102 protein-coding genes, 1 tRNA gene and 8 pseudogenes (1 of these 111 running past the window's edge) are annotated in these 115,343 nt (G+C 58.6%); 56 read left to right on the top strand and 55 right to left on the bottom strand.

Annotated elements, in window-relative coordinates; translation table 11 throughout:
- From DP106_RS00550 to DP106_RS00540, 3 genes are all read left to right on the top strand, one after another.
- Window positions 1–1,131: the 3' portion of a thioredoxin domain-containing protein gene (locus tag DP106_RS00550; protein WP_120082571.1), read on the top strand. The gene continues 981 nt to the left of window position 1, outside the view; the window shows 1,131 of its 2,112 coding nt (coding positions 982–2,112); its start codon lies off the left edge, out of view; the stop codon is at window positions 1,129–1,131.
- Window positions 1,132–1,325: 194 nt separating this feature from the next.
- Window positions 1,326–3,212 carry a cation:proton antiporter domain-containing protein gene (locus DP106_RS00545; protein WP_120082792.1) on the top strand — a complete coding sequence of 629 codons (1,887 nt, stop codon included), beginning with the start codon at window positions 1,326–1,328 and terminating at the stop codon, window positions 3,210–3,212.
- Between the two features lie 159 nt (window positions 3,213–3,371).
- Window positions 3,372–4,598, top strand: coding sequence for an ABC transporter substrate-binding protein (locus DP106_RS00540; RefSeq protein WP_120082570.1), 1,227 nt, complete (start codon window positions 3,372–3,374; stop codon window positions 4,596–4,598).
- 9 nt (window positions 4,599–4,607) lie between these two features.
- Here the strand turns inward: DP106_RS00540 and DP106_RS00535 are convergent, their stop codons facing one another.
- From DP106_RS00535 to DP106_RS00520, 4 genes are read right to left on the bottom strand one after another with little or no spacing between them, the layout of a single operon-like run.
- Window positions 4,608–5,354 carry an ABC transporter ATP-binding protein gene (locus DP106_RS00535; RefSeq protein ID WP_120082568.1) on the bottom strand — a complete coding sequence of 249 codons (747 nt, stop codon included), beginning with the start codon at window positions 5,352–5,354 and terminating at the stop codon, window positions 4,608–4,610.
- Complete coding sequence (locus tag DP106_RS00530; RefSeq protein WP_120082567.1) at window positions 5,351–6,196, bottom strand: ABC transporter ATP-binding protein; 846 nt, start codon at window positions 6,194–6,196, stop codon at window positions 5,351–5,353. Before DP106_RS00530 ends, DP106_RS00535 begins: the two co-directional genes overlap by 4 nt.
- Window positions 6,189–7,559: a branched-chain amino acid ABC transporter permease gene (locus DP106_RS00525; protein WP_120082566.1), complete on the bottom strand. Its 1,371-nt coding sequence runs from the start codon at window positions 7,557–7,559 to the stop codon at window positions 6,189–6,191. Before DP106_RS00525 ends, DP106_RS00530 begins: the two co-directional genes overlap by 8 nt.
- Window positions 7,556–8,656 (bottom strand): branched-chain amino acid ABC transporter permease, encoded by a 1,101-nt coding sequence (locus tag DP106_RS00520; protein WP_120082565.1) that lies wholly within the window; start codon window positions 8,654–8,656, stop codon window positions 7,556–7,558. Before DP106_RS00520 ends, DP106_RS00525 begins: the two co-directional genes overlap by 4 nt.
- A 141-nt stretch (window positions 8,657–8,797) precedes the next feature.
- Between DP106_RS00520 and DP106_RS00515 the strand changes: the two genes are divergently transcribed.
- The 3 genes from DP106_RS00515 (at window position 8,798) to idsA3 (ending at window position 11,456) form a co-directional block, all read left to right on the top strand.
- Window positions 8,798–9,877, top strand: coding sequence for a phytoene/squalene synthase family protein (locus DP106_RS00515; protein ID WP_120082563.1), 1,080 nt, complete (start codon window positions 8,798–8,800; stop codon window positions 9,875–9,877).
- Between the two features lie 43 nt (window positions 9,878–9,920).
- Entirely contained in the window at window positions 9,921–10,118 is a 198-nt protein-coding gene (locus tag DP106_RS00510; protein ID WP_120082562.1) for a DUF1918 domain-containing protein, read from the top strand.
- A 291-nt stretch (window positions 10,119–10,409) separates the two neighbouring features.
- On the top strand, window positions 10,410–11,456 hold the full coding sequence (gene idsA3, locus DP106_RS00505; protein WP_120082560.1) for a geranylfarnesyl diphosphate synthase: 1,047 nt from the start codon (window positions 10,410–10,412) through the stop codon (window positions 11,454–11,456).
- Window positions 11,457–11,549: 93 nt separating this feature from the next.
- Here the strand turns inward: idsA3 and DP106_RS00500 are convergent, their stop codons facing one another.
- From DP106_RS00500 to priS, 3 genes are all read right to left on the bottom strand, one after another.
- Complete coding sequence (locus DP106_RS00500; protein WP_120082559.1) at window positions 11,550–12,896, bottom strand: RNA-guided endonuclease InsQ/TnpB family protein; 1,347 nt, start codon at window positions 12,894–12,896, stop codon at window positions 11,550–11,552.
- Between the two features lie 371 nt (window positions 12,897–13,267).
- Window positions 13,268–14,482 carry a DNA replication complex subunit Gins51 gene (locus tag DP106_RS00495; protein WP_120082558.1) on the bottom strand — a complete coding sequence of 405 codons (1,215 nt, stop codon included), beginning with the start codon at window positions 14,480–14,482 and terminating at the stop codon, window positions 13,268–13,270.
- Window positions 14,479–15,639 carry a DNA primase small subunit PriS gene (gene priS, locus DP106_RS00490; protein WP_120082557.1) on the bottom strand — a complete coding sequence of 387 codons (1,161 nt, stop codon included), beginning with the start codon at window positions 15,637–15,639 and terminating at the stop codon, window positions 14,479–14,481. The genes DP106_RS00495 and priS overlap by 4 nt, the downstream gene beginning before the upstream one ends.
- A gap of 163 nt (window positions 15,640–15,802) precedes the next feature.
- On the opposite strand from priS, the gene DP106_RS00485 reads away from it, so the two are divergent.
- The 4 genes from DP106_RS00485 to DP106_RS00470 all read left to right on the top strand — a co-directional run bounded on the left by DP106_RS00485 (window position 15,803) and on the right by DP106_RS00470 (window position 19,329).
- Entirely contained in the window at window positions 15,803–18,292 is a 2,490-nt protein-coding gene (locus DP106_RS00485) for an efflux RND transporter permease subunit (protein WP_120082555.1), read from the top strand.
- A gap of 55 nt (window positions 18,293–18,347) precedes the next feature.
- Window positions 18,348–18,662, top strand: a complete 315-nt coding sequence (locus DP106_RS00480; RefSeq protein WP_120082554.1) for a DUF5785 family protein — start codon at window positions 18,348–18,350, stop codon at window positions 18,660–18,662.
- 84 nt (window positions 18,663–18,746) lie between these two features.
- On the top strand, window positions 18,747–19,244 hold the full coding sequence (locus DP106_RS00475; RefSeq protein ID WP_321167541.1) for a GNAT family N-acetyltransferase: 498 nt from the start codon (window positions 18,747–18,749) through the stop codon (window positions 19,242–19,244).
- 11 nt (window positions 19,245–19,255) lie between these two features.
- A tRNA-Thr gene (locus DP106_RS00470) sits at window positions 19,256–19,329 on the top strand.
- On the opposite strand, the gene DP106_RS00465 is transcribed toward DP106_RS00470, so the two are convergent.
- The 4 genes from DP106_RS00465 to DP106_RS00450 form a co-directional block, all read right to left on the bottom strand.
- On the bottom strand, window positions 19,324–20,229 hold the full coding sequence (locus DP106_RS00465; protein WP_165857782.1) for a DUF4392 domain-containing protein: 906 nt from the start codon (window positions 20,227–20,229) through the stop codon (window positions 19,324–19,326). The two genes, DP106_RS00470 and DP106_RS00465, sit on opposite strands and share 6 nt — an antisense overlap.
- A 45-nt stretch (window positions 20,230–20,274) precedes the next feature.
- A complete protein-coding gene (locus tag DP106_RS00460) occupies window positions 20,275–22,992 on the bottom strand; it encodes a TRAP transporter permease (protein WP_120082551.1) in 2,718 nt (905 codons plus the stop codon).
- Entirely contained in the window at window positions 22,989–23,483 is a 495-nt protein-coding gene (locus DP106_RS00455) for a DUF1850 domain-containing protein (RefSeq protein WP_120082790.1), read from the bottom strand. Before DP106_RS00455 ends, DP106_RS00460 begins: the two co-directional genes overlap by 4 nt.
- Window positions 23,484–23,648: 165 nt before the next feature.
- Window positions 23,649–24,653 carry a TAXI family TRAP transporter solute-binding subunit gene (locus DP106_RS00450; RefSeq protein ID WP_120082549.1) on the bottom strand — a complete coding sequence of 335 codons (1,005 nt, stop codon included), beginning with the start codon at window positions 24,651–24,653 and terminating at the stop codon, window positions 23,649–23,651.
- Between the two features lie 201 nt (window positions 24,654–24,854).
- Here DP106_RS00450 and DP106_RS00445 point away from each other — a divergent pair, with 201 nt between their 5' ends.
- Together DP106_RS00445 and DP106_RS00440 are read left to right on the top strand one after the other, a co-directional pair.
- Window positions 24,855–25,274, top strand: a complete 420-nt coding sequence (locus DP106_RS00445) for a hypothetical protein (RefSeq protein ID WP_120082547.1) — start codon at window positions 24,855–24,857, stop codon at window positions 25,272–25,274.
- Window positions 25,275–25,340: 66 nt separating this feature from the next.
- A complete protein-coding gene (locus tag DP106_RS00440; RefSeq protein ID WP_120082546.1) occupies window positions 25,341–26,312 on the top strand; it encodes a hypothetical protein in 972 nt (323 codons plus the stop codon).
- A 44-nt stretch (window positions 26,313–26,356) separates the two neighbouring features.
- Here DP106_RS00440 and DP106_RS00435 read toward each other — a convergent pair whose 3' ends face one another.
- From DP106_RS00435 to DP106_RS15670, 6 genes are all read right to left on the bottom strand, one after another.
- Window positions 26,357–27,469 (bottom strand): DUF7544 domain-containing protein, encoded by a 1,113-nt coding sequence (locus DP106_RS00435; protein WP_120082545.1) that lies wholly within the window; start codon window positions 27,467–27,469, stop codon window positions 26,357–26,359.
- Window positions 27,456–27,611, bottom strand: coding sequence for a hypothetical protein (locus DP106_RS15675; RefSeq protein ID WP_165857781.1), 156 nt, complete (start codon window positions 27,609–27,611; stop codon window positions 27,456–27,458). The genes DP106_RS00435 and DP106_RS15675 overlap by 14 nt, the downstream gene beginning before the upstream one ends.
- Before the next feature lie 111 nt (window positions 27,612–27,722).
- A complete protein-coding gene (locus DP106_RS00430; protein WP_120082543.1) occupies window positions 27,723–28,355 on the bottom strand; it encodes an ArsR/SmtB family transcription factor in 633 nt (210 codons plus the stop codon).
- 74 nt (window positions 28,356–28,429) lie between these two features.
- A complete protein-coding gene (locus tag DP106_RS00425) occupies window positions 28,430–28,717 on the bottom strand; it encodes an amphi-Trp domain-containing protein (protein ID WP_120082542.1) in 288 nt (95 codons plus the stop codon).
- A gap of 87 nt (window positions 28,718–28,804) precedes the next feature.
- Window positions 28,805–29,668, bottom strand: a complete 864-nt coding sequence (locus tag DP106_RS00420; protein WP_120082541.1) for a CheF family chemotaxis protein — start codon at window positions 29,666–29,668, stop codon at window positions 28,805–28,807.
- A gap of 106 nt (window positions 29,669–29,774) precedes the next feature.
- Window positions 29,775–29,939, bottom strand: a complete 165-nt coding sequence (locus tag DP106_RS15670) for a DUF7838 family putative zinc beta-ribbon protein (protein ID WP_165857780.1) — start codon at window positions 29,937–29,939, stop codon at window positions 29,775–29,777.
- A gap of 129 nt (window positions 29,940–30,068) precedes the next feature.
- Here DP106_RS15670 and DP106_RS00415 point away from each other — a divergent pair, with 129 nt between their 5' ends.
- Window positions 30,069–31,115: a glycosyltransferase family 4 protein gene (locus tag DP106_RS00415; protein ID WP_120082540.1), complete on the top strand. Its 1,047-nt coding sequence runs from the start codon at window positions 30,069–30,071 to the stop codon at window positions 31,113–31,115.
- A gap of 71 nt (window positions 31,116–31,186) precedes the next feature.
- On the opposite strand, the gene DP106_RS00410 is transcribed toward DP106_RS00415, so the two are convergent.
- Window positions 31,187–31,564, bottom strand: coding sequence for a DUF7510 family protein (locus tag DP106_RS00410; protein WP_120082538.1), 378 nt, complete (start codon window positions 31,562–31,564; stop codon window positions 31,187–31,189).
- Between the two features lie 94 nt (window positions 31,565–31,658).
- On the opposite strand from DP106_RS00410, the gene DP106_RS00405 reads away from it, so the two are divergent.
- From DP106_RS00405 to DP106_RS00390, 4 genes are all read left to right on the top strand, one after another.
- Window positions 31,659–32,933, top strand: a complete 1,275-nt coding sequence (locus DP106_RS00405) for a Single-stranded DNA binding protein (protein WP_120082537.1) — start codon at window positions 31,659–31,661, stop codon at window positions 32,931–32,933.
- The gene (locus DP106_RS00400; protein WP_120082536.1) at window positions 32,930–34,783 is read left to right on the top strand and encodes a hypothetical protein; all 1,854 of its coding nucleotides are present in this window, start codon (window positions 32,930–32,932) and stop codon (window positions 34,781–34,783) included. Before DP106_RS00405 ends, DP106_RS00400 begins: the two co-directional genes overlap by 4 nt.
- Complete coding sequence (locus DP106_RS00395) at window positions 34,783–35,586, top strand: metallophosphoesterase (protein ID WP_120082535.1); 804 nt, start codon at window positions 34,783–34,785, stop codon at window positions 35,584–35,586. Before DP106_RS00400 ends, DP106_RS00395 begins: the two co-directional genes overlap by 1 nt.
- Window positions 35,587–35,648: 62 nt before the next feature.
- Window positions 35,649–38,567 (top strand): DEAD/DEAH box helicase, encoded by a 2,919-nt coding sequence (locus DP106_RS00390; protein WP_120082533.1) that lies wholly within the window; start codon window positions 35,649–35,651, stop codon window positions 38,565–38,567.
- 41 nt (window positions 38,568–38,608) lie between these two features.
- On the opposite strand, the gene DP106_RS00385 is transcribed toward DP106_RS00390, so the two are convergent.
- Window positions 38,609–39,808 carry a glycosyltransferase family 2 protein gene (locus DP106_RS00385; protein ID WP_165857779.1) on the bottom strand — a complete coding sequence of 400 codons (1,200 nt, stop codon included), beginning with the start codon at window positions 39,806–39,808 and terminating at the stop codon, window positions 38,609–38,611.
- A 202-nt stretch (window positions 39,809–40,010) separates the two neighbouring features.
- Between DP106_RS00385 and DP106_RS00380 the strand changes: the two genes are divergently transcribed.
- Window positions 40,011–41,582 (top strand): TrkH family potassium uptake protein, encoded by a 1,572-nt coding sequence (locus DP106_RS00380; RefSeq protein WP_120082530.1) that lies wholly within the window; start codon window positions 40,011–40,013, stop codon window positions 41,580–41,582.
- Window positions 41,583–41,653: 71 nt separating this feature from the next.
- Here the strand turns inward: DP106_RS00380 and DP106_RS00375 are convergent, their stop codons facing one another.
- A complete protein-coding gene (locus tag DP106_RS00375; protein WP_120082789.1) occupies window positions 41,654–43,885 on the bottom strand; it encodes an amino acid permease in 2,232 nt (743 codons plus the stop codon).
- 195 nt (window positions 43,886–44,080) lie between these two features.
- Between DP106_RS00375 and DP106_RS00370 the strand changes: the two genes are divergently transcribed.
- Complete coding sequence (locus DP106_RS00370; protein WP_120082529.1) at window positions 44,081–44,518, top strand: universal stress protein; 438 nt, start codon at window positions 44,081–44,083, stop codon at window positions 44,516–44,518.
- A 7-nt stretch (window positions 44,519–44,525) separates the two neighbouring features.
- Here the strand turns inward: DP106_RS00370 and DP106_RS00365 are convergent, their stop codons facing one another.
- Complete coding sequence (locus DP106_RS00365) at window positions 44,526–46,418, bottom strand: formate/nitrite transporter family protein (RefSeq protein WP_120082527.1); 1,893 nt, start codon at window positions 46,416–46,418, stop codon at window positions 44,526–44,528.
- 55 nt (window positions 46,419–46,473) lie between these two features.
- Window positions 46,474–47,121 (bottom strand): deoxyribose-phosphate aldolase, encoded by a 648-nt coding sequence (gene deoC, locus DP106_RS00360; RefSeq protein ID WP_120082525.1) that lies wholly within the window; start codon window positions 47,119–47,121, stop codon window positions 46,474–46,476.
- 101 nt (window positions 47,122–47,222) lie between these two features.
- On the opposite strand from deoC, the gene DP106_RS00355 reads away from it, so the two are divergent.
- From DP106_RS00355 to DP106_RS00335, 5 genes and pseudogenes are all read left to right on the top strand, one after another.
- Window positions 47,223–48,041, top strand: a complete 819-nt coding sequence (locus tag DP106_RS00355) for a DUF63 family protein (RefSeq protein ID WP_120082524.1) — start codon at window positions 47,223–47,225, stop codon at window positions 48,039–48,041.
- A gap of 188 nt (window positions 48,042–48,229) precedes the next feature.
- Complete coding sequence (locus DP106_RS00350) at window positions 48,230–49,000, top strand: sugar phosphate isomerase/epimerase family protein (protein WP_120082522.1); 771 nt, start codon at window positions 48,230–48,232, stop codon at window positions 48,998–49,000.
- Window positions 49,001–49,063: 63 nt separating this feature from the next.
- Window positions 49,064–49,492 carry a hypothetical protein gene (locus tag DP106_RS00345; RefSeq protein ID WP_120082521.1) on the top strand — a complete coding sequence of 143 codons (429 nt, stop codon included), beginning with the start codon at window positions 49,064–49,066 and terminating at the stop codon, window positions 49,490–49,492.
- Window positions 49,493–49,670: 178 nt separating this feature from the next.
- Window positions 49,671–50,126: a TIGR00725 family protein gene (locus DP106_RS00340; protein WP_120082520.1), complete on the top strand. Its 456-nt coding sequence runs from the start codon at window positions 49,671–49,673 to the stop codon at window positions 50,124–50,126.
- A 25-nt stretch (window positions 50,127–50,151) separates the two neighbouring features.
- A pseudogene (locus DP106_RS00335) lies at window positions 50,152–50,572 on the top strand (zinc ribbon domain-containing protein); the annotation flags it as partial.
- A 129-nt stretch (window positions 50,573–50,701) separates the two neighbouring features.
- Here DP106_RS00335 and DP106_RS00330 read toward each other — a convergent pair.
- Complete coding sequence (locus tag DP106_RS00330) at window positions 50,702–51,265, bottom strand: winged helix-turn-helix domain-containing protein (protein ID WP_120082519.1); 564 nt, start codon at window positions 51,263–51,265, stop codon at window positions 50,702–50,704.
- Between the two features lie 581 nt (window positions 51,266–51,846).
- A complete protein-coding gene (locus tag DP106_RS00325) occupies window positions 51,847–53,337 on the bottom strand; it encodes a lipopolysaccharide biosynthesis protein (protein ID WP_120082518.1) in 1,491 nt (496 codons plus the stop codon).
- A gap of 223 nt (window positions 53,338–53,560) precedes the next feature.
- On the opposite strand from DP106_RS00325, the gene DP106_RS00320 reads away from it, so the two are divergent.
- Entirely contained in the window at window positions 53,561–54,913 is a 1,353-nt protein-coding gene (locus DP106_RS00320; RefSeq protein WP_120082517.1) for an NtaA/DmoA family FMN-dependent monooxygenase, read from the top strand.
- Window positions 54,914–55,149: 236 nt separating this feature from the next.
- Here the strand turns inward: DP106_RS00320 and DP106_RS00315 are convergent, their stop codons facing one another.
- The 11 genes and pseudogenes from DP106_RS00315 to DP106_RS00270 form a co-directional block, all read right to left on the bottom strand.
- Entirely contained in the window at window positions 55,150–55,719 is a 570-nt protein-coding gene (locus DP106_RS00315; protein ID WP_120082515.1) for a hypothetical protein, read from the bottom strand.
- Window positions 55,716–56,486, bottom strand: coding sequence for an ABC transporter ATP-binding protein (locus DP106_RS00310; RefSeq protein ID WP_120082514.1), 771 nt, complete (start codon window positions 56,484–56,486; stop codon window positions 55,716–55,718). Before DP106_RS00310 ends, DP106_RS00315 begins: the two co-directional genes overlap by 4 nt.
- Window positions 56,483–57,424, bottom strand: coding sequence for an ABC transporter permease subunit (locus DP106_RS00305; protein ID WP_240625291.1), 942 nt, complete (start codon window positions 57,422–57,424; stop codon window positions 56,483–56,485). The genes DP106_RS00310 and DP106_RS00305 overlap by 4 nt, the downstream gene beginning before the upstream one ends.
- 753 nt (window positions 57,425–58,177) lie before the next feature.
- Entirely contained in the window at window positions 58,178–59,494 is a 1,317-nt protein-coding gene (locus DP106_RS00300) for an RNA-guided endonuclease InsQ/TnpB family protein (protein WP_120082513.1), read from the bottom strand.
- Window positions 59,491–59,880 (bottom strand): IS200/IS605 family transposase, encoded by a 390-nt coding sequence (gene tnpA / locus DP106_RS00295; protein ID WP_120082512.1) that lies wholly within the window; start codon window positions 59,878–59,880, stop codon window positions 59,491–59,493. Before tnpA ends, DP106_RS00300 begins: the two co-directional genes overlap by 4 nt.
- 157 nt (window positions 59,881–60,037) lie before the next feature.
- Window positions 60,038–61,222, bottom strand: a pseudogene (locus DP106_RS00290) (restriction endonuclease).
- An 88-nt stretch (window positions 61,223–61,310) separates the two neighbouring features.
- Complete coding sequence (locus DP106_RS00285) at window positions 61,311–61,916, bottom strand: class I SAM-dependent methyltransferase (protein WP_120082511.1); 606 nt, start codon at window positions 61,914–61,916, stop codon at window positions 61,311–61,313.
- A gap of 70 nt (window positions 61,917–61,986) precedes the next feature.
- Window positions 61,987–62,232 (bottom strand): DUF7861 family protein, encoded by a 246-nt coding sequence (locus DP106_RS00280; protein WP_120082509.1) that lies wholly within the window; start codon window positions 62,230–62,232, stop codon window positions 61,987–61,989.
- A 178-nt stretch (window positions 62,233–62,410) separates the two neighbouring features.
- Window positions 62,411–62,711: pseudogene (locus DP106_RS16185) on the bottom strand (IS6 family transposase); the annotation flags it as partial.
- Between the two features lie 202 nt (window positions 62,712–62,913).
- Window positions 62,914–63,678 carry an SDR family NAD(P)-dependent oxidoreductase gene (locus tag DP106_RS00275; protein ID WP_120082508.1) on the bottom strand — a complete coding sequence of 255 codons (765 nt, stop codon included), beginning with the start codon at window positions 63,676–63,678 and terminating at the stop codon, window positions 62,914–62,916.
- Between the two features lie 181 nt (window positions 63,679–63,859).
- Entirely contained in the window at window positions 63,860–64,966 is a 1,107-nt protein-coding gene (locus tag DP106_RS00270) for an oxidoreductase (RefSeq protein ID WP_120082507.1), read from the bottom strand.
- A gap of 475 nt (window positions 64,967–65,441) precedes the next feature.
- Between DP106_RS00270 and DP106_RS00265 the strand changes: the two genes are divergently transcribed.
- Both DP106_RS00265 and DP106_RS00260 read left to right on the top strand, forming a co-directional pair.
- Window positions 65,442–65,876 carry a hypothetical protein gene (locus DP106_RS00265; RefSeq protein WP_165857778.1) on the top strand — a complete coding sequence of 145 codons (435 nt, stop codon included), beginning with the start codon at window positions 65,442–65,444 and terminating at the stop codon, window positions 65,874–65,876.
- A 1-nt stretch (window position 65,877) separates the two neighbouring features.
- A complete protein-coding gene (locus DP106_RS00260; protein ID WP_120082504.1) occupies window positions 65,878–66,078 on the top strand; it encodes a helix-turn-helix transcriptional regulator in 201 nt (66 codons plus the stop codon).
- A 108-nt stretch (window positions 66,079–66,186) separates the two neighbouring features.
- On the opposite strand, the gene DP106_RS00255 is transcribed toward DP106_RS00260, so the two are convergent.
- The gene (locus tag DP106_RS00255; RefSeq protein WP_120082503.1) at window positions 66,187–67,239 is read right to left on the bottom strand and encodes a sensor histidine kinase; all 1,053 of its coding nucleotides are present in this window, start codon (window positions 67,237–67,239) and stop codon (window positions 66,187–66,189) included.
- Window positions 67,240–67,680: a response regulator gene (locus DP106_RS00250; RefSeq protein WP_120082502.1), complete on the bottom strand. Its 441-nt coding sequence runs from the start codon at window positions 67,678–67,680 to the stop codon at window positions 67,240–67,242.
- 206 nt (window positions 67,681–67,886) lie between these two features.
- On the opposite strand from DP106_RS00250, the gene DP106_RS00245 reads away from it, so the two are divergent.
- Both DP106_RS00245 and DP106_RS00240 read left to right on the top strand, forming a co-directional pair.
- Window positions 67,887–70,130 (top strand): PAS domain S-box protein, encoded by a 2,244-nt coding sequence (locus DP106_RS00245; protein ID WP_165857777.1) that lies wholly within the window; start codon window positions 67,887–67,889, stop codon window positions 70,128–70,130.
- Window positions 70,131–70,200: 70 nt separating this feature from the next.
- Window positions 70,201–70,713, top strand: a complete 513-nt coding sequence (locus DP106_RS00240) for a hypothetical protein (protein ID WP_120082500.1) — start codon at window positions 70,201–70,203, stop codon at window positions 70,711–70,713.
- Window positions 70,714–70,719: 6 nt separating this feature from the next.
- Here the strand turns inward: DP106_RS00240 and DP106_RS00235 are convergent, their stop codons facing one another.
- Together DP106_RS00235 and DP106_RS00230 are read right to left on the bottom strand one after the other, a co-directional pair.
- Window positions 70,720–71,670: a D-2-hydroxyacid dehydrogenase gene (locus tag DP106_RS00235; RefSeq protein ID WP_120082498.1), complete on the bottom strand. Its 951-nt coding sequence runs from the start codon at window positions 71,668–71,670 to the stop codon at window positions 70,720–70,722.
- Window positions 71,671–72,345: 675 nt separating this feature from the next.
- Window positions 72,346–72,885, bottom strand: a complete 540-nt coding sequence (locus tag DP106_RS00230; RefSeq protein ID WP_120082497.1) for a PAS domain-containing protein — start codon at window positions 72,883–72,885, stop codon at window positions 72,346–72,348.
- Window positions 72,886–73,601: 716 nt separating this feature from the next.
- On the opposite strand from DP106_RS00230, the gene DP106_RS00225 reads away from it, so the two are divergent.
- The 5 genes and pseudogenes from DP106_RS00225 (at window position 73,602) to DP106_RS00205 (ending at window position 77,506) form a co-directional block, all read left to right on the top strand.
- On the top strand, window positions 73,602–73,841 hold the full coding sequence (locus DP106_RS00225; RefSeq protein WP_120082786.1) for a hypothetical protein: 240 nt from the start codon (window positions 73,602–73,604) through the stop codon (window positions 73,839–73,841).
- 139 nt (window positions 73,842–73,980) lie between these two features.
- Window positions 73,981–74,265 (top strand): annotated as a pseudogene (locus tag DP106_RS16180) (hypothetical protein); the annotation flags it as partial.
- A pseudogene (locus DP106_RS00220) lies at window positions 74,228–75,358 on the top strand (ISH6 family transposase); the annotation flags it as partial. The pseudogenes DP106_RS16180 and DP106_RS00220, both read left to right, overlap by 38 nt.
- A 641-nt stretch (window positions 75,359–75,999) precedes the next feature.
- Complete coding sequence (locus DP106_RS00210) at window positions 76,000–77,133, top strand: hypothetical protein (protein WP_120082496.1); 1,134 nt, start codon at window positions 76,000–76,002, stop codon at window positions 77,131–77,133.
- Between the two features lie 49 nt (window positions 77,134–77,182).
- Complete coding sequence (locus DP106_RS00205; protein ID WP_120082495.1) at window positions 77,183–77,506, top strand: hypothetical protein; 324 nt, start codon at window positions 77,183–77,185, stop codon at window positions 77,504–77,506.
- A gap of 50 nt (window positions 77,507–77,556) precedes the next feature.
- Here the strand turns inward: DP106_RS00205 and DP106_RS00200 are convergent, their stop codons facing one another.
- A complete protein-coding gene (locus DP106_RS00200) occupies window positions 77,557–77,862 on the bottom strand; it encodes a hypothetical protein (RefSeq protein WP_240625290.1) in 306 nt (101 codons plus the stop codon).
- Between the two features lie 135 nt (window positions 77,863–77,997).
- Window positions 77,998–78,900, bottom strand: coding sequence for an MBL fold metallo-hydrolase (locus DP106_RS00195; protein ID WP_120082492.1), 903 nt, complete (start codon window positions 78,898–78,900; stop codon window positions 77,998–78,000).
- A gap of 139 nt (window positions 78,901–79,039) precedes the next feature.
- Between DP106_RS00195 and DP106_RS00190 the strand changes: the two genes are divergently transcribed.
- From DP106_RS00190 to DP106_RS00145, 10 genes are all read left to right on the top strand, one after another.
- Window positions 79,040–79,432: a DUF5790 family protein gene (locus tag DP106_RS00190; protein WP_120082491.1), complete on the top strand. Its 393-nt coding sequence runs from the start codon at window positions 79,040–79,042 to the stop codon at window positions 79,430–79,432.
- Between the two features lie 381 nt (window positions 79,433–79,813).
- Entirely contained in the window at window positions 79,814–81,244 is a 1,431-nt protein-coding gene (locus DP106_RS00185) for a DUF6498-containing protein (RefSeq protein WP_133305070.1), read from the top strand.
- A 382-nt stretch (window positions 81,245–81,626) separates the two neighbouring features.
- Window positions 81,627–82,091, top strand: coding sequence for a 6-pyruvoyl trahydropterin synthase family protein (locus tag DP106_RS00180; RefSeq protein ID WP_120082488.1), 465 nt, complete (start codon window positions 81,627–81,629; stop codon window positions 82,089–82,091).
- Between the two features lie 2 nt (window positions 82,092–82,093).
- Complete coding sequence (locus DP106_RS00175; RefSeq protein ID WP_120082487.1) at window positions 82,094–82,861, top strand: 7-carboxy-7-deazaguanine synthase QueE; 768 nt, start codon at window positions 82,094–82,096, stop codon at window positions 82,859–82,861.
- Window positions 82,862–82,973: 112 nt separating this feature from the next.
- Window positions 82,974–83,663: a 7-cyano-7-deazaguanine synthase QueC gene (gene queC, locus DP106_RS00170; RefSeq protein WP_120082486.1), complete on the top strand. Its 690-nt coding sequence runs from the start codon at window positions 82,974–82,976 to the stop codon at window positions 83,661–83,663.
- Window positions 83,664–83,902: 239 nt separating this feature from the next.
- Entirely contained in the window at window positions 83,903–85,141 is a 1,239-nt protein-coding gene (xseA, locus tag DP106_RS00165; RefSeq protein WP_120082484.1) for an exodeoxyribonuclease VII large subunit, read from the top strand.
- Window positions 85,138–85,317, top strand: a complete 180-nt coding sequence (gene xseB / locus DP106_RS00160; protein ID WP_120082483.1) for an exodeoxyribonuclease VII small subunit — start codon at window positions 85,138–85,140, stop codon at window positions 85,315–85,317. The genes xseA and xseB overlap by 4 nt, the downstream gene beginning before the upstream one ends.
- Before the next feature lie 144 nt (window positions 85,318–85,461).
- Window positions 85,462–85,815: a hypothetical protein gene (locus DP106_RS00155; RefSeq protein ID WP_120082482.1), complete on the top strand. Its 354-nt coding sequence runs from the start codon at window positions 85,462–85,464 to the stop codon at window positions 85,813–85,815.
- A 636-nt stretch (window positions 85,816–86,451) separates the two neighbouring features.
- Window positions 86,452–88,065: a ribonuclease H-like domain-containing protein gene (locus DP106_RS00150; RefSeq protein WP_120082480.1), complete on the top strand. Its 1,614-nt coding sequence runs from the start codon at window positions 86,452–86,454 to the stop codon at window positions 88,063–88,065.
- 27 nt (window positions 88,066–88,092) lie between these two features.
- A complete protein-coding gene (locus DP106_RS00145) occupies window positions 88,093–90,588 on the top strand; it encodes a DEAD/DEAH box helicase (RefSeq protein ID WP_120082785.1) in 2,496 nt (831 codons plus the stop codon).
- Between the two features lie 999 nt (window positions 90,589–91,587).
- Here the strand turns inward: DP106_RS00145 and DP106_RS00135 are convergent.
- Entirely contained in the window at window positions 91,588–92,106 is a 519-nt protein-coding gene (locus tag DP106_RS00135; RefSeq protein ID WP_120082477.1) for a DUF7342 family protein, read from the bottom strand.
- Window positions 92,107–92,297: 191 nt separating this feature from the next.
- A complete protein-coding gene (locus DP106_RS00130; RefSeq protein WP_120082476.1) occupies window positions 92,298–92,627 on the bottom strand; it encodes a hypothetical protein in 330 nt (109 codons plus the stop codon).
- Here DP106_RS00130 and DP106_RS16490 point away from each other — a divergent pair.
- Window positions 92,592–92,906 (top strand): hypothetical protein, encoded by a 315-nt coding sequence (locus tag DP106_RS16490; RefSeq protein ID WP_342764413.1) that lies wholly within the window; start codon window positions 92,592–92,594, stop codon window positions 92,904–92,906. The two genes, DP106_RS00130 and DP106_RS16490, sit on opposite strands and share 36 nt — an antisense overlap.
- A gap of 2 nt (window positions 92,907–92,908) precedes the next feature.
- On the opposite strand, the gene DP106_RS00120 is transcribed toward DP106_RS16490, so the two are convergent.
- Window positions 92,909–94,894 carry a cryptochrome/deoxyribodipyrimidine photo-lyase family protein gene (locus tag DP106_RS00120; protein WP_120082475.1) on the bottom strand — a complete coding sequence of 662 codons (1,986 nt, stop codon included), beginning with the start codon at window positions 94,892–94,894 and terminating at the stop codon, window positions 92,909–92,911.
- 120 nt (window positions 94,895–95,014) lie between these two features.
- Entirely contained in the window at window positions 95,015–96,730 is a 1,716-nt protein-coding gene (locus DP106_RS00115; RefSeq protein WP_240625289.1) for an NAD+ synthase, read from the bottom strand.
- Window positions 96,731–96,949: 219 nt separating this feature from the next.
- On the opposite strand from DP106_RS00115, the gene DP106_RS00110 reads away from it, so the two are divergent.
- The 7 genes from DP106_RS00110 to DP106_RS00075 all read left to right on the top strand — a co-directional run bounded on the left by DP106_RS00110 (window position 96,950) and on the right by DP106_RS00075 (window position 103,705).
- Complete coding sequence (locus DP106_RS00110) at window positions 96,950–97,180, top strand: hypothetical protein (RefSeq protein ID WP_133305069.1); 231 nt, start codon at window positions 96,950–96,952, stop codon at window positions 97,178–97,180.
- Window positions 97,181–97,301: 121 nt separating this feature from the next.
- Complete coding sequence (locus DP106_RS15455) at window positions 97,302–97,592, top strand: hypothetical protein (protein WP_133305068.1); 291 nt, start codon at window positions 97,302–97,304, stop codon at window positions 97,590–97,592.
- A 369-nt stretch (window positions 97,593–97,961) separates the two neighbouring features.
- The gene (locus tag DP106_RS00100; RefSeq protein WP_120082471.1) at window positions 97,962–98,921 is read left to right on the top strand and encodes an oxidoreductase; all 960 of its coding nucleotides are present in this window, start codon (window positions 97,962–97,964) and stop codon (window positions 98,919–98,921) included.
- A gap of 143 nt (window positions 98,922–99,064) precedes the next feature.
- Window positions 99,065–99,994, top strand: a complete 930-nt coding sequence (locus DP106_RS00095) for an ABC transporter substrate-binding protein (RefSeq protein WP_120082470.1) — start codon at window positions 99,065–99,067, stop codon at window positions 99,992–99,994.
- A gap of 440 nt (window positions 99,995–100,434) precedes the next feature.
- The gene (locus tag DP106_RS00085) at window positions 100,435–100,800 is read left to right on the top strand and encodes a hypothetical protein (RefSeq protein WP_120082468.1); all 366 of its coding nucleotides are present in this window, start codon (window positions 100,435–100,437) and stop codon (window positions 100,798–100,800) included.
- Between the two features lie 567 nt (window positions 100,801–101,367).
- Complete coding sequence (locus tag DP106_RS00080) at window positions 101,368–103,050, top strand: FAD-dependent oxidoreductase (protein ID WP_165857776.1); 1,683 nt, start codon at window positions 101,368–101,370, stop codon at window positions 103,048–103,050.
- Window positions 103,051–103,129: 79 nt separating this feature from the next.
- A complete protein-coding gene (locus DP106_RS00075) occupies window positions 103,130–103,705 on the top strand; it encodes a DUF1684 domain-containing protein (protein WP_120082465.1) in 576 nt (191 codons plus the stop codon).
- A gap of 12 nt (window positions 103,706–103,717) precedes the next feature.
- Here the strand turns inward: DP106_RS00075 and DP106_RS00070 are convergent, their stop codons facing one another.
- The gene (locus DP106_RS00070; protein WP_240625287.1) at window positions 103,718–103,894 is read right to left on the bottom strand and encodes a hypothetical protein; all 177 of its coding nucleotides are present in this window, start codon (window positions 103,892–103,894) and stop codon (window positions 103,718–103,720) included.
- A 33-nt stretch (window positions 103,895–103,927) separates the two neighbouring features.
- On the opposite strand from DP106_RS00070, the pseudogene DP106_RS00065 reads away from it, so the two are divergent.
- A pseudogene (locus DP106_RS00065) lies at window positions 103,928–104,137 on the top strand (ATP-binding protein); the annotation flags it as partial.
- A gap of 27 nt (window positions 104,138–104,164) precedes the next feature.
- On the opposite strand, the gene DP106_RS00060 reads toward DP106_RS00065, so the two are convergent.
- The gene (locus DP106_RS00060) at window positions 104,165–105,076 is read right to left on the bottom strand and encodes an NAD(P)/FAD-dependent oxidoreductase (RefSeq protein WP_120082464.1); all 912 of its coding nucleotides are present in this window, start codon (window positions 105,074–105,076) and stop codon (window positions 104,165–104,167) included.
- A gap of 199 nt (window positions 105,077–105,275) precedes the next feature.
- Here DP106_RS00060 and trxA point away from each other — a divergent pair, with 199 nt between their 5' ends.
- Window positions 105,276–105,710 carry a thioredoxin gene (gene trxA / locus DP106_RS00055; RefSeq protein WP_120082463.1) on the top strand — a complete coding sequence of 145 codons (435 nt, stop codon included), beginning with the start codon at window positions 105,276–105,278 and terminating at the stop codon, window positions 105,708–105,710.
- A 3-nt stretch (window positions 105,711–105,713) separates the two neighbouring features.
- Here the strand turns inward: trxA and DP106_RS00050 are convergent, their stop codons facing one another.
- The 3 genes and pseudogenes from DP106_RS00050 to DP106_RS16450 form a co-directional block, all read right to left on the bottom strand.
- Window positions 105,714–106,424: a type 1 glutamine amidotransferase gene (locus tag DP106_RS00050; protein WP_120082462.1), complete on the bottom strand. Its 711-nt coding sequence runs from the start codon at window positions 106,422–106,424 to the stop codon at window positions 105,714–105,716.
- 78 nt (window positions 106,425–106,502) lie between these two features.
- Window positions 106,503–106,907, bottom strand: a complete 405-nt coding sequence (locus DP106_RS00045) for a helix-turn-helix domain-containing protein (RefSeq protein WP_120082461.1) — start codon at window positions 106,905–106,907, stop codon at window positions 106,503–106,505.
- A gap of 222 nt (window positions 106,908–107,129) precedes the next feature.
- Window positions 107,130–107,667 (bottom strand): annotated as a pseudogene (locus DP106_RS16450) (TSUP family transporter); the annotation flags it as partial.
- Window positions 107,668–107,994: 327 nt separating this feature from the next.
- Here DP106_RS16450 and DP106_RS00035 point away from each other — a divergent pair.
- Window positions 107,995–109,017, top strand: a complete 1,023-nt coding sequence (locus DP106_RS00035) for a YeiH family protein (protein WP_120082459.1) — start codon at window positions 107,995–107,997, stop codon at window positions 109,015–109,017.
- A 331-nt stretch (window positions 109,018–109,348) separates the two neighbouring features.
- On the opposite strand, the gene DP106_RS00025 is transcribed toward DP106_RS00035, so the two are convergent.
- Both DP106_RS00025 and DP106_RS15665 read right to left on the bottom strand, forming a co-directional pair.
- A complete protein-coding gene (locus DP106_RS00025; protein WP_205738854.1) occupies window positions 109,349–110,458 on the bottom strand; it encodes a nitric oxide synthase oxygenase in 1,110 nt (369 codons plus the stop codon).
- A 185-nt stretch (window positions 110,459–110,643) separates the two neighbouring features.
- A pseudogene (locus DP106_RS15665) lies at window positions 110,644–110,780 on the bottom strand (helix-turn-helix transcriptional regulator); the annotation flags it as partial.
- Between the two features lie 182 nt (window positions 110,781–110,962).
- On the opposite strand from DP106_RS15665, the gene DP106_RS00020 reads away from it, so the two are divergent.
- Window positions 110,963–112,705, top strand: coding sequence for a globin-coupled sensor protein (locus tag DP106_RS00020; RefSeq protein WP_120082456.1), 1,743 nt, complete (start codon window positions 110,963–110,965; stop codon window positions 112,703–112,705).
- 45 nt (window positions 112,706–112,750) lie between these two features.
- Here the strand turns inward: DP106_RS00020 and DP106_RS00015 are convergent, their stop codons facing one another.
- The 3 genes from DP106_RS00015 to DP106_RS00005 form a co-directional block, all read right to left on the bottom strand.
- Window positions 112,751–113,806, bottom strand: coding sequence for an ABC transporter ATP-binding protein (locus DP106_RS00015; RefSeq protein ID WP_120082451.1), 1,056 nt, complete (start codon window positions 113,804–113,806; stop codon window positions 112,751–112,753).
- A complete protein-coding gene (locus tag DP106_RS00010) occupies window positions 113,803–114,618 on the bottom strand; it encodes an ABC transporter permease (RefSeq protein WP_120082450.1) in 816 nt (271 codons plus the stop codon). The genes DP106_RS00015 and DP106_RS00010 overlap by 4 nt, the downstream gene beginning before the upstream one ends.
- Window positions 114,619–115,343 (bottom strand): substrate-binding domain-containing protein (locus tag DP106_RS00005; RefSeq protein WP_165857774.1); only part of this gene is annotated, 725 nt, incomplete at its 5' end.

Here is a 115,343-nt window from a genome sequence, read left to right as displayed (position 1 = left end):
GATGCCCGAAGCGGCGACGAGGAGGGATCGTTCTACGTCTGGACGCCTGCGGATGTTCATGCCCACCTCGATGACCCGGCGGCGACGCTGTTCTGTGAGCGCTACGGTGTGACCGACGGTGGCAACTTCGAGCGCGGGACGACCGTGTTGAACGTCTCAACGACGATCGACACACTCGCCGACGACCACGACCTTACGACTGATGTGGTTACCACCAAGCTATCCAACGCCTGCGACACACTGTTTGCGGCTCGCGAGGAACGAACCCGACCGCCACGCGACGAGAAGATCTTGGCCGGCTGGAACGGGATGATGATCTCGGCGTATGCGGACGCCGCACGCATTCTTGACGCCGATTATGCCGGGCCGGCCCGTGACGCACTGGACTTTGTCACCGACCACCTCCTCGACAACGAGACAGGCCGGCTCCAACGGCGGTTCATCGACGGCGATGTTGCCGGCGAGGGGTATCTGGAGGATTATGCCTTCCTTGCCCGCGGCGCGTTCGACCTGTATCAGGCGACCGGTGACCTCCAGCCCCTCAGTGTCGCGCTTAATCTCGCCGAGACGATCGTCTCAGCGTTCTGGGACGCGGAGACAAAAACGATCTATTTCACCCCCGATGACGGCGAAGAGTTGGTGACACGCCCACAGGAACTCACCGATAGCTCGACACCATCGAGTCTCGGCGCGACCGTTGATCTGCTCTGTGAGCTTGATGGCTTCGTTGCCGACGCCGACTACCGAGAGATCGCTGGTGAGGTGTTGGCGACCCACAGTAACCGCATCACCGGGAATCCGCTCCAACACGTCTCGCTGACGCTGGCGGCTGATCGCTACACCAATGGCGGTGCGGAACTCACCGTTGCGGCCGACGATCTCCCGACCGACTGGCGTGAGACGTTGGCCGACCGCTACCTGCCGGGTGTCACACTAGCCCACCGCCCCCCGACAGAATCAGAACTCCAAGCGTGGCTTGACGAACTCGGGCTGGAGGCCGCGCCGCCGGTTTGGGCCGACCGGGAAGCTATCGACGGCGAGCCAACAGTCTACGCCTGTGAGTCGTTTACCTGTTCGCCGCCGCAGACGGCGTTGGAACCCGCGCTGGAATGGCTTGAAACGAACCGGTAGCTGTGGAGGACGTAGCGGTCGTGGCTAACGCCACCGGAACCGTCGTTACGCAGCATACGACCGACTCCCAGCCGCTGGGCGTCGATACCGTGAGCCACTGACGGCGCGCAACAAAGCTACTTATGTACGTTGATGAGGGTAAGGTAACTGTTGATGGCCACCACTCGCTGGGTTCAGCACGCCGGGGGAACCCGATGATTCCGCTTGTCGGTGAGGGTGGTACAAACATGCTGTTGATCGTCGCGGTTATCCTCGGCTTAGGCGTCACATCACAGGTGCTCGCAGACCGATTTCGTGTCCCTAGTGTTCTCTTTTTGATTCTGTCCGGCGTTGCCGTCGGCCCAAAAGGGCTCTCGATTGTCACGCAGGATGTCTTCGGTGGGGCTCTCACAACGATCGTTGGGCTGAGCGTGGCAATCATCGTGTTTGAGGGCTCGTTTCATCTTAAGATCGAGAAACTGCGTGAATCACCCTCCGCAGCACTCCGGCTGATCACAGTTGGGGCCGCGCTCTCCTTTATCGGCACAACGCTTGCTATCCGGTTCTTTCTCAACACTACCTGGGGGATCGCGGCACTCATCGGGGCCTTACTTATTGCCACTGGGCCAACAGTTATTACACCAATTCTCGCGGTCGTCCCGGTGCGTGATCGCGTTGCTGCCGCCCTTGAAACCGAAGGCATTGTCAACGACGTGACAGCGGCAATCCTTGCGGTTGTAATCTTCAAACTCCTCGCAGCACAGGGGGCAACACCGCTGGCGTATCTGACTGATTTTATCGAGCGATTGAGCGTCGGTGTCTTCATCGGGCTCGTTATCTCGGCGATCTTGTGGTTTCTCCTCACCCGTGTGCGGACGCCAACGGGCTGGACGCCACAGAACGCCCGGTTGCTGACGCTTGTTGGCGCGATTGTGGCCTACAGTGCCGCGGATACGATCGTGACCGAATCCGGGGTTGCGGCGGTGGCAACCGCTGGGATCGTCCTCGGAAACGTTGGCCTGCCGTATGAGGCCGAGATCGAGGAGTTCAAGGGCGATATCACGATCATCGTCCTCTCGTTTGTCTTTATCGCCCTTGCCGCGTTGATCGAGTTTGAGACCCTGCTGGATCTTGGGCTCGCTGGACTGGCTGTTGTCGCGGTGGTCGCCCTCGTTTTGCGACCGCTGTTAGTGTTTCTGTCAACGACCGGCGATCGGTTCACCCGCGGTGAAAAACTGTTTATGAGCTTTGTTGGCCCGCGTGGGATTATCCCCGCCAGCGTCGCCACGCTGTTTGCGATCCAACTCGGAACGCCGGCGGCCCCCTCGAACCCGGAGGGCGCGAGTATTCTTGCAGGCACGGTCTTTCTGGTGATCCTGCTTACAGTTGTCTTTGAGGGCGGGTTTGCACGACAGCTTGCGGAATGGTTCAACGTGATTCCAATGCGTGTACTCATCATCGGCGGCGGACGTGTCGGTACAGAACTGGCTGAACGACTCGAAGAACGCGGCGAGAATGTCGTGATCATCGAGGAGCGAAAGTCGGCGGCCGAGGCCCTTCGTAATAAGGGGCTCAGTGTACGGGAGGGTGACGGCACAAACGTTGAACTGCTGCGAAAAGCCGGGGGTGAGCAGTCGAAAACGATCGTCGCGGCCACCGGCGACGACGATACCAACCTGCTTGTGGCACAGCTTGCGGAATCGACGTTTGACACCGAGACGGTCATCACCCGCGTCAACGAGCCGGACAACGTCGATGCCTTCGAGGAGCTTGGTGTCAAGACCATCTCGTCGTCGGCCTCGACAGCGTGGGGGATCGACAACCTCATCGAGCGGCCGGCGATGTCGCGGTGGATGACGGAACTTGGTCGCAGCGGCGACGTCCAGGAGGTTGAGGTGACCGACGAATCGCTGGCCAGCAAAACGATCAGCGATGTCAACGAGACGCTCCCCGAAGGCTGTATCGTCGCACTCGTTAGCCGCGACGAGGAAAACACCGTGCCGGAAGCCAGCCTCAACTTGGAGTACGGCGATCACCTGACGATTCTCGGTCGGACGGAGTCGGTACATGAGGCGATCGACCAGTTGCATCCACACGACTGACACCACCCCCAACCCGAGACAGCCATGCTGGTGTTGCCTCGTTACTGACGCCTCACCGCGCTGTGTTTGCATTTTCACCGACGGGATCCCGACTGTGTCGGCTCGTTTCGCGACTACCCCTGGGATTTAATACGAGCTGTCAGGTACGTGTGGGTAAATATGTCACACAACATACGAAGACGGGATGTCCTGAAAGCATTGGGTGCAAGCGGAACGGTCGCGCTGGCTGGCTGTGCCGGCAACGGCGGCGGCGATGGCGGCGGTCGAACGCTCAGCCAAGGTGTGTTGATGCCGCTTTCCGGTGGGCTCGGCAATCTCGGCCAGCCGATCCGTGACGGCGCGACGCTCCCGTTCACGCTGCTTGAGGGGAACACCGAGTTCACCATCGACAGCCAGGTCGAAGATACACAGACCGATCCCAACGCCGGCCAGACGGCCGCAAGCGCGCTCGTCGACGCTGGCTACCCGGCTGTCACCGGTGCGGCTGGTTCCGAAGTTACGATTCAGGTCGCAGAGAACGTGTTTATTCCGAATAGTGTCGTCGGCTGCTCGCCAGCCTCAACGTCGCCAGCGATTACTGACCTCGACGACAACAACCTTATTTGGCGAACCCCGCCGACCGACGCCTTGCAGGGCGAGGTGCTGGCACAGGTCGCCAGCGAGAACATCGGCGCGTCGACGGCGGCGACGCTGTATGTCAACAACTCCTACGGACAGCTTCTCTCCGAGAGCTTCGCCTCGGCGTACGGCGGAACCGTGCAGAACCAGGTTTCGTTCCCAAAAGGTGCGAGTTCCTACAGCTCGCAACTGAGTCAAGCCCTCAGCGACGATCCGGGTGTCGTCATCGTTATTGGTTACCCAGAAAGCGGCGTCCAGTTGTTCCGCGATTTCTACTCGGAGTACGCCGGCGAGACCCCGTTCCTCGTCACCGATGGCCTTCGAGACTCGGCCCTGCCGAGCGATGTCGGCAACGCGATGTCGAACGTGCAGGGCACCGCACCGCTTGCGGCCGGCCCCGGCAATGAGTTCTTTACCACCGAATATCAGGACGCCTACGATTCAGAACCCGGCGTCTTCACCTCACAGGCCTTTGACGCAACGGCCGTCTGCCTGCTTGCCAATGCCGCCGCCGGCGAAAACAGCGGCCCGGCAATCGCCGAGCAGATGCAGGCCGTCGCCAATCCTGGCGGCGAGGAAGTGACACCATCAACGCTGGCTGACGGGCTAGCGATGGCTGCTGAGGGTACCGAGATTCAGTACAAGGGTGCCTCCAGTGCGGTTGACTTCGACGACAACGGCGACCTCAAGGCCGCAACCTACGAACTGTTCGGCTTCCAGGAGGGCGGTGGGGTCGAGACCATCGAGGAAATCGCGTTCTCCGCGTAAGCCCGCGTCTTAGCCGCCGAGGAACTGCTTTCTGACCGCCGGATCGTTCAACAACGCGTCGCCGTCCTCCTCGTAGCGATTTTTCCCTTGGACGAGGACGTAGCTGCGGTCACAGCGTTTGAGTGCCTCCTTTGCGTTCTGTTCGACCATGAGGATCGCCGTCCCATCGTCGTTGATGCGGTCGATCCGGTCGAACATGTCGTCGACGAGGTCGGGCGCGAGGCCGGCACTCGGCTCATCGAGCAACAGCAGGTCAGGATCGAGCATCAACGCCCGCCCCATCGCCAGCATCTGCTGTTGGCCACCCGACATCGTGCCCGCCTTCTGGCCCTGTCGCTCTTCTAAGATGGGGAACCGGTCGTAGACGGCCTGCATGGCGTCGTCGGGTACGCTATCGAGTACATACGCGCCCATTTCGAGGTTTTCTGTGACCGACAGCGACGGGAAGACGTTGTCCGACTGCGGCACGTAGCCAATTCCGTGGTGGATGATCTCTTCGGGGCGGAGCCCGTGGATCGGTTCATCGTTGAACTCGATTTGACCGCCCATGTATGTCGTCAGCCCGAAGACCGATTTCATCGTCGTCGATTTGCCCGCGCCGTTTGGCCCGACGATCGTGACGTACTCGCCGTCGGCGACATCGAGGTCAACGGTTTCGAGGATTTGGAGGTCGCCGTAGCCGGCGTCTAGCGACCGAACACACAGCAGGCTGTCGTCGTAGGTCGCCACCTCGGTGGTTGCGGTCGTCTCACTCATCGTTGCTCACCAAAGTAGGCATCGACAACGCGCTCATTGTTCCGGATTTCCCCGGGACGACCCTCGGCCAAGACGTGGCCCTGATGCATCACAATAACGGGATCACAGTGCTCCATGATGATGTCCATGTCGTGTTCGACCAACAGAAAGGTCAGCCCCTCCTCGGCTCGCAGTTGGTTGATGCGGTCGAGCAGCTTCGCCTCTAGGGTCGGATTGACGCCGGCAAACGGCTCGTCCAACAGCAGCATGTCCGGGTCGGTCATCAGCGCGCGAGCCAACTCCAGCAGCTTTCGTTGGCCGCCGGAGAGATTGCCGGCCTGCTCCTCGGCGAGGTGGTCGATCTCGAAGAACTCAAGGGATTCCCACACCGCCTCGCGCAGCTCGGTTTCCTCCTCGATCACACCATCTCTGAACGGCGGGAGTACCGACCGGTAGAGGGCCTCGCCCTGCTGTCGCTGTGGGGCGAGCATCAGGTTTTCGAGGACGGTCATCTCGGCCAACTCGCGGGCGATCTGGAAGGTTCGCACGAGCCCGCGGTTGACGATAGCGTTCGGCGCACGGCCGGCGATATCCGACCCGTTGAAGTAGACCGCGCCGCCGGTCGGCTCCTGAACCCCGGTAATGCAGTTGAACGTCGTCGATTTCCCCGCGCCGTTCGGCCCGATCAACCCGGTCAGGGATCCATCGGCAACTTCGAACGACGCCCCATCGACGGCGGTGATGCCGCCGAACTCTTTACGCAGGTTTTCGACGCGGAGCGGTGGTTCTTCACCGCTGTCTCCGGCGGCGTTGATGGCGGCGGAATCTTCACCGACACCATCGACGGCTGACTCGCTACTCATCGTCGACACCTCCCTCGGGGGCAGTTAGATCCGACCCGGTTTGTTCTGCTGCTGTGTGGCCCTCACTAAGATTGACCGCCGCAGCCGTCTCGGTGCGGTGGCCGAGCAACCCCTCGGGGCGATTTTGCATCAGATAGACCAACAACACACCGACGAAGACAAACCGGAGCGCGGGGAGCCGTTGGTTCAGGATGTAGCCCAATAGGGGGGCGATCTCGCCGGCTGCGATCGGGCCGACCGCGGCGATGAAGTTGTTGGGGTCGGCCTGGATCGAAAACGTCTGTTCGATGATGTTTGGGAGATACTGCGGCAACAGGAAAAGCAGGTTGGCGAAGACTGCCCCACCGAGGACGCTGCCGGTGTTCGAGCCAGCCCCGCCGATGATGACCGCAATGAAGATGTAGAAGGTGAGCTCGGGGCGGAACGCCTGCGGGTAGACCGCGCCGGTGCCAAACCCTTGCCAGAGCACGCCGGCCAGCCCCATCAGCGCGCAGCCGAGCATGAACGTCTTGATTTTGAAGCGGTTGGTGTCCTTGCCGAGTGATTTGGCGACGACCTCGTCTTCCCGGATCGCCTTGAGCACGCGACCGAACGGCGAGTTGCCGACGCGAGCCAACAGCGTGTAGACGAGGAACACAACGACTGCAAGCACCAGCCCGTAGGTGAGGTCGACGATGACGGCACTCCGCACGACGCCGAATACAGCCTCAAAGAAACCAAAGATAGCGGCCCCGATCGGCGTTGTTCCTGACGCCGCACTACTCGGATCGACGTAGTAGATCGCCTGAACGGGGTTGCTCGGGACGGTACCGATGCCGCTGGCCCCGCCGGTGCCGAGAGCAATACCGCCGGGCAGCGTGAACGTGCTAAACGCCGGGGAGTTGTAGGTCAACCGGATGATCTCAGAAATGGCGACCGTGACAATGGCGAGGTAGTCGGCGCGCAGCCGGAGGGCCGGCAACGCGGTCACGAGCCCAACAAGTGCGGCCGCGAGCATGCCGCCGACGATCCCGACCGCGACCGGGAGACCGAGGCCGGGCGGCGAGCCTGTCGGCGGCGCGGTCAACATCGCCATCGTATAGACGCCGACGGCCATGAAGCCAGCAATCCCGATATTGAACAGTCCGGCGTACCCCCAATGGAGATTTAACGCGAGAACGATCAGCGCGTAGACCGCGGTGAAAAAGGTAACCTGGCCGAGAATCGAGATGAGGCCCGCGACATCGTAGTTGAGAATCGCGCCGATCCCCAGAAAGAGCAGGTAGAACGCGGCCATCGCTGTGAGAACGAGTGCGGCATCGGAGCGTTCGAGCAGCTCGCGGAACTGCGTGAGCCGACCGGTCTGGAACTGATCGCTGCTCATGCGGTACTCACCCCGCCGAAGATACCCTCTGGACGGAACAACAGCACAAAGATCATCAGCCCGAAGGCGACGGGCTCGGCAAAACTGGAGAGATCGCCGGTCAGCCAGATCAGCGACAGCCGACTCGCCAACCCGATGACGAGACCACCGACGATCGCGCCGTACACTGAGCCGATCCCGCCCATGATGACGGCAGCGAAAATCAACAGTAGCAGCAACCAGCCGAGATCATAAGCGATGGTGCCCTGTGTAAGGACGACGAGGTAGCCGGCCGCGCCGGCCAGCCCACCGCCGAGAATCCACGTTGTTCGGATCACGCCCTCGACCGGAATTCCGGTCACCTGTGCGAGATCGCGGTTGTCGGCCATCGCCCGCATCGCCTTGCCGAGCTTGCTTCGCTGTAAGAGGAGATGGACGCCGACCATCAACACGAGAGCGATGACGACGATTGTGAGCTCGTGGGCGTTGATGACGACGCCGCCGATGTCGTAGGACGGAACCCGACTAATGTCGGTGACGCCCTGTCGACCACTATAAAAGAAAAAGACGATTAGATACCGGAGTGCGAAGGCGACCCCGATACTTGCGATAAGCAGTGTGATCCCGTCAGCATCACGGATCGGCCGGTAGACTGCCCGATCGATCAGCAGCGAGATGCCGACCGTGAAGCCGACGGCGACGACGAGCCCGGCGACGATGCTGAGAGGGGTGTTTGTGATACTGACGCCGACATCGCCGGGGGCAGGGCCGTCACCAGCCCCGATGAGCAACAAGCCACCGGCGGCATACCGATCAATGCCAGCCAAGAGATAGGCAACGGCCCACCCTGAGAATGCACCCCACGAGATGTAATCGCCGTGAGCGAAGTTCGCAAATCCAAGGATGCTGTAGGTCAATGAGAGGCCGATCCCAGCCAGCCCGATGAGTAGCCCGATCACCAGCCCGTCCCAGACAAACCCGCCGAACCGCGCGGCAGTGAGGCCGTCGCCGAGCAGCTTTCCGAGGAGGTCACCGACCAACAGCAGAGTGGCGACCGCGACGACCACAAGCCCGGGTTGGTCGCGTAGTAGGTGTCGACCGCGTGCGTATAGCTCCATTCGTTCGCCCGGAGAACAGCAGTGGTGATAAAAGAATCTTCCCACGGTTTGTGTGGTGATCGCCGGCTTGCTACGGTGGTGCGATGGCCGGTCGACCCCAAGAGACTTTTTATGCCCCGCACCCTACGGATTGATACTTGAATGACGGATCACGAATCCCGTCCTCCCGGCGCCGATCCCGAAGCCGACCTCGCGTGGTGCCACGAAGCGGTGCAAGGGGTTTCCCGCACGTTCGCGCTGACGATCGACGCGTTGGACGAACCCATGTCGACACACATCTGTCTGGGGTATCTTCTCTGTCGTGTCGCTGACACGATTGAGGACGCAAACCACATCCCACCTGCCACACAGGCCGACCTCCTCCATACGTACGATGCGGCGATCGACCCTGAGGTCGACACCGATATCGATGCGTTTCGCTCGGCCGTCGACGAGTGGCTACCCCCCCGCGAAGAGCAGTCGGATGACTGGATTGTCGTCGACGAAGCCCCCCGTATCGCTGCCGCCTTTGGGGAACGGCCAGATGATGTGCAAGCAGCGATTATTCCACCGGTGCGCGAACTGGTCGACGGGATGGCGATGTTCGTCGAGCGACACGCCGATGCTGGCGGGCTCCGGATCGACGACGGCGAGGAGCTTGAAGAGTACTGCTACTATGCCGCCGGCACCGTTGGAACGCTCATCACGAACCTGTTGACCCGCGGCGAGATCGCCGCCGACCGCCGCCAACAGCTGTATGACACAGCTGTCGATTTCGGCCTGCTGCTACAGTTGGTCAACATCTCAAAGGATGTCTACGACGATTACACCGAGGAGAACAACGTCTACCTGCCGGCTGAATGGCTCGCCGAGGAAGGTGTTGATCAGGAGTCTGTCGTCGATCCTGACAACCGAGAGGGTGCGGCGACCGTCGTCAGCCGCACGGTCAGCCACGCCCGGTCGTTCCTTGATGATGCCGAACGCTATCTGCAGGCGATGCCGCTGCGACACGGCAACACCATGGCGGCGTGGGGGGTGCCGTTCCTGCTTGCGGTTGGGACGCTTCGTGAGCTCCGAAGCCGCCCGGAAGATGCCCTTACTGACCGGGGTGTGAAGATCTCCAGACAGGAGGTCGGCGCGGTGATGACCGCGATGCACGGCGAGGGTGGCGACTCCTTGCCTGAGCTTCGCGAACTGATCGCCGCCCAGCCGTACCATACCGCGGTCTCGAACGCCGACTAGCCCAAATCCACGCGCTTTTGTTGGTGCTCCCGGAAGGTCAGGTATGAGCTTTGAGAAAGACGATACCGTGGTGCTGGACGACAAACACAGCGACTATGACGGCGAAACGGGCACGATCACGCAGGTCGTCGAGAACATGTTTGGCGATGCAACCTACATGATCAGCTTTGCGGACGGCCAAGAAACAGGTGTTCCCGAGGATGATCTGGCGGCCGCCGACGCCGCGGCTGACGACGCCTAAAGCCACGGAGTTTTTACTACCACACGCACAACGGATCGGTACCACCGAACCGGCAACACTGGCTCGGTCGTCCGGCGACACGACGGCTGCGGTGACACGCTACTCCGGCCGTCGTGTCAGCCGCTGTGGTATGACCTATGGATAATCAACTCCCACCGATTGGCGGGCACGAGACGATCACGCAAGCGGTACCATCCGTCTGTGCAGCGCCCGTTGGCCGGTGGAGGTGTTCCGGACGCGGCCGAGTGCGCCACCGCAGTGCCATTTGGAACGACTCTAACTGGTGACCTAATGACCTCAAACACGACCGAATCACGGGTATTGGCGGCGATCGATGAGCGGCGCAGCCGCATCAACGAGGCCATCGACGAGGAACTGCCGCTGCAAACGCCGGAACGCCTGTATGAGGCCTCCCGATACCTGCTGAAAGCCGGCGGGAAGCGACTTCGGCCAACGGTCACGCTGCTGGCCGGTGAAGCGCTTGCCGATGTCGAGCCAGCCACCCGGGACTACCGGGCATTTCCGACCCTGTCCGGTGCTGAGATCGATCTGATGCGGGCGGCGGTGTCACTGGAGGTTATCCAATCGTTCACGCTGATCCACGATGATATCATGGATGACGACGACCTCCGACGGGGCGTGCCCGCGGTGCACAATGAGTACGACACCTCGACGGCGATTCTTGCCGGCGACACGCTGTACTCCTCAGCGTTCGAGATCATGGCCGACACCGGCGGCCAGCCGGCCAACGCGCTGGCAGCGATGCGACTGCTCTCCTCGACCTGTACGAAGATCTGTGAGGGCCAAGCCCTCGATATCGCCTTCGAAACCCGAAGCGACCTGCTGCCGGCGGAGTATCTGGAGATGGTCGAACACAAGACTGCTGTCCTCTACGGGGCTTCCGCAGCCGTTCCAGCCGAGCTACTGGGTGCCGACGATGAGGTGGTTGAAGCGATGTACCAGTACGGCATCGAGTCCGGACAGGCTTTCCAGATCCAAGACGATGTGTTGGATCTCACCGTCCCAAGCGAGACACTTGGCAAACAACGCGGCTCGGATCTCGTCGAGGACAAGGAGACGCTGGTCACGCTGCATGCCCGCCAGCACGGTGTCGATGTCGACAATCTGCTTGAAACCGACAGCGTCGAAGCGGTCACCGAAGCCGAGATCGACGACGCCGTCGCCGAGCTGGAGGCCGCTGGCAGCATCGACCACGCCCGCGAGACCGCAGCTGAACTCACCGAACGCAGCAAGCGTCGGCTCTCGGTGCTTCCTGACAACGATGCCCGCGGACTGCTGGAGGATGTCGCCGATTACCTGATCGACCGCGGCTACTGAACGGCTGTTTTTGCTGGACACGAGGTGTTTCGACCACGGTCGATGACATCCTCCACGCCGTGAACGGCGCGGTTTCCCCCGTGGGAGTCTCGGCTAGGCCGATTCCCCGGCGGCAAGATTCCCGTCGCTGGTGACAGTACTCTGGTCTGTGCGCTGTTGTTTGGGACGATGAGAGTGTGATGTCTCCAGCCACTCATGGCTGTCCCACTCCAACCGCACGGGCCGTGCCATCGGCCTGACTGCCTGTTCTGTCTGCCGCGCTAAGAACGTCTCACTAGCGGTGAGATCGGCGTGTCCTTCAAACCCACACTGGCACATTAACAAGTCCTCACGCCGGTGTGTTCGATTTGTTGACCCACACCGCGGACACTCTTGACTCGTCCACGCTTCTGATCGGACTTCAACAGCGATCCCGTATTCTTCGGCGGTCGTAGCCAGCCGCCCGGTGAACTGCTTGAACGCCCAGAAATTGTGCGTCTTGGCGTTTGTCTCGACCGACCAGTGCGTGTCAAGTACGTCGGTCAGACCGCCGATATACACCGTGTCAACGCCCTCATCGTATAACCGTTCGGTCAAGTCACGACACAGTGCGGCTTGGGCATGATCGCGGCGGCGAGTACGTTGGTGATACAACTGCCGGATACGCTGGCTGGTGTACCGGCCTTCTTTGAGTTTGGACTGCAAGCGGGCGATCTCTCGCGTCGTGTCACGGAAGCGGTCGAACAGCTCACGGCCTTCATACAGATATTGCTCACCGGTCGTTGTAGTGCAAGCAACGAGGTTGTTCGCGCCAATATCCAGAGCGGCCGATTCCTCGGCCAGTGGAGTTGCCTGTGTATCGTCAGAAACAGTCACAGGCTGCGAAGCTCTGAACACCTCATCTGTCTCGTCGTACCACAACTCAAGGCGGCTTTGCTCGTCATACTCAGGCCAGTTAGGGTCGCCAACGATTTCGAGTCGGAAGCGGCCTTTCGGGCTGCTGTGTTTGTCTCGCAGTTCCTCGCCAACGACAAACTCAAGCCGGGATCGGTCGCCCCACTCAACAGTGTAAGCGTCCTTGCGGATTACTCCCTTGAGAACACGCCCGTCGTCCTCGTTGCCACGGAATCCCGGCGGTTCCGGGTGTTCGGTGACTTGCTGGTTGTCAGGATCGTGGAACTGCTCTTTGAGTCGGAAGAATGACCGCCATGCCTCACTGTTTTTTGCAATCACTTGCTGGGCGGTTGAGGCACCGAGGACGCCTTTGTACTGGCCTTCGAGCTGGCCGGTATCGGCGTCCCATACGTCTTCGCCCTCGAAGCCGTCTTCGTCGTTATATCGTATCAACCGCTGGTAGTTGATCTCGTTCCAGAGCGCGGCCGAAGCGTCCAACACTTGCCGTAGCACTTGCTCATCGTCGCCGGTGAGCGGGCGCACGGCGAAAGTGTTGGTGCGCTTCACGACAACAGATTATTATACTTTTAGTCTTAAAGTCTTTTCGTATGCGACCAAACATCGATATATCACACACGCTCGGTGGTCGAGTCAAAGACTATGCAGAAGCGAACGATCTAGACCTCTCAGAAGCCTACACAGCGGTTCTAAAAGCAGGGTTAGAATCATTGGAGACTCAGGAGTAGCAGCGGTGCGGTGGATGGTTCAGTGGAGCGCACGCGATTCACGCCCGCCCTGTTCGGCGTTCGGTTCCGATAGAGGATCGGAACACTCCCGCCTCACGGTAAGGGCGGGACTCTCTCGTTGTATTAGGTAGTCCGTCGTCGACAATAGTGGTGTTTCTATGTTAGCTGAGACCGGCGGTGGGCAACCGGGTCTCACTCCAGTTTTGTCGCGGCGTCCTGTTGGAGCAGCACCTCAGCGTTAGTGGTGGGCAGCGTCACGACATCCTCCGCTTGCAGCGTGTATTCGCGCTCGTCGACCCCGAATATCGTCCCGATATCGTCGGTGATCCGCACCACTGTCCGCGGTGTTGGATCGGCAGCCGCGGCGACCGATTCGGCCGTTGCGTCGGCTTCTTCCTGCGTTGATTGCTGGGCCACCGAGCCGTCTGCCGTTGACTCAGCGGCCGCCTCTGGCTGTGTCATCGCGGCTGTGGCTGTTGTTCCGGCTGCGGACGATTCAGTCGGCGGCGAGTCAGTCGACGATGATTCGGTCGTTGTTGGCTCGGGCTGTGGTGCTGGCGAGGGCGATCCATCCGATTCAGGGGTTGCTGGCGACGCTGGCTGTGTTGTCGGTGGGTCGCTGGGCTGTTCGGACGGCACCGTGCTCCCGCCATCAGGCGTCGGGACGCCGTCGTCGCCGGTGGTGTCGGCCGGCGTCGTGTCGGCGATGGCGGCATCGCTGTCACCAGCGTACGCGGGGTCGCTGGGCGGCTCCGCGGCCGGTGATCGATTCTCCGTACTCGATTTGGAGTCGGTCGCCCCGCCCATCGCACCGGCTAAGACATCGTCGGCCTCAGTATCGGTTTCCGGTGGCGTCGGTTGCGATCCCGCATCGTGGGCGTTTGCGCCGCCGATTGTAGTCGGGTCGTCATCGGCTGTCGCCGGTGAGTTTGCCGGTGACTCAGCTGCTGGTGTCGATTCGGTCGGTGTGGATACCGGCGAGTCGGCGGTGTCGGTCGGTGGCGATATGTCAGCGTCTGTTTCGCCGGCCAGCACATCGAGGACGGACATCTTGTTCCGTTTGATCCGCGCGACGAGGTCGTCGAACAGCTCCTGTTCTTCGGTTGTCATCCCCTCCTCGCTGGCGGACATATCCGCGGCCGCAAACGAGGCGAGTTTGACGACCTTGCCGACGCGTCGCTCATAAAGGGCCTCAGCAACCTCTTCGGCGGTATCAAGCTTATCGGAGCACTGCCGTACCTCGTCATCGCTGAATGGGTTGTCGACCTGCTCGGCCCGGCGGTCGCGCTCGGCGCGCAGATCCTGAATGTAGGCCGCGACATCCTGATAAAACGAGTCCCGCAGCTGCTGGAGGCTGTCTTTCCGCCGTTCTTTGGACTGTACGGAGCGGAGTTCGTCAAGATTCATGCTGGGGCTTTGGCTGCGTCGCCGCGCGTCATCAGAAAGACGGCGACTGATTCCGGTACTGAATGCACACCGGGGTTCAACTTAATCGTGTCGCCACCGAGAGCCACTGCTTGGCTTGTCTCGACCTCGATTGAAACCTCTTGGGTGGTGAATCGCTCGGGTACCGCATCGACCAACGGCTTGAAGCTGTCGAGGTTCTTGCGGTCGATCGGTGTGACGACCAGCCCGCTCCCGCCGTGCAGCGACCCTGGCAATCGGATCAGGCGGTGGGTATCGGTCGTCACCGGTTCGTCGATCGGCGCGGCATGGTTGTCGACGACGCGGTCGGCCAAGGCGTCAGCCAACAGCCGAATCCCCGGCCCGCCGGCCTCCATGTTGCCCTGTTCGATCGCCTGTGGATTGGTCTTCAACGCCCCGAGAACGGTCTCCGCTCGTCCCTCGCCGATCCCGTCGAAGCTGGTGAGCCGATCGAGTGCGTCGGTCTCTGGGCAGTCTCGGAGCGCCGCTGTCAGCGACCGCAGTTCGTCGTGGACACGCCGCCCCCACCCACCCTCAGTGCGGAGCAGTCGCTGTGTCGCGCCACCCGCCGAGGCGGTGCGGATGAGCCCATCGGTGTCAAGACCGCGCCCGCGAACGTAGTCGACAATCTCCCCGCGAGCGTCGCTGTCCAGCGATTGAACTGAGTCGGTACGGGCGTGGACGTGATAGCCGCGGCCGCCCGAGAAGACGATTCGAAGGTCGGTAAAGCCAAAGTCGGCTTCAAGAAAGGAGAGCAGCCGCCGAAGGGCGTCCTTACACGCCGCCAGCATCTCCTTGTAGCTCGTTTCAGCCGGGTCGACGCCGGGGAGGTGATCGGCGTCAAGATCGAAGATGAGATCCGCGCCGCGCCACCCCTTTGCGCCCATTGTGCTCGCTCCCGGGTCGTCGTAACGGGCCGCCGAGAAGTAGACATGTCGTGGTGCGGTACGGGTCAGAAACCCGCCGATGTCACCGAGATCTAACTGCGACTGGTGGCGCACCATCGTCGTCCCCGACCCCGGCGTCCACGGGATATGCCCCCACTCGCGTTCGTTGGCCGCCGGCGGCAGCGGTAGCTCCGCTGCCCGGTAGTAGTCGGCAAACCGGCCGCGGAGATACTCCCGTGTGCGTTCGTCCATGCTGGTCAGCCGTTATCGGGGCCACCGCATATGCGTTGTCGTTTCCGGGCTGGCTTCACCGAGTGAAACACGGCCGCGGTGTTATCGATCGGTTGTCGCCAGTGACCCTGCGAGAAGACATGCTTATCCGGTCGCCGCCGGAATACATAGTACCCAGCACTAGATGGAATACCAGTGGCTGATCGATCGGGTTGATTCAGTTATCGTCAACCGATCAAAAACGGTCGTTCTCGGCTTTCTGTTGGTGACCGTTCTGTTTCTTGGCGGGCTTGGCTCGATTACGACCGAAAGCGGCCAAGAGCAGTTCATCGAGGATCTGCCCTCCTTTCAGGCGGTTGAAGACATCAACGAGGATTTCAGCGCGACATTTACCGAGGTGACGACGAGTACGACACTCGTCCAGGCGTCGGAGAATGTGCTCTCGAAAGCCGCGTTGACCGATATGCTGAAAACCCGACAGCGCATCGTCAACACGAACTCGTTGCGCGTTGATGAGGTGTCGACGCCGGCGATCACCGTCGCTGAGACGCTTGCTCCATCGGCGACGACGCCTGACGCGCAGCTGCGGGCGGTCGAACGCGCGACACCAACACAGATCGATGCGGCCGTCCGGGAGGCTGCTGTCGATGACGACGGCTTCACATCCAGTTTGAGCGATGATTTCAACCGCGAGTCGGCGTCGGCAACATCGAGTCGCGGCAGCGTCAGTCACCTCGCTGGCCCCGGTGAGGGTTCCGGCGGCGGCCCCGGTGGCGGCTCGGAGTATCCGCCGAACAAGGTTGATCGGATCAAAAGCGTCGTTACCGACGACGCCTCAAATATCTGGGTACAGGGGACACCGCCGAGCACCACGGGCACGACAACGAGTGTTGTATTGCCGGCTGCACTGCTGTTGATTATCCTGTTTCTGGCGGTCGCCTACCGTGATCCGGTCGATATCGCCATCGGGCTGTTGGCGATCGTGATGACGCTGTTGTGGACGTTCGGGTTTATTGGCTACGCCGGCATCCCGTTTGCCGTCCTGTTGATCGCGGTGCCGCCGATCCTCATCGCGATCGGGATCGATTTCGGGATTCACTCGATCAACCGCTACCGCGAGGAGCGGGTGACCGGATTAGGGATCTCCGAGTCGATGCTGCGAACGACCGATCAGATGTCGGTCGCCTTTGCCATCGTCGTCGGCACCTCCGCGATCGGCTTTCTTGCAAACGTCGTCAGCGCGTTTCCGCCGACACAGGATTTCGGGATCGTCGCTGCCGTTGGGATCGTCTTCACGTTCCTGATCTTTGGTGTCTTTGTCCCGGCGCTGAAGGTGACCGTCGACCGCGCCCGCCAGCGGTATCCGATCCCGACGTTTGCTACGACGCCACTGGGCTCCGAGCGGTCGCTGCTTGGTCAACTGCTGTCTGTCGGCGTCACCGTCTCGAAGCGCGGCCCGCTGGTCTTTCTGGTGTTGATCGTGGTTGCGACCGCTGCCGGTGGCGTTTACGCGACCGGCGTTGAGACGGGCTTTAGTTCGGAGGACTTCCAGCCCGCAGAGGAAACCCCGGCGTACCTCCAGTATCTGCCCGAACCGATCCGGCCGCCGGCAACATTCGAGTACGTCCGCATCAACAACTACCTTGATCGGAACTACCAACAGGACAGTCAGGTGCTGATGTATGTCGAGGGCTCGATGACGCGTGATTCCGCGCTTGAACAGATCTATCGTGCCAGTCAGTCGCCACCGGAGACGTTTCGAACCGAGGGCCGGCAGGCTGACACACAAAGCATTATCTCTGTTATCGAGGATCGCGCCGAGCGTGATCCGGAGTTTCGCGCCCTCGTTGATCGCAATGACCGCAACAACAACGGTATTCCTGACAGCAATCTCCCACGGATCTACGACGCGCTCTCGTCGGAGGACGGCGATCTCAGCACCTTCCTTGGCGAGGATCGCCGGAGCGCGCAGGTGATCTACACCGTTGACGGCGAGGCCAAAGATGACGTGGTCACCGCCGACGCCTACGCTGTCGCCGATCGGTTCCGGGCGACTGTACAGCCCACTGGCAGCGTCGTCATCTTCGATGAGGCGCTCTCGCTGGTGCTTGAGTCGGTGATCCAGAGCCTTATTCTCACGCTGGCCGGTGCGTCGGGCTTTCTCGTGGTTGCCTACTGGGTGATCGAGGGACGGCCGTCGCTGGGGGTGGTGAATGTCGTGCCGATCTTCGTCACCGTTGTCGCGCTTGTGGCTTCGATGCGCGCGGTTGGGCTGGCGTTTAACGCGATCAACGGAACGATCCTGGCGATCGCCGTCGGGATCGGCATTGATTACGCGGTGCACGTCGTCCACCGGTTTGCCGATGAGTATCACGACCGAGCACTGTATCCCGCTCTCCAGCGGACGGTTGTCGGCACTGGCGGCGCGCTCACCGGGAGTATGCTCACCACCGTCTTTGGGATCGGTGTGTTGGTGCTCGCGCTCAACCCTGCCCTCGGCGCGTTCGGCATCCTGATATCGCTGAGCGTGCTGTATGCGTTCCTGTCGTCGATTCTCGTGTTGCCGTCGACGATCGTTGTCTGGGCCCGGCTCACCGAACCTGAGGGGGTTCAGCTCCCGATAATCGAGGCGATCAGCGGCAGCGACACCGCCGAGTCGACGACGGCTGACTGACCGCCGTGGCCGACCGGAGCGTAAGACTAACTTCCCCTGCTTGCTATCTCACGACATGGACTGGCCACACGATCCCGACGGCGAGCAGGGTAGCGAGGGCCGCCGCGTCTACGGCCACGCCGTGATCGCCAAGAAGGTCGACGAGGAGGACGATTTCCCACTCGATGTCGATGCATTCGTCGCTGAGTACGGCGACGATCCGATCCGGATCGACCACGAGACTGTCGTGCCGCTGCGGGACATCTTTGAGCACATCGAGGCAGCGGAATTTGATGACATTATGACCATGCACAAGAAGGTCGGCACCGCGATGCGAGAGAACGATCTCTGGTTTTACGAAGGTGCCGATCAGTTCGCCCGCACGCGGTGAACGACCGCGCTGTGCTCGGCTATCTGGCACACGACAGCCAACACGCTTGCCCGCACTCTGTGTCTCAGCCCATGGAGGTGTCCTGTGAGTACTGACAACGCGATGCCTGTTGAACCCGCCACTGTTGCTGATATCGATGCGATCGCTGACTGCTGGGTCGCGTTGGCGGCCGATCAACAACAGCATGGCTCACGACTGCAGGCCGAGCCAAACCGAACATCGGCGACCGAGACAATCGCCCGCCATGTCGTCACCGATGGTGTCTATGTCGCCCGTGAGGACGGCATCTGTGGGTTTGTCATGTTCCATGTCGATGCCGGCACATACAGCCAGACCGAGCCGACCGGGACGATCACGACACTCTACGTTCGGCCGCCCGCCCGAAACAAGGGGCTCGGAACCCGACTGTTGGCGGCCGCCGAGCAGGCGTTGGCCGACCGTGGCGCGGCGACAGTCTCGATTGAGGCGTTGACCGCAAACGAGGCCGCCAGAGAATTTTATGATCGTCGTGGCTACGATCCCCATCGGATCGAGCTGCGAAAACGGATCGAAAACGATACACACTCAAAGGATGACCCGTAACTACCGACTGCGCTAGGAGAGCATGGGCGGTTCATGCACTCGACTTGTAATCGAGACTTCCGGGGTTCAAATCCCTGTCCTAGCTTTCCGTTTCTGTCCGTTCGTGGCCTAAGAGTTCCCTAAACAGCCCAACAACGTATTCGTGCATTGCCGTCGATAGACCGTCAACCCATGGTTCTGCGACGCCCGTACGGCCATCAACGCAGCCGGCGGCACAGCAGGCTGCCAGTAGTTCCCGTTCGGTCGATGGGTGGTGCAGCCGCGCTTGGCCGATCAGGTGTTCGAGCGCGGCAACGATCCCATACGCCCCCCAGTTTGAGACGCCAGCGACGACAAGGTGATCGACGGCGGTGGTGGCGGCAATCTGTTCGCCGTGCTTGATTTCGGCTTCGACGACCGACCGAATACCACCCATCCCGATCTCATTGCCGCCGTCGCCGACCGCGATCGTTGGGATCTCACGGTCACATGCCAGCGCAAACAGTGGATCCATCGGCGCGACGTGGGCTGTGATGTCGGTGCCCGTCATGCTTCGATATGTGTGGTCGGCCGTCCTCCCCGGTCGTTCGATAGCGATGACGGCCCCCGGCTCGTAGCGATCAAGGAGTGCTTCGCTGGTCGCTGTCGTCGTTACGTCCGGTGACACCGACTCGAACGGCAGGGTAGCAAGCTCACACACCTCAGCAGCCGCGTCGATCGGTGCCTCTACCCGTGGCTCGGCGACGATCACCAGCTTGGCACCGAGTTCCTGGAGCGCGCGCGCCAGCACAACCGTCCCTGGCGGGCCATCAGTTTCCGGCTGCCAATCCGGTGGAATCGGAAACCCCGTTGTCAACAACACAGCGTCACCGTCAGTTGCCACCTCCCGGAGCGTTTGTGCGGCGGCTTCGACCGGCGGTGTGTTGGGGTTCGCGGCAGCGTGTAACGCTCCGACGCCCCGCTCGCCGGGGTCAAACCGAAGGAAGTCATCAAGTGCCGCAAACATAGTCGTCATCGGGGCTACAGCGTGCTAAACGTAGCGGCAGCGGTGTCAGTTCGACGCGCTGGCGGCAGCGAGGGTTTCATCGCTGTCCGGCTCGCCATCACGTTTCTGTCGGTTTCGCACCACGAGGACGGCGAAGAGCCCAAAGCCGACCGCCCGGAGTGTCAGATCCAACAGCAACGCGTTCACCGAGACGCTTACCCCAACCAGTCCCACCAGGTCGAAAACGCTCTCTGAGATAAGCCGTGGAGCCATCAGCAGCAGCGAACTGAGCGCGAAGCCAGCCCGACCGGCCGCATCAACGCGGGTGTAGAGCGTCCCGATCACGGTTGCTCCGAGGGCGATCACCCCAAGGAAGACGCCGATTACGGGTACCAGAATCTCCGGCACCGAATAAGATAGTTCGGCCAGGTCGTTAAGCCCGACAACGCGGTACTGATCGCGGATCGGCAACTCGGCGGCGTTGGCCTTCTTTCGCAGCAGGACGACCCCCGGGGCGAGCACGAACGCGAAGGGGACAACCGCCTTGTTTAACGACAGCGAGAACGCCTTGACGCCGGTCTCGAAGGGATCGGATTTGGCAACGCCGCTGGCCGCGTAGGCTGCCACCGCCACCGGCGGCGTGATGTCGGCGATCACGCCAAAGTAGAGGATGAAGAGATGCGCCGCCAACAGCGGAATCCCGAACTCGACGAGCGGACTTGCCAACATCGAGATGAGGATGATGTAGGTCACCGTTGTCGGCATCCCCATCCCGAGGATGATGCTGGCGATGGCGGTCACCAACAGCATGACCACGATCGAGCCGCCCGACAGCGCGAGCAGCAGCGAGGTGAGGTTTGGGCCGAGCCCGGAGACGCTGATGACACCGGGAATGATACCGGCGGCGGCGACGGCGATGACGACCGGTACCGCGGTGCGGGCTCCCTCGTCCATTGATTTGACGACGAACGCGCCGAGGCGAGCCGGCTGGGTGTCAAGATCACGCCCGGTCTTCTCCGATAGCATTGTTGTCGTTTCGGTGACCTTTGGATTGAGGTCGAGTAGCGAGGCATCGAGATCCGGCTTCGAGAGCAGCGTCACCGCCCCCGCGATCATCATATACCAGCCGAGCCGGGAGCCGACAATTCCTGCGGCCTCACCGAGCGGAAGGCCCGCGGTGGTTCCTCCGAGCAGTCCGGTAACCGGCACGCCGGCAAGTGTGAAGCTCGCCAACTCGGCGGTGACGACGGCGACGAGGACGCCAAGCAGCCGTCCACGTGTGTCCTTGCTGTACGCTGAGATAACCGCGATCAACGCGACGAGAGCGACCAAGGTGAACCACGCCGACCGAGAAACTGACAGCCGCTCGATGATGAGGTAGTACAGCAGCAGCCCGATCGGCACGAGGTAAAACCACCCGCGTTTGAGGTGTTCGCCCATCGATACGGTCTCCTCTTCGAGCCCGCCGATACCTTCCTGAACGGCCTTGAGATGCACCATCACCCACACGCCGAAAAAGAAGACGACCGCGGGGATCGTCGCCAGAATAATGATATCCGCAAACGGCGTCGCGGTGTACTGTACCATCAGAAACGCGGCCGCGCCCATTACCGGCGGGAGGATCTGCCCCCCCGAGGACGCTGAGGCCTCAACAGCCCCGGAGAACTCCGGGGAGTAGCCTGATCGCTTCATCAGTGGGATGGTGAACGCACCGGTCGTCACGGTGTTGGCGATCGACGACCCCGAGATCGTCCCCATGAAGCCACTGGCCAGAATACTCGCCTTCGCCGGGCCGCCTTTGCGTTGGCCGGTCGCAGCGTAAGCAAGATCAATGAACCACTGACCAGCACCGCTCATTTCGAGAAAGGAGCCAAAGAGAATGAAGATGTAGATGAAGCTCACCGAGACGGTCACCGGGATGCCGAAGACGCCGTTTTCAGTGTTATACCACAGATTTTGGATGATATCCGGCCACGTTAGCTCCGGGATCGCCAGCAGGCCGAGGAACGGCGTGTTACCGCTGATGAGGAACCCCCACCGCGCGTAGACGATGAAACCTGCCACGATCAACATGAGCGGCAGCCCAAGTGTCCGCCGGGTCGCCTCCAAGACGAGCAGGATACCCATCACCCCGAGAGCCATCGCATAGGAGTATTCGCTGACAAAGGGGACGCTGCCGAGGATCGGATCAAGGAACGTGTAGATCGCCGTCACCGGTCGGCCGGAGTCGATCCCGAAGACCCGCATATTCTGGATCTCGGCAAACTCCGTCAGGAAATAAAACGCCGACAACACCGCCCCGAGGATGCAGGCGATATCGAAGGCGGTGACCCGCTCCATCTCGGGGTCGACGAAGGCCCACCGGAAGCCACGCCGCAAGGCGGCTGCCGCCCGTGTGAGTGGATGGTGTTCGCCGACAGCGTCAGACAGCGCGGGGACGATCCGGCCGAGGTTGCGGGCGACGATCCCATCGCCCGTACTCGCCGGGAACAGCAGGAAGGTGATCGCCAACGCGAAGACGACGTGAACCGCATTGGCCTGAAGCAACTGCAGGGAAATCTCCCAGTCAGCAATCAGCGGCAGCGGAACCGTGAACGTGAAGCTCTTGGCCGCCAGAAACAGCTGGAAGACCGAAAACACGATACCGATGGCCGCGACGGCGACCGCGGCGATCCCTTGTAACGATCGCCGGCGTTCAATCTCGTCGATTAGCTCGTCGGCTTCCGCATGGGACAGCTCTGGATCCGATTCGTCGCCGTCGTCGGCGGGTGTGGATGTGCTCATATGATGCGGTTGATGCGGGATCGGCGTTCGATGTGGATGGACACGTCACGGGCGTTAGTGCGGGCAACGAGGTCATGTCGTGACCCATCAACAATTAATGTGTGGTCGGCGATCCGGCCGGGAGAGACCGAAAGCTCTGTCAGTTCGGCAATCGGCTCCTCAGGGTCGTACACGAATGTGCCGTTGACCGTTGTCACGTTGACACGGGCAGGCAGTCCCCAGCCGTAGGATTCAAACTCCATACGCGTATTGATTAATGTCTCACCGTCAACACGGTAGCCGTCGTAGACTCTGGTCTTCTCGACGCTGTGGGTATACTCCAGCGCCACAGTGCTTCCGTTTGTAACCGGCGCAGCGAGATACGTCTTGCCGGTTTCGATATCTTCGACCACCAGCACGGACTCGGTGGCGACCAACCCAAAAAGGCTGGCACCGAGCACCGCTGCTACTCCCAGTATGAGGAGCCACTGTCGCCCGGATGTATTGTTGATCAGCGCGGTCAGTCGATTGTGTACCACTGGTATACCCGCTGTTACCCTGTTGGCTTCGTCTCGATTCGAGCATCGCAGCCGGCCGCCGACCTGTCAGTATCGATGCTCGGTCGATGCCTGCTGTGAGGCGGCAGTCCGGCACCACCGCATCACGCTGCCGCGAGGTTAGGCGTCGAAGTACGCTGCCGCGCCGTCGTTGAGCTCGATCGACATGCCGTCTTGGGCGCTGTCAACCGTGATGAAGTCGGTCTTGATCGTCAGCTCATCGAGGTTATCGAAGATGGCCGCGGTGACCGTCTCGACCGTCTCGGCGTCGACGCCGGAGTGGGTGGCGATCATCGCCTGGACGGCGACGGTTTCAACAGCCTCCTCGACACCGCTGTAGGTGCCACTGGGGATGGTGTCATCGGCGAACCATGAGGCGTCGGATTTGACCGTCTCGCGGATCTCGCCGTCGATGGGGACGATCTGGACATCGTTGGTGTTAGCGAGATCCTCGATCGCGCCGACCGGCCAGCCGCCGACGACGAACGCCGCGTCGATATCGCCGTTGGCAAGCTGTTCGGAGGCCTGCGAGAAGCCGGCATTCTGCTCTGAGTAGTCGCTGATCCCAGCAGATTCAAGAATCTGGTTGGCGTTGACCTGTGTTCCTGAGCCGAGGTCGCCGGTGTTGATCGTCGCGCCGCTGAGGTCGTCGATCGTCGAGATGTCGCTGCCAGCCAGCGTGACGAGCGTGATCGTCTCCGGATACAGCGTGGCGACACCCTGCAGGGATTCGATGGCGTTGTCCTCGAAGGCGTCGATCCCGGTGCCATTTTTTGCGAAGGAGGCGATATCGTTTTGAATAAGCGCGAAGTCAGCCGAGCCATCCGAGAGGCTACCGACGTTCTCGACGCTGGCACCTGTCGACTGGACGTTCAGCGAGAAGTCCGTGTTAGCTTCGACGATTGTCTTGATCTCGTTGGACAGCGGGAAATACGTCCCGCCGGTGCCACCAGCGTGCCAGCTTAGCCGGTTGGCGGTGCCACCGTCGCCGCCATCTCCCCCGTCTTCGGTCTCGTTACCGCTGCCATCGCCGCCGTCCCCATTGCCAGCACAGCCAGCTAAGGCCGCGACACTTGCGATACCAGTCGTTGCAATGAACCGCCGTCGTGTTTGGTCTGTTGGCATACAAATGTCTATATTTATCATGGGCATATAAATATCACCCAACAGTCCCGGGAAACGATATATCGAACTCGTACAACGCGTTCATATGTCCACCAATACCCGGTTGTTCGACCGCGGTATCGAGCGCGATAGTCATAGCACCTCAAGGCCGCATCGGCCTGAACCGATGTCTTTGAGCCCTCGGCCCGAGAGCATGTATCCATGTCGATGGCCCCGACCTGCCCCTCCGGCTGGCTTGTCAGCACCGCTCAGCCGACCCATCTCAGCCTGTTGTACCAGCCGGATGGCCGTTCACTGCTCGTGTTGCCGACCGAACCTACACCCACCGCAGCCGACCCAGACGCCGTTGAGGCGTGGACGGTGAAGGGACTCGCTGGCTATGGGCCGCGCTATCCGATCTTTGCTGAGGCTGTCACCCGGGACGAAGCCGTCGCCACCGCTGAGTCGGTGATGGCCACGATCGCCGACGGCGACGAGCCAACACCAGTTCGGGTCAGCGATCGCGGTGACGCCACCGAAGCTGCGACCGCCGACACAAGCACCGATACCACGACCGCCGACGGGACTGACGACCAAGCTGCCCTCTCTGCCTTCGCCGACGAATCTGATGACGGGGACTGAGCGACCGTGTTTCAGGTTCGGAAACACGACCATAGAGCTATGTCGGTGGCGACGCCTCCGTCAGCTATGCCCTCTATATCCAGACGTGAGCTGTTGGCCGGCTGTGCGGCCGGACTGACCGCCGGGTTGGCTGGCTGTGCCGATCCCGATGCGGTGATGTACGTTGAACCGGTTTCGGCCGCCACCGATATCGCAACCGAGGCGACGACGGCACCCGACAGCCGCGATGCTGAGACAGCTGCATTGGTCGCTGAAACCGTTGCCGGCGGCACGAACCGCACCAGCCGGAACGACCGCGGGAACCCACCGTATCAGCCCGACCGGCCTGTCAGATACAACGGCACAGTCTACGATCTCGACTGGAATGCCACCGGCAGACAACAGCAGCGCACCGAGCATCTTCTCTCGTTGACTATCCACGATGCTGATAGCGACTATGCCCCCGAGGTCAGCTTCGATGAACTGCCGGCTGTCGATCAGGAGCGGCTGACCCCACTCCCGCGTGTTATCGACAATATTCAGGAAGCAAACGAAACCGCCGGCCTCCCGGAGCCCTTTGAGCGACAGGCGTGGTATCCACCGGCTGAACGCGAGGCGTCGGCGTTGGTGCCCGAGCCGGCGTACGACACCATCGAGGTCAACGGCTATCCGGTGACGGTGACGGTCGAACCGGTCACCGTCCAGCTTCCTGTTTTCGCCTACACCGCGACCGAACGGGCGTCGTCGTTGGCGGCGTTCGGTCGGGAGCTTCGATCCGCCCACCGGTTTCCGCTCACCGGGCTCAGCGATGCCGAACATGAGTTTTTTAAGATGGTCATCGAGGAGGGCTCCTTCTACAAAGGTGGCTTTGACGACGTTGACGATGGTGTCTTCGAGGGTGTTGCCGACCAGTTCGTACGCGAGCCGGCGCTGTTTACTCCCTATGAGTCGGAGGCTGAGTGGCTGACGCGCTACGACGGCACCGACTACTGGGTAACGATCGATTTCGTTCGGATGTCCGAGCACGCCGACCGGATTCAAGCTGTCGAGGAACTGTAAGCCGCGCTGGCTGGCGTCAGTATATCATATAGCAACCAGCTGAGTTACGCAGAATCGTCTGTACGATCGTCAGCGGCGGCTGCTTGGTCGTCGTCAACACGATCACCGTCGGTTGTTTGCTCGTCACCACCGTTGCTATCGACCGTCTCGTCGCCAGCGTTGTTGTTGTCGGTGTCGTCAGACGTTGCTCCTCCACCGGTTATGTCTGCACTGTCTTCTTCGGTTGTGGTAGCTTCGCCGGTTACCTCGTCGGTGATCATCGCCAACGACGGCGATACGTCACCAAGCAGCAACAACGCGTAGTACCGCAGATAGCTCCGAACAGGAGCTCGTATCAGCGATACCACGTACCGGTAGCCAAGATAGCTGGCGATAAGCCCAACCACGACAACCGGTTCAAGTGCGGGAGCGTTCTCGGCGACAAGAACGCCCCCACCAGCCAACAGCAAGCCACCGACGAGCATGACAAAGAAGCTCACCACGAACAGCGCGACGCCGACCACCGTGCTGATGACGACGGCAACGAGCAGAAATACAGCCACGGCCGTCCAGTGGCCACTGATCGCGTGGGTGAACCGCCGCCACGCGTCGAGTGGGCCGCGATGTTCGTACTGCATAATCGGTACCACAAACGCGTTGGTCACGGTGCTGATGACGAGCCAGCCGACGGCCGCCACGGCTGCGGTCACGCCGACGAGGATGCTCTCACCGCCGGTCAGTTCCTCGGCTGTTGGCTGTGTGATCCCAACCGTTGTGGCGATCACCGCGGCAACAACCCCGAGGGCACCGAGAACGATGGCCGCACGAAACACCACCAGCCAGCCGGCTCGTCGGAGATTTGCTTTGACGTATGACCACACCGGGAGCCGCCCGGAGCGCAGCGAGGCGACAAAGACAAAGTCGGCAACGGCAGCCACGTAGCCGACGACACCAACAACCAGAGCTGCGATAGCCGCTTCGCCGGTGGCTTGCTGCCAGTTGATTGCCTCTACTGACTGTTCAGGGGTGAGAACCCCGAGAGTGTTCAGTCCGATGCCTGCACCGATCGAAAACAGGAGCACGACGACACCGAGTTTGAGCCAGCCCTCACCGTTGAGCGCCGTGAGGTATCGCTTTGTGGTGCCGCCGGCCGCCTGGAGGCGATCAGTTGTCGTCATCGGTAGCCTCCGATCGGGTGTTGCGGTGGTCGGGTGTCGTCTCTGTGTTGCTGTGAGTGGTTGCTGGCCGTGAGTTGGGACGGTCGACCGTAGTCAGTCGATCCAACAGCTCGTCGCAGTCGCCGGTTGTCGCGATCGGCATGTCGTGGCGGGCAGCGTCGTTGCACGGGTGCTCCTGTGTAGACAGTCCTGATAAACCGCCGTGGCGGATTTCACAGCGCGAAGTCAGTCCGCAACCGACACGCCATCACCCTCACGACCGACGGAACCATACGACGAGTGCGGCCACGACTAGGCTGCCAACAAAAAACACCAGCCCGGGTTCAAGCACCTCGATAATGAGCCACTGGAGACCCGGGTCGGCACCGGTTTGGGCGGCCGCCTCCATCGCCGCCTCCTCGGTGGCTGTCATCGCTGAGGCCTCGCGGGCCTGCGGGCGCACCGCAAACTCACGCGCAACAACCCACTGGACGAGGAGACTCGCCACACCCAACACGGCCAACCCGCCGACAACGTGGGAGAGCGATTCGTTGATCGCCGGCAGCCGATCCGCGTCGCCGACGAAAACCAGCGGATCGCTGGCGGGCGCAAAAACGGTCATCTCGTTGCCCTTCCCGGAGTAGACGGTCTCAACCGGATCAACGAGGCCGGCGTCTTGGAGCGTCTTTAGGTGATACTGGACGTTTTGGATCGAGGTGTCGACGCTTTCGGCGAGTTCGGAGGTAGTCTGTGGCTCGGTAAACAGGGCTCGATAGAGACGACGACGCGTGGTCGGCGACAACGCTGACAGCACCTCATCGGTATCCTCGTCGTCCATCTCCATAATGCGGGGCTGCTGGGTCGGCTCACTTGATCGTTGCTGGAGTCGCTCGATGAAATCGGCCATTGTGTGTCGTTTCACAGCCAAACTATTTGCGTGCGTTCCAGACTCAAATCAGGATTGTAGTGCTGACAGCCGACTCACTCGATCCGCAACTCGCCGTTGGAACTCTCGTTTCCGCTGTCGGCTTCGTCCCACTCTAGCTCAAACTCGATGCTCAACTCGGCTGGGCCCGCAGCCGGCCCCTCTCGCTCGGCTTTGACCTCGAAGGTTGGCCGCGCCGGCGGATCCATCGTGGTCGATTCCGAACCGGAACTGAGCGTGATCGCCTCGCCGGCTGCGAGTTTGTCGGCGACATCGTGGAAGTACGTTGCGATCTCTTCGCGGCTGTGCTGTTGTTCCGAACTGAAGAGCACCTCTTCTGGCATGTAATCTCCTTCTCTTGGAGCCGGTATAAACACACCTGTCAACTATGCAGAGACGGCCATCCCGTGACAGCACCCCTTCGATCGCACTTACTGCTCGCCCATCGCCTCGCTGGCGATGTTGCGCCCGCGTGAGTTGAGTGTCACTTCCCGTCGTTCCCGCACCTTATCGACGATATCGAGTTCGATCAGCTTCTCAAAGGTTTCCTCGACCGTCTTGACATCTTGGCCGATAAACTCCGGGATGCTAAACGGCGACACACCCGAATACAGTGCCATCAACACCTCCTCTTCGGAGGGATCGAGATCAACGTTTGTCTCGCTGCGTCGCTCACCCTCCTTGAGAAACGCCTGGGCGAAGATGCACGTACGTGCTGTGCCGGTGAGATGCGTTTCGACGTTTGTCGCCCCCTCGACGTGTGAGACCTCGATGACGGTTCGTTTCTTGCCGTCGACGGTTCGCTGTTCGGTATCGATCTCACTGATCTCATCGAGATCCAACTCGACGAGGCTGCCGCTCTCTACGGTGACCAGCAGCGATTCGGGTTCGACAGCGAGGCGAGCTTTCTCCCACGGACTGTTTTGGACGACCCCGCCCTCGACAGCCGGATGTTTGGCCGTGATGGCCGTTTCTCCGAGCATCGCAGTAAAAAAGGCGGTCTTGAACGTCTCGTGGTCGTTGGGAGCGATGATAAGTACGTCATCACCGACCTTGACGCTCAGATAGTTCGACATCGCGGCGATCGACTGGGTTGCGTCTTCCCGCCCCGAGAGCCCGGTGACATCCGAGAGTTTGATCGTGCGCTTGCCGTCGTTGCCGGCGAGAATGAGCCGCTTGTTCGACAACAGAATCCGGCCGCTCTCCCAGGAAATGTTGTTGAGTTTGCGGCCGTCCTTGACCGCGATCGTGAACCGCCCTTTCCCATCGGCTATCTGATACTCTTCGTCACCCATAGCCTTCGCTCACTCCCGGTATCCCGCCGGCCCTGCCCATGTTGTTTTCTACGCATGGAAGTGTCTTAGCCGTGTCGCTGCTGGCGACGGTGGTGGCGTGTGTCGATCAGGCTGACAGCGTTGTGATGTCGCCGACGCTCGCAAACGCATAGCCGCAGTCCGCACAGGCCCACTTTGTCTTCTCACCGAGATGTAGTGTCGTACTCGCCGTGCGGTAAAACGTCTGGCCGGTCTCACACTCCGGACAGTGCTGCTCGGTTTCGAGGCTCATACGTCGCAGTTCGGGCTGCCGACTGTTAAGATATCGGTCATCGGATGGCCGCGATCACCGACCCGTCTCCCCTGCGAACGGCTCGCTCTATGGCCAACCCCTAAGTGGTGGTGGGTGGACTGAACTGATATGGCTCCGAGCGTGCTCACCCTGGGCTGGGGATTCCCACCGAACGTGACCGGCGGTCTCGACACCTACGTCGCTGAAGTGTTCCATGCCTTCGAGCGGAAGGGTATCGAGCAGAAGCTGTTGCTCCCCGCGGAGTACGCCCCCGACGACTACGACAACATCCACAGCGTCGATACCGGCGACGGCGACATCATCTCCCGGGTCGGCCGCATGGGCGACAGGTTCGTCGAACTCGCCGACACCGCCGATATCGCCCACACCAACGACTGGTTCGGCTACGGGCCGGGCCTGCGCGCCAAACGCGAAACCGATGCCACGTGGGTGTCGTCGTTTCACTCGCTGTCGCCGGATCGCAACATCAACCCACCGGAGCGAGAGGTCGAAACTGAGCAGCGCGTTGCCGACCAATCAGATGTGTTGATCTCGGTCAGCGATATCGTCCGTCAGGATGTCTTGGAGCTCTATGGTGCAGACTCTCATATCGTCCACAACGGGTTTACGTCGGTCGACCCCAGCGGCGTCAACATCAAAAGCGAACTCGGGATCGACGGCCCGATGCTGTTTTTCGTCGGTCGCCACACCGATCAGAAGGGGATCACCCATCTGCTGTATGCGATGCGAAAGCTGGGTGCGACCGACGCAACGCTCGTCCTCGGTGGTTCCGGCCATCAGACCGAACATCTCAAGATGTTCACCGAGCTGCTCGGCATCGACGACCGCGTCCAGTTTGCGGGCTACATCCCCGAGGAGGAACTGGGCGACTACTACGAAGCCGCCGACGTGTTCATCTCGCCGTCCCGTGCCGAGCCGTTCGGCCTGACGATCACCGAGGCGCTGGCGGCCGGCTCACAGGTTGTCGCCACCCCAAGCGGTGTCCGCGAAACCCTGCCCGATGGCTGTCTGGTTGAGGTGACGACACACTCCGATTCGATCGTCGAGGGTATCAGGGAAGCACTGGCCCGGGAGGGGCCGCCGGAGTACGAGCCGCGAACGTGGGACGAGGTCGCCGACGACCTACTTGCGGTCTACAGCGACGCCTTGGAGTAATCGACCCTCAGCACCCCGGTTTGTGGTGGCGTTTGGTCGCTCTGTCTTGCTTCAAAATCCGCAGTGAACCGTTAGGCCTCGGTGCGACGGACAACGGTGATCTCACGTGCCGGCTCGGGATGCGTGATCTTGAAGCCGGTTCTGGTCTCGGTCACCCCACGGGTGCTTGTTTCCTCCTGTTCTTCGCTTGGTTGATACGGATTATCGGCGTCGGCTGGCTGGTAGGGACTGTCGGCTTCGTAGGGGCTATCGCTTGGTTGATATGGGCTGTCGGGGTCGCCAGCCGGCTTTTCGTCCATATCCTCCGGTGGGAAGTAGACCCGTTCGCCGCCGGCCGACTGGACGATGAAGGCGACCGTTGTCTCGCCGGTCACATCGATGATCGTCTGGCCGTCTTCGATGCGGGTGGTGTACTCCACGGTCGGCAGTTCGGCTGCGGCTTCGCTCATATCCGTCTGTGGTGAGGGAGGCCACTTAGGAGTTCCCCGGGTCGGCTGTCGGCGCGGCAATAGTTTTTATCCCGGGCCGCCGAAGCTGGGTGTGATGGACGTAGACACACCTGCCGAGGAGCTTGCCTCCGCTCTCGGCGTTGACAAACAGGAGGTCAAAGAGGATCTGGAATCGCTGCTGGGGTACAGCGTCCCGCTGGAGGAGGCCAAACAGAGCATCCGGCGGAAACACGGCGGCGAGGGTGGTGGCGACGCCGCCCAGCCGGAGTCGGTCGCGCTCGACGAGATCGCTCCCGGCCAAAACAACGTCACCGTCAGCGTCCGCGTGGTGACCGTCGGCACCCGGACAATCCAGTATCAAGGCGACGAGCAGACGATCCGCGAGGGCCGGTTCGGCGACGAGACCGGCACCATCTCCTACACCGCCTGGCAGGATTTCGGCTTCGAGGCCGGCGACTCGCTGGTCGTCGGCAACGCCGGTGTTCGTGAGTGGGAGGGTGAGCCCGAACTCAACCTCGGCTCGTCAACGTCGGTCGCGATGGCCGAGGAGCCGGTCGAGACAGCTGCCGAGATCGGCGGCGACAGCAACCTGATCGAGCTATCACCGGGCGATCGCGGCCGCAACATTGCGGTACAGATCCAAGAGGTCGAAACCAGAACGATCGACGGCCGCAACGGCGAAACCGAGATCCTCTCGGGCGTTGTTGCCGATGAGACCGCACGCCTCCCGTTTACTGACTGGGATCCACATCCCGAGATCGATGCCGATGCCAGTTGCCGGATCGAGGACGTATATGTTCGGGAGTACCGCGGCTCGCCGTCGATCAACGTCTCTGAGTTTTCGGTGGTGACACCACTCGCGGAGTCGGTGGCTGTCACCGACGACGCACCACAGCTCTCGCTTGCCAACGCCGTCGACAGCGGCGGGCTCTTCGATGTCGAGGTCGTCGCTAACGTCTTGGAGGTGCGTGATGGATCCGGGCTGATCGAACGCTGTCCGGAGTGTGGCCGGGCGATCCAAAATGACCAGTGTCGGGTACACGGCACCGTCGACGGCGAGGATGACCTCCGGATCAAGGCGATCCTCGATGACGGCACCGCGACTGTGACCGCGATCATCGGCTCGGAGCTGACCGAGGAGATCTACGGCGGCGACATGGCTGACGCCAAGGAGGCCGCCCGTGACGCGATGGACAAGGGGGTTGTCGCCGAGACGATCCGCGAGGAACTGGTCGGTGACAGCTACCGCGTCCGTGGCAGCCTCTCGATCGATGAGTACGGCGCGAATCTCACGGTTGCGGATTTCGCGGCTGATGACACTGACCCCGTCGAGCGTGCCCAAGCCGTCCTCGCGGAGGTGGACGGATGAGCACGAACACCGACGACACCAGCGATACCGACGACGCCGGCGGCGACTCGGGGCCGGGCACCCGAGAGGTCGCCTACCGGCTGTTTGCAACCGAGTTCGATGACGCCACCCTCTCGTATTCCGAAAGCGACGAGGAGCGCGCCCCAAATTACGTCGTCACACCGACCGGCCTGCGGGTTAATCGACTTTTTACCGTCGGCGTACTGACCGAGGTCGAGCGACTGAATACTGACACGCTGCGGGGCCGCATCGTCGACCCGACAGGCGCGTTTGTCACCTACGCCGGCCAGTACCAGCCCGAAGCCCAAGCCTTCCTCGATGGTGCGGACGCACCGTCGTTTGTGTCGATCACCGGCAAGGCTCGCACCTTCGAACCCGACGATGCCGATCGGATCTTCACCTCGGTGCGCCCAGAGAGCCTCAGCGAGGTGACCGCCGACACCCGTGACCGCTGGACGGTCTCAGCCGCCGAGGCAACGCTTGATCGGGTTGCGGTCTTTGCGGCAGCCCTTGATTCAGGGCACACTGGCGATGGCTTAGAGGCAGCGTTGGCGGACGCCGGCGTTGACGCGTCGCTGGCGGCTGGGGTTCCCCGTGCCATCGATCACTACGGGACGACGACCGCCTATCTCGAAGCGATCCGACAATGTGCGGTCGACGCCCTGGAAGTCGTAGCCGACGAGCGCGACGAGGTGCGCCCGGTCGATGTCGCACCCGGTGGCGGCGGCGACGTAACACTCGGCTCGCTGCCGGCTGTCGATATTGCTCTCGCTGGTGTGGCCAGCGAGTCAGCACCGACACCCGAGGGGTCGAATCCGGCGACAGCCGGGGCGTCGACAGCGGCGACTGATCCGCCAAGCGAACCGGCTGACTCGTCCGCCCAAACGACAAGCACAACGACCGAGTCGTCCGATTCGACAGCGAGTGCGACATCCGAGTCAGCCGAATCACCAACAAGCCAGACGACCGAATCGCCTGACACAACGGCGACCGCGGATGTTGAATCTGACTCCGCAGATGCTGATACACCTGCGTCAGCGCCGTCATCAACAGCGACCGAGACGGCTGACGATTCAAATACAACCACCGCGAGCGACGGGTCGTCACCCGCCACAAGCGACGACTCGCCGACGCCCGACGCAACGGCTGAGTCGGCCCCAGTCGAGCCGTCGACAACTGCGACGACGGACACAGCAACGGAATCTGACACCACCCGATCGGCAACTGCGGACGCTGCCACGGAGCCACCAGCGAGCAGCGAGTCGGATCGGCCCGATGATACCGCTGACGCGGGCGACGACCCGGAGATGTACGAACTCGATGCGGAGCGTGCCGAGGAGTTGGAATCCGAGTTCGGCGCGGACTTTTCGAGCGGCAACGAGGTAGATCCGGCCGGCGAGGCCGACATCGACGTGCCCGATGCCGACGAACTCGCGGCCGAGGCCGAAGCAGCCGACGAGCCCACAGCCGATACCGAGCCGACGACGACATCGACTGACGACACCGACACGCTCGGCTCTTTCGATGATACTGTCGAGCGCGTCGACAGCGACGACGAAGGTGACAACGACAGCGACAACGCGAGAACCGATGCCGCGGTATCGACCGACGAGCCCCCCGAATCGGACACATCGGCAGCCAACAACAAGACGGCTGTCGACATCGAAGACGCGGCCGTCGAGCTGATGAGCGATCTTGATGACGGCAACGGGGCCGATCGCGAGGCTGTTGTGGCAGCGGTCGTCGACGAACACGGTGTCGCTGTCGGGGCCGTTGAGGACGCCATCGACGACGCGCTGATGGGCGGTCGGTGTTACGAACCCGACGACGGTACGCTCAAACCAATCTGATGGCGCGATCATCCCAGCGACTCGTCGAGCCGTTGCCCGGCGAACCCGCAGCAACTGCTATGCTTGGCGACAAGCGAGCCCTTCTCATCGCCGACTACCACGCCGGTATCGAGGCGGGCCTCCGCTACGAACGTGGGGTCGAACTGCCGAACAACGCCGCCGAGCGTCGCCAGCGAGTCCTCGCGTTGTTAGCTGACACTGACGCCGACCGGCTGGTCGTGTTGGGCGACCTCGGCCATCGAATCGGTGGGGCCGACGGCGTCGAACGCGAGGAACTCGACGCGCTCTATGAGGCAGTCGTTGTCGACCGCGGCGTTGCGATCACGGTCGCACCGGGGAACCACGACGGCGAGATCGAGGGGCTGTTCGGTGACCGCGAGGGCGTGACACTCCTGCCGACCAGCGGTGGTGTGCTCGGTGAGCCACCGGCAACGCTGGGTGTGGTACATGGCCATACATGGCCCGATCCGGCGTTGTTGTCGGCGACGACGATCTGTATTGGCCACGAACACCCGCAGGTCAAACTCGAAGACAGCGTCGGCGGCTATCGCGTCGAGCAGGCGTGGCTCCGGGGCCGTGTCGACCCCGCGGCGATGGGAGACGCCGACACGGCCGCGCCACCGGACGACGCTGTCGACCCGCCGGAACTGGTCGTCTGTCCGGCGTTCAACGACCGATCGGGTGGGACATGGGTCAACGTCGAGGAACAGGGCTTTCTCGCGCCGTTTCTTCCCGCGGCGATGCCGGACGCCGAGTGTTATCTCCTTGACGGAACCCGGTTGGGTACCTATCGAAGCGTGTGAACTGTCAGGCGATAGATCCACCAAGCAGTGGGCTTAATCGCTTCGCGGCCCTGTATTCGCTAATGAGTTTTTCGGGGTCGCAGGCGGGTGTAGACGCCTTTCAACACCTCGGTGACACCGTTCGGGCGGCGCTCTCCGACCGCGGCTTTTCACAGCCGACCGAGCCACAGCGACGCGCGATCCCGCCGCTGGCCGCCGGCGACAACGCGCTCGTCCTCGCGCCGACCGGCACCGGGAAAACCGAGACGGCGATGTTACCGGTCTTTGATTCACTCGTCGCCCACCGGGCAACACACGGGGCGACCGACGGGTTTGCCGCGCTCTACATTACTCCGTTGCGCGCGCTGAATCGCGATATGCGGGAGCGACTTGACTGGTGGGGCGAGACGCTGGATCTGGAGATCGACGTACGACACGGCGATACAACCGACTACCAGCGACAACAGCAGGCCGACGACCCGCCGGATGTGTTGGTGACGACGCCAGAAACGCTGCAGGCGATGTTGACAGGGTCGAAACTTCGGGATGCGCTCGGCGACGTGCGACACGTCATCATCGACGAGGTACACGAACTCGCGGCGTCGAAACGCGGCGCGCAGTTAACGGTCGGGCTTGAACGCCTCCAACTGCTGTCTGGTGGCTTCCAACGGATCGGTCTCTCGGCGACGGTTGGCGATCCCGAGGCAGTCGGGCGGTTTCTGACCGGCAAGCGCGGCAGCGACAAGCCGCCGGCCGCCGAAACCGGTCTCGACAGCAAACCACCGTCTGGCGTCGACCGAAGCTTCGACACCATCAGCGTCGATGTCGGCAGCCGTGTCGAGTTCACCGTTAGACGTCCCGAGGTCACACCCGAAGACGAGCGATTGGCCGGTGAGTTGGCAACGACCGAGGAGATGGCGAGTCACGTCCGGACGATCCGCGACGCTATCGCTGACAACGAATCAACACTGGTGTTCGTCAACACTCGACAGACCGCCGAGGCGCTTGGCTCACGGCTCAAGAAGCTCGATGTTGCGCTGGAAGTCCACCACGGCTCGCTGGCCCGAGACGTGCGGATCGACGTTGAGAATCGGTTCAAGAACGGCGACCTCGCGGGGCTCGTCTGTACGTCCTCGATGGAGCTCGGCATCGACGTGGGCCGCGTCGATCATGTCGTCCAGTACGGGAGCCCACGGGAAGTCGCCCGGCTGCTCCAGCGGGTTGGCCGGGCCGGCCATCGCCACGATCAGGTCTCACAGGGCACGGTGATCACCACCGATCCCGACGACACGGTCGAATCGCTTGCCATCGCGCGTCGAGCGAGCGAAGGGTTGGTCGAGTCGACCGCGATCCACCACGGCAGCCTCGATGTCCTCGCCAACCAGCTCGTCGGGCTGCTGATGGATTTCGATGACGTGAGCGCGCGAGCCGCCTACGAGATCTGTCGGCGCGCCGCACCCTTCCATGAGCTTGCTGAAGAGCGGTTCCGCGCTGTCGTCCGTGAACTCCACAGCAATCGTCTCTGCTGGCTCGATGAGGACGCCGACCGGCTGGAAACCGCCGGCGGGACGTGGCAGTATTTCTACCAAAACCTCTCGATGATCCCCGACGAGGAGAGCTACGAGGTCTACGATATGTCTGCCCGAACCCAGATCGGCACCCTCGACGAACGGTTCGTCGTCAACTTCGCCGCCCCCGGCGAGACATTCATCCAGCGCGGGGAGATGTGGCGGATCAACGATATCGACGAGGATGACGCCCGCGTCAATGTCGCGCCGATCGCCGACCCTGGCGGCGAGGTGCCCTCGTGGGTTGGCCAAGAGATCCCTGTCCCCGCAGCCGTCGCAAATGAGGGCGGCGAGCTCCGCGAGATCGCCGGCGAGCAGTTCGCCCGCGGGGCAGCAACCGACGCCGTCGCCCGCGATCTCGCACCGCGGTATCCGGCCGACAGCACGACTATCGAAACCGCACTCGACCCCATCGAGCGACAGATCGAAAGCGACCACCCGATCCCGACGGCGTCACGGCTCGTTCTTGAGGCACAGGCCAGTACGGTGCGGCTCAACAGTCCCTACGGTCACGAGATCAACGAAACGCTGGGCCGGTTGTTAGCGGCATTGGTTGGCCAGCGCACCGGCTCGTCGGTCGGGATGAGCGTCGATCCATATCGGATCGAATTCGAGGTGCCGTCCGGCGTCGGCCTCTCGGCGTTCCGCGATGTATTGCTGTCGACCGATCCCGACCATCTCGAACACTATCTTGAGCTTGCGCTGAAAGGATCGGAGACGCTGAAATTTACTGTCACACAGGTCGCCGCGAAGTTCGGCTCGTTAAAACGGTATCAGGGTCGCGGCCGCTTTGGCGGCGACCGACTGCTGGAGGCACTGGAAGACACGCCGGTCTACGAGGAGGCCCTCCGGGAGGTGTTTCATCGTGATCTCGCCGTCGATGCCGCTGCCGACGTGCTCCGGCGACTGCAGGCTGGTGAGATCGATATTGCGCTCGTTGGCGAGGCGACGCCGCTTGGGAGTTCGGGATCAACACACGGTCAAGAGCTGTTGGTGCCGGAAAACGCCGATGCCAGCGTTATCGAGACGCTGCAAACGCGGCTGCGGAACGATCGGATCCTGCTGTGTTGTTGTCACTGCACGGAGTGGGAGCACACAACGAAGGTGCGGCGCGTCCGCGAGCAACCCGAGTGCCCTGAGTGTGGCTCAACGCGGATCGCCGCGCTGAACCCGTGGGCTGAGGCGGTTGTCGCGGCGGTGCGAGCCGACCAGAAGGACGACGAGCAGGAGCGACAAACCAAGCGGGCCTACCGGGCGGCCAACCTCGTCCAGAGCCACGGCAAGCAGGCTGTCATCGCGCTGGCTGCTCGCGGCGTCGGGCCGGATACGGCCGCGCGGATTATCAACAACTTCCGCGAGGACGAAGCGGATTTCTACCGGGATATTCTCGCCGAGGAACGACAGTACGCTCGAACGCAGTCCTTCTGGGACTGACGGCACAAGCTACCGGCGACACCACGATCGGTGATACCCTTTCAGTCGGCAGGCGATTCGTTGGGGATGGTGTTGGCGTTATCGCCGTCGTCGACATCGGTTTTGTTGATCACGGTGAAATCGCGGTCGGCAACGGTGACAGCATAGATCGGGGCGATAGATTCACAGATTACACACAGCGGGATCGACACCACCATCCGAAGCCGCGTCCAGCCACCGAGCCCAACCGCTCCGTACGCGTACGTGCCGCCGTAGACGACACCGGCGAGAAACGGTGCGACCTGGAAGAGCCACGGCAACCCGAGGTCGCCACCGATCTGGCCGGCGACAAACGCGATCGGCCCGGCAACAATGGCAGCCGTCCACGACAGCAGTCGTGTGCCGGTGAGCAGCTTTGTCACCGGTGAGGTCTGCCACAACAGGTTCCAGGTGCCGATATACCACCGCGATCGTTGTTTGAGCAGGTCGGTCACGCTGTGCGGCGAGAGAATCGACACCCGTGTCGCCGACTGCCATGTCGGCACGCCGGCTTTGATCAACTCGGCGGCAAAGGCGTAATCTTCGACGATGGATTCACGATCGAACCCGACATCACGCAGTACGTCGCCGCGGGCGGTCAGTAGTTCGCCATGAAACCCGATGTAGGGGCGTTTGAACAGCCCGGTGAACGCCCGAAAAACGGTGAGATCGTCGAGGAGGCGGATATGATCCATCACGTACGTCAGCGCGGAGTTACCCTGCCGCGGTGTGAGCACGGAGTTCATCGCGCCGTAGCCGCGGGCATCGTAATACGGGATCTCATAGAGAAACTCCTCGCCGCGAACCAGGTTGTCGTCGTCGATAAACGAATACCACCCATCCGGATTGTCGGCAACAACCTGTTGGATAAAGTATTGGATTGCTCGCCCTTTGGCGACGGCTGTGGGGTCGTACTCGTCGGGGACAACCATCGTTTCGACGCCGTCGTAGGCGCGGAGCTCCGCTTCCAGATCCGCGCCTTCATCAGTAACCACATAGATATCATAGTCGGCGAATTTCTCGGTGTGGTGGGCAAGACACTCAAACAACGAATCCCGAACGGCGGCCGCCCCGATCGTCGGAACCACGAACGTCACATCCTCAGCCTTCGAATCGGCTTGGTGGGGTGTGTAGGCGATGTAGGCGAGCACTCCGAGCGCAAAGTAGCTTAGCAGTACGGTGCCAACGACAATACCGGTATAGAGGATCAGTTCAGTGAGCACAGTCTCCCGTCCGCCGTCGGCTACATACTCTATATATATCAACACGGCGATCTATTATCTCAACGTGTCATTTGTTTGCATGCCGACCGTCTGCTGACAGTGGCCACCGTCAGCAACACAGCCGCGACGCCACCGGCGGGACAGAAGTATTATACAGCCGACGCGCAGTCCACCGATAGATGCCGACGATGGTGAGACGCCGATGACGTTCTATCTTGACTGGCGGGCCAGCGTGAGCCTCCTCGGCACAATCGTCAAATACCTCGCGTTGACGATGCTGGTTCCGCTGATCGTTGCGGTCGTCTACGGTGACGATATCTGGGTGTTTGGGGCCTCGCTGATGATCGCGCTGGTGGCCGGCATCGCCCTCGAACGGCTCGATCCCGACCCCGATATCGGCCCGACCGAAGCCCTGTTGTTGGTGTCACTCGCGTGGTTTGGTGCGGCAGCCGTCGGTGCGGTACCGTACCTAGTTGCGGGCTACGGGACGGAGTCGACAATCGGGCTTGATCCGTCATCGACGGGTGCCCTCCTCGGCTCGGCTATCAATGCGCTGTTCGAGTCGATGAGCGGGTTCACAACGACTGGCGCGACCGTCCTTGGTAGCATTAGCGTCGAGGATCACTCGCATGCGATTATGCTGTGGCGACAACTGACGCAGTGGCTCGGTGGGATGGGGATCATCGTGCTGATGATCGCGATTCTCCCGGAGTTGGCGGTCAACGGCGCGGAGTTGATGCAGTCGGAGGCTCCCGGCCCCGAGTTACAGAAGCTGACGCCGCGGATCGCCGAAACCGCCCGCGCGCTGTGGCTCATCTATTTTGGCTTTACACTCCTCCTAATTGCCATCCTCTATGGGCTCCATCTGACCGGGATGGCTCCGAAGATGAACCTCTACAACGCCGTCGCCCACGGCTTTTCGACGCTGCCGACCGGCGGCTTCTCAACGAAAGCCGACAGCATCGCAGCGTTCAGTGGCATCGTCCAGTGGGTATTCATCCCCTTCATGGTGATCGCCGGGGTCAACTTCGCGCTGTTTTGGCAGGTAGTTCACGGGGAGTGGCGCGCGCTCGCCGACAACCCGGAGTTCCGCACCTACGCCGGCGCAATCGCCGTGTTGATTGCCGTTTTGTCGGTTGTTCTCGCTCGTGGGGCAGCCCCCCCGCTGGAAATCGGTGGTGTAACGACCGGGCTCACCGAAAACACGATCCGTCAGGCAGCCTTCCAGGTCGGCTCGCTTTTGAACTCAACCGGGTATGCGACCGCTGACTTCGCACAGTGGGATCCCCACGCACAACTCGTGGTCATGTTTGCGATGTTCATCGGCGGGTCGGCGGGCTCAACGGGTGGCGGCATCAAGATTATTCGCTGGTTGGTCGTCATCAAATCACTCCGACGGGAGCTGTATACGACGCTTCATCCGAGCGCGGTTGAGCCGGTGCGGCTTGGCGGCCGCATCGTCGACGAAGACGCGATTCGTGGTATCGTCGTCTTCACCATGCTCTACATCTTGTTGTTTTTCATCGCAGCCGTCTTTTTGAGTCTGGATTCCGCGCGGATCGGTTATGAGTTGTCGGTGTTGGAAGCACTGAGCGCGTCGCTGGCGACACTTGGTAACATCGGACCGGGGTTCGGTTCGCTTGGGCCGTTCGGCAGCTATCTTGACTTCTCACCGATCTCGAAGTGTGTCATGATCTTCCTGATGTGGGTCGGCCGGCTGGAGATCGTCCCTGTTCTCGCGCTGTTCGTCGGTGGACTTGCGGATCGGGACTGACTGCGCCCGGTCGGCCAGCAACGAGCAGCGGCAAAACGAAGCGTTGTCGCCCGAACAGCCGTTAACGAGCGTTACCCGAACAGCCGTTCGATGATCGACCGTTTCTGCGGGCGTTCAGCCAACAGAACGGTGCTGTCGACATCATTGAGCACCTCGAAGGCCAGCGAGCCACGCATCAGCCGTGAGAGCAGGCCCTCGCGTGTCGCGCCGATGATGACCATCGATCGGCTCTCAGCGTGGCGGGCGATAGAGTCCTCGACATCGCCAGCCGTGTCGACAATCCGATTCGCCTCCTCAAGACTGTGATCAGTAGCCCACGTTGAGAGGAACTCCTCACCCTCTGCCTGTTCGGACTCGTCGTCGGCGACGTACAGCAGCGACACGTCGTTGCCGTTGTCAAGCAGGACTTCGGCGACCTCCGCGCTGAGATCGGAGCTATACCCACCTGCCGTCGGCACCAGCACGTCCGAGGGATCGAAGCCACGATCCTTCATTACGAGGAAATCAGACGGGAGGCTGCTTGTCAACTCATCAAGTGGGCTCTCGACGCGGCCAGCCGACAGCGGCGAGTTGCCGCTCCACCCCATCACGACCAGGTCGGCATTGTTGGTTCGAGCGGCATCGAAGACCTCCTCAAAGGAGCGATGGGAGACGATCGTTTTTGTCTCAACGTCGGCCCTAAACGTCTTGGCGTTCTCGCGAGCCGAATCCAGGAGTTTCTCCGATTCGGCATCGATCCGCTCGACGTGGTCGGAGCCGGCATACAGCGGCGTCTGATCGGGAACCTGGACGATATGTGTCGCCAACACGCTGCCGCCTTTGGCTTTCGCGATGAGACTCGCTAACTCGATGAGGTCGCGTTCGGTGCGGGGGTTCGACAACGGCACCATCACCCGGTACTCGCCGCCGTCAGGCTTGACCGAACTCGCCGCCGACACCGCCGCGTCGGGCATCTTCTCGGAGCGCGAGAGGATATACTCCGAGAGGACACCCTCTCGCGTCGTCCGCGAGCGGGCATACAGCATATACCACGCCAATGCCAGAGCGACAAACAATCCACACAGCGCGATGACAAACGGCTCGATAAAGGCGATCAGGGCAAACGAGAGCACCGCTCCAAGAATCGGCGTCACCGGGTACAACGGCACGGTGAACTCCGGGTCGTACTCGGCGGGATCGCCCTCACGAAAAACGATCAACGCGAGGTTGAGCAGGCCGTAGACGACCAGATGGAGGACGCTGCCCGCCGTCGCCAGCAGTTGCAGATTGCCAACGACGATGAACAACAGAATTAGCCCGCCGGTCAGCGCGATCGATTTGTACGGCGTGCCGAACCGCTCGTGCACCTCATTGAGCGACGGCGAGACGATCTTATCCCGCCCCATCGCGAAGTTGATCCGCGAGGATGCGAGAATCGACGCGTTGGCCGAGGACGCTGTCGCCAACAGCCCACCGAACAGCAGGGCGGCCGCGCCGATTGGCCCAATCAGTATTCGAGCGACCTCAACGACAGCGGTGTCGTTGCCGGCGACGACCTCGTTGGGGACGGCCGCCAGCACAGCCAACAGGACGAGCGCGTAGATCGCCGTCACGATGACGACGCTGCCGATGATCGCAATCGGGAGATTCCGCCCGGGATCTTGTATCTCCTCGGCAACGGAGGTGATCTGGACAAAGCCGAGATAGGAGACAAAGATGATGCCCGTTAGCGGCAACAACGGGGTGAGCCCGTCAGGCGCGAACGGCCGCAGGGTCTGAATATCGGCGTTTACGAGCCCAAATAGCGTGAACACCGTGAGAATGCCGAGGAGAATGAAGACAATGATGTTCTGTAGTTTGCCGGTTTCTTTTGCGCCGACGTAGTTGACCGTGACAAAGAACGTCCCGCCGAGCAGGGCGACGATCTTCGCACCCGACAGCGACAACGGGCCGACCGTGAGGCCGGGTACGGCAACAAAGGCGTTGACGTACTCGCCGAGCCCAAACATGTAGAACGCCGAGGCGAAGGTAAGGCCGATCCAGTTCCCCCAGCCGGCGACGGAGCCAAACAGCGGCCCAAGCCCACGGTTCACATAAAAGTACGCGCCGCCGGAGCGGGGCATTGCCGTCCCGAGCTCGCTGGCCGACAGTGCGGTGAAGATAGCGATGGTGCCGCCGAGAATGAACGCTCCGGCCGACAGCGGGCCCGCCATCTCGACGGCCGTGCCCGGCAACACAAAGATGCCCGCGCCGACCATCGTTCCGATGCCAATGGTGAGTGCTGATGTGAGCGTCAGATCCTTGGCGAGTTCGTCATCACTCATCAGGATCACCCCGATCGCAGTGGGGTCGTCGGGGGATAACATAAAGACAATCTGACATGGCCGATGCAGACGAGATACCGAACAGACGGCGATTCAACATACCGGAGTGGTTGCGGCCGCCGGTCTTAATCGGTTCGGCTGCAGGCTGTCCGGTTCTGACACAATCCTTATCAAACCGCTCTCGGTGATGTTGGCATGGACAGTTCAGCAGCTACCGAGGCCGAGATGCTTTCACACGTCCTCGTCCCCGTCGCCACGGAGGCTGATGCCAAACACACCGCCAACGCGCTTGCGCCATACGCCCCTGACCGGGTGACGGTTCTCCATGTCGTCGAGAAAGGTGCTGGTTCCCCCGATAAAACACCGGTCGAGCAGTCTGAGGCGATCGCCGAACAGGCTGTCGAGGCGTTCAGAACCGAGTTCCCTGGTGCGGCACTCCACACAGCGTACAACAACGATGTTGTGGCGGCGATCTTTGAGACAGCCGCCGAGATCGACGCCAGCGCGATCGCCTACCGCTCTCGTGGTGGCAACCGACTTGCGCAGTTCCTCTCGGGTGATCTCTCGATCAAGCTTGTTACCAACGCAGACCGGCCCGTTATCGCGCTTCCCCGAGGCGACGGCGACGACTGACGATCGGTTACTCGTCTCTCTTTGCTACCGTGTCGCCGCCGGTCTTGGCATTGTCGCTACCGGGGGTGATCTCCGACTGTGGTTTCTCGCGTTGCCCGCTCCCGAACAGCCGCTTCAGGATCGACCGCGAGGAGGGGCGTTCGGCCAGCAGCACCGAGCAATCAACCTCGTTGACAACATCAAGATGGAGGGAGTCGCTCGCGAGCCGGGAGACCAGGCCGCGTTCGGTCGCGCCGATGGTAACGAGCGTTGCGCTGTCGGCCGCTCGCTTGATCGCCGCCTCGATATCGCCGCCGGTGTCGACGATCCGCTCGGCGTCGTCAAGCCCGTGTTCGGTGGCCCAACTGTCGAGAAACGCCTCGCCGGCAGCCGTTTCGCTCGGATCATCGACGACATGTAACAGCGTCACCGATGCCCCAACCGCCGACTGCAACGCGGCGGCGATCTCCGCACTCAGTCCTGAGTCGGGGCCGCCAGCCGTCGGGATGAGGATCTCGGCGGGGTCGAGACCACGATCCTTGAAGATCGCAAAGTCACAGGGGAGCTGATTGGTGATCTCATCCAACGGCCGTTCAGCGCGGGCAGCGTGCCAGAGCTGATCGTCGCCCCACTCCATGGCGACCAGCTCCGGTTGGGTTCGACGCGCCATATCGAAGATCTCCTCGAAGGCGTGATGACTCGCCAGCGAGGTAATGGTAATATCGACCTCGCACTCATCGCCGAGGGCGTAGATCTCCTGCATGCGCTTGTTTGATTCGGCCTCGATCCGTTCGACGTTGCCGCCGCTGACCAGTGATAGCTGTTTGGGGGCCTGAATGATGTGGACGACGTGGACGGTTGCGTTGTCCTGTTGGCTGGCGATCCGGGCGGCGAGTTCAACGAGTTCCGTGTCGGTTCGGGGGTTCGTGATCGGCACCATCACCCGGTAGCGATCCTCGCCAACGAGCGTCGCCTCAACCGAATCAAGAATCGGCACGTACGACCGCCCGGCGAACCGACCGAACGCCCACTCGGGAAGCGTGAGCCGTCGACTCAGTCCCTCGAAGCGGGCGTTTTCAAGTCGTCGTTCGCTCGTCTGGAAGTAGTTGACAACCGTGACCAACACAACGCCACCAAGCGTGTTGCCAAGCAAGACCGGAAGCACGAACTCGGTGACGCCCGGCAGGAGGGCAAGCCGACCGAGTGCGACGAGATAGATGACCTCGGTAAAGGAGACGACAACGTGGAACAGATTCCCCAGTGGGATCGCCAGAAAGGCAACGTAGACGACGAGCAGCCGAGAGACCGTATCGGTCGCCGAAAAAACAACCCAGACAACGCCGGCGACGATCAGCCCCGCGAACACCGCTTTGAAAAACAGTGACCACCACCCGGTTTCGAAAGCCCCCTTTTCGGCCAGCTCGATGGCTTTCGTCGTCGTTTTCGCATCAAAGACCCCGCCGTAGGCCAAGGCGACCGCGCCGATCGCCCCGCCGGTAAAGTTGCCCGTCAGTACGATCAGCCAGTGGCGCAACAGCGTCGGAACACTGGCCAATCGCTCGATTGTCAGCGCGACCGGCGGCAGCGTGTTTTCGGTGTACAGCTGGTAGCCACCGATAATAATATAGATGAAACCAAGCGGGTACAGCATGACGCCGATAAGCGGGTTGTCGCTGGCCGCTGACAGCGACGCATACAACAGAAACGTGATCGTGATCGCAAAGCCGGCGGCGACCGCACTAAAAAACAGCTCCCGAACGCCGGAGGTGATCTCCTCGTCGGCGGCGGCCACCACACGCTGAAACACCTCATCGGCGGAAAACCGATCGCGGAGCACCTCGCCGACCGCCGGCGCGCCGCTGCGGGATCGCTCGACGGCCTCCCGGACGGAATCCTCGGGATCGGAGGGGGAATCGCTCATTGCCGAGTTCAATTCGGGCGGCACCCTAAGAGGTTGGCTTTTCGGCCCCCCTCGGTTATGACGGCGCGCCATCGAGGATCGCGAGCCCACTGGAGGCTCCGATCCGTTCGGCACCAGCCTCGATCATCGCCATCGCCGTTTCGTAGTCGTTGATCCCACCGCTGGCCTTGACCGGCAGATAGTCGGCCATGAGTTCGACAGCCGCGACCGTCGCCCCGCTCGGCTCGCCGTCGGCAAAGCCGGTCGATGTTTTCAGCATGTCGGCGTCGGCGTCAACGGCGACCTCGCAGGCGCGGTGTGTCTCGTCGTCGGTCAGCAGGCCCGCTTCGATGATGACCTTCACCGGGATCGGTACCGAGGCGACGACCGCGCGGAGTTCATCAGCAACGGCGTCGTCTTCGCCGGCTTTGAGGCGACCGACATTGAGCACCACGTCGAGTTCGTCCGCGCCAGCCTTCCACGCAACCGAGCCGGCTTCGCGTTTGATCTCGGGATCGGCTTGGCCGTGTGGGAAGCCGACGACCGTGGCGATGGTGAGCGCATCCGGGGCGTCGCTGGCGACGCTGTCGAGATAACAGGGCGGAATACAGACGTTCATGCCAGCCTCGGTGGCCTCGTCGACGACGCGTGCAACGTCGCCGGCCGTCGTTGTCGGCCCGAGAACAGTGTGGTCGATCTTTGCTGCGAGGGCGGCGCGCTTCATACGCCCTGGAGACCCCCTATCGGCAAAAAGCTCCCCACCGGTGGGCAACGCGCAACGCCGGCGATCACAACTCTTTCCACCGACTCACCGAAACCGAGGGTATGGTGTTGCTTCCGGCCGGCTTCAGTCTCCCGCCGCTGCCCTACGCCCTCATGTTGCTTGCCGGTGGATTCGCCGTCAGCGTCGGGTTCGCCCGACGACGGCCGCCGGTTACGGCTCGCCACGTCCTCTCATTGACGCCGTGGATGGCGGTCGGCTCGGCGTTGCACGTGCTTTACGGGATCGATGGCCTGCCAGCGGTCATCGCCCCGTTTGGCGGGACAGCCGCGGTGTACCTCACGACCGCGGTGTTGGCCGGCGTGGGCTGGCTCGCTGTCGACGCCGTTCGCCCAATGCGGGTGCCACCGGTGCTTGCTGGCGGGGGGATCGTCGTGCTGCTTGTGACAGTCGCCGTCGCCTTGCGCGCCGGACTGGCTCGTGGGACGCTCGCGCCGATGTGGCCGGCCGCTGGGCTGCTGTTGACGGTCGCGCTGACCGCCGCTGGCTGGGTTGGACTGCGGAAACTGCGACCGGCGGCGACGGCGACAACCGGGGTGGTCGGCCTGCTTGCCCTGTTCGGCCACACGCTGGATGGTATTTCGACGGCCATCGGCGTTGACGTGTTGGGGTTCGGCGAGCGCACACCGCTGTCGCGGGTGATCATTGAGTCGGCGGCAGCCTTGCCAACCGCCGAGACCATCGGCGTTGGCTGGCTGTTTGTGCTTGTAAAACTCGGTGTTGCCGCCGGGGTCGTTGTCCTCTTCCGGGAGTATGTCGATGCTGAGCCAACCGAGGGATACGCGCTGTTGGGCTTTGTTGCCGCCGTCGGATTCGGCCCGGGCGTGCATAATTTACTGCTGTTCACTGTTGTTGGTGGCTGATGTAGTCAACTCACAGAGGAGCTTGTCTGATCCGGTGACATAGACCGCCAGAGATCCCACCGCCGTACTGGAAGCGGCGTCGTTTACCACGCGAAGACTGTCACGCGTTCACAGCAGGCGTGGCAGATCAGCTGTTCTGTGTGTTGAGCAAGCCGTGGTGATTTATACCATTCAGCCGAATTAGTCGCATGGATATCGGTGTCTCAGTCGGCCCGTATGTGGATCGTATCGATGCACTGCCGGACTCATTCTCGTTTGTCGAACTCGCGATCGGTGAGGGCGAACGCCCGCTGGCGGTTGTCGACGCCGACCAGCTGGCTGACGATCTTACAGCACACGGGTTCGGTGCAGTTGTCCACCTGCCGTACCGACAACCGCTCGCCACGCCGGTCGAACGGATTGATATGGCGACACAAGAGTATCTTGCGGAGGTGCTCGAAACAGCTGCGGCGATCGACGCAACAACCGCTGTTGCACATCCTCGCACCCGCGGTGTTGGAGACGATACGCTTATACAGCGGATGACACAGCTGTCCGACCGCGGTGCAGCCAACGATATTACCGTTTGTTTTGAAACGCTGGGATACGCCGGCGGGCTGTCATTAGACCGCGTTGGTGCAGCGGCCGCCAAAGCAGATGCAGCAATCTGTCTTGATGTCGGGTATGCGTATCTCGAAGCGGGCACCGACGGCATCGCCTCATTCATCGCTTCGTACGGTGATCTCGTCGAGCATCTCCATGTTCACGGTGCACGACACCGAGGCGATACACACATTTCGGTTGGCAGTGGGGATGTCGACTACAGTTCGATCGGCCCCCTGCTCCACGATGTGGCACCGACCACGGCGACAATCGAAGTTTTCACCGACAACGCGACATATCTGACAGCGTCTGCTGAGCGGTTTGAGGCGGTCTACGCGGAGCCCGGCGAATCGACCACAGATACAGAGAGTACATAGCTCCGCAGCCGACCTGAGACAGCCGTCAAGAGTGTTCTTATGACTCCGGCCCGACTGGATGGTATGCCCGATCGGAACGGCGGCACCGGCGAGCAGACCATCCCGGTATCGCCCACAGTTCATATCGAGGCTTTCGCGACACATTGTACCGCGACATGGAAGGCGAAGTCGCTGGCACAGTGTCTCGAGACACTACAGACCAGCGAGTATATTGAACCGACAGCAACTGTCGTGGTGGATGATACGACAACTGCCGGGAGGGAGCAGCATGCTGTCGATGATATAACTCCAACAGAAACGATCCGCTACCTGCGGGTTACACCGGCAGCATCGTGGACGCTTTCGTGGGAACAACGCACATGGCCAGTCGTCTCGATGAGCGGAACCCTTTCGGCCGAGGCCTGCCGTCTCATGCATCTGGGGACGACTGAGTGTTCCGGGTGGCCGGACACCGCGACTGCAAAAGTAAAAAATATTATTAGTGATGTCTGATAACTTCGGTCGAATACAGCAAGTATGTGACTTTTGATACAGAGGCTACACAAATTATGGTATAGTCCAATCGAATCAGAGAGATATTTGCACCCGTCCATAGCATCCAGTGTCCAATCGATCGTAGCCAGAGCGGTCACGACGAAACAATCAGGAGGGTGCCGGCAGTACAGTTCCCATGCGAATCAGTGTTATCGGTGGGAGTTCTGTCACCGAAGCAGAGTACGCCATCGCCGAAGAGCTTGGAGAGCAGATCGGACAGCGTGGACATACGGTTGTTTGTGGTGGCCTCGACGGTGTTATGGAAGCGGTGTGTAAGGGTGCCCAACAAACCGGCGGGCAGACGATCGGCATCATTCCAGGGAAAAATCCTGAGACGGCAAACCAGTACGTTGAGACGGCCATTGCAACCGGAATCAACGACGCACGTAATCCGGTGATCGTGATGAACGGAGACGGTGTTGTCGCAGTTGACGGTGGCCCAGGAACGCTTTCGGAGATGGGCCACGCCCTCACATTTGGGAAACCGGTTGCTGGAATCGAGACCCACCAAATCGACGGTATCTATGGAATCGAGCACGTTGAACACCCAGCGGATGCGGTTGATCATCTTGAGAACGCGGTTGAGCAGTAAGATACCGTTGACCGCAATCGAGTTTTCTATTATCAATGAGTGTGTGGAGCGTGGCGTCGGGACGCTTGTCGTCGGCTGGCCCGAAGATGTCCGGTCGGACGATCTCGGGAGGACGGCGAACAAGTGGTTGCATACATGGGCCTTTGACCGGCTGTATCAGTATCTCAACTACAAGGGCGAAGCACACGGTATTGAGGTGCTGAAAGAAAACGAGTGGAATACCTCAAAGACCTGCTGTGAGTGCGGAGATATAACCGACAGCAACCGTGTTGAACGTGTGCGATTCCTGCGGACTGGTAGCCAACGCCGACTGCAATGGCGCAGAGAATATTAGACAAAAGATAACTCCGAATCCGTCTCAGGATAGGAGTAACGGCTGTCTGACACAGCCCTCGGTCTACCTGTTCGACAAATCAACGGGTGAAATAGTCCCACAGAACAGGTAGTACCGTAGACCAGCAGATATCCCACCGTTGCGGTACGGGAAGCCGCGTCGTTCACGACGCGGAGGATGTCACGTTCGTAGGCTGCGGTGGTTGAGCCTACTGTTGAATTAGGCTGTCGTGCGTGGTGTACTACACCTGATGAGCAGCCAAGGTATCTCTGACAAGTGGGATACGCGCACCAACATCCGAGGCGATGTCAGCGATCGAATACTCCGGATTGTTTGTGGCTGCCTCCAGTATCTCTTCTTCGATTTCTGATAGTTCCTCCTGTGTGGTTGCCGACGAGTCCGCCTGATCAGTCTCCGTGCTGCTTACAGAGCGGCCATCATCTGGCAGCGTTGCAGTCGCCTCGTGCTCGTCTCGAATATCACGAACCAACCCGACGTGTGTATCCACGGCAGCGGCGATCTCTGCATTGGTTGCTGCAGGATTGCGAAGCGCATACTCCAAGACAGCGGACTCGGTCGCGTTAAACGACGCCGAATCGACCGGTTTCGAGATCTCTGTCGGTGGCTTGTCACTCGTTTCAGCTGGCTCATCGTATGTGATGAGCGTGTCACGAACGGTCGCCACACGGCCGTTGATCCGATCGGCGATCTCGGCGTTGGTCAGTTCAGGATTTTCCTGTGCAAGCTGCAGGATTTTCTCCTGCGTTCCAGACGGTTGTGAGTGGGTTTGCGCTTGGTCGGTCATATGGTTTCTATCTGTTGTCGGTGTCTTGTGCTCCGTACCACAGGCCACACGCACGGCACAGCGTGGTAGTTACGTTGCGTACATACGTCCTATGTGCTTTTGAGGTATCTATCTGTCGTATACTCGACCATGTTGTGTCTATATCGACATATCACCGACGTTACCCACTCCTACTGTTGTCCAGTTTCCAGCAGCACGGGGCGGTGGCAACTGCCACTCAGCGACCAATTCAGCCACTCCTCGCACGATTTCCTCGTCAACAACGCCGCCGAACTGCTCTTTTGTCACGGCTAGAACGGGCTTAGAACAGCGTGTACTAACTGTGCCGTAGTTTCAACCCGTAGAACTGATTCAACAGACAATGCGGACTCCTCTATAACACTCTCTACGGAGGGTGTCAGTAGCAACAGTGCTCGCGGCACATTCCGCCGTGACACGTTTGGAACTCGGTTGTTAGGAGGATGCGTCCGGCAACCAACTGGAGTTGTGTCCGCAAGCCCTTGATTTGGCGTGGTGCGGCACACTGCCGATGAAGACCGGAGGCTCGATATTCAGCCTGTCAGTGTGTTGTGATTATTCCGTCACTCAGCGATCAGTGCTCGCATGGCTCTCATATCTACTGACCGAAGCAGAACTCGTTTGCCGAACCACAGATATACAGCGACCGCAAGCGATACGAAAACCAGACTTACCCGAATCCCAGCTATCGATTTTATTACCTGGCACGCGTATACTGCCGGACACGAGAGAGCAATAGCATACACTTGCTGTCGGCTAAACGGTGTCAATCCGTCGCGGAAGTACAACACTGCCAACTCGGTGGTGTTGTTGAGCACCACCGACAGCAGATAGGCGACTCCCAGGCCGATTGCCCCGTAGCCCGTCGTGAACGTCACCATCAGCGGAAGTGCGACAGCAGCATTGAACACCTGTGTGAGTAGACTCGCTCGCTCATTGTCAGTCATAAGCAACAGCAGACCGACACTCCCGAAGATGGTCGCAACATACTGCGCACCAAGCACCACACGCAGAACCGCCGCCTGTTGGGCGTATGCGTCGCTTATGACGCCGAGTAACTCCGGAGCATACGTGTATCCAACCACAAATACCGGCGTTGTGACGACGATCGCCAGCCGACTCGTCTGCTGGTAGAGTCGGTGTAGCCGCTGGGTGTCTCCGTCGTTGTAAAGCGACGCGGCTATCGGTGGCAGAATCCCGTTTACACCGCTCAATGGCCACCGAACGATGAGTGCAACCACTACTGAGAGGCTAAACGCGCCGGCGACAACCGGCGAGAGATACACGCTCATAACCACAAACACAGCTCGCCGCTGGACAAGCTCTAGTACCGCAACCCCGGTCGTACTCGCGGCATATGTGAGGAATCTCTGAACGACCCCACGGTGTGATCTAAGCGAGCCGAATCGAATATCGGTAAACCGAAACAGCAGCCACGTGCCGATCGCCACCAGTAGGACGACAGCTCCAACGATCCCCACCCACAGGTTCAACAGTGAACTGGTGATCCCACCAACACTAATCGCCAGTACGCCGACTAACAGTGCTAACGGAGCAAAAACGCGCGACACCAACATGGCGAGTCTGATGCGGCGTAGTGCTCTGAACATATCTCGAAGATCTCGAAGCAGCAGAAACGGCAGTAACCCGACCGCAAATATAACGACGACAGCTTCATGACGCGGCTGGAGAAGCGTCAGCTCAACGAGCCGGTCTCGAAACATGATAACCGGCATCGCGACAACAATCCAGATACAAACGTATCCAACGGTACCTGCGCTCATCAGCGTCTGTTGTGCTGACGATGAGACAGTCGGAACGATTCTAGTGTATCCGTCGCCGATCCCGGCGACCAGATTCCGTGAGATCGTCTCCCCACGAATAAATACGGACAGAAAGCCGTACGCCGCCGCCCCCGATACACCAGCGACGGCATATGCAACCACAAATAGGAGAAGGCGCTCGGAGATGAAGGCTACAATCCCAACTGCTGACTTCTCCACCACCTCCGCGAGCAGCTCGTCATCGTCCTCCGTCTGAGCGGCAGCCGTCATCGTGGTATCAGAACCATCTATTCGACATAGTTGCTACTCGTAGGTAAGTCACGGCGGCGTCGATCAGGTTGATCTAACGGTTGCCGATCAAGATATTGATTGATACTGTATAAACCGATCATACACGGCTGACATAAACCACTCAACCGGTATACATAGAGCCAGTAAAACGATCACTCACAGAGAGCGTGAGATATAATCAGCTACACACCGTTTAAATCGTATGCTTGATCTTTTTGCGTATCTCAACTGCAGCCACTCCCCGACGGTTGAGGACGCATGGCAGCTCCCCGGGCACACGCAGCCAGACGGGTATACTGACATAGAGTTCTGGACGAAGTTAGCAGAACTGCTTGAAGACGGCGGGTTTAGAGGGATGTTTTTTGCGGATGCATACAATGTTGCAAACAACTATCAGGGGGAGATCGCGCCGACCGTTCGGCGTGGTGAGCAACTGCCCGAAAATGATCCGTTGCCGTTGTTATCAGCGCTAGCGGCGGTCACCGACCGGATCGGGTTGGTGGCAACCGCATCAACCTCGTTGTATCCCCCCTATCTGCTTGCAAAAAAACTCTCTACGATCGACGACCTCACCGATGGTCGTGTCGGGTGGAACATTGTCACCTCCGCCGGACAGCTTGAGTTTGAGAATGTCGTTGGAGAGTACATCCCCCACGATGAGCGGTATGAGCAAGCCGATGAGTTCATGCAGGTTTGTTATGCACTGTGGGAGGAGTCTTGGGCCGAGGGAGCCGTCCTGCAGGACGCAACGACCGAGACGTTTGCTGATCCGAACAGCGTGTCATTTATCAATCACGACGGGCCGGTGTACAATGTTCCTGGGCCACATATGTGTGCTCCGACCCCCCAGCGGACACCTGTTCTCTTTCAGGCCGGACAGTCCGATAGCGGTCGTGCGTTTGCGGCTCGTCACGCCGAGGCAGTGTTCTCGTTTCATCTTTCTTCGGCGGAGTTCCGGTCGTATGCCAGCGAGATGCGGGCAGAAACGCGTGCCATCGACCGCGGTCGCGACCAGTATCGGCTCTACCCGGCGGTAACACCATACGTTGGGTCAACGACTGCCGCCGCCGAGCAGTTTCATCAATCGGTCATTGAGACGATCGCTCCCGAAACAGGGCTCGTACGGCTCTCAAACCACCTCAACCACGATTACAGTCAGTACGACACCGACGCTCAACTGAAATCAATCAACGCAGAGGGGATCAGAGGGGCACTGCAGGCATTCCTAACTGATGATCGGCGTTGGACGGTTGGTGAGGCAGCTGTCCGATACGCACGGTACCCAACCGCGGAGCTGATTGGAACCCCCAGTATGGTCGCTGACAAGCTGGAACAATGGATGGAAGCTGGCGCGGACGGGTTTATGTTCATGGCTCCTGCCGTTCCACGCACCTTTCAAGGGGTGTGTGCGAAACTCGTGCCAGAACTGCGCACACGTGGGCACCTCCCCTCCGAGGCGTCGGATACCACCCAACAGCAGACCCTGCGAGAACAGCTTTTCGGGACAGCAAGACTCCCTGATTCGCACGTTGAGCGCGGGGACAGGCAGTACTGACAATTCCGCGGCTGATAGCTCGTTGATCTCTGTCGCATACGTCGAAGGCTTACTGTACTCACCAACAGAAACACCGAGACACTCTGGGCGAACCATCCGTATTTAGCTAATAGTGAAATCGCCTGACAGCAGTAGCTCATTGAGATATCTTTGAGCCCCCCCCCCGGTTATACACCGCCGTCATTGGTTTCAGACGAACTCTTGTTGAGCATTCGGTCTTTGACCAGCACGAACAGTTAGAGCAACAGTGAGCGTTCGGCGATGGTCACTGAAACCGTCGGATTGCGTTCGATCCAGCTCCCGGTGTCGTCGGTGCGGTAGGAGAGTAGAGGGCCATCAAAGTAGTCCCCAAGAGTATACCTCCCGCTCCCGGACAGACGGTTGCCATGAACGAAATATCGCCTCGTGACTGACTCGCTGGCAGCCAGACTGCGAACCAGTCGGGTGTTGTCCGTCCTAGTGCTGTTTGCTGTCACCTCGACATGGTCGGTTTCGTCGTATCCATCAGTAAGCAAGAGCGTCTTGAACGTGTGCTCCTTGGCTGGCACCAAAGCGAGTATTCCGAATGGCCAGACGCCAATGTTGCTGATTTCGACCGCCGTTTCACTACCGTTTCGAACCGTCAGATCAAGCGATCCAGGGCTATCGACTGTCACAGCCGTATCGACCGCCTCGATATCGTAATCGAGCGGCCCCGCCATACCGGAAGTACCGATGTTGGTGATAGTGTATTCGGAGTCACCCATGCAGCCAGCGAGCCCGGCTATCGTCGCCGTCGCGACGCCAAGATAGTGCCGTCGGTTCATTGGTCTTCCTCCCGGAGGCGAGCTGAATCCGTTGTCTGCTGAACTGACTCGTCGGTCAACTGGATAAAAACGTCCTCGACTGTCGCCTCAGCCGTGAGATCAAGTCGTTCACGGAACGCCGACAGCGTCCCCTCGTCGACGAGTCGTCCGCGGTGAAGGATGCCGATCCGGTCACAGACAACTTCGACCTGACCGAGGACGTGACTCGAAAAGAACACCGTCGTTCCGCGTTCGGACTCGGAATCAACGACCTCTCGAACCAGTGCCACGCCATGGGGGTCGAGTCCGGTGAAGGGCTCATCGAGAATCAACAGCTCCGGGTCGCCGACGAGGCTCATCGCAAGGGCGAGCCGCTGTTCCATTCCTTGTGAGAACTCACCCGCCGGACGGTCGATGGCGTCACCGAGGCCGACGCGTTCGAGCAACGCGGCGGGGTCGGCGTCGGCCCCTTTCGTGTCTGCAACCAACTGGAGATGCCGCCGTGCTGAGCGGTTGTCGTAGGTATCGAATCGGTCGGGGAGGATTCCGATCTGTTGATGGCAGGCGACCACGTCCGTCCACGGATCGAAGCCGAGTACGCGTGCGGTTCCAGCTGTCGGTTTGCTGTAGTTCATCAGGAGGCCGATAGTCGTCGACTTCCCGGCCCCGTTGGGGCCGAGGAAGCCATACACTTCCCCCTGTTCGACGGTCAACTCAAGGCCGTCAAGAGCGGTCACCTCGTCGTACTGCTTGCTCAGACCCGCTGTTTTGATAGCTGGGACTGTCACACCAGATCACCACGCTCGAACCGATAGCGAGCGACCCCCAGCGGTACCAGCAACCAACAGAGGAGTATCACGACCCCTGAGAGCTCGTGGAGGTAGGCCGGTGGTGTTTGTCCGTGGAACGCACTCTCGACGGTGTAGATGGTGATGCTCGTCGGGGTTTCGAGCTTCGTAATGACGGCGTCGAAACTCCCACCGGAGTTCCCAACACCGAGCAACCAGTTTGTCAGGACGCGATACGCTCTCCCGGGGGAGAGCCGGAGAAGCAGAAAAAACAGCCCGTCGGCCGGCGCGCTGAACGTGTTGACTGATGCTGTACCAACAGTCGTCTCCGGGGGCGCAGTACCGACAGTCGCGTATATTATCTCGGCGAACTTTGTCCAGAAGGCTGTGAAGACGAGATAGACACCCCCAAACGCGGCACCGGCGGCCCGGACAGTACTCGTTGTGACCGCAGAGAGAGCCGTCCCCACCGACACCAGCGACATGACATACACCACTGTCGACAGTAGGACACCACAGAACAACAGCGGCGAGAAGGCTCCGAACCGAATGAGGCCGATCACACCAAGGGTGACAGCGGCGGCCGAGATTGGGATTGCGATGCCAGCACTGCGGCCCAGAACCTTCCCGACGAGAACATCACTCCGAGTCATCGGCAAGCCGAGGACGAACTTCAGGCTCCCCGAGGTTCGTTCGCCGACAACTGACCGATAGCTCAACAGAAGGACACCAAGTGGGAGAAGAAACGATCCGGCGGTCTGGAGAAAGCCGATGGTCATGTTCGAGCCTAGCCCCTGCCAACCGACGTAGGTCGGTCGGTAGCCCCACAAGACGAGCAGTACGGCGAGAATCCACGGCCCCTTGGCGGTCAGTAGTCCGCGAGCCTCCTCGCGAGCCAGTGGGAACCAGCTCGGCTGAGCACCGGCCAACAGCGTCACACGCCACCTCTTCGGATGGGGAACGCTCGTTGGTACCGCTGCTGACGCTGTTCGGGAAGACTCACGCTCAACAAAGCACCATGCCGACGTGTTGTCGCGTGTTCACGTTGAGGCATCTGCTAACCGATTCAGATACCGAAGGCCTGTAGCTTACGATGGGTTCAACGCGGATTGAACACATCTTCCTGATCTGGCACCCCTGATGTAGCTACTGAGTCTCTTGGTGCATTGTGTGGACACAAGCGGGCCTTCGAGCGGTTGTGCGAGTACGTCGAGTATAACCCCGAACTACACGGCATCGACGTACAGACGGTTACCATGGAGAAAACGTCGTTCCATTGTTCACACTCACTGGTTGGGAGTCTCCGTGCTATTGATGCACCCAGTCCGGAGCCGACACCATCGATTACGGCTGTCTTCGCCATACGCTTGCTTGGACGCACGATGGCAAACCACTCTGGGCGAACGGGTGGAGTGCCATCAGCACGGGCCTCCCCTCTCAATCTCGACTGACCGCTGTCGTTATACTTCACCACCTCTAAACTGTGACGTGCGCAGCCTAGAATTTTTTTCATGCACTGGCTGTGAGACGGTCTATGCGGATATTGAGGAGCCGCCGATATGTGATGTTTGTGAGAACCGCCAGTTCACAACGATTGAATCGGAGGCTCAGGCGAGTTGACCTCCTCCCGCGCCTGAAGACGCGGGAATCCCACCATGGGATTTCAGGCCGAGCGAAGCGGCCTGTTAGTTTCAAGACGCATTCGTTCCAAGCGTCGGCTGCTGGGTTTCAGCATCGTCCCCAGAAATCTTCGATTTCTGGTGTGCGAACGAATCGCTGCGCGATTCGTTAACGGCGTGGCTGTCTCGTGGCCCGGTCAAAGAGGCCCCATCCGTAGCCGAGTCATCGTCACCGACCTTCTGCCGGGAAGCCCGGTCGCTTTGGCGGTGACTCTCTCCACTACGGTAGCGGTCTGCAATGTTTATCGCCCCGTTCACGTCGGCTTGATACTCACCGAGCCAGCAGTCGTCGTTCGAACAGCGGAACGTCGCCTGTCGTGGCCGGGAGCCTACTTCACCGCAAGCGTGACACGCCTTCGACGTGTTTCGGGGATTCACCGTCTCGACGGGAATCCCCTGCTCGGCGGCTTTGTAGCGAATCTGTGCGTGGAGCTTCCCAAACCCCCACCCGTGCAACCGCCGATTCATGTACTCGCCGTAGTCCATGTTCTCGCGGATGTACGTCAGGTCTTCCAGCACCAGCACTGGATTCTCGACGGACTCGGCGTGCGCCACGACCTCGCTAGTCACACGGTGGAATACGTCGTCGATCTGGTTCCACAGTGCGTCAGCGTAGCACTCTGCGATTCGCTCACTGCCACGCTGCTGAAGCCGTCTCTTGGCGGTGAAGTAGGTTTTGCGGAGCCGACGAACGGTCTTTCCCTCGTCGGCCCACAGCCGGGGGCGAACCGGAGAACCCGAGTCGTTTCGGTGACACACCGTGACGAGACTCGCTTCTCCGATGTCCACACCAATCGGCGTCCGCTCGTCGGCGGACACCTCAGATTCGTCCTCCACGTTTCGGGTGGCGGTGACGTGGAGATACCACATTCCGTCTCGTTCGAACAGCCGACTTTCGCCCATCTCTGCGTCGTCAGCGTACAACGCTTCCAGCCACTCTCGTTGTTCGGGATTGGCACGAGCCGGCATCCAGAGGTGGTAATCCTCGTGGTGCGGGATTTTGACGTACCACTCGATGGCGTTCTGTGGCTGGTGATCGAGTCGAACGCCCTCGTTGGTGAACCGCACCGGGTGGTCGTCGTGAAGCTCGTCGGCGTCGTAGCTGTTCCCACAGAGTTGTGGGACGTACTTCTTGAGGGCGTTTTTCGCGTAGCCGCTCAGGTCGTACTCAACAACCACATCGTTAGCCGCTGCCTGTGTGTCACAGCCAGCGTCGAAGGCGTCCTGAAGTGCCTGCTGGTAGGCGTCCCGTGTCTCACGAAGCTTCTGCCGCTTGTGGACATTCGGATCCACAAGCTTCAGTTCGAGCGTTTTCGTGAGTTCGGTCACGCTTCGGCCTCCTTGTGCCGGTCGATGTAGTTCTCGACAGTTTCGCTGGAGACGTGCCCGGCTGTTCCAGTGTAGTAGCCGCGTGCCCACCGTATTTTCTCGCCGTCGTGGTCGGCGTGGCGGTGGTTATATTTCCGTGAGGAAATGCCCTTGAACCAGTTGGCAAGCAGTGATGGGCTGTGTTTGGGCGGGCTACTGACGAACAGATGAACGTGGTCGGGCTGAACAGTCAGGTTTTGAATGTCCAAACCCTTCTCGTCGGCAATTTCGTGGAGGATGGATTCCACACGGTCGGCAACCTCTCCCGTCAGTACCGCGTTGCGGTACTTCGGGAGCCACACTATGTGATAGTTAAGGTTGTAGGTTGCGTGCCGTGTGGTCTTCATCTGTGCTACACACTATGGTAATGCCATTGCAAATATTTTGCGGAAACGGTGGGAAATCCAGCCCTGCAATAGAACGGTGGATTGTCGCACTATGCTGTCCGCTCGACCCCCGCCTGTTCGCTCCTCGGTTCCGGCAGGGTGTCGGAACACTCGTCACTCACGGGAATGCGGGGGTATGCGCTCGTATCTCTATCACCAGTACCACCAGTATTCCACCACCAGCCAACGGTGGATTCTCCATGGCCTTCTCATGCGGCCACATTGCGGCGTACTCCTCGCGGAAGGCTTCCAGATTCGCTTCGTCATAGAAATATTTCGTCTTGAACGCGAACGTTTCAGTTACTGCACACCCAGTACAGACCGGCTCCCCAGACAATCGCTCTGTCTTGATGTGGTCATCATAGGCAATCGCACCGCAGTTCTCACAGTACGCGTAGGGCTCATCATAATCCGCCGTTTCACAGTGGACACACTAATGGAAGCCATCCGCCGTCGTGACACGAGACGGCCCGGCAGCATAGTGCTCGTAGGGGTAGGTGTACTCACCAAGATTAGCCGTTTGCCGTACCATAGGCACATACACCGCCTCAATCGATTGAACGGAGATAGCCGAGCGATTCGGTTCACAGGTCTTGTTGTAGGTGACGTTGTTGTCGCCGGTGTAGCTCACCGTTGTCACCTGGGCTCGCTGCAGTTGATCGATAGCCCAGTCTTTGTACTCGGGTTCGGTCTGTCCGAACCGCTGTTCGGTAGCCTCGTCGAATGGCTCGCGGATCGATTCGTCATCAAGATCGACAATCGCATGGAAGTTCTCCGAGATCAGTGCTGCAACGTCGCTATCGGCCGCCCGAGGAGAACCACGATCGGCATAGATGACAAACTGTGTCTGCTCGTTGATCCGATGAATTACCCCAACGGAGGTCTCGAAGACGGCATTCGTTTCGGCTGTCACCTCCACGACCGGCTGAAACGTGACTGTTGAATGTGGTTTCGGTAGGTCAGCCGCATCGATACCCTGGATATCCCTGATTGCCTCTTCGAGGGGTGTGATGATCGACGCTGCTGGATCATATGGCCGGAGGATTTCATCATAGAGGATCTCCATCCGTCCGTTGTAGAGATCAAGTCCAACACTGTCGGCGATCTCTCTGAGATTCTCTCCGTCGATCAACTCGATTGGATACGGATCGTCCTTCGCGTCAAGATCTTCCTCCATCAGTACGTCGCGGCCCTCATCGGTACGGCGATCGGCTTGGCGGACATTTTCGTAGCCGAGATTTCTGAAGATATCCACAACTACGTCCTCAAATTCGAAGCCAGAGAGATTGTCCAAGACTGCCACAGTGTCTTCTTTGTTCATATCGAAGTGATCCGGCAGGGGTGTTTGGACTGTGATCGGCCTCAAGAGTATCAGTGTGTGCCGATCACGATCAATCGCAAGAGCCAATTACTGCGTAAAACGGACTCTCAGTGTCATCTTGAGCGATCTGATCGGTTACTGTCATCCCACCAGCTTGTATGTAAGAGCCCACTAATTCAGCCCGCTCGTCCATCGTTGCTGTACGCCACGCTCGGATTGCTTTCGTCGGGAACATTCGGTCGGTAAAACTGATAACGACGGTTCCGTCGTCGGCGAGCACTCGGTTGAATTCAGCGAAGATTGCTGCTGGATATTGGAGATACTGGACGGAGAGAGCACAACAGATCATATCAAAACTGTCGTCGGCCAACGGTAGTGACTGATCGTCGTTGAAGCTCTGGATAAACCACTCATCGTAGCGGTCATTTGCTCTGAGCTCCTCGGCGTTGAGTCCATGTCCAACGACGTGAGTCAACTCGGTCTCTGGCAAATGCGAGACCCAACTGCCCATCGCATCAAACACCCTATCGCCCGGGGTGAGAATCCGGTCGTACAGATCGGTGAGTCGGTCGAGAAACGTTTCGCTGGCGTGGGTAACGTACCGCGGGGAATCATAGAACGACGTATCATCACCAGTATCGATCTTACGGCGGTCAACATCGGATAACACAGTCATTACATACAGTAGAGTATCCAAGCGTATCAATCGCACGTGGGTTGATAAGCTGTTCACCTGGGTAGCCCTCTCACCCACCGTGTTTGCGAAACCAGACACGCTCACCCTCTGGAGACGCACCTTCCGCAAGTTCCAACCGGCGAACAAAGAGATCCCGAACCGCAAGCGTGACAACTAGCTCAACAAGCTCGTCATCTTCAGTGCTGACAGTGACAATACAGTGGCCATCCCGCTGCTGAACTGCGTCGATCGTCCCAACCGACCAGCGTTCGATATCATGATCTGGCTTCTGGGCATGGATACGGTCGTGGTTCATATTTACTACCAGATCGCAGGCATTGTCTACGTTTCGTGTTGGTTTGACGCCTTAGTCACAACTGCAGCAGCGCGCGTATTAGCTATTGCAGACTCGATTTCGGTACTCAGACTGCGGCGTGAGAGTTTCTCAAGCGATTCAACCAATCGCATGAGTAGCTCAATTCCGTAAGTCAACGGAGAAACACCGCCGCGGCATCAGTCACTCGGCGGCTGTACACGTTGACATCGGGAATGGATTTTGCGTCCGTATCGACAGCTGCGTACAGCCATTTTGTTTCACCGTCAACCTCGATTTACTTCACCGTTGACCCCGATTTGTTTCCCATCGATAGCTACCCGCAACGGTTCCACCGTCGGCGGGGCTGATTGTGTTTCGGTGAGATCGTGCGTCCAGTTCCTCACAGCTCTATGAGAGCGATCGATCCCGAGTACATCCAAGACAACGACGACCTTCCGCAGGGACAATCCCATCGAGTGAGAATGTTACGCCATACTCAGAGGTGGTTGGATCCTAATCAAAGCGGCGAATGACCGTTGACCAGTTCCATGTCGCATTCTCCTTTTGACTGAAAACCGGAATCTCCCACATGTGAACCGTCTCGGGGTTAACTCCCGGGGCACTCGCCTTGCTTATCTGCAGAAGAGGGGTATACCTCAGGATCAACAAATAGTAAACCTGTTATCGCTGCTGATCGGTTGGGCGGATGAGCATCTCATTGACATTGACATGCTGGGGCTGGGTTACAGCGTAGGCGATTGCACGGGCGATATCTTCGCTTTCGAGTGGTGTCATCGACTCAAGCATCCCCTCTTCGATCTGTTGTTTGATCTCTTCGTCAGGGATGTGCTCTTGCAGTTCGGTATCGACCGCCCCGGGCTCAATGATTGTCGTCCGGATGCCCTCAGTTGTGACTTCTTGCCGGACGGCTTCGGTGAAGGCGTTGACACCAAACTTTGTCGCATTGTAGCCCGAACTTTTCGCACCGGCCTGTCGGCCAGCCGTTGATGAGACGTTGACGATATGGGCGGTGTCTTGTTCTTGCATGATTGGCAGTGCGGCATGGGTGAGATTCATCAATCCCAAGAGATTGACCTCAATCATCTGTCGAAGGTGTTCGCGGGCAGCCTCATCAAGCCGTTCCAGTAGCATCACTCCAGCATTGTTCACGAGAATATCGATCGCGCCGAACTCATCGACGGTTTCTGCAACGAGTGCATCGATGTCGTCGTCTTCGGTGACATCTGTCGGAGTCACAAGTGCATCGCCTCCCTCCGAGGTGATGCGTTCGGCCACTGCCTCAAGTTCGTCTGCACGGCGTGCGGCGAGCACAACGCTGGCTCCACGGGCAGCCAGCGACTCAGCAGTCGCTTCCCCGATTCCAGACGATGCGCCAGTTACGATTGCTACCTCTCCAGCTAACTCAGACTCAAGGGCTGCTGTCATCACTTGCAGTAAGGCCCTCGGTTCGTATGAGGATACCGTTCTCTGGAATGCATTCTCACCTCCATTTGTGGTAGATTGCCTCGGGGTCAAGCCCCGTGGCATTTCCCTTGTCCCTGTGAAACCCTCAAAGAGCTGTGCACTGCCTCGTCATATCGACCCACCGCTGAGACCCGGGGTATGCTCAATCGTCACTAGGGATTTCGGCGTCACTCAACGACGCATCGGGCTCAAAGATAATACTCGGATCTAAATCCGCAAGCGGTTCACCAGTTTTCACTCGATGCGGCCAGTCGTGATTGGCAAGCGCGCTCGTGCCAAGCGTGAGGAGATCAGCCCCCCTCTCTAGTGCCGTCCGTGCCTTCGTTGGATCACCAAGTCCACCGTTGGCGATTACAGCAACATGAGCATCACTGTATTGGACAGCGAGTTCCGCAAGTGTTTGCTCCGTGTCTGGCACCTCCCCGGCAGTCGCATCGCCACCGGTGACATGGATGTAGTCGGCTCCAGCCTCCGAGAGTGCGCTGAACAGCGCAGTAGCCGTCGACTCGCCGTCTGGCCACACCCGCTGTTCATCAACGACAGCCGTTTGTGAGGTGCGCACACCGATCACGAACTTCTCCGGCGTGGCGTCGTTGATCGCAGCGGTCACCTCAGCCGGAAACCGCGCGCGGTTGGCTGGTGACCCGCCATACTCATCATCACGGCTGTTGACTAGCGGATCGACGAACTCATGCAGGAGATAGCCGTTGGCCGCATGCACCTCGATGCCATCGAAGCCGGCCTCAACAGCCCGCTTTGCGGCGGCAACAAACTCCGCTCGTATGTCACGCAACTCTGCAGTGTCAAGTGCGTCTGCCTCCGGGAACTCTCCGGAACCGCCGTACAGTTCCGACATCTCTCCTGGCGGACGGTACGCTGAGGGGGCCACAGAGTCATAGCCATACCGATTGCCTTGGGCCTGGGCGCCGGCGTGCATCAACTGTGCAAAGATTGGACTTCCCGCTGCGTGGACGGCTTCGACGACTGACTTCCACGCTGCTGCCTGCTCATCGGTGGCAAGACCAGGTTGATTCGCATACCCCTGACTGTGGGTCGTATCTGGATGGATGCCCTCTGTGACAAGAAATGAAAACCCGCCGCGGGCAAACGAAGCGTAATATTGAGCCATTTGATCGGTTGCATCTCCGTCATCGGTTGCGCTCGTCCGGGTCATCGGTGCAAGGCCAACCCGATTGTCAAGTGTGTGATCTTTGAGCGTGAGTTCAGTAAAGAGTGGGTCGGATTCCATCGCATTTACTACCGCCTAACAACCTAAGAGAGTGGTGAATGATGGAGCTATGTAATATTCTTTGTTACCAATCACCGATTAGCGTAAGTAGATAAATTATCTGATAATAACATTCATCTCGTAGCGTCCGAATGCCCTCTCGGGCGACACCGCCGACGTGGTCGGCAATCGACTCCGGATATATTCGTTTCACGTCGACAGTCAGTCCGTGGTGTACCGATGCGCTAAGCGACCGAACGTATGTGACGACAGCACCGTATGGCCCGTGAATACTAATGTCATTTGGCCGTTCACCGTTGAGAGCTGGTTGGGAGGCGTCAGCCGCGACATTTAGATCGACATTGCAGTGCGGAGGACGCTCCGATCAGTGTCTGTGAAGAATTCTTCCCTGATCTAACGGTCAATAAGTGCCTATGAGATTTCCACCGGCCGCAGCTAATGAAAAAGTTCTTTTACGTAAAGCTTCTTTTACAAAGTGAGCGATGACCAGAGTTACTCATCAATGTGTTCGGTTAGGAGCGAGACAATGACAACCGTACAACGTCAACGGGCGACAGGTGTGTTATTTACAGCAGTAGGTCTCCTCATCGCTGTGGCTGCAGTGGTCAATCTTCTGGAGGGGGCATACTGGCTTGCTGGCCCGCAGGTCGCTGTGGCAGGGGTTGTTGGATATTTGGCGTGGAGACAGCTCCAGCCGACGCGGGAAATCACTGTCCCGACCTCAGACGAACGAACCCAGAGAGAAGCTCACAGAGCAGCGTCGACGGCGTTTTATCTACTAGTTATGATCTTAGTGATCGAATCAGGCTTTGATTTTATCCCCACGAGTTTGGAAACATCGGTGTATCTTCTCGTCGCCATGAGCTTCCTTGGACTTTCCTGGGGCTACCAGAAAATCGATCTCAAATAGTATGAAGAATTCGGTGAAAGAACTGCGGGATGAGCACGGATATACCCAAAAAGAGTTGGCAGTAGAGGTGGGTGTGACCCGTCAGACGATTAATAATCTTGAAGCGGAGCGATATAATCCATCGCTGGAACTAGCCTTTGAACTCGCGCGCTGTTTCGATTGCACGATAGAGGATATATTCATGCCCGACCCACCGCTGTAACCACCGGTTCGGTACGGGGGACGTGTCTTCTGTCTTGCACTGTACTTCTTCATAGAAATCCGACAGAAGGATTCCACCACTTCGGGTGAACACGTTACCGACACCGCTTCACGTTTCGATCTGAACACCGGTAAACTCGAAGCGCGCGCCGCCGTCATCGCTGTCGGTGAGGGCGACATCCCAGCCGTGGGCTGCGGCGATCTCTTCGACGATATTCAGCCCAAAGCCCGTCCCATCAGGATCGGTCGTATAGCCAGCCTCGAAGATCTCATCGCGGTTGTCGGGATCGATCCCCGGGCCGTCGTCGGCGACAGAGAAGCCATCGGAAAGCGCGCCGATCGTGATCGAAACGTCGTCGCCGGCGTGTTCGACGCTGTTGCGCAGCAAATTCTCCAGTAGTTGTTGGAGTCGACCTGTATCCGCGTGGACGACCAGCCCATCGGAAACTGACAGTGTCGCGCCGGCGGTCTTGACGTTTGCCCAGCAGTTGGCAGCTAACACCCCCATATCGACCGGTTCCGTTTCCTCGACGGCTTGCCCCTCCCGAGCAAGCGTAAGCACATCGTCGATGATCGCCTCCATCCGGTCGAGGTTTTTGGCAACGATCGGCGCGTGTTCGTCGTCGTCGATCATCTTGATCCGGCCCTGAGCGACGCCAAGCGGATTCCGGAGGTCGTGGCTGACGACGTGGGCGAACCGTTTGAGGCGGTCATTTTGTCGGCGAAGCTCCTGTTGTTGGCGGTGGCGTTCCAGCGCGTACCGGATCGTCCGATGGAGCACGTCGGCGCTGACGCTGTCTTTGACCAGATAGTCTTGGGCCCCTCGTTCGATCGCTTCGACTGCGATGGCGTCGTCTTTCAGCCCGGTCAGAACGATCACCGGCAACGCCGAGAGGGCGTCGCTGTCCTCGACAGCCGTGTTGTACCGATCCAGCGTCGCCAACCCCGTACTTTCCGCCAGCCCGAGGTCTAACAGAACGAGGTCGTAGTCGCCCTCGTTGCGGGCCCCGATGGCGGCATCCAGCCGCGTTATGTGGGTGACAGTCGCCGGCGGAAACGACTCCGGGCGATCAGTCGTGAGATGGTGTTCGAACAGGGTCGCATCGCCGGGGTTGTCCTCGACTAACAACAGTTCGAGTGTGTCGTCGACGTTTACCGACATTTAGCCCTCCGGGAGTGTGACGACCTGAAACCAGAACCCCTCAAGCCGGTTGACGATCTCGACGAAGCCGTCGAAATCAACTGGTTTCGTCAGGTAGGCGTTGGCACTCAGCTCGTAAGACCGGGCGATATCCGCCTCGGATTCCGAACTTGTCAACACAACGACCGGGATGCGACTGAGCTCGTTTTCCTCGTCGATATCCGCTAACACTTCCTTGCCGTCCTTGCGTGGCATGTTGAGATCCAGTAAAATCAGATCCGGCCGCGGGGCGTCAGCGTACTCGGCCTCCTGCCGGAGATATCGCATCGCCTCGACGCCGTCGGCAACGACATGGAGGTTGTTGGCGAGCTTGCCCTGTTTGAGGGCCTTCTTCGTCAACACTACATCACCAGGGTTGTCCTCCGCCAGCAAGATCTCGGCGGGGTTGTCTCCGGTTGTCATCTGTCGGCCACCCCCAGATTGGGTGTCGACATGTTGCCACCCGACCGCTCAAACCACGTTCCCATTTGTGAGTCGTACACACCCCTTTGGTTTCAAATTTCGTGTCAGGCAAGGGAGAATGCCGCTTGTAGTGAACAATTCCGGCGGTTTCAGCGGTCGCCCGCCCGACTGTTTTTACAGCGACGCTGCCTACGGTCATGAAACTGATGCAACAGACTGTCGAGTCCGTTTTCGACGATCTGGGTGTTGGGATTATGCTGCATGATCCCGAAACCGGGAGGATCGTCGGGGCCAACAGCCGGGTTGAGGAACTGTATGGCTACACCGAAGCCGAGCTGAGCGGGCGTTCGGTCGCCGACTACAGCGCGACCGGTGACGGATTCACGCAGGCTGACATCGAGGCGCGGATTCAGGCGGCCGTCGACGGCGAGCCACAGGAGTTCGAGTGGCGGATCGAACGCGCCGACGGTGAGCGGTTCTGGGCGGCGGTACGGCTGGCTCACACGACACTCGATGGTGAGGATTACGTGCTCACGGAGGTCAGTGACATCTCGGCGCGCAAACACCACCAGCGGGTTCTCGACAGCGAACAAGCGTTTATGAAACAAGGCCTCGAAGCACTGGAGGACTCTTTCTATCTCCTTGCTGTCGACGGTACCCTCCAGCGGTGGAACGCGACACTGGCCGAAACACTGGGGTACAGTGATGCCGAACTGGAGGAGTTGCACGCTCTCGAACTGTTCGACGAGGCTGATCAGCCGACGGTCGAAGCTGCCATCGCCGAAGTGCGGGAAACCGGTTCGGTGATCGTCGAAGCCGCATTCTGCACCGCGGACGGCGAGTTGATCCCCGATGAGTTTACCGGCACACAGCTCACCGATGACCACGGCACCATTCAGGGGATCATCGGCATCGGCCGGGAAATTTCCGACCGCACGGAGCGGCTTGACCGGCTCAAAACCCAGGAGGAAATGCTTCGACAGTTCAATCAAACAGTCGCGAAATCGATTCCCTTCGAGGAGAAGGTCGCCGAACTACTGGAGTTCGGTCGCGGCTATATGGGTGTTGAGCAGGGCTTTTTGACCCGGATCAACGGCGATAGCCAACGGATCGTCGTCGGGGTAGGCCCCAACCAGCAGCTCAAAACCGGTGCAGACGCGCCCGTTTCGGAATCCTACTGTCGGCATACTGTCTCACCCGATCAGGCGGAGCCACTGGTTGTCACCGATGCCGCCAGCGACGGTTGGGGTGACGACCCTGCCTACGACCGGTTCGGTCTGGGGTGTTATGTTGGTGCAACGATCACAGTCGACGGTGAGGTGACCGGGACACTCTGTTTCGCTGACCGCGGGCCTGTAGATGCGGAGTTTACTGAGATTCAGGAAACCTTCGTCGAACTGCTGGCCGAGTGGGCGAGCTACGAGCTTGAACGCACCGAACGAGAGGCCAAATATCGGCGGCTGACCGAACGGATCTCCGATGCCTACTATGCCGTCGACACCGACTTTACCGTGACCTACTGGAACGATACGATCGCAGACCGGTTGAACGTGCCACGCGAGGATGTCCTCAATGAGTCTCTTTGGGACTATTTCCCCGAGATCACCGACACGGTTGTCGAGGATCGACTACGAGAGGCGATGACCACCGGCGAGCCGACCACCTGTGAGTACTACTACGAGCCCGCCGACTACTGGACGGTGCTGCAGATCTATCCCGACGACGACGGGTTGGCGGTTATCTCAAAGGATATCACCGACCGCAAGGAGTACGAGCAACGGCTTGAACGCTCAAACGAGCGTCTCCAGGAGTTTGCCTACATTCTCTCGCATGATCTTCAGGAACCGCTCCGGATGGTTTCCAGCTACATCGATCTTCTGGAAAGTGAACTCGGCGACGATCTCGACGCAGAGACCAAAGAGTACATGGGGTTCGTTGTCGACGGGGCCGAACGAATGCGGGGGATGATCGACGGGCTGTTGGAGTACTCTCGCGTCGAAACCGACGGCAAGGCGTTCGAACCCGTTGACGTCGAGGCCGTTGTCGACGGCGTTGTCGACGACCTCCAGTTGGCGACCGCGGAAGCCGACGCCGAGATCATCGTCGGTGAGCTTCCGACGGTTGCCGCCGACTTCGACCAACTCGGCCAACTGTTCCAGAATCTCCTCACCAACGCGATCGATCACGGCGGCGACGGAACAACTGTCGAGGTAACCGCCACCGAAACGACACAAGGCGTCGAGTTTGCCGTCAGCGACGACGGCCCCGGCATCCCGGTCGACCAGCAGGATGAGATCTTTGGGCTCTTTGATACAGGCAGGGACAGCGATGGCACGGGGATCGGACTGGCGGTCTGTGAGCGGATCGTCACCCGCCACGACGGTAAGATCCGTGTCGAGTCACCACCCGGTGAGGGAACGACGTTCTACATCACGCTGCCCGACAACTAACGTCGCGCGGCGGCGACTGCCGTCCCCTCGTCTGACGTGCTTATTTATATATCGACACGGTGTGTCGGGTATGGAATCGCTCACGAGTGGCCTCACGACCGGCGGACTGGCTCCGCCGTTGTTTCTGGCTATCGGCATCGCGGCCGGCGTCGTGGCTGCACTCGTGATGGATTGGCCGATGAGTCGCCAGCCCGAGGGCTTTACGCCGGCGTATATCGCTGCCGGCGTCCTGACCCGAACGCCCCCAACCGATGTTCGGTTTCGGACGGCAATGTTTGTCCACCATCTCGCTGGCGGGCTGGCCGGCCTGTTGTACGGGCTTGTCGCTCTCGGCGTCGACCGGCTGCCCCCGACGCTGCCGCCGACCGTCGGTGTCGGCTTGCCTGCGCATCTGGTCGGCGTGATCGTCGTTGTCGGCTTCATCTACGCCTTTTTCGCCCATCTTGTCCTCCCGCGGGCCGGCGGCCGCCCGTATGAGGAACAAGCAACAGCGGTTCGCGGCCAGTGGCTCCGCTCAGCCCTCGTCTATGGGCTGACGGTGTTGGTGGTCGCCCCGGTAGTCGTGGTGTCGGTGAGCCCCTAAGCTGCGTTAGACGACGCGGTTTTCAAAGTCGGTCTCGCCGTTGCGGTATCGTTCGATGTTGTCGGCGAGGATTTCGGCAGTACGCTCGTAGTAGCGTGGGGTGTGGCCAGCGTTGTGGGGGGTGATCGAGACGGTGTCGAACCCCCACAGCGGGTGGTCTTCCGGTAGCGGTTCGGGATCAGTCACATCGAGGGCCGCGCCGGCGATCCGGTTGGCCTGCAGCGCGCTCACGAGGTCGTCGGTGTCGACGACCCCGCCGCGGGCGATGTTGACGAGAAATGCCTCGGTCGGCAGTGTCAACAACGCCTCGTTGTCGATCAGCCCCCGGGTCGCATCCGTCAACGGACAAGCCAAAACGAGATAGTCGGTACGGGCAAGAGCCGCATGGAGTTCGTCGAAGCCCAACACCTCGTCGGTTGGGCCACCCTTCTCAGGGGTGTAGCGAACACCGAGGGTTTCGACGCCGAAGGGGCCGAGTCGCTCAATGACCGCTGAGCCGATCGCGCCGAGGCCAACGACTGTCACCGTGCTACCCTGTAGTTCGCGGGCGGGATACGACTGCCAGGTGCGTTGGTTCTGCTGTCGTCGCGCCCGCCGGAACCCACGCACGTGGCTCAGGATCGCGCCGATGACATACTCCGCGATATTCGGCCCGTGGACGCCGGAGGCGTTTGTCACCGCAACATCGTTGGCCTCGAAGGTATCTAAGGGGAGATGATCGACGCCCGCGTAGACACCGGCGAAGAGAGCGATATTCTCGGCGGTTTCGATCAGCTCTGCATCGAGATCGTAGCCGGTGACGATCGGGGCCGACGCCACGAGCTCGCGTTCCGCAGCCGGTGTCTCTGCGACAGCAACATCTGCTTCGGGGAGTTTATCCCGTAAGGCTGTCGCGTAGTCGACAGCCGACAGCCCGTGAATCTTCTGTCGCAACACGGCGATTGTTGGGGATGCCATACCGGCGGTTCGGCTGACTCCCACATTAAACTGCATCTCTCGCCACCTGGCAGTTCCACGACCGTGCGTCTCTTCAGTCGATGCACATGTTCTATATTGCTTCCGGTCGCGACGACCGCGGGAATCGTTGGCTCGGCAGTATCACCGTTGTGATCCGCCTGTGTGGTGGGCTTCCGGCCACGCTGTGAGTGATTGGTGGCTGGCACGGCTTGCTCTCGTTGCCGTTGGTACCGCCGGTTAGTGAGGGTTTATCGGCTGAAACATACAGCCCAGCCAGCAGTATGCTGGTCGACACGCCGAGTCCGGTGGATTAGCGCGTGGCAGACAGGAGACTGCACTGGAGAAGATCAACCAGCAGGCGGCCGAACAGTCGAACGCGCCGGATCAGTCGGAGCTAACCCGGTAGCGGATCTATAACCCGATAGCTGCCTGCAGTAGTGACAGCGTGAAATGCTCTACTGATGGCTTTTTATGCCGCAAGTAGGGTATCCAAGTGTCTCAAGTGAGTATGTTCGCTCATGGAGGGGAGTGATCGATTCATGTTGTATGCCGTCGTGTTGTTGGGACTGTTGATTGTCGCTGGCGTACTCCTCGTGTTCCTTGTTGACTGAACGCTGCCGATGGATTACGTGGTGAGGTCTGCCATCAGCCGATATATCCGCCCACGAAACCGCCTCACGGCGATGATGTGTCGATGGCCGTCTCGACCGGCTCCTGAAACCCGACCCAGTTGCTGATCGTCCCTGTTTCATCGGGGATCGGCGCGATGGCAACCCGGCTGTCGAATGCCGTGCCATCGACGCGGTAGTTCTGTAACTCGGTAATCGCGGCTGCCCAGATCTCGGTCGCCTCTCGTAGCGTCGCGACCGGCTCGGCGGCGGTCTCAGGGCCTTGCAGACACCGGAGATTCTCACCCAGCACGTCCGACTCGGCGTAGCCGGTAAGTGACTCGAAGGCATCGTTGGCGTACCACACCGGATTGTCCTCGTAGGCTGGGCCGGTGATCACCATGCTGATCGGGGCGGTGTCCATCGCAGGTGTCGCCCACCTGATCGCCGGTTCGCTGCCACCGCCGGCTGTTTCGGGTGCTGCGGCCGTTCGAATTTCACCGAGGGCCACCGCCAGTGAGTTAGCAACATCCGTAGATGGGATTGCCGGCCCGTCGTCGTCGACATGCCGCCGAAGCAGATCCGCAAACCCCGCTGAGTCGGCCATATCAGTGGTTGGCGACCGAGCTATGTAGGCGTTGAGATCCGTCCTCGTGGCGGCTGTTCGGAAGAGGTTCTCGTCGAAGTTAGCGAGACAAGCTTATCGGAGTTCTATCAGGATGGGTAGTGCAAGCTGGAGAGCGCGTATACGGTACACCATGTGCTGACTATTAGGGTGCCGAGCTCCCGTGTTGGCCGTACTCCCCGGCTCAAACGTCCTTACTCCGCCCGCGACTTCTTCCAAGCCGGGTACAGCTCTATGATGGCGATCAAACTGAGCACAACGCCGGCGGCGACCATCGCGGTATCGGGATCAATATCTTCCATGCTAGTAGTAGACGCTATGACCCTGAAACAGTTGGGTATCCAGAGCGACCGGCGTCAAACGTCTGGCGGGCGAGCGAAGCAGCGATCACGCCGATGAGCAGCAAGCGAAGTCCTATGTGTATGAGACTTGTGTAAAACCACGTTATGATCGCTAAGACAGACAAAGACGGCGGCGACAGTGACGTGGCCTTTGTTTTGATTATGCTTGCTGTATCAGTAGTCGTATTCCTCGCTATCCGCAACTATGAAAAATAATACTTGATCTCCGTCGACAGCTGCTGTCAAGACATCTCTACGAACGGGATGCCATACAGGGAGGCCACACTTCTGGACAGCCTGCATTGTCGTCACCTGTGTCATGAGAAGCGATTTACCTCCACAGGCTCAATGGCAAATGTGTCTGATACAACCAAAGAGTCTGGCATAGAGTCTGCGGAAGGCATCGATACGGAGGGCCTCTCTCCAGCTGTACTAGCATCGGCCGGTTCAGTCGCCTTGGCACTGTACTTCTATTACGTGCGCGGCGATAAACAGCGCGGCCAATTTGTTGGATTTTGGCCTGTTACCATCCTCGCGATGGCCTCATACTTCAAACTCGAAGAGATAAAGCAGATGCTGGCGGGCGACGACGAGTAACGCGCCGGTTCGCTTCTGGATGAGCAGCCGCCCTTTCTGAGAACTGATCGGAAATGAGCTGTTTGAAACAGCATCCGATTCGAAGCGAAAACCAATCGATCACATCAGGTTGGTGGAGGCGTCCTCTCGGCGAAGCGTGGCTATCGACACCGAGATCTACCTCGCCAAACATCTCAACCGCTGACACGGCGGCGTGAACGTCGTGCCACGATGTGGCGGCGTGTGTATGGATTGCGATCCAATGGGCTAGATCGACCCGAACTATCTGAGGTGGGTGCTCGAAGAGTTAGCGGCGGGCCGCGAACACAACGCCGTTGAGGCCGCCTCCGCGTGGGCTGCTCGTCGTCGGCCTCCTCGATCAACACCGGTAGGCAAAATCAGACGGTGGCACCGATCCTCACACAGCTGTCACAACCGCTGGTGATCACGAGTTCAGCCTCCACTACGTCGAGGATACTGCTGCTAACCACGATGAATCCAGTTACTTCCGGCCCGTCGAAGATGTTCTCAGCTTCGACGGGCAGAACCGCTATCAGCAGGACATCGCAGCCACTAGTGTCGATCTCGCCACCTCGCTCAGCTACCGTGATACTGCTGATCACGACGACGGCATCTTCGAACGGATGCCGTCGCCAACCATCATCAACCGCCGTGTCAGAGAATACGGCGGTAAGCTCAAGCAGTTTCCTCCAGACTGTGTCGCTGATACAGAGGCTGACGCTGTCATTCCTGACGGCACAAAGTGCTACAGCCAAGACGACGACCGGTCGTACCACTCAATTCAAGCAACGCTTGGCGAAGATACCGCAGACAAGTCACGCTCTCTGCTGGATCTCTCGGTGAATGGTGATTGGAACAAGACAGCTGCCGAACTCGATGACATGGGTGCAGTCACTGACGACGCGACGGTCGTCAGTGACGGGGATAGAGGCATTGTCACGGCCTTTACCGACGAATCTCACGATCACCAACTTGACCTTGTCCACGTTGGTCGAACACTGGACTACTATCTCTGGGATGACGGTGTCTTTCCAATAAATCAGCGTAACGAGATCGTCTCAGAAGTAATCGGTGAGGTGTTCCATCTGGAGAACTCGGTCGCTAAGCACCGTCCGAACGAGGAGTTCGCGGCGATCCGCGAGCGGATCGCGCAAACGACCGACCGTATCGAGAAGACAGCGTGGCAGTTGGATCAGTACGGAGCAGAGACGGCAGCGGGGTATCTCTATGCGTAGCTGCCGTCAATCGTGACATTTGCTGAGGCAGCTATCGAGGGGTTCGAGATGCCGTGGGCCTCGAACCCCGTCGAACGGCTGATGAAGGAAGTCAGCAACCGGTGTAAGAACCAGTGGATGCGCTGGACAACAGAGGGGCTGGAGGCGTTGCTCCGGCTTCGGCTAGTGAAGTACGCTGATCTATCTCACTACCAGTTGTTTCTTGACGACCTGCTCCAGCGATCAATCAAAACAGCAATGAGCTGTGACCTCTCAACTGAGAGCACCAGAGGCAAACTCTAGAGGACTTTGCGACGCGACCAACATATTGATAAAATCGACCGCGTAAGCTATCGCTGTGTTGTGACATCTGTGTGACAACGACAAGGTCACTGTGTTGTTCTACGACGAACACAATATCCAATTGAACGTCATAAAACTCTCCTCGCAGGATGAACTTGTTATCCGAATAGAGGTCATCGTGATTTGGGATGACTTGGTACAGATATACCCCGTCTGCTCGCGTAGAACCGCTTTGAGCTGTGCTGTGGTCAGATACCGCGAGTGTTTCTTGGCTGCAGTTTCGCTTACCTTGATGCTGTCTGGTTTCATCAGGTATATCTCACACTATTTAGCCGTGATGGAAGTGAATTGTCTTGGAGCCAAGCCCCTGACTAGCTGGGTCTTTGTATGACCAGCCGTAGGGCTCCCGAGAACGGCTTAACTCAAGATTCGACAAAGTAACCGAGTTCTGTTTGCTCGGAAGTTGTGACTATGTTTCAGAGGTTTTCTCGGTTCCACACCTACTTAACGGCGATGGCAAATTTCCTTCTAAAAGTAACGCGGGCGATCGCGTCGATATCGAAACGGCACCGCGATGAATAGTGCGTAGCCCCGTGTTGCCGTCACGATCAAGTTCGCTCGCCGCGTGAAAACGGTAGGCGATGGATGGGGAAGCACTGATCGCGAGCCGAACTGGAGCGATCACGCGGGGGCTGCCGGCGCTGGTAGCAGCGCGCGGATACGAGAACGTCAAACGGGTCGTCACGAACCGGCCGGAGCATAAAAAATACGACCTTCCACCGGCGACCCTTGGTCAGGTTGTCGACGTTGTCGAGAGGACGGAGGACGCCTATATTGTCGTCGACGGCGACCTCCACCCGGGGCAGATGCTCGATCTGCGGGCGCGGCTCCCGGCCGCGACGGTTCGAGACCGGAAGGGTGCCGTCTGGGAGCGGCTGCGCGGGGCGAACCGGGTCGCAGACGTACGGTTCGAACTCAGGCAGTGCCGCATTGAGCGGCTTGCCGCGGCGCGGGTGGATCGGGACGCTGCGGCGAGCAGCCCGGGCGGATCAAGTGGCCGTCGGGCCGACCTCGAACGGCGCCGAGACGAGCTCCGGGCCCAGTTTGAGCGGTTCCGTCAGGCCGCCGGCGAACGGGTGGCAAACGGCTACAGGAACGTCGATGGTCACGTCGTGTTCGTCGGGCGGCCGGGAACGGCCACGACCGACTGCTGGACGGCGCTTACTGGCACTGATGCGCCGACACCCGCCGGTCGTCCCGCACGGGCGAAGACGGCGACAGCTGACATCGGCCCCCACACTGTTGCGGTGACCGAGACACCGGGGATCCCCGGCGACGGAGCGGTGCCAGCGTACGTTGAGGCCGTCGCCGCCGGAACCCTCGAAGCGATAGAGCGGGCCGACCTCGTTGTTGGAGTTGGAGCAGGAACCGGCTCGCTCGTCGAATCGCTGTCCGACCAAACCGACGCCGCCTGCAGGCAGTGTTCCGACATCGACGAGATCCGAGATACGGTGCTCGGGACGCTCGATACGGTAGCATATCGCCTGCGCTTGCCGTACGGCGACGCCACACACGCCCTCGTCGCCGAACTCCACGACGACGCGCTTGTCCGGGAGGTCGCATACGACGACGATGTCGTGGTGCGCGTTGAGGTGTCGGCCGCTGCCGCCGACACTCTGACTCGCCGAGTCGACGACATCGGTGGCGGAACCGGGCCGGCCGACCCGAGGTGGGGGCCGAAAGAAGTCGACACAGCGAGGGACGATACGCCGTGATCGCGTGTGTGAACGGGTCGGCGAGTGTCGACGATGGGGGCACGGGGTCGTGAGGGGTACCGATGGGCCGGCCGGCGGGTATCCGGCGGGCGTCGAGACAGAGACGATCTTCGAGGTCGCGATCCCAACGTCGTGTCGCGACCGGATCGACGAGGCGGTACTCGGGGAAGCCCTCGCGGTGTTGGAGGCACACGGAGTCGCTCACTACCGTGTCTCGCCGGTCGGTGGACTGAAAGTTTTCGTTGGGATCCACCGACCGGATGCGGAATACGAGTCGATCCGCGACGAACTCGCTGACGCCGCGTACGGTCTCCGGGAGCACGGTGCCGCCGACGGGTTCCGTCGGCTCCGAGTCGGGTTGACCGACAGCTGATACGGTCAAGAGGTGGGTTACAACCGATTTATAGCTTCGTCGAGATCGAACTATTCGGTCGTCTCGTCGAAATCCCTGTTCCGTCCGTCTCTCGCGTCGCCCCCGGAAGCGTCCCTGGCAGCCGTCGCAACGCGGACGTGTTCGTTGTCGATTGATTCGACGGCGACCGTTGTCTTGAACCGCCCGTGGTCAGCCGGCGATCTTTCGAGTGGCTTGATCGACTCGGTACCGTCGACGACGCGAAGGATCTTGAGACAGACCGCGGCGCGGAGGCCGTCGACTGTCGCCCAGTCGTCCGGGGGGACGCGCGGCAGGAGCCGCTCGCGAAGCTGCCACGTCTCCAACACCAGATCCATATCGTAGGAAGAAATCGATCAAAATACCCTACGGTGGCCGCGGGAAAGCACCTTGCACGGGGCCATGAGGACGGTTGCGCTCCGTCGGTTCCGCCCCGCACCGCCGGCCAAGCGATCACCCGACCCCACGCCGCGTCACAGCTCCGTGGACTCGCCGTCCCGAACGGCGACGACGTCTCCGTCAAACGCCGCTTCCGCCTCCGATTCGAGCGTCGGCTCCTCCCCCTCGTGTCTCGGGGAGATGTGCGTCAGCCAGAGCCGGTCACTGTCGGATTCCGAGGCGACCTGTCCGGCCTCCGCTGCCGTCGAATGGCCGGTCGATCGGGCCCGTTCGGCGTTGCTGTCCGAGAACATCGCGCTGTAGACGAGCAACGAGGCGTCGGACGCCGCGTCGACGACCCCGGGGATCGGCCTCGTATCGCCCGTGTACACCACTTTCCGTCCAGGCTTTGGTTCCGATAACACGTCGTTGGGTGTCACCGTCCGCCCGTCGTCGGTCTCGACGGAGTGGCCGTTCTGCAGTTTCCCGTACTTTGGTCCCGGGTCGACGCCGAGATCCTGTGCCCTCCCGACGAGGAACTCCCGCTTCGGCGTCTCTTCGACGACGAACCCGTGGGAGTGTTCCGTATATTCCGTTTCGAACGGCTGGATACGGTAGTTGTCGGTGGACATCGCCGGTTCGTCGCCGCCGTAGCCGCATATTTTGAGCGGGTACGTTGGATGTCCGTAGGCACCCTCGACGAGGTCGTTCGCCCGTTGGATCCGTCCGTCGGGAACGCAGAGACGCAGGGGCCGCTTGCGGTCGTTCATTTCGAGGGCCTGAACGACACCGGGGATGCCGAGCGTGTGATCCGCATAAAAGTGGCTGACGAGGATCGCATCGACGTTTGGCGACGAGTCGTACCGCATCAGGCGTTGCTGTGTCCCCTCACCGCAGTCAAGGAGAATCCGGTCGCCGAACAGCTCCATGTATACGCAGCTGGTTCCGTAGGTGGCGGTGGGAAGGCCGCCGCTTGTTCCAACGGCAGTGACTCGCATACGTGTTACCTGAACACTGAGAGACTAAACGCTACGCATCGGGGACGTTGCGGCTTTGGGGCTGCTCCGGGGGCGTGGCCGTAGCGGGTGAACATGATCCCGAGACAGCCGTTGTTGCTTTGGAGTCAGTTGAGAGGCGGTGGACATTGATGCGGCTGAGGCGGCCGTTGCAGACGTGAAGAAGACGTTCCTACTTGGCCAGCGTGCGGATGCTTTCGAATTGGAGTATGTTACCGAGACAGAAGCAACGATCAGTGAACTGGAGGAGACGGTTGCCACATTTGGAGCGATTGCTTCGGCCAGTGAAGAGTTACGTGAGGCCCTCGCTGGGTATTCGACCGATGTGGAGTCGGCGTCAGTCACTGACTCCCGTGACGAGGAACCGGAAGAGCCAGCTGAGAGTACGGCTGACGACGCCGCCAGCGACAAAGAAGATGGGGGAGCATCGTCAGGAGAAGAGCCGAGCGAGGAGGACACAGAGTCAGCGGCCGACGAACAGCTCGAAGTGACTGATACGAGCGGTGATACGTGACTTTCTATCACCGAGTCTGTTGAGTATTGGATTACAGCGGAAATGTGGTGTGTCTGATTTCGATCTGGCGGAGACCCCCACTATGTCCGGAGCATAAATACACTTGCAGGCTGGTGTGTTTTCACTCGGTACACAGGGGGTTGCTTCGATAGAGAGGCCGTGCTCATCTCACAGAGCTGTCCACAATCGGTTATTGAGGGCATCCAGTATCCGATCAACTTTAGAAACTACAAACCACCGGCACCGGGCGTCCGGTAGTAAATAAGGAATCCCTTGTTTTCGTGTTTCAACTTTGAGAAGTATAAGAAAATACAAAGTTCAATAAGTGGTGGTGTTGACGATGTTCGAAATATTTTGTTGCCCACAATATGGTGTATCAGTATGCCCTCGATAGCCGATGGTTCCAAACCATATGCAGTTGGGTTCGTTCCAACACTCCTTGCAAATTTATTCCCCATTATTGGGGTTCTGATGTTTGGGTGGGACTCAGAGACACTCATCGTGCTATACGTCTTAGAGTTGTTCTTTTCAATTCTCTTCGCGGCTGCAAAAGCCCTGTTTGCACAACGAGCACCGCAAACTCGTGGTGATGCGGACAATACACTAATCAGCATCTCAAGCGATCTAGAAGCAAAGCGTGGCAGCACCAAGATCCTGGAACTGTTGCCGCCAGTATATCCGCGGAATATCCCATTTATTACCGCAGTGGTGGGCTTTGGGGTGCAGTCCTCGCTTGCATTCGGTCTCCTTCTGTCCAAAATTGTCGATATCACGGGAGTGATCTCCGAGCGTGAAGTCATCGGGGGCTTGGCGGTTCTTGTCGTCGCCCGACTGATCGACATGTGGCGCACTTACTTTCGAGGGGAGTACAAAACGGTCTCGCCGTACTCAGTGGTTGAAGCTCCCGCCAGAGAGATGGCATTTATCATTTTGTTGCTGTTTGTAACTGTGTTTACTTCAGCCGCTGGGACGGAGTTTGCAGTCGTGATTCTGATCGGTGGGAAGATAGTCGTTGAGTGGTCTGGCTATCAGGCCTCGACAGAAACTGGGAGCCGCCTCACGGCATGGCTCTCAGGGCCAGTCTCTCAGGACACTGAATCAACTGACGTGGTTCTGCCCAACGAGGAGCCTGACGTACGGGTGTCAACTGACAGCCGTGGCGTTCTCTTCACCGGGGCTTTGAACGTTATCGTGAATCTCGCGCCGTTTGTTGCGCTGCCGTTTATCATCCTCTGGATTGTGTTACTCGGATTTGTGGGCAGTGACCTCTCCTCAGTAATGGCTGTCGGCATCACGCTCGCGGTATTTGGATCGTATATTGGGTTTCTGCTCGCTGAAGTCCTGATATTCTATCTGAGGTATGGCTTGTTGGAGTATCATCGGTGTGGAGATCGTCTCATTGCGTACGACCGACTTGTCGAGGAGGCTCAATGGGAGACCTCTACTGACGTACTTCGTGGAGTTGAACTCGTTACGGATCGGCTTCCTGATCGGTTGCTCGGCACGCGAACTATTGTAGCCACGGTAGGGGCTGGTGAAAACGCAGCGGAACGGACGATTGGGCCTGTGAGTGACCCTAAGACAGTCACCGAATCATTTGAGTTCCCTATTGCATCGACAGGATTTGACCCACTCAAACGGTGGCCGATAGTCTTGTTTGGAAGTTGTATCGGCGGCATACTCGTCACAGTGGGTGTTCTTATTGTGGCACCGTCGATAAGCATAGGAGAAGTGGTTGTGTATACTGCCTTCGGATTACCGTTCGCTATCCCTCTTCTACACAAAATTTGGGCGGAGTCATATCCCAAGTAAACAGATCAACTCCTGGAGAGAATTATTGTAACTTACCATGACAAAATGATATAGAGTGTATGACCCAGAGCACGTCCGCGTCGATGAGTCGGCTGAAATCAAAGGTTTCAGCCGTTAACATACGTTTCAACCATTGATTTGATACGCAACAGATTATTTTACTGGTTGACCACTTTGACCTCATATGGGTTCGTCTGAAACTCGTTGTCGTCACCGTCCGGGTAGCTGTAGATGATTGCTTCATCCCAACAAGGGTTCGTTTGAAACTCTCCATTGGGGGACGCCAAACTACCACCCAACAATGGGTGCTCGACAAGTAAGGATGATAGGTTAGATTCGCTCAGATAGGCACGCATAAGTACCACCTGAATATTCTTGAGATATGTCTCAAGGATTATCCAGTAATCAATCACCAGATGATGAAACCCTCGCTGATGCAGGTGAACGAGAACTGCGTGTCGGGGAGGATCGGCCCATTCGAATCAGTACAGGGCATCGGATACTTCACCACGAAGGAAAATGCAGCAGGCCACACGGTCATAACTACGAGATCACCGTTTCGGTGACTGGCGAACTGACTTCGGAAGGCTGGATCGTTGATAAGGGTGATATTACCTCAGTAATATCTGAATGGGATCATCGGTTTCTCGTAGAACGAGGTGATCCCCTCATTGAGGCATTTCAGCGAAGCGGTGACGAGGATTCGCTGGTTATCATCGACCATCCACCCACAGCAGAGGTAATGGCTGTGCTGCTTGAGGGGGAACTGTCCGATGCACTGCCAGAAACTGTCTCAGAGATCGCCGTGTCTGTTCGTGAGACCGGTGAACTGTGTGCGGCCCCGTAATCATGCCTGTCAACGCTGAAGTAGAAGAGACCGAACCTGACACTGATGGCGACCTCCCGATCAACGAGTTGTTCTATTCGTTGCAGGGGGAAGGTACCTTAGCAGGCGTACCAACAGTCTTCATACGAACCTCAGGATGTAACCTACGATGCTGGTTCTGTGATTCGTATCACACGTCTTGGGAGCCGACTGGGGCGTGGCGAGATGTGGACTCAATTTTGGAGGAAGTCCACTCTCATAAGCAGGCTACTCATGTGGTGCTCACCGGTGGAGAGCCACTCATTCACGAGGAGTCAGTAGCCCTCATAGAACAACTAACAGCAGATGGATATCATACCACAGTGGAGACGAACGGAACGATTTACCGGGATGCACCCATCGACCTCGCCAGTATTAGCCCGAAGCTGGCGAGCAGTACACCGACACCTGATCGAGATCCGAAAGGCGATGGCGAGTGGGAAGGCCAACACGAGCAAGACCGGATCGATATGGAGGCACTGTCGCAATTGATCGACGACTACGAGACACAACTGAAATTCGTCGTGACCGGAGAGGAGGATATGCAGGAGATTACGGACGTGGTTGATCGGATACGAGCGACAACAACGACCACAGTAGCAGATGATGATGTATTGTTGATGCCGGAGGGAATGACTCGTGAACAACTCGATGGAACGCGCAGCGAGGTGGCTGAGCTTGCTATGGAGTACGGCTACCGGTACACACCACGACTCCATGTTGATCTGTGGAACGACGCACCAGGAACGTGACCAGCAAATGGAGACGCCACAGCCGAGAGAGTACTGTAAAGAGTGGGGAGTGTGGATGTCAGAGCCCACATAGAGAACAAACAAACGACACGTCCGACAAAATTGAGCGACAATGAGCAACAAAAGTGCAGTCATTCTGGTATCCGGAGGAATGGATAGTGCAACCGCTGTGTACGAAGCGATGGATCAGGGCTACGAGCCCTACTTCCTGCATACATCGTACGGGCAGCGGACTGAAAATAAAGAATACGAGTGCGCAAAAGCACTCGCCGACGAAGTCAATGCAGTCGACTCCCTGCATATTGAAACAGAGCATTTAGCCCAAATCGGGGAATCGAGTCTCACAGATGATGAGATGGATGTGGCTGATGCAGATTTAGATAGTGACGAGATACCGACATCGTACGTTCCGTTCCGGAATTCGAACCTGTTGTCGATGGCAACATCGTACGCTGAAGCGACTGACTCATCGGCGTTGTTCATTGGAGCACACACAGAGGACTTCTCTGGATATCCAGACTGCCGTCCAGAGTTTTTCGAGGCGTTCCAGAACGTGATTGATCTCGGGACGAAACCAGAGACGGACATCGATCTGATGGCTCCGTTCGTTGAGTGGTCGAAAACAGAAATTGCTGAGCGTGGACTTGAGCTTGATGTCCCCTACGAAATCACGTGGTCATGTTATCGAGACAACGAGCCGGCATGCGGTACATGTGATGCGTGCGCGTTTCGGCTTGAAGCGTTCCGCAATGCTGGTACACAAGATCCGATTAAGTACGCAGAACGGCCAACATTCTCGTGATAGCCGTTCTTTGAGTTGTCTGGCTCATATTCCCCATCCCTCGCCAACGAGCATTTTATTCAATCCCACGAGGGGTCGTCTGAAACGGCCCGTGATATACAGACCATGGTGGCCTACTCGGATTGAAATCTACCAGGCTGGATTCCCCGTGCGTGGGAAGCTGCGTCGTTGGCGACGCGAAGGATGTCGTAGACAAACCTGAACAGCTTTTTGATGGTATCAAGCGTACCACAAAGTGGATGGCAAAAGCAGATGAATCGGCGGCCGGGCCGGTTGAACTTGACAGCGATGATGTCGTCACCGTAGCCACACTCAACGACGAGATAGCCGCCGTCATTGATGAGAATCAAGAGCTTGTGCATGACTATGTCATCGGCGATGTGTCAGATTGTCGATCGGCTAACGGCCACCTCCACTTCGATCTCGTTTCAGGCGATGCATCTATTCACTGTGTTGTTTTTGGGTTCAGATACAAGGGGTTGAACACAAAACCTGATGAAGAGATGCACGTCGCTGTTCGCGGCGAGCTCTCTTATTACGAGCCACAGGGGTCGTGCTCTCTCATTGTCGAGGATGTCGTCAATATGGGTAAAAGCGAGTACAGTCAAGTTTACGCTGAAAACAAGGAGAAACTCGCCGGTGACGGCCTACTTGACGACGAGCAAAAACAGCCACTCCCGGAGCTACCAACGACAGTCGGCCTTGTCACATCAGCCGATAGCGACGCACGGATTGATGCTGTCACCGCAATCCATGATCGGTATCCGCAAGTCGATATCAAGATCAACGACGCCAGTGTCCAAGGCCCGAATGCACTCCAAGCGCTGATGAGCGGTGTTGCAACCTTCGACGAGGATGCAGCCGTTGATGTGATCGTTGTCACCCGTGGCGGTGGTGCAGACAAGACGCTCCGGATCTTCAACGAAATGCCGCTCTGTCGGGTCGTCGCTAACACTGATACCCCGACAGCGGTGGGCATCGGTCATGAGGATGATCAGACGCTCGCCGACGAGGTGGCTGATTATCGGTTTATGACACCAACGCATGCTGGCGAGGTCGTCCCGAAGCGAGCTGATCTCGATCAGAAGCGAACGCGGCTTGCGGAGCGACTCGATACGGCATACCAGGGTACTGTCGACACCAAACTCACAGCCTCAAAGACCACGCTCAATAACGCCTACCAAAGCGTGGTTGCCGGTCGGCTACACGAGTTAGAAGCCTCACTCGCGAATGCTGCTGATCGCCACGTTGAGGCAAAGCTGCTCGAATTGCGGAACCGGTTGGACACCGGCTACCGAACCCTTGAACAGGAGAAGGAACATGAAGAGGAACTTGAAGAAACAGTCGAAGCAGTGCGTGACGAGGCAAAGAGTGAAATCAGGGCGAAGATGGCCAGACAGCAGCGACGCTACAAGATCATCATCGCTGTACTCGTGGTGATCGTGCTTGGCCTTACCACCCTCTATCTAACATCATGAGCGAGAATACTCCAGTCAGCGACAAGGTAGACCGAGTTGAAGCGATCATTGAACAACTTGAAAACGGCGAGGTGTCACTTGAGGAGGCACAAGAACTCCGTGAGGAAGGCGAAGAACTCCTTACTGAGCTTGAGGGGACACTTGCTGTCGGAGACGGAGAGATAATCGAGCAATGACTGCGCTTCCTGTCATGTGGTGTATGAACCAACTGTAGTGTGTCTGAGTAAAACTGAACACTTTGAGGGCTGATTGGCACATCCACAGGGCATACTTGATGATGCCAATGTTGATTCATACCAAGACCCAATAACTGATATCGTATGAATCAACAGACTCTCTCTGGAACCGATATCTCTGCCCTCCGGGAGGAGTATCTGCAGAAGGTCACCGAGAAGTTGCCTGCCAAAGCACAGGCGAGCGATGGCTGGCCGATCACTGATGATCACTGCTTTGCCCGGGTGGTACTCGATACACTCTTCAGGGATGAGTGGTCACACCACATCAGCAGGTCACCGGCATACAAACATCTCTCTGAAGCCCAGTTACGAGCCGCAATCACGGTTGCAGATCGCATGCTCGCCAACGGACGGCCCGCTGTCGAAGAGCTTAATCAACAATCCCTTGGCTGGCGGCAGACAGACGAGGGTACTGAGAGAGACTCTTGCCGAAGATAGCATAGCCAGGCCTATCACAATTCTATCAAGAGGGCAGTGCGAGATGCACAGCGCAATTCATCAGTCATGGGCTGTGATCACTGGTTCGCTGGATTCGATTGCTAACCAACAAAAGCCATTCAATCTAATCCAGTATTAGTTAGCTATTCGAAACTGGCACACTGAAAACAGCACGACAGCCGTTAGACAACAGCGGTGTAGTGCTACCACGATTGCCGCGGGCCTACGTCTCCAACCGTCAGTTCCGTATCGCCCAACAGTGAGACAATAGCTGGTGGCACCCCATCGGCATCCAACGCAAACTCGGTCGTCCATCGATCAGAGGGATTGATGGCTGGCGGATGCACTGGGATGGAATCTGCCACGTGGTATTGAACTGGATGCCGAAACGGCGACGATGAAAACGGCCTGAGAGCAGACGATGGCGGCATTATACGCAGCGCAGGTACACTCTCGACTCGACGGATGTTTGTCAGCAACGAATCAGCTACGAATTCGACTAAACTGCTATCCAACTACCATACACAGATCATGGCATCTGGATTCGCAAACCGGCCACATTGAGAGAGGTGTTTCAAATACATTGATCGGTTAGCACTCAAGGTTTGATATAGATGTAACACGGTTTTCTTTACAATGAGTGACGATTGGGCTTCCTCCCGCAGTTCTGGTTTCGCTGTTGGAGGGCGACTCACCGCAGATGGAGGCAGCGAGACCGCAACCGTTCCCACCCTGCCACCTCCGGATGAGTCGCCGACGCGGTTGTTATCGTTGTCAGGCCAGGCAGTCAATCAGGCTCACACCGAGACGATCACGGCGATGATTGAGCGTACCGCACCCGATGTGGTCGTCGCCAGCGACCCCCAAGCAGAGGTCGTTAAACCCAGCTTACAGCGACAGATAGATCTCGAGATTCTAAAAGCTGGGAGTGGGATGCGGCCGGACGTTGTGGCCGTTGGTGCTGGTGAGTGTGATGTGATCGCTCTCCCGATGGGAGCCGAGCCACTCGATACCAACCAGATCGCCCGTCAGCAAAATCGATCCACTGATCAACACAACACTCCGTCCAATCGGTGTGTGATCACCCAAGCCGTTTCGTTGTCGGTGGATCCATATCAGCGATCGGCGACTCTCACCGGGGTCGACAGCTATCGTGACCGACTTCCTGACCACTGGTGGGGTGAACAGACACTCCATCTATCGACTGCTTTGCGGGCTGGGTTCACGACGAACTATCGATCATCAACCGGGGCGGTCACACGGTTTGTCGGTATCGGAACGTCTGAGGCGGATCTTGGTGTCGGAACCACGACACAGACAGTTCCGGCGACGATCATCGAGGTCTATTCAAACGGTGCCATTGACGTTTCAGACGTTGACCCACAGTCGTTTGGCCTGCGGGGTGTGCATGGGATTGGAGCAACCCGAATCGAAGCCCTGCGAGATGCTGGGATCACCTCAGTAAGGGATCTTGTGGCGATGCCACTCCGAACGCTCGCTGAGCTACCAGGCCTGGGTCGGAGTTCAGCTGAGAATATACAGACAGCAGCGGAGGCCCGGACGACAGAGACGGTGATCCCAACCGGTGATGATTCACTCCCTAATCAAGAGCCGGTGTTTATCGATATCGAAACAGATGGTCTGAATCCATCGACGGCGTGGCTCATCGGGGTTCTCGATGGCGGGCCAGCCGAAGGCAACTACATGAGCTTCCGTGAACAGGCGGTTGATGATGGCGCACATCTTGAGGCCTTCATAACGTGGCTCACTGGGGCGGCAGCCGGCCGCCCGATCGTGGCGTGGAACGGCTATGACTTTGATTTCCCTGTCATCACAGAGCAACTCAGAGAGCACTATCCCGGTCTCGTGGATACGTGGACTGATCGGTATCACCTTGATGTGTATTACTGGGCGACAACGAAGAACGGCGGCAATGTGGCACTCCCAGGGCGAACCAACAAACTCGAACCCGTGGCTGAGGCACTTGGCTGGGAGCCAACAACCAATGGGATCGATGGCGCAACTGTCGCAGAGATCTATACAGCCTACCGGAGACAGATTACAAGCGAGACCGAATCCGATGGAGCAGTTGAACCAAATTGGGAACGTCTTGAACAGTATTGTGAGGATGATGTCCGAGCTCTCGCAACGATCTATGAGCATCTTGAAACAGCGGCACGCCGCGAGCCGGCGACACAAACACCGACCGGCGAGAACAGTTCGCAGGGCTCGTTGGCTGATTTTTCCTAACCAATCATGCAACCATTTCGGATCAACATGAACGCTCACGATACCAGACCGATCACTGACGGTGGGACAACACGACGCCAGATCCTTTCTGAGGAGCAACTGCAAGACTCATTTCCTGACTGGCGAGATCAAATCTGTCACAGCGAACGACTCGCCGCTCAAACAGCCGATACGGTTGCTCCAAACACGGTGCTCCAAGAGCCACTCTCATCGCGACTCGACCATGAGCTCTATTCGCATCAGGCCGACGCGCTTGAGTTGCTCGCCAACGACGAGAATGTCGTCGTGACCACCTCAACCTCCTCCGGCAAAACACTGATCTACCAGCTCCAAATTGCACGCAACCACCTCGGGAATCCCGACGCGACGGCCCTCTGTCTCTTTCCGACGAAGGCCTTGACGACCGATCAGGAAAAAGCACTCAACGATGGGCTGCGGGAGAGCTTAGAGCTTGATACCACCGTCGGTGTGTATGATGGCGACACGAAAAATGAACGAAAACGACGGATCCGAGAGACAGCAAACGTCATTCTCACCAATCCAGCAGGATTGAATGTCTATCTGCCACGCCACAACAAGGATCGTGGCTGGCATCGCTTCTACAGCAATCTTGAACTCGTTGTCATCGATGAGGGCCACGAGTACAGCGGCGTCATGGGCACCCACGTCGCGTGGATCCTCCGGCGACTCCGACGGGTGCTTGCTCACTATGAGTCTGATCCGCAATTCGTGATGACGACGGCGACGATCGGCAATCCAGCAACCCATGCTGGAACGCTCACTGGGGCTGATTTCCAGGTCATCGATGCGGATGGCTCTCCACGGGGGAGTCGAGATATCGTACTTTGGGAGCCACCACTTGATGAGGAACCCCTCGAAGACTACGATGATGGCAGTGGTGACCTCATGGAGGGGTTTGAGCAAGCCCGCCGCTCCAGTGCCCGTGAGGCGGCCTCGGTGACAGCTCATCTTGCGATCAATGGGATGCAAACCCTGCAGTTTACAACGGCCCGACAGGGCACCGAGATCGGTGCGAAGCAAGCGGTTGGGGCAGCCAGAGATCATCCGCGAGAGCAGTACATCGATGTTGAACCCTATCACGCTGGGCTCGGCAAACAAAAGCGGCGAGCGGTCGAAAATCAACTGAAAGGAACCACTCTCGATGCGGTCATCTCGACGAATGCCTTAGAGTTGGGTATCGACATCGGCTCCGTTGATGCGACAGTGACGGATTCCTACCCTGGAACGAAACAATCCTTCTGGCAGCAGATCGGACGAGCCGGACGGGGAGCCAGTGACGCACTATCGGTGCTTGTCGGTGGCAAAGACGCCATGGACGCATACATCCTCGACAACCCTGCATACCTCTTCGATGATGAGACCGTGGAAGATGCGGTGGTCTCGATCGACAACGACCGCGTGTTTGCCGATCACCTGTTGGCGGCAGCCGCCGAACGGCCGCTCACAGCTGCGGATGCCCCGTATCTCGGCGGCGAGGATCGATTCCGTGAGATGACTGCGATGTGGCAGGACGCAGGCCTGCTTGAGCAAGCCGGTGATCTCGACGCCAGCGGGGTCACCTATCGGGGTGATCGTCGGCCACAAAGTCGGATTTCGATGTATGGTACCACAGGCACCGACTATGAGGTACTCTGCACCAACGGTGAGATCGATCACGATCCAGTTGCCAAGGAGCGTGCCTACCGGGATTATCACGAGGGCGCGTTGTTCCTTCACGCTGGCCAGCAGTACGAAGTGACCGAGATAGATCACAGCCAGCCACACCCATGTATCCACGTCCAGAAGGTGGCCACATCTCGTTACACCCAAACGCTGTCGGAAAAACAGATCCAGGAGCTTGAGGTTCGCGATCATACTAGCCTGGCCGGCGGGTATGATGTCTACTTCGGCACTGGAACGGTTCGGATCACCTATGGGAGCTACATGGTTCGGGACTTCCAGACCGGAGAGCTTGTTGAGGGCCCACTGCCAACGGAGACACCGCCGCTTGACCTCCAAACAGAGCTGTTGTGGGTTGCCTTACCCGAAAACCATCTTGCGAAGACAATTGACGCACTTGAGCAGCCTCTCTTAGAGCCGACCAGTCGTGCTGGAAGCGATCGAAACGTCCCGAACGAGCAGTCACGATACACCTACGGTGGCGGGATTCATGCCGCCGAACACGGGATTATTCAGCTGGCTCCATTGGAGCTGATGGTTGATAACAATGATATCGGTGGGCTCTCCATGCTGTCACATCCCCACGAGACGATCGCTGGGCCCACATGGTTCGTCCACGATGGCATCGATGGCGGGATCGGGTTCTCGAAGGCGATCTATGAGAATATCGAAACGCTTGCCGAACGGACGGCTGCCCATATTGGCGACTGTGAATGTGGCCGACGGCGTGGGTGTCCGTTGTGTGTGATGAGCGAAGACTGTGGGAATAATAACGATCCGCTAGATACTGCCACTGGTGCGATGATCCTTGAGGACGTGTTAGGGGCGTTTGAAGCGGATTGAACCGTTTGTGGAGTCCCTGTTTGATTGGCTTCGGTGGAAGAAGCAGTATCCCGCTCGGACGCCTGGAGTAGCCGCTGTCGTGGTGGTCGTGCATTGTGGGCAACTACTGGCGGCCGAGAGGCTTGATCCCCCTGCAGCCTACCGGTGGGCCACGGAGTTTCAGCGGAGCATCGGGGCTGGATCTGTCGCCTTCTTGTGGCTGCTACATTCCTCGCATGCGCACGATCAATCACAGCAAGCGGGCTTTGGGTGAATACCTCTACGATCGATCGGCCCAGTGGGTTGCCCAACAGGAGTTGGCCTCAGAAGTCAACCTCCATAGCAGTGTAGTTTCGAAGCATCTGGATGACTTCCACGATGATGGGTGTATTCTCTCGACGATGGTTGATAGCCAGCGGCATGTCCAGTGGGATCATCCTCATGGGGTGAGTAAGACAGTTCCAAGCTCGATACAAGCATAGATAATGAGATCTACGGGCAAACCGCCCTTCTTTCATATCTTCAACTCTCGAATGAAATTTCTACAAAATGCGGAGAATGCTGCCGCGAAATAACGCGCACCTCAGTGACGTTGTTCCCACAACGTCTCAATGCGGTCTTCAATATAATCAAGCGTTAGCTGGCATACGTCTCGATGATCGTCTGGCCACTGTTCATCTTGCGCGTCAGCCTGACTGGCGGCTGGTGGTGGATGGAAGTGATCCCGTGAATTGTGGGGGTTTGGATGGCGATCCCAACGACATATCCACGTCTCCTCTTGTCTTTGCTCCCGATACAGTACGTTGACATCATCATTCCGGTACCAGCGAATCTCCACTCGTGCTGCGACTTCACTTGGGTAATACTCACCAGATAACACGATTCGAAGAGAGAGGTTTCCGTCAGCAACGAGGTCGGCTGATTCGACGAGCCGAGTGTTGGCGAGTCGCGACTGAATCAGTTCTAACACTGACCGATCTATCGGCGCAGGACTTACACCGTCGTCTACCGGAGCCATCCTCAGCTAACTGACGACGCCGTGGAGCTGGCTGCCTTTTTACGCGCGCGCTCGTGCAACTCTCGTTTTTCCATTACAGTCGCCCAATCACCGAGGTCAGTATACACGTCGTCGACGCGTGACGCGTCAAATTCGAGGACATCGACCATCGCTGGTGAGTCGACGTCGTACTCAGCTCGGTACTCTTCAAGCCGATCGGTGAGTTCTGAAACACGTGTTTGTAGCTCCTCAACCGTCTTCTTCCGGGCCAGTTCATTTACCCGCCGCCATTCAAAGTATTCGTCGTTGCGCTCATACCGCACTGGTCGTCCCTCGTGTTGGATGACGATGCCGAGATCAGCATAGAACGCTAAGTGTGTCCGTGCGGACTCTTCGGAACAGTCCGCCCGGGTAGCGATCTCGGCCACCGTCGTCGGTTCTCGGGCGTGTAATATCGCACCATATACGCGCTGCTTGGTATTTGCCGCTTCGAACGGTCGGTCAAATGGTGGTGGGCCGTCACGACGACTCTGTGCTGTCATACCTCCACGTATGAGTAGAAACCATATATTCCTTTCCACGAGCAAAATATATTGTTTTTACACATAGTACAAACGGGATTGCTCTGCCGGCCGCCACGGGACGATATCAGTAAATCCCTATCGGCAGGGAGTTGTTTGGCGAGCTCACAGTCGACGACGAGAGTCCGAAGGCGATCTCGAACCGCGGGATCCTAGTCAAAGCCCTCCTCGTCGAATTCGGGTAACAGCGTCTCCCAGTTCCAGTGATCACTCGTATCAGGGGTATACTGACGATCGATTCCGCCGATAGCTTGGAGCAACTGGGCCGGGTCAGCGACGAGATCCGCCTCAAAGGGATCTTCAAGAATTGTCGTTGCCGCGTGTCGATCGATATACATGGCGTGCTCGATAGCTGTACCAACACAGATGTCGTACCTTCCGACCTCAATAGCCTTGATATTCTCCTCAAAGGGATGGTTCGGATGCCTAATCCCCCACCGTAACTCATTGAGTCGATCCGATACAGTCAGTTTGATCTCCACCTGCGCCCGATTCTCGGGCTTCCGATCCCTGATGTCAGTGTTGAACGCCCCGGCGCGAGCACGGCACTGGTCGCTGACGAGCCACTCGACAGTCCTGGCTTCCTCGGGGTTGACGCGGCGTTATCGACGCCTGAAGCCGACCTACGACTATTCGGGAAGCCAAAGTCATACGCCGGTCGACAAATGGGTGTTGCCTTAGCGACAGCCACGGACACCGACACCGCCCGGAGCCGCACAAGAGAGATGACCGATACGATCGATATCGTTGATGAAAATTAACACTAGCCGTTGAACCCCTCAAACGTCGTCTGTTCAGCCTCGTCAGTTGAGTCGTCCAACGATGCTCTGTCAGAGTCATCGGTATCGTCACCGTCGGGGACAGCCGCATGGTCGTCGGGCGAGGGCGCGCCCTGATGCCGACCGACACCCGTTGGTACTGTTGATTCATCGACCCCGTCGTCACCCCCGCTGTTGGGATTCGTTTCGGCTTGTGCGGGTCGACGCATACCGGTCGTCTCTCGATCGGCGTTGACAACGTCCGACAGCGAGGCCTGAACGTCTTGGGGTGGCGACTCGGCATCACGGCCGTGTTTTTTTGCGATCGCCTTCGCCGCATCGTATCCCCCTGAAAAGGAGGCTCGCTTGGCGATCTCCGGCTGTGCAAGCCGGGCGGCGGCCTCCGGGCGATCACGCTCATACCGCGACCAAAATGTTTCTCGGCGGGCCTCAAAGTCGACGACTGGCCGCGGGTATGTGTCCCCGATAACAACCCCACAGTCCGTCTGAACATTGAGCGGTGCCCGCTCGGGGCGAGAAAGGAACTGACTCGGCAGCGGCGACAGCTCCGGAACCCACTCGGTGATCCACTCGCCGTCTGGATCCTGATCTTGAACCTGTTTCCGTGGGTTATACACTCGCTGGGCCGGCTTGCCGATAAGCCCAGCTTGGCTCTGCCACTGTGTGTAGTTGATGCCGACATCGCTGTCGATGAGGTGGTGATGATACCAGTCGGCACCGATCCACCACGGCTGGTGTAACACATGCGCAAAAAACGACGCACACATCGCACGCATCCGGAAGTTCAGCCAGCCTGACCCCGCGAGACAGCGCATTGAGGCATCGACCATCGGAAAACCGGTTTCCCCGCGCTTCCAGGCTTGAACCAACTCGGGATCGTGTCGATCCTCGTTGTACCCCTCGAAAACAGGGTTGACCGCTGTATCGGTCCATCCGGGCCAGTCAACAAGCTTCTGGTTGTAGTGGAGATTCCAGACCAGCCGGTCGGTGAACATCTCACGACCTCGACACGACGGCGCACGCTCGGTGACCGCTTGGTGTACCTGTCGTATCGAGAGCAGCCCAAAGTTGAGAAACGGTGACAGCCCGCTCGCGCCTACCCGTGCCCTCTGTGGGGCCGAGATATGTTCGGGATATGCTCTGATCCGGTCGAGAAAGGAGTCAAGCCGTTCTACAGCATCCTGATGCGTCCCGGTCGGTACCTTCCGTTTTGCTGGCGTAACATCGAACATGCGATCAACGGCTGCCGGTGTGACCCCGGTATCGATACCAACTCGAACGGTGTCGGCTCCGTCCCAGTCGGGTGAGTGCTGTGTCGCGGTGAGCCACTCCTTGATATGATCCTGCCAGCCGCGTCTTGACCACTCGCGGTCGCGAACGAGGCCGTCGCCGGAGACAAACGTGATCGCGTCCCCACAGGTGTCGCGGACGCGTTCATCCCGTTGTTTGCCGTACCGACTCGTCGGCGTCGCCATCGTCACCACCTCCCAGCCGGCATCGACAAACCGGGAGAGTGCGGCCACCGGATCGCCGTAGCCGATCGTCAGCCCGGTGTCGTCAGCCCCCGCAAGCGAGCCCTCGTCGCCCGCGTCAGGCTGCACACCGATCGATGTGACCTGCCGGTGGGAGTCGGGTGCTGGTCGGGTGGCCGTCGACCCTGGCACCGCCGCGTACAGCCTGTCAAGGCTTGCGACGGCCTCGTGAAAAAACCGAAGTCGGGCATCACACGCCAGGCCACCGTCGGCGTAAAATGACGGGTCGAACACAAACAGCGGGCAGACGACATCCGCCTCGGCGGCCCGGGCGACTGCCAGGTGGTCGTCAACTCGCAGGTGTTTACGATGCCACACGACAGTCCCCGTCGCATCGGCGTTATCGCAGATATCCGCCGGTCGAGGAACGTCCGCCGCGATCGGAACCGTCGTCTCGGCGGTGGAACCCTGGTTATCACCCGTTTCGTCGCGATCCATCTCATATCACTGATGGGGCGGCTCGGACTTGAACCCTGACGTTCAGTACGCCGGCCACCGTCAGAGTGATAGACGGTCGACAGCGGTAACACAGAGAAATCACATGCCTTCTACACTGCACTACGATTGGTTCATAGAGTCGCTTCCAATGACCTCAGCATAGGACGCCGCAATCGGATAACGCCACCCGCTATCGAACGCCTTTGTTGTGACCCGGAGAGCAGGCGGCGTTTGCTCCCGTTTAAATTCTGACCGGGTAAGACGTTGAACCACCGTTTTGATTTGCTCCCGTGTCGCGTCGGTTTCGTTGATGATTTCCTCTACAGAGTTTTTATTATCAACATATTGCCTGACCACAGAGTCAACTGCATCGTATGGGGGGATCTCGTCTTCGTCAGTCTGTCCTTCGGCCAGTTCGGCGGTCGGTGCTTTCTCTAATATGGAGTCCGGAATCGGTGCTGAGTCAATCCACTGTGGCGGATCTGAATTAAACGATTCAGCAAGCGCGTACACTCGGCGTTTGGTGCAGTCCCCAAGCGGAGCCACTGCACCAACTGCGTCGCCATACAGCGTACAGTAGCCAACCGCCGCTTCGCTTTTATTATCTGGGGTTAGCACAAGTGCGTCTGAGTCGTTTGCGACACCCATCAACAAGAGACCCCGTACTCTGGCTTGTACGTTTTCACGGGTGATACTCCTCGTGGCCTCTCCTTCTGTGAGTCCAGCGATTGACTCGATTGCGGTTTTTGAGAGTGATTCTATCTCCTCCTCACCAAACTGTATTTCCAAGTTACGGGCGACGTGTTCGGCATCTGTGCGGTTCTCATCCGCAGTGACGGCACTTGGGAGGGTGATACCGTAGACGTGTTCGGGGCCAATAGCTTCGGCAGCAAGCGCGGCCGTGACCGACGAGTCAATACCACCTGATAACCCGATCACAACATCTTTGAATCCGGTCTTGTGGAGGTAATCCCGAATACCAACTTCAAGCATCCGTCGAAGTTGGGTTGTTTCAGGCGGCACTACCGACTCTCGAGACCCCACATTAGATGAGTTGAACAGCACGTGGGGTTTGCCAACCGGCGCAGAGGTGACCGTGGCACCAACGGCGTCAAGAATCACCGACGTGCCGTCAAACAGAATATCATCATTGCCACCAACTTGATTGGCGAAAACCACCGGCGTGCTGGTATTCTGAGCGTGGTTTCCAAACCGGGTGATACGAGAGGAGGGTTTGTTTACTCGGTACGGGCTTGCGGACAAGTTCACAAGGAGATCAACATCATCGTATGCAGCGACAGGATCCGTTCCGTGGCGTTGTTGTCCGGTCACTTCGTGGTCGTACCAAGCATCCTCACAGATTGTGATACCAACCGTCACGCCATCTATTACGACGGTTTGTGGTTTGTTGCCCCGAGAGAAGTAACGGTGTTCGTCAAAAATGTCATATGTCGGGAGCAGACGCTTGTCGTACCGTACAGTGGCCTCTCCGTCCACAAAAGCGGTGGCACTGTTCATCAGCGGCGGACCGCTTTCTCGGGTCGAATCGGCTGTATGTCCGGCAATGAGCGCAGGGCCATCTTCGGTGGCACATTGTAGTTCATTGAGAGCGGCCCGCTCAGCTTTAATCACAGATTGTCGGTGGAGGAGGTCACGCGGCGGGTACCCGAGAAGGGCAAGTTCAGGGGTGACAACTAACTCAGCACCGGCACTGGCAGCCTGCGAATATCCCTCGATGATTTGAGCACAGTTCCCAGAAACAGCACCAACCTTGGGATTATGTTGTACCACAGCAATCTGGATTGGCAAAGACATAACAATTGTTGGATCTGACATAGTATAAATCTGCAGTTGGCTGCGTGTATTCTGTCGAGACACAGCCATATCTCCTACGGATCCTGCACAAAGCTAACCAACAATCTGCATTTCAACCTCCTCGATGTTGGTTAAACAAATATCACCATTATTGGCACAGCATCCATCACGGCAATCCTAAACAGGCCTTGTCGCTTGATCGGCCATGTTGGTGTCCCCCGCAGCGATTCCCTCGTCCTCGTGCCCCTTCTCACCGGCAGTCACGTAGACCTCGTCGGCCAACCCGACATCGACATCGGTTCCGACGAGAAGGAACCGATCACAACGTTGAGTATCGACGGCCTACCGGTTGGTCGACGGATCGCCGGATCGATCTCCGAACACGACTGGGAAGCAGAGCTGCGCCTCCAACTCGAAGCTGAGTTGCGTGAGTCCACCGAGCGTACAAATGCACACCACACCAGCCGATGAGCTGAGCCACGTCGAGCGCATCTCCCGGGCTGCTGGCGACGATATTAGTAGTGTCACCGACTCGGTGGCCGCCCGCCGAGTGGTCGCATTATGACGAAATCTCCCGAAATGGGGCACAAAGATGCCGAAAGGGTACTGCCTGCGACCGAAAGATAATCCGAAACAACTGCTGGAAGCCGATCGAGACGAGAATCTCGCATGGAAGCAATATTACCGTGCCGCCGAAGCCCTCGAAGGACTTTCAGAAGGTGCCGTGACATTTTTTGATTCCGACACACGGCAAGATGCTCGTCTTGCACGAGCAATCAGAGGCCTTCGATCGGATTCGGGCGTCACTGACAGCGTCGACAGCACACGCAGAGGGGTGACCGTCAGTGAAGCCGACAGTACCATATCACCCACGCTAGGATGACACCACGCCGTTGTCTGTTGTTTTGTGAGTGGCGACACCCGAGCGTCTTTGGCCGTCTAGAGTAGTATAGTAGTTGAGGAACAGAGTGGATGAGTAAAACCACTGACGATGATGTTAGTCTCAGCGTACATCTACTCACGTGCCTCACCGTGGGCCGCTGTCCGAAGTGTGTCGACAGACTTGTGTACTTCCTCAAACTCGTCTTGCAGGGCTTGCAGTGGATCATCGGCGACAGGAACGGGCTTCATGCTGTCGTGAACCTCAACAATACGATAGCGGTATCCATACTGTTCGTCAAAATCTTTGGGAAGTGTAAGCCGGCCACTGAATTGTCGTGAAATTTCTCCCTGCTGACGCTGTAGCATCCCCATGGCAACTTCGTGGACTGCTGACCAAATGCCGGATTGTGCGGACAAAATAGTGCTCATCACCGGTGCCAACAGCGGCCTTGGCTATGAGGCGACGAAGGCTTTCGCGGCAAAGGGCACAACTGTGATCATGGCCTGTCGCAGTCTCGACCGTGGACGGGAGGCAGCGGCCGACATCAAGAGCGATGTTGGGGACACCGGTGCGACGTTGAACGTTCGAGACTGTGACCTTGCATCACTCGATTCGATCGAAACCTTCGCCGATGGCATCACGGATGACTACGATACGCTCGACATCCTCTGCAACAATGCCGGGGTGATGGCGATCCCACGACAGGAAACTGAAGACGGCTTCGAGAAACAGCTTGGAGTGAATCACCTCGGTCACTTCGCACTGACCGGTCACCTGCTGGAGCTGCTCGTGGATAGCGACGGCGAAAGCCGAGTCGTCACCCACTCTAGTGGCGCACACGAGGCCGGAGCGATGGACTTCGATGACCTTCACCGAGAACAATCCTACAGTAGGTGGGGAGCCTACGGTCAGAGCAAACTGGCTAACCTGTTGTTTGCCTACGAGTTACAGCGACGGTTCAATACAGCAGAGGTCACAGATACGATCAGCGTCGCCTGCCACCCTGGGTATGCAGCCACGAATCTGCAGTACCGCGGCCCTGAGCAATCTGGATCACGACTCTGGTTGGCGATGATGAAGGTCGCCAACGCTGTCGTCGCTCAGTCAGCTCTAAGAGGTGTGTTGCCGCTGTTGTACGCAGCGACAGGTGAAGACGTAAGCGGTGGCGACTACTACGGCCCAAGCGGATTCAAGAATATGCGCGGTGCTCCCGAACTACAAACTTCCAACGATGCCTCATACGACGAGGAAGACGCGAAAACGTTGTGGAAGACCAGTGAGGAACTAACCGGCGTGAGCTACTCGGATATGTTTGAGGCTCTCACCTGACCCAGTGAACAAATACCGATTATACTGGGATACCGGTGATTGATACCGGGTACTGTAGTGCTGCCACCGGTGGTTGGCGTTTCGGCTCAGATGAGCTACCCTCGGCGAGTGAAGCTTTTGTCGCGTGGCCCCCTGATCTAATCATGCGCGTCGTCTCCCTCTTACCGTCTTGTACGGAGATATTGTTCGCACTGGGAATCAAACCTGTTGGCGTCTCTCATAGCTGTGACCACCCGGAAGCGGTTGCTGATATCCCAACAATAACGTCTACCGTCATCGATTACGAGGATCACACAGCCGACGAGATTGATGCCCAGATGCAGTCTGTCGATGGCGCAGTCTACGACCTACATCTGGATCAGCTGGCTGCCCTCAAACCCGATCTCGTGGTGACCCAAGCAACCTGCGATGTCTGTGCTGTTGATGCTACTCAGGTACACGACGCGGTGACAAAACTGGACACCGAGCCGGATGTGCTGACGCTGGATCCACACTCATTTTCCGATGTAATCGATGACATTCAGCGCGTTGGCGACGCGATCAACGAATCCGAGACGGCTACAACGCTTACTACAGAGCTGCAAACGACGGCCGAACAAATCGAGGCCACTACCGAAACAGCAGTTGGGACGAACGGTCGTCCCCGCACGGCTGTTCTCGATTGGACTGACCCACCGATCCGAGCAGGCCACTGGGTTACAGAGATGATCGAACGAGCCGGCGGGGACGCTTCGTTTCAGCCTGCTGGCGCATCCGAACCCGTCAGCTGGGAGCAGATTACAGAGTACGATCCAGAAGTGTTGGTCGTGACGCCCTGTGGATTCGAGCGTGATCGAGCGAGAGACGCGATCGACGATCTCAAACAACGCCAGGGGTGGGAAAAGATGACGGCAGTTACAGACGGTCGGGTGTACGCTGTCGATGGTAATGTCTTGTTCAACCGCCCGAGCCACCGGCTGGTTGACTCTTTGGAAGTGCTCCAATGGTGTCTACATCCAGAACCGGTTGGGCTCAGCGATGCAACCCGAAACTACGTGTCCCACCTTGCTCGACCCAACCGTCGGTCGATATGACCCCGGTGTCCCTGCTGAAAGCAGTCACTTCGCCTCTCAATACAGTTCCGCTATTGAAATAAAAAGAATCAGTAGTTCCGACAACCCGCATGTTGTCAGGCAATATACTGTGTCTGATCAGATTCCCTACGATCATCTGCCGCCTCAAATGTCCCGACCAGTTGGCGAGGCGTCGTCCCAAAGGCTCCGAAATGTGGTTCATCAAGCCGCTGATTGAGAGCCGTCGCAAGCGGGAGATTTGGGATGAGAACAAAGTCGTAGTCAGTAACCTCCCCATAGGTTGCTTGAGTGACTTGATTCGGTGAATTGGCATGTCCGCCGGCTGTTGAGTCGGGCTCTAACGTGTACCCGCCGTATCACGGTATCTTGACTCTCGGCGAAATGGTGAACGCTAACTTGTCATACGGCGGGTTGATACACTCTCGGCTCTATTTGGATCTGTGTCGCAGGAACCAACAGAGAACCACCTTGACAGCGAAACCAAGACTGCCGTCACCGAATATGCAGAAAATCACGATCTTTCGACCAGCGATGCACTCAAACAATTAGTTGATACGGGATTCAATGTCAGTAATCATGACCCCTCAGCCGGATCTGGCGAGAACGACCCCACACCGGCGCAACTTGAGTCACGGCAACAAGCGATCGCACACCGGCAACAACAAATCGTTCGGTTTCAGAAGAGTACCATCTTCGGCGGACTCGGCTGGGCAGTCCTGACCCTTGCTACCGGTTCGAACGGCCCAGTGTGGATAGCCATCGGGATGGGTATTATCGTCCTCATGGCGGTTTCAACGTATGTCTGAGAGTACATCCCAAGATTCCAATGACGATCGAACTCAAACTTACTGACTGGGAGACAGTCACCGCCGAACTCCAGCAGTTCGGAGCTGCTGGTGAGGTTAACACCGACGACGACAGCATTCGCGTTGAGTTTAGCTAATTCTGGGCGGTAAGCCCCCCCCCTGAAGAAGCAACGTAGGCCAGAGGCCGAGTAGCGCAGTAGGGAGAGGATACACCGTCCACAGAAATCGAAGATTTCTGGTGTGCGAACGGATCGCTCCACGATTCGTCAACGCCGTGGAGACTGCGCTCCCTGTGGATACACCTGTATCTGCAAAGCGTGTCGTGGAAGCAGGGAGCCCCACACTCAACGAAGCGGCAGTAGCCGCTGAGTAGGATGAGGTAGTGAACTACCTCACGAATCGCAAGACCGTTTCATCCCAACGGCATACTTCAAGACCAATGAATTATTGTGGTTTGATCTGCTAAATGATTCTACCAGTTAGCGGCAGTTAGATGGTCTCAGTGTGGTTTCTCTCCAGATGGGAGTGCGATTGTACCTTTATGTGCCTTGCAACATTGGCACAAGTATGGCACAGCAGTACCTGATTGTCGGTGGCAACGCCGCTGGAATGAGTACCGCGACACGACTGCGACGGCTTAATGAAGTGGCTGAGATCACGATTCTCGAACAAGCCGAGCACGTCTCGTATGCGAGCTGTGGGCTGCCGTATCACCTGAGCGGCACCGTCCCCGAAGAACAGCTCGCGGTGATGGGCGTTGAACAGTTGAGTGCCGCCTTCGATCTTGATATCCGCACTGGTGTCACGGCGACCGATATCGATCCGGACGCACAGACCGTCTCGGTGGTTGACGCCGACAGTGAGTCGACGACCATCGCTTACGACGACCTCGTTGTCGCAACGGGAGCCGAACCGCTCGTGCCACCGATGTTCGACCTCGACGAGCTGGAGCACTGCCACACCCTCCGCACCGTTTCGGATGCGACAGAGATCCGCGAAGGGGTCGCCGACGCCGAGCGCGCACTCGTCATCGGCGGCGGTTACATCGGGCTCGAAGTCGCCGAGAACCTCCACGAGGCCGGCCACGACGTGGTCGTCGCCGAGCTGCTCGACCAGGTGATGCCGAACACGCTCGGCCCGGAGCTGGCGGCGATGGTCGAATCTCACCTCCGCGACGAAGGGATCGATCTTCGGCTGGAAACCGGCGTCGACGACCTGACTGAACCCGGCGACGGGACGGTCGTCGCCACGATGGACGACACCGACCACACCTTCGATCTCGTCGTCGTCGCTACCGGTGTCACCCCGCGGACGGAACTGGCCGAATCGGCCGGCGTCGAGATCCACGACAGCGGCGCGATCACTGTCGACGATCAGATGCAAACCTCAGTCGAGTCGATCCACGCGGTCGGCGACGCGGTCGCGCCCCCAGCGGCTCGCGCCGACGGGAACGCGTGGGTACCGCTCGGCGGCCCGGCCAACCGCATGGGTCGCGTCGCGGCCAACGATATCGCGGGCCACGACGACCAGCTCGATCCCGTCTTGGATACGGCGATCGCTAAGGTGTTCGACCTCGATGTCGGCACCGTCGGCGACACCGCCGCGACACTCGACGAGCGCGGACAGGCCTACGAGGCGGTCTACACGAGCCAGCCGAATCATGCCGAGTATTACCCCGGCGCGACCGAGATCCAGTTCAAACTCCTCTTCGATCCCGACGACGGGACGCTTTTGGGCGCACAGGCCATCGGCGAAGACGGCGTCGACAAACGAACTGACGTGCTGGCGACGGCTATCGCTCACGACGACACCGTCTTCGACATCCGGGACTACGATCTGGCGTACGCCCCGCCGTACTCGGCCGCCAAAGACCCGGTCAACATGCTGGGGATGATCGGCGCAAACGTCGTGGAGGGCGTCGCCGACATCGTCCATCTCGATGAGTTCCTCGCGCGTGAGGACGACGCGACCGTCATCGACACTCGCCCACCCGAAATGCGGGAGGCCCAGGGCTGGATCGACGGCGACGAGAACGTTCCGCTCGGCAAACTCCGGGAGTGGGCTGCCGACGCCGACCCCGACGACGAGGTGTTCACCTACTGTAAGATCGGCAAAAGCTCCTACATGGCGACCCGAATCCTCGCGGAACACGGCATCGAGGCGAGCAGCCTCACCGGTGGCTACTACCGCTATGAGGCCGCGGTAGACAGCGACGAAGCCGACGCCGAACCGGTGACAGCAGAACAGTAACCGCCGTCACTGGAGCCGCCTCGGGCTATCCTGGTTCACTGCCAGTAGCGTTATTGTGTTAGAGAAACAATATTGATGTATGGAAGCAGAATCACCGCCTGAGGGATGGGCCGACAGCATCAGACAGCAGCGCGAGGCCAAACGCGATCAGTTTAATAACTCGCCGAGATCGCCACTGCCCGATGAGCAGCGCGGCGCGGCGTTTCCGGGCCTCGCCTACTACGAGCCCGATCCAGCCTATCGCTTCGTGCTACCGCTGGAGGAACACGAGACAAAAGAACCGGTCACCGTCGAAACGACAGCCGACGGCGAACAGACGTATCTCCGCTGGGGTGCGTTCAGCTTCGAGTTCGACGGTGAGACGTATACCCTGCAGGCCTACCGGCCGGATCGGGAGGCAGACCACCTCTGGGTACCGTTCCGCGACGCCACGAGCGGCGAGACGACCTACGGGGCCGGTCGGTATCTCGATCTCGAACCCGACACCCACCGCGTCGACGACGGGTGGATTCTCGATTTCAACGCGGCCTACAATCCGACGTGTGCCTACAACCACGCCTACGAGTGTCCGATGATTCCGCCCGAAAACTGGCTCGATGTCCGCATCGAGGCCGGCGAACAGGCGTTCCCCGGCGAGCCTGCTGCGCCTCGCTGACCGTCCAGGTGGTTAGACAACGACAAGCCACGCAGCAACGACGGCTGCCGCCCCGCCGAGTGAACTCACGGCGGCGTGGGTTCGCAGCCGATCCTGAAAACGGTGGGCGTCGCCGTCGCCTGCAGCGTCGACGGGGCACGTGTCACTGCCGGCGGTACACTCCGGCAGCAGGTCGACGGCGACATGCAAGAAGACGCCAGCGCCGAATCCAAACAGCAAGCCGTGCAGGTCGCGGACAACGGCCCCGGCGTTCCCGACGATCACAAGGCAGAGATCTTCGGGAAGGGTGAAACCGGGCTGGACAGTGCTGGCACTGGTCTTGGCCTCTATCTGGTCGAGACGCTTGTGTCGGCCTACGACGGCTCTGTGTCGGTCGCTGACAACGATCCTGAGGGTGCGGTTTTTGCTGTGACGCTCCCACGCGCGGAGTGAGAGGGCTGCCCCGCAGCAGCAACTCAATCAGGCTGGTACCTTCTTGTAATCGACGTAGTCGGCCCCGCGGAACGCCTCGAGGAGGTTGATCGCGGCTCGGGCCCCTTCGCCGACGGAGGTTGCGATCTGTTGGTGGCCGCCGGTGGCGTCGCCGGCCGCATACACGCGGTCGACGGTCGTCAACTGATCCGGCTCGGTGACGATCTCGTCGCCGTCGACCGGGATGCCGAGCATCTCCGCGAGATCGGTGCCGCCGGCCGTCCCGAGGGCAACAAACAGCCCGTCGACAGCGATCGTCTCGCCGTCGGTGGTGACAATCCCCTCTAGACCGTCGTCGCCAACCAGCTGATCGAGTCGATCGGTGCGAACCGGGATCTCCGCGGCGTCGACCTTCGCTTGGAGCTCCGGATCAGCGTTGAAGTCGGCACCGTTGGTAAGCAGCCACACATCGTCGGTGTAATCCAGCAGCATCAGGGCTTCCGTTGCGGCGTAGTTGCCGTTGCCGACGACGGCAACCGGCCGATCACGGTAGAAGTAGGCGTCACACTCCACACAGTAGGAGACGCCTTGGCCCTCATAGGCCTCGACATCGGCGATCGCCGGGCGTTCGTAATCCGCACCGGTCGCCAGAATCACCCCATCGACAGCGTACTCGTCGGCGGTCGTCTCGACGCGGAAGCCGTCGTCGGTGCGTTCGATGTGGACGACCTCCTCGCTGATCCGCTCGGCCCCGTACTTTTTGGCGTGTTCCTGGCCCACCTCGACCAACTCCGGGCCGGTGACGCCATCAGGGAAGCCGTAGACGTTCTCCATCCGGCTAACATCCCGCGTCGTGCCGCCGCCGTCATCGAAGACGAGCGTCCGTTTGTCGGCACGCGCCGTGTAGATCGCTGCACTCAACCCAGCCGGGCCACCACCGATGATTGCGACTCCAGACATGCGTACACTATGCAATACCGCGGATTGACTTAGTCTCTGTGTTTCAGTTGACGCACACAACTAATCCGGTATGACCTCGCCGTTGAGTCATTTTATGGCTTTAAATCCGGCTATGCACCTGTTTGGCTATTTCTCACTAAAACTATCTTGCATATTTTGAGCACAAGCATAATATATGATGAACCCCTATCCGACGGTGATGAGCGACGCTGATTCGATCGAGGAGATCCGCGAACAGAAGCGACAGGAACTGATGGAAAGCCTCCAAGACGGCGAGCCGTCGAGCGATGCCGACACCGATGTGAGTTCAGACGCCGCTCCGGAGACACCGATCCATATTGACGGTGTTGACCACTTCAACGAGGTAACGGCCCGACATACTGTCGTCCTCGTCGACTTCTATGCGGACTGGTGTGGCCCGTGTCAACAGCTTGAACCGATCGTCGAGGAGGTTGCCGCCGAGACGGACGCCGCCGTCGCAAAAGTCGATATCGACCGCCATCAGCGACTCGCCCAACAGCACGGTGTTCAGGGTGTCCCGACGATGGTCGTCTTCAGCGACGGACAGCCGGCCGAGCGTCTGGTCGGCGTCAAGAGCGCGGCCCAACTGACGAACGTGATTGAATCTGTCTAGTAACTACCGCGACCGGCCAGGCCGGCGGCTGTGGTCGGCGACGATGTCGAGAAAGCCATTAAACACGCCGGCTGCCTCACTGGCTGCGGCGATGGCGTCGTCGGTGACCGTTGCGGCGGCGTCCGCGTGTGTTTCTTCGTCGAGATTCTTTGAGTCAAGGATCCACTCGGCTGTTTGGCGGTCGTACTCCGGGTGGAACTGAACCCCGTAGTTGGCCCCCAGTCGGAACGCCTGTACCCCATAGTCGTTGCGTGCCAACTCGACGGCTCCGGCCGGCAACTCAGCGACGCGATCCGAATGGGTCTCAAACGCCGTCATCGGCGAGTCGATGCCGGCAAACAGCGGGTCGTTGCCGCGCTGGTCGATCGATCGGTAGCCGATCTCATACGCACCCATATCGACGATCCGCCCCCCAAAGGCCTGGGCAAGAAACTGGTGGCCCCAACACACCCCGAGCATCGGCACGTCCGCCCGCTGTGCGGTGCGAGTCCACGCGGTTAACGCGTGAATCCAGTCGTGATCGTCGTAGACCGATGTCTGGGAGCCACTGATGACGACAGCGTCGTAGCCTCGATCGCGCTGCCCCGGCATCGGCGGCCGCTCGCCCTCGCTGGCCTTGTAGACCGTTGTCTCGGCGTCGATCTCGCGGGTCAAGTTTCGTTCGGCCGGTGTCTCGCCGATTGAGGCATCGACGATAGCGATATGCGGATCCATGGGTCTGTGATCGGTCTCGTTGCGGGTCGGGGACTATGTTGGCCAGGTTGTGCACCCGTGGTTGTCGCTGTCGGACGTTCAGGATTCTATCTCGGCTGTGGGCGGCGTGGCGTCAGCGTACGTCTCCTCAAACTCCTGGATCAGTTGGCCGGTCTGGGCATACCAGTCGTTGAGGAGTCGCTGCATCTCGTCGGCAATCACCGCAGGGTCGGTTGGGACATAGACGTGGTAGTAGCCGCCGGCGTCGTAGTTGATCTGTTGTTTCTCCAGGAACCCGGTCTGCAGCAGTCGCTGTACCGACCGGTAGGCGGTTGACCGCTCCCGATCGACAGCGTCGGCGACCTCATCGACCGTCAGCGGCTTCTCGGCCGTCACGAACGCCTGAAAACACTCCCGATCGAGCGGCTTCAGGCCGTGAAAACAGGCCAAGAGATCCTCACACGGCATATCTGACCGGAGTTGCTCGGCCATTGAATCAACCATCGTGGCATAGACTACTCGCTGTGGCAGCAAAAGTGTTGTGAACAAAATACAATTCTATACACAAAGGCGTCATTCGATCGAATCGATCAGGAGCGGCGGCGTACCCGTGACTGCCCGGTGTCGTCGACACCCTTCCGCCGTCGTCAACGATGACCCGTCGTCGACACCCTTTCGCCGTCGTCAACGATGGGTTGTCATCGTCGCCACTTCACCGTCGAACCCTCACTCCACGGTTGGCGAAGCGGTCTGGTTCTTTTCCCGCAGTGCGGTGATACTGCTGTAGACCACCGCCCCGCTGATCAGCAGCGCGGATCCAAGGATCAGTACAAGGCTCACACAGTTGAGGATCAGCAGCTTGTAGATCTTGCCGATCTCGCGGATCGCTACCACCAGCGCGCCGCCGAGCAGCATCAACCCGGAGTAGATCTTGACTTCCTCTCGTCGACGATGTTGATGGCCGCCGAGCCGATCCGCGCGCCGAAAGCGCTCCCGGTCAACAGCGGGACGACGATCGAGAGATCAACCCTGCGGTCAAGCGCGTATAAGAGGCTCTCCAGTCCGCCTGAAAAAACGATCTCGAGGAGATTCGTGCCGACGGCGATCGGCATCGGGACGCCGATGAGACAGAACAACGCCGGCATTCGGATGAAACCACCGCCGACACTGAGAACGCCCGATAACAACCCAGTCGTGAAGACGATCCGAGGATCATACACAGCGAGACGGTGACGCCGCCCCGGAGGTCGACCATCTCCATCAAGCAGGAAATCCTGCCGTGAACGACGCGGCTTGCCGTACCGCAGCGTTGGGATATCTGCTGGTATCTAGGCGGAGTGCCTCGGGACTTGACCCCGAGGCGGTTCACGCCACACTCCGTCGCACTCCCTGTGTCGACCGCTGTCTGTCAAGAACAAAATCCTCATACCAACTTAGAGGATACAGTTGAACAGTATGAGTAACCTCCGCGACCCGTATAAGCATCTCTTGGGGTGGTGGAAGAATATTGACGATGGTTGGCAAGCCGTCCTCCTTGGGGGAGTAGCCCTGCTAGCGGTTATGATCGGTGTTCCGATCCCATGGTGACTGCGTGAATTACCGGGTTTTCGCTGGGCTCGGCTTTCTGCTTGCGATTGGACTCACTGCCCGACTCCTCAGCACCGTGCTTCCAGTGAACCATCTTATCATCACCGTTCTTCTCGGCCTGTTGATCGGGAATCTGTATGGGATTCCGGCGTGGGCGCAGACGGCGGTTGAAACGCATACGCTCTGGCTCGAGCTCGGAATCGTTGTCATGGGGGCCAGTGTGGCACTTGACCGCATTTTTGAGGCTGGTTCAGTTATCATTTTATTGGTCATCACTACTGTCGTCGCAACCACGCTCCTGATAGAGTTCCTTGCACGGGTTGTCTTCACTATTCACGAGGAGACCGGATCGTTGCTTGCCGCTGGCTCTGGGATCTGCGGTGTGTCAGCTGTTGTCGCCGTCGCCGAGAGTATTACTGCCGACGAGAGCCGGATTGCATACGCTGCGGCAACTGTCATTATCTTCGATGCGATGACGCTATTTATTTATCCACTCGTCGGGCACGCCCTTGAGCTCTCCAATACCGTCTTTGGCATCTGGGCCGGACTGACTATGTTTAGTACCGGCCCTGTTGCGGCTGCGGGTTTCGCATTTTCCGACACTGCCGGTCAGTGGGCACTTCTGGCGAAGCTTACGCGGAACTCTCTCATTGGGTTCGTTGCGGTTGTGTATGCGTTCTCCTACGCTCAGAAGACTTCCTCAGGAACATCCGGTGGAACCAAGCACGGCGACAGCACACCTAGCCATACTGTTCAGTGGAAGTTTCTCTGGCGGTCTTTCCCAAAGTTTGTACTCGGATTTGTTGGGATGATCGCTGTTGCTAACACCGGACTGTTGACGAGTGGGCAGCTTACATCGCTTTCGCATCTCTCAGACTGGGCGTTTCTTCTGGCGTTTGCTGGGCTTGGTCTTGAGATACAACTCGCTGATTTCCGAAACACGGGATACAGACCGATTGTCGTGGTGTTCACTGGCTGGGTAGTCGTTGCGAGCGTGATGCTGCTCGTTGTGCAGATACTCTTCTAACTACCAGAAAGTGATCATGTGGCAATCCTGGTTCTCTTCGACCCGTTGGGCGGCCTCATTGAGCAGCTCGGCAGCTCTGTCGTTGACAGATCCGCAGAAATCAGCTGACACCGGGTGATCTGCGAGTGCTTCTTTCACCGTTGAGTTGATAAGGAGTCGATTATTTCTCTATGAAATTTGGGGCAAGTGTCTGAATAGTGATACGTTTCCCAGGGTGACGGCGCGTATTCACGCCGTGTATGGCGTGGTACTGTGCCTGTTCAACCCATAATCTAGACAGGTGCGACTGTCCATGCCTGTATGTCGAGTGACAGCCTATAATGGTAATAAATTACATTGTCAACGGATCATCTCGATAGAAGAAGTTCGGTGTTCGAACCGTCTCATCGTACTCCTCGTCGAAGATGTGTACCGTTGAGGATGCGTTAGGGGGCAAGAGCCAAGATCTATCACCAGTCACTGAGCGGCCGGCCGCCGCTTCATCAGACTCAAATTGTTTGAACTGATCGGCTGCGGTGTGGTGATCAACGATCCGCACCCCTTCCGTATCGAACGAGTGCAAGACGGCTCGGTTGAGCACAGTCAGTGCCTGGTCTTTCCATAACGATCTGTCGGTCGTCGTATCAAGCCCCAGCCGTGTCGCAACCTCCGGAAGCATGTCGTATCGATCCGTATCCCCGAGATCTCGGCTTCCGATCTCCGTCCCCATATACCAGCCGTTGAACGGCGCGGCAGGATAGCGAATGCCACCTATTTCCAAGATCATATCAGAGACGATCGGGACTGCATACCACTGCAATCCCAGCTCAGCAAACCAGTCGTAATCAGGATGTGAAAGTGGAACCTCAAGCACAATCTCATCAGGCAGTTCAAACAGTTCAGGCTCTCTATCCCCGATCTGAATCACGAGTGGTAGCAGATCAAACGGCGTGCCTTCACCGCTCCACCCGCGGGACTGACAGTAGCTCGTTAGTGCCACCGAGTCGGGGTCGCCGACAACACCAGAATCCGTTTCATAGCCAGCATAACGGATCAGTTGCTGATTCCAGATTCGAACTCGTGGGTTTTCCTGAACCGCTGCCGGAAACACCGAGAGTGTCGGCACGATGTTCCCATCGTTGGTTGCAGTGGTGATGTGTGAAACCAGCTCGTCATAGGCCGCTTCGGCGGTGGTCGCCTCTCGGCAGTCTCGTACCCGCAGGCTGTCCCAAAAATGGCGGCCAATACATCGATTACTGTTTCGCCACGCCATTTTTGCACCGTGTTCAAGCTCCATAGACGTGTGCGTGTAGTGGCCCGTTCTTCCGATCGCATGCCAGATTGCTTCAAGCCGTTCATCAACATCGTCTTCACGATCACATTCAGCGTAACATTGCTCAATGAAGTCAATTGCAGCTTCATGGCGCTCTTGCTTGCTCACTTTGGCTTGTGATGAATGCACAAGACAGTATTGGGTACGGATCTGAATAGAGGTTGCGTGCCACCGTGCGGTGTTAGAATGGGGAACAATAAAGTCTCAGTTAGAGGTTTTTGTGAGAGTCGATGGAAAATTGATTGTTGTATTTTGTAACAGCTGTTGAATATACGATTTATTTATTGAGTTTTTGGCGTGGATTTTTATTGGCTGATCCGACTTCCAGCACGTGATGAGACATCAAGTTCTTCCAGAACTCGCTTTGCTGGATGCCGCCAGTCTCCTTGATTAGTTCCAGCCCACGCTGCTGTGATTCGGATAACTCAACGGAGGGTTCACCAACGCTCACACAGTGGCATAGATCCGAATTTGACTACGTCTGTCGAGTAAAATATCCTAATCAAACAACAGTAAAACTACTGAGTTGTGAACTCAAAGTGTTTTTTCCAATACATACCCCTCAGCAAACTCCATCAAATCATACATATGAGTCCAGCACTCATAAGTGGATAGAGCACCCTATATATTCTAATGTCTGATCGGAGTAAGAATACATCAATCGTTGGCGGACAATCGATTGGATCTGATTCGACGGCTGAGGAGGTTGCCCAAGAGATTGGACTGACCATTCAGGAGATTCAGTGGAGAAAGGACTTCATCGATTTTGATTCTGATGACGCTCAACGGCTTCGAGACGCCAAACCGTTGGTCAATAAATACGAAGCTGAATTAGTGGATGCGTTCCTCGAACCTATCTATACGACCCCTGAGACAAAAGAGATAGTTGACCGTTCTCCACGCACCAACGATGAGCTAGAACAGATTGTCAGCGGATACTTCCAGACAGTTGTGAACGGGGATTTCGGGGTAGATCATTTCAAACACCGGACTCGGATCGGGCAACTTCACGACAAACTCAACATGCCGCTTCACTACTTTGCGGGGATGTTTGGGGGTCTGACAGCGACCGTTGTCGAAGCCCGAATGAACGAGTTTGTTGAGAACAACTCAACCGGGGCGGGCGACGAGATCACAATATCAACTAATGACCTATACGGTGCAGTTGAAGATATCGCCTCATTCATCAAAATCCTAAATCTTGATATGCAGGTGGTAAACGACACGTACCTAGTGTCGCTTACCAGTTCTCTTCGAGACGAGATTGATGCAAGTCAACAGCTGCGAGAACAAGCAGTTGACTCGATCAAAAACAGCAGGGTTTCTTTCGAGTCAACGAAAGAAAGCACAGAAGAACTCCAATCGCTTGCAAACCAATTTGCTGACGATACAGAATCAGTCGCTGGCGAAATTTCTAATCTCAGCGCAACGGTCGAAGAGATAGCTGCTTCAAGTAACACAGCACGCCAGACGGCGGAGGAGGCAGCCGAACTCACCGACGACGGAAAGGATAAAGCAGCAGAATCTGTTGAAACACTATCAGAGATATCTGCTGCTCAAGAGGAATTATCCGAACAAATGGAAGATCTAGTTGATGCAGTTGGTGAGATGGATCAGATCATTGAAACAATTGATGATATCGCTGACCAGACTAACATATTAGCACTCAACGCAAACATAGAGGCGGCACGAGCGGGCGAGGCCGGAAGTGGGTTTGAGGTTGTTGCCGATGAAGTGAAGAATTTGGCTGAGGACACCCAAGATCAGGCGAGTGACATTGAGGAACTTCTAGAGACAGTAACAGACGATATCACAAAGGCTTCTGAACGGCTAGAACAGGTCGAACAGCTAGTCAACGAGGGTGAAACAAAGGTTACTCAAACAGACGAACTGCTTGATCAAATCGAGGGCAAGGCGTCTGAAGCCGCTAATTCAACCGAAGAAATCGCAGAAGCAACAGAGAATCAAGCAGAAAGCACAGAGGAGGTCAGTTCGATGGTGGACGAGCTAGCGGAGAATGCGACCCAGACTGCCGAAGAAGTCCAGACAGTAACAGAGGAGATCGAAGGACAAGAAGAAGAGATCGAAAATATAGCCGATGCCACAGACAAACTTGATGATTCGGGAGCGACCGATCTGGTGAACGTCACCGAGAAAGGCGACTGGGATGGAAAAAAATACCCCACCGACCCCGGAGAATACGATACTCAACAAGCCGCTTCCGATGGAGGGTACACAGATCAAACGGCACCAGATGGTGTCCCACAGTCACTCTACGACAAACTTCCTTCAGAAATGCCAGACAACATCGTAGCGACGATGGACAGAGAAACGCTTGAAGAAATTGCAGATGGGGACGCGGAAAACCCCTTCTGAGAACTATCGGTCAACGTGGAATCACAAAGGAATATTATCCAGAGCCTACCCCCGGTTTGGCATCAAATGGATCGAACTAGGAGGGATCATTATCTGTAGTTCGGTACCAGTATCAATGGTCAGTCGTTCGAATACCGGTGGATGAACGCTCGCCGTCAAGGCTGGAGACCCCCAACTGGTGGCCATCTCTATCTGATACTCACTTCCTTCGTTCAACCATCGAGTCACTGTCCCTGTGATTGTATTGATAATCTGCTCATCATCAGGAGCACGGGATGGTTTAATCTCTACCCGTGACGGGTGGATACAGACTGTGATGTCTGACTGTCCGATATTCGATGTAGCTGTCTGTAATTCAACATCGCCAACTCGAACGGTTACTCCTTGCTCAGAGTGCTCAATCACGCTCCCTTCGAACAGGTTCTCGTTGCCGGTAAACCGCGCAACGAACTCAGTCGCTGGCTGTTCAACTACTGTAGACGAATCTCCAACCTGTTCGAGCATACCATCCCGAACAATAGCGATCCTGTCACCGAGTGCAGTCGCCGTTCGCTGGTCGTGAGTGACATAGAGAATCGGTATATCGAGTGATTCGAACAGACTATGGAGTTCGTCTCGAAGTCGCCGCCGAATAGGTGTATCCAGACTTGACAACGGTTCGTCTAAGAGCAAGACTGCCGGGTCTGTAGCGAGTGTTCGTGCTAATGCAACTCGCTGGTACTCACCACCCGAGAGTACTGGTGGGCTCCTGTTAAGAATATCTTCTATTTCGAGTGTCGCCGCGAGTCCATCGACACGGGCTGCTGTTGTGGCCGCATAGGCGATATTTTCCCGGGCAGTCATATGCGGAAACAGGGCTCCCTCCTGAAAGACCATCCCGACATCCCGGTTTTCGAGTGGGTGGCCAACTAATTCCCGACCGTTGAGACAGATTGAACCTGAATCAGGCTCGGTGATACCAGCGATTAGTGAAAGCAACGTTGTTTTGCCACTCCCAGACGGCCCCAAGACTGCGAGCACTCCATCTTCAACACGTAGATCGAAAGGGCCAAACTTGAATTGACCATACGTCTTGCTCAAATCGGATAGATTCAGTGTCATTCCCACGGGTTAGACGCAATAATATTGATTACCAGCAGTGTCACACCAGCGATACCGACAAGCAGAATGGCGACGGGATAGGCATTTTCCAGCCCCAGTTCGATAAAAGAGACCCAGATTTGAACAGGCATTGTCCGGGGATAGTATGCTAGCATCATTGTCGCGCCGAACTCACCAATTGCCCGCGCGAAAGTGAGCGTCACCCCGGCAACAATGCCTGGCACGGCTAATGGGATCGTAACTCTGCGAGCAGTGTGCCAGCGACTTTTTCCGAGTGAGCGCGAAGCATACTCAAGTGTCTGGGCAACCCGCTCGAAGGCCACTTTCGCCGTTACTACAAGGAAGGGTGATGCGACGAACGTCTGTGCGAGTATCACTCCAGCCAGCGACCGGGTAAGTGGGAACCCAGCAGCAATAGCGGCTTCTCCAAGCGGCGAGCTTGAACCGAAGACCGTTAACAGCACGATGCCACCCACGACTGGTGGCAGTACCAATGGGAGCACCACAATCCCAAGTACTGCCGTTTGTGCGGCTCCGTCAGCTCGTGCCAGCCAGTACGCGAGCGGTAGCCCAAAAACCGTTGCTATGAGTGTGCTAATTGACGCTGAGAGTACCGATGTCTTCGCTGCATCCACGATGATCGGACTGTTCATCCGCCCAAGAACCTCTGTTGGTGGTACCGAGAGAAATAGCGACCCTACCGGTACGATATAGTACGCAAGTAACACGCCACCGAAGAGAAGAGTAACACTGAGCCAGCCGAACCCTGCTATCTTCGTTTCTGACGGTGAGGATTTCGACTGTGTCGCCATTCAAATTAGCACCGTTATTCCTGTGATATCCGGTGACTGCACGGTTGTCGAGCGGGTGAGCTGTGATCGGGTATCATCAGACTGATCCTCGGTTATCCTTCTAATTGGCTGGGGGATGTCACCCGTGTACACAGGGAACTGCTCGCGTAGGATGAATCCGTGATCTGTAAGATAGTTTCCGGTTGTATGTCCATCGAATACGGCCACTGCAGCGTCGCTCATGTGCCGAATGGTTGATCCGTAGCTGATGAGCCCACCCTGGATTTGTTGCCCGCTTGGCAATGTGTACGACGTTGTAGCGTACCAGCCATCCACATATTGTGGATTACTCAGATTGATCTGATCCGGTAACTCGATGTACTCATACCCACGTTCGACGGCCATGTTTCGGTAGGCAATTGCAGCATCAATGGAACCAGTTTCAAACTGGCTTAATAAAGCTGTTTCTGGGTACAGTTGGTTTTCTTGAAGAATCTGGTCGGTGAGATTGGATGCGTCATCGTAGTATCGTGAGGCCAGTTCGATCATAAACAGCGTTCGATAGCCGAGTGGATCTTGATCGGGATCAGTTCGCCCGAGATTGACGGCCTCATCGGCTAGCGGCTCGTACCAACTTTCGGCACCCGCCGCTGCGATCCGCTGTCCTGAGTCAGATTCAGGATTGTAGATGATAATCACGGACATAGATACGTAAAGACTTCTGGAGGTTCTAAGTTTTTGAGTGC

The sequence above is a fragment of the Halonotius pteroides genome (genome assembly GCF_003605635.1).
GTDB lineage: Archaea > Halobacteriota > Halobacteria > Halobacteriales > Haloferacaceae > Halonotius > Halonotius pteroides.
Note: the sequence above shows the minus strand (reverse complement) of the source record. Positions and strands in the feature narration are given on the sequence as shown.

What these genes read in the sequence shown, in the direction of transcription:
- DP106_RS00545 (WP_120082792.1), top strand. Translation starts at nt 1,326, where the DNA reads ATGATTCCGCTTGTCGGTGAGGGTGGTACAAACATGCTGTTGATCGTC.
- DP106_RS00540 (WP_120082570.1), top strand. Translation starts at nt 3,372, where the DNA reads ATGTCACACAACATACGAAGACGGGATGTCCTGAAAGCATTGGGTGCA.
- DP106_RS00535 (WP_120082568.1), bottom strand. Translation starts at nt 5,354, where the DNA reads ATGAGTGAGACGACCGCAACCACCGAGGTGGCGACCTACGACGACAGC.
- DP106_RS00530 (WP_120082567.1), bottom strand. Translation starts at nt 6,196, where the DNA reads ATGAGTAGCGAGTCAGCCGTCGATGGTGTCGGTGAAGATTCCGCCGCC.
- DP106_RS00525 (WP_120082566.1), bottom strand. Translation starts at nt 7,559, where the DNA reads ATGAGCAGCGATCAGTTCCAGACCGGTCGGCTCACGCAGTTCCGCGAG.
- DP106_RS00520 (WP_120082565.1), bottom strand. Translation starts at nt 8,656, where the DNA reads ATGGAGCTATACGCACGCGGTCGACACCTACTACGCGACCAACCCGGG.
- DP106_RS00515 (WP_120082563.1), top strand. Translation starts at nt 8,798, where the DNA reads ATGACGGATCACGAATCCCGTCCTCCCGGCGCCGATCCCGAAGCCGAC.
- DP106_RS00510 (WP_120082562.1), top strand. Translation starts at nt 9,921, where the DNA reads ATGAGCTTTGAGAAAGACGATACCGTGGTGCTGGACGACAAACACAGC.
- idsA3 (WP_120082560.1), top strand. Translation starts at nt 10,410, where the DNA reads ATGACCTCAAACACGACCGAATCACGGGTATTGGCGGCGATCGATGAG.
- DP106_RS00495 (WP_120082558.1), bottom strand. Translation starts at nt 14,482, where the DNA reads ATGAATCTTGACGAACTCCGCTCCGTACAGTCCAAAGAACGGCGGAAA.
- priS (WP_120082557.1), bottom strand. Translation starts at nt 15,639, where the DNA reads ATGGACGAACGCACACGGGAGTATCTCCGCGGCCGGTTTGCCGACTAC.
- DP106_RS00485 (WP_120082555.1), top strand. Translation starts at nt 15,803, where the DNA reads ATGGAATACCAGTGGCTGATCGATCGGGTTGATTCAGTTATCGTCAAC.
- DP106_RS00480 (WP_120082554.1), top strand. Translation starts at nt 18,348, where the DNA reads ATGGACTGGCCACACGATCCCGACGGCGAGCAGGGTAGCGAGGGCCGC.
- DP106_RS00465 (WP_165857782.1), bottom strand. Translation starts at nt 20,229, where the DNA reads ATGTTTGCGGCACTTGATGACTTCCTTCGGTTTGACCCCGGCGAGCGG.
- DP106_RS00460 (WP_120082551.1), bottom strand. Translation starts at nt 22,992, where the DNA reads ATGAGCACATCCACACCCGCCGACGACGGCGACGAATCGGATCCAGAG.
- DP106_RS00450 (WP_120082549.1), bottom strand. Translation starts at nt 24,653, where the DNA reads ATGCCAACAGACCAAACACGACGGCGGTTCATTGCAACGACTGGTATC.
- DP106_RS00445 (WP_120082547.1), top strand. Translation starts at nt 24,855, where the DNA reads ATGTCGATGGCCCCGACCTGCCCCTCCGGCTGGCTTGTCAGCACCGCT.
- DP106_RS00440 (WP_120082546.1), top strand. Translation starts at nt 25,341, where the DNA reads ATGCCCTCTATATCCAGACGTGAGCTGTTGGCCGGCTGTGCGGCCGGA.
- DP106_RS00435 (WP_120082545.1), bottom strand. Translation starts at nt 27,469, where the DNA reads ATGACGACAACTGATCGCCTCCAGGCGGCCGGCGGCACCACAAAGCGA.
- DP106_RS15675 (WP_165857781.1), bottom strand. Translation starts at nt 27,611, where the DNA reads ATGCCGATCGCGACAACCGGCGACTGCGACGAGCTGTTGGATCGACTG.
- DP106_RS00430 (WP_120082543.1), bottom strand. Translation starts at nt 28,355, where the DNA reads ATGGCCGATTTCATCGAGCGACTCCAGCAACGATCAAGTGAGCCGACC.
- DP106_RS00425 (WP_120082542.1), bottom strand. Translation starts at nt 28,717, where the DNA reads ATGCCAGAAGAGGTGCTCTTCAGTTCGGAACAACAGCACAGCCGCGAA.
- DP106_RS00420 (WP_120082541.1), bottom strand. Translation starts at nt 29,668, where the DNA reads ATGGGTGACGAAGAGTATCAGATAGCCGATGGGAAAGGGCGGTTCACG.
- DP106_RS15670 (WP_165857780.1), bottom strand. Translation starts at nt 29,939, where the DNA reads ATGAGCCTCGAAACCGAGCAGCACTGTCCGGAGTGTGAGACCGGCCAG.
- DP106_RS00415 (WP_120082540.1), top strand. Translation starts at nt 30,069, where the DNA reads ATGGCTCCGAGCGTGCTCACCCTGGGCTGGGGATTCCCACCGAACGTG.
- DP106_RS00410 (WP_120082538.1), bottom strand. Translation starts at nt 31,564, where the DNA reads ATGAGCGAAGCCGCAGCCGAACTGCCGACCGTGGAGTACACCACCCGC.
- DP106_RS00405 (WP_120082537.1), top strand. Translation starts at nt 31,659, where the DNA reads ATGGACGTAGACACACCTGCCGAGGAGCTTGCCTCCGCTCTCGGCGTT.
- DP106_RS00400 (WP_120082536.1), top strand. Translation starts at nt 32,930, where the DNA reads ATGAGCACGAACACCGACGACACCAGCGATACCGACGACGCCGGCGGC.
- DP106_RS00395 (WP_120082535.1), top strand. Translation starts at nt 34,783, where the DNA reads ATGGCGCGATCATCCCAGCGACTCGTCGAGCCGTTGCCCGGCGAACCC.
- DP106_RS00390 (WP_120082533.1), top strand. Translation starts at nt 35,649, where the DNA reads ATGAGTTTTTCGGGGTCGCAGGCGGGTGTAGACGCCTTTCAACACCTC.
- DP106_RS00380 (WP_120082530.1), top strand. Translation starts at nt 40,011, where the DNA reads ATGACGTTCTATCTTGACTGGCGGGCCAGCGTGAGCCTCCTCGGCACA.
- DP106_RS00375 (WP_120082789.1), bottom strand. Translation starts at nt 43,885, where the DNA reads ATGAGTGATGACGAACTCGCCAAGGATCTGACGCTCACATCAGCACTC.
- DP106_RS00370 (WP_120082529.1), top strand. Translation starts at nt 44,081, where the DNA reads ATGGACAGTTCAGCAGCTACCGAGGCCGAGATGCTTTCACACGTCCTC.
- DP106_RS00365 (WP_120082527.1), bottom strand. Translation starts at nt 46,418, where the DNA reads ATGAGCGATTCCCCCTCCGATCCCGAGGATTCCGTCCGGGAGGCCGTC.
- deoC (WP_120082525.1), bottom strand. Translation starts at nt 47,121, where the DNA reads ATGAAGCGCGCCGCCCTCGCAGCAAAGATCGACCACACTGTTCTCGGG.
- DP106_RS00355 (WP_120082524.1), top strand. Translation starts at nt 47,223, where the DNA reads ATGGTGTTGCTTCCGGCCGGCTTCAGTCTCCCGCCGCTGCCCTACGCC.
- DP106_RS00350 (WP_120082522.1), top strand. Translation starts at nt 48,230, where the DNA reads ATGGATATCGGTGTCTCAGTCGGCCCGTATGTGGATCGTATCGATGCA.
- DP106_RS00345 (WP_120082521.1), top strand. Translation starts at nt 49,064, where the DNA reads ATGCCCGATCGGAACGGCGGCACCGGCGAGCAGACCATCCCGGTATCG.
- DP106_RS00340 (WP_120082520.1), top strand. Translation starts at nt 49,671, where the DNA reads ATGCGAATCAGTGTTATCGGTGGGAGTTCTGTCACCGAAGCAGAGTAC.
- DP106_RS00330 (WP_120082519.1), bottom strand. Translation starts at nt 51,265, where the DNA reads ATGACCGACCAAGCGCAAACCCACTCACAACCGTCTGGAACGCAGGAG.
- DP106_RS00325 (WP_120082518.1), bottom strand. Translation starts at nt 53,337, where the DNA reads ATGACGGCTGCCGCTCAGACGGAGGACGATGACGAGCTGCTCGCGGAG.
- DP106_RS00320 (WP_120082517.1), top strand. Translation starts at nt 53,561, where the DNA reads ATGCTTGATCTTTTTGCGTATCTCAACTGCAGCCACTCCCCGACGGTT.
- DP106_RS00315 (WP_120082515.1), bottom strand. Translation starts at nt 55,719, where the DNA reads ATGAACCGACGGCACTATCTTGGCGTCGCGACGGCGACGATAGCCGGG.
- tnpA (WP_120082512.1), bottom strand. Translation starts at nt 59,880, where the DNA reads ATGAAGACCACACGGCACGCAACCTACAACCTTAACTATCACATAGTG.
- DP106_RS00285 (WP_120082511.1), bottom strand. Translation starts at nt 61,916, where the DNA reads ATGACTGTGTTATCCGATGTTGACCGCCGTAAGATCGATACTGGTGAT.
- DP106_RS00280 (WP_120082509.1), bottom strand. Translation starts at nt 62,232, where the DNA reads ATGAACCACGACCGTATCCATGCCCAGAAGCCAGATCATGATATCGAA.
- DP106_RS00275 (WP_120082508.1), bottom strand. Translation starts at nt 63,678, where the DNA reads ATGACAGCAGCCCTTGAGTCTGAGTTAGCTGGAGAGGTAGCAATCGTA.
- DP106_RS00270 (WP_120082507.1), bottom strand. Translation starts at nt 64,966, where the DNA reads ATGGAATCCGACCCACTCTTTACTGAACTCACGCTCAAAGATCACACA.
- DP106_RS00260 (WP_120082504.1), top strand. Translation starts at nt 65,878, where the DNA reads ATGAAGAATTCGGTGAAAGAACTGCGGGATGAGCACGGATATACCCAA.
- DP106_RS00255 (WP_120082503.1), bottom strand. Translation starts at nt 67,239, where the DNA reads ATGTCGGTAAACGTCGACGACACACTCGAACTGTTGTTAGTCGAGGAC.
- DP106_RS00250 (WP_120082502.1), bottom strand. Translation starts at nt 67,680, where the DNA reads ATGACAACCGGAGACAACCCCGCCGAGATCTTGCTGGCGGAGGACAAC.
- DP106_RS00245 (WP_165857777.1), top strand. Translation starts at nt 67,887, where the DNA reads ATGCAACAGACTGTCGAGTCCGTTTTCGACGATCTGGGTGTTGGGATT.
- DP106_RS00240 (WP_120082500.1), top strand. Translation starts at nt 70,201, where the DNA reads ATGGAATCGCTCACGAGTGGCCTCACGACCGGCGGACTGGCTCCGCCG.
- DP106_RS00235 (WP_120082498.1), bottom strand. Translation starts at nt 71,670, where the DNA reads ATGGCATCCCCAACAATCGCCGTGTTGCGACAGAAGATTCACGGGCTG.
- DP106_RS00230 (WP_120082497.1), bottom strand. Translation starts at nt 72,885, where the DNA reads ATGGCCGACTCAGCGGGGTTTGCGGATCTGCTTCGGCGGCATGTCGAC.
- DP106_RS00210 (WP_120082496.1), top strand. Translation starts at nt 76,000, where the DNA reads ATGGATGGGGAAGCACTGATCGCGAGCCGAACTGGAGCGATCACGCGG.
- DP106_RS00200 (WP_240625290.1), bottom strand. Translation starts at nt 77,862, where the DNA reads ATGGATCTGGTGTTGGAGACGTGGCAGCTTCGCGAGCGGCTCCTGCCG.
- DP106_RS00195 (WP_120082492.1), bottom strand. Translation starts at nt 78,900, where the DNA reads ATGCGAGTCACTGCCGTTGGAACAAGCGGCGGCCTTCCCACCGCCACC.
- DP106_RS00185 (WP_133305070.1), top strand. Translation starts at nt 79,814, where the DNA reads ATGCCCTCGATAGCCGATGGTTCCAAACCATATGCAGTTGGGTTCGTT.
- DP106_RS00180 (WP_120082488.1), top strand. Translation starts at nt 81,627, where the DNA reads ATGTCTCAAGGATTATCCAGTAATCAATCACCAGATGATGAAACCCTC.
- DP106_RS00175 (WP_120082487.1), top strand. Translation starts at nt 82,094, where the DNA reads ATGCCTGTCAACGCTGAAGTAGAAGAGACCGAACCTGACACTGATGGC.
- queC (WP_120082486.1), top strand. Translation starts at nt 82,974, where the DNA reads ATGAGCAACAAAAGTGCAGTCATTCTGGTATCCGGAGGAATGGATAGT.
- xseA (WP_120082484.1), top strand. Translation starts at nt 83,903, where the DNA reads ATGGCAAAAGCAGATGAATCGGCGGCCGGGCCGGTTGAACTTGACAGC.
- xseB (WP_120082483.1), top strand. Translation starts at nt 85,138, where the DNA reads ATGAGCGAGAATACTCCAGTCAGCGACAAGGTAGACCGAGTTGAAGCG.
- DP106_RS00155 (WP_120082482.1), top strand. Translation starts at nt 85,462, where the DNA reads ATGAATCAACAGACTCTCTCTGGAACCGATATCTCTGCCCTCCGGGAG.
- DP106_RS00150 (WP_120082480.1), top strand. Translation starts at nt 86,452, where the DNA reads ATGAGTGACGATTGGGCTTCCTCCCGCAGTTCTGGTTTCGCTGTTGGA.
- DP106_RS00145 (WP_120082785.1), top strand. Translation starts at nt 88,093, where the DNA reads ATGAACGCTCACGATACCAGACCGATCACTGACGGTGGGACAACACGA.
- DP106_RS00135 (WP_120082477.1), bottom strand. Translation starts at nt 92,106, where the DNA reads ATGACAGCACAGAGTCGTCGTGACGGCCCACCACCATTTGACCGACCG.
- DP106_RS00120 (WP_120082475.1), bottom strand. Translation starts at nt 94,894, where the DNA reads ATGGATCGCGACGAAACGGGTGATAACCAGGGTTCCACCGCCGAGACG.
- DP106_RS00115 (WP_240625289.1), bottom strand. Translation starts at nt 96,730, where the DNA reads ATGTCAGATCCAACAATTGTTATGTCTTTGCCAATCCAGATTGCTGTG.
- DP106_RS15455 (WP_133305068.1), top strand. Translation starts at nt 97,302, where the DNA reads ATGCCGAAAGGGTACTGCCTGCGACCGAAAGATAATCCGAAACAACTG.
- DP106_RS00100 (WP_120082471.1), top strand. Translation starts at nt 97,962, where the DNA reads ATGGCAACTTCGTGGACTGCTGACCAAATGCCGGATTGTGCGGACAAA.
- DP106_RS00095 (WP_120082470.1), top strand. Translation starts at nt 99,065, where the DNA reads ATGCGCGTCGTCTCCCTCTTACCGTCTTGTACGGAGATATTGTTCGCA.
- DP106_RS00080 (WP_165857776.1), top strand. Translation starts at nt 101,368, where the DNA reads ATGGCACAGCAGTACCTGATTGTCGGTGGCAACGCCGCTGGAATGAGT.
- DP106_RS00075 (WP_120082465.1), top strand. Translation starts at nt 103,130, where the DNA reads ATGGAAGCAGAATCACCGCCTGAGGGATGGGCCGACAGCATCAGACAG.
- DP106_RS00060 (WP_120082464.1), bottom strand. Translation starts at nt 105,076, where the DNA reads ATGTCTGGAGTCGCAATCATCGGTGGTGGCCCGGCTGGGTTGAGTGCA.
- trxA (WP_120082463.1), top strand. Translation starts at nt 105,276, where the DNA reads ATGAGCGACGCTGATTCGATCGAGGAGATCCGCGAACAGAAGCGACAG.
- DP106_RS00050 (WP_120082462.1), bottom strand. Translation starts at nt 106,424, where the DNA reads ATGGATCCGCATATCGCTATCGTCGATGCCTCAATCGGCGAGACACCG.
- DP106_RS00045 (WP_120082461.1), bottom strand. Translation starts at nt 106,907, where the DNA reads ATGGTTGATTCAATGGCCGAGCAACTCCGGTCAGATATGCCGTGTGAG.
- DP106_RS00020 (WP_120082456.1), top strand. Translation starts at nt 110,963, where the DNA reads ATGTCTGATCGGAGTAAGAATACATCAATCGTTGGCGGACAATCGATT.
- DP106_RS00015 (WP_120082451.1), bottom strand. Translation starts at nt 113,806, where the DNA reads ATGACACTGAATCTATCCGATTTGAGCAAGACGTATGGTCAATTCAAG.
- DP106_RS00010 (WP_120082450.1), bottom strand. Translation starts at nt 114,618, where the DNA reads ATGGCGACACAGTCGAAATCCTCACCGTCAGAAACGAAGATAGCAGGG.